The sequence below is a fragment of the Streptomyces sp. SD15 genome (assembly GCF_054462255.1).
The window spans coordinates 57,672-170,698 of sequence record NZ_JBTLMO010000005.1 but is presented as its reverse complement, the minus strand read 5'-3'; the positions used below and the strand labels follow the sequence as shown (position 1 = coordinate 170,698).

Here is a 113,027-nt window from a genome sequence, read left to right as displayed (position 1 = left end):
CATGGCGGAGCGGTACCGGGGCACGGCGGACCAGCGTGAGGACATCCGGCGTCGGCAGGTGGAGACCGGCACGCGCTTCGCCGGCGACAGCGAGGAGCAGCTGCGCGCCCGCGCGGAGCGGCTGCTGAGCAACGGCGAGGTCGGAGCGGAGACACTGCCCCCGATGCCGCCCGCCGGGAGCCCGGTGCGCCCCGCCGTCGTCTTCGAACGGATCCTCGGCGCCGCGAGTGAGCTGCAGAGCGTCAACTTCCTTGCCCGCGGAGCGCGCGCGGCGCGCACGGTCGCGCGCATCTCCGTCGTCGAGGACGGACGGCGGGCGGGGTTCGGCACCGGGTTCCTCGTGGGGGAGCGGTTGCTGCTCACCAACAACCACGTGCTGCCCGACGTCGCGACGGCGACCGGGTCCTTCGCGGAGTTCGACCTCGAACTCGACGTCGACGGCGTCACCGAACCCGTCGACACCTACGACCTCGACCCGCACGCACTGTTCGTCACCGACGCCGAGCTCGACTACACACTCGTCGCGGTCGCTCCGGGCTCCGACGGGAGGAGGCCCGGCGCGGTGCACGGCCGGCTGAAGCTGATCGCGCAACAGGGGAAGATCGTCATCGGTGAGCCGGTGAACGTCGTCGGTCACCCGGACGGGCGGCCGAAGGAGGTCGCGGTCCGCGACAACGCCCTGCTCAACCAGTTGCCGCAGTTCCTGCACTACCGCACGGACACCGAGCCCGGGAACTCCGGCTCGCCCGTGTTCAACGACCAGTGGGAGGTCGTCGCGCTGCACCACGCAGGGGTGCCCGACCCCGACGGCGAGGGTTGGATCGCCAACGAGGGGGCACGGGTCAGCGCCATCCTTCGGCACCTCGCCGCAGCCGAGCTGCCGCCGGAGCAGAAGCCGCTGCTCGCCGAGCTGGGCGCACAGGCGGTGCCGAGCGAGGCGGTACCGAGGGTGCCTGCGCCGACCGGGGCGGTGCCGAGTGCGGCGGTGTCGACGGGAGCGGCGTTGACCGGGGCGGTGCGGACGGACGACCGTTCCGGTGGGCCGACCGCAGGCGTGTTCCCCGCTCAGGCTGCCTCCCCTGCCGCGGACGCCGCCGTGGGTGTTCATGAACGGCGGGGCCTCACCGGGCGGACCGGCGCCGGTCGGCGGGTGGTGTTCCTGCACGGCCGCGGGCAGCAGGGCCGCGATCCCGCCGCGCTGCGCGCCGGGTGGTGCGGGGGACTGGCCCGCGGGCTGGCGGCGGCGGGCCTTGCTCCGCTGGCCGCCGCCGACGTCTGGTTCCCCTTCTACGGCGACGCGTTGGCCACCGCGTCGGCCACCCGCGAGCGTGTCGTCCCCGCTACGGCGGCGACGACGGCCGAGGCGTACGCGCCCGCCGATCCCGGCGCCCGCGCGGTGTACGCCGCGCTGCTCGACGAGGCGGCCGAGACCACCGGGATGCCCGCGCAGGAGCGGGAGCCCGTGACGGCGGGTGCGCACGCGACGGAGGGCGTGCCCGCGCAGGAGTCGGGCCTGCTCGGCGGGGCGGTCGCCGCACTGCAACGACCGCTGTCGTGGATCGCGGCGCGCAGCGGGCTCGACGACGTGGTGATCGCGACGGTGTTCCGCGACGTCGCGGCCTACCTCGACAACAAGGGAGTACGCGACGCCGTGCTCGACGCGGTGCTGACCGAGGTGCCCGACGACGGCGAGATGGTGCTGGTCACCCACAGCCTCGGTACCGTCGTCGCGCTCGACCTGTTCACCCGGTTGCCCAAGCGGGCCTCGGTGCCCCTGCTGGTGACCGCGGGCAGTCCGCTCGGACTCGACGCCGTGTACCGGCGGCTGCTCGCCGGCGGACCGGTCCGGCCAGGTCAGGTGGGCGCGTGGATCAACGTGTGGGCGGCGGCGGACGCTGTCGCCATCGGCTGCCCGCTCGGCGACACCTGGTCAGGGGTCCGCGACGTGCTCTGCGTCAATCCGAAGGATCGGGCACACGACATCACGCGCTATCTTGCCGACGCCCGAATCGCAGCCGAGATCGGCCGCGCCGCCCGCCCGTAGCCCGGCACCGGCTGCCACCGGCCACCGGCCCCAGCACTCGCGCGGTTCTCAGCCGTGGCAGCAGCCCTCGGCGGCGGGGCCGGGGACCGTTTCCAGGCGGCAGAAGCAGGACGCCTCGATCGGTACGTCGGCCATCGCGGCCGCGATTTTCAGCTGCTGGGCCACGATGAGGGCCTCTCCCGCCTTCCCCTGGCGCACGAGGCATTCGTGGAAGCCGTGCAGGGCCCAGACGTTGCCTGGGTGCTGCACGGCGCGGGGCAGTGTGTCGTCCAGGCCCAGGTCGGCCCGGTAGACCGCCTCGGCCTCGGCGACACGGCCCTGCTCCAGCAGCAAGGCACCGTAGGCGTGGCGGGTGGGCTGCATCCATCCCCAGGGCTCGTCGTAGGGCAGGTTGTCGTCCAGCTCGATCGACCGTTCCAGGGCGGCGAAGGCGAGGTCGTGATTGCCTTTGCGGTATTCCAGCTCGCCGTCGAGCATCGCGGCCGCGATCCGGAGGATGTCCACGCACGTGTTGTTGAACAGCATGCGCGTCTCCGGGACCCTGTCGGCGGCCTCACGGAACAGCTCGCGTTCGGCCTCCGCCTCGCCGGTCCGGCCGGTCGCGGAGAGCGCGACGCCTCGGGCGTAGTGCAGCATCGCCGTGGTCGTGCAGTGCAGCTTCCGGTCGGCCGGCATCGGCAGCGTCAGGATGTCGGCCCAGCGTCCGAAGCGGATCAGCACATGGACCCGCATGGCCAGGAAGCCCTCGAGCCAGTCGGCCATGGGCGGGCTCTCCACCCGCAGCAGGTCCTCCGGAATGGACGCTTCGAGCTGTGCGGCGGCCTCCAGGGCGGTCCGGGACTGCCCGAGGAACATCGCGCCGTAGATCTTGAAGTGGAAGTTGTGCGAGCGGTAGAGGGTGTAGAAGTTCATCGCGCCCGCGCGCCGACGGAACTTCTCGTCGGCGACGATCGCGTTGTTGTTGTCCGACACCACTCGCCGGTAGTCGCCGCACAGCACGTCCAGGTGCGAGGGCATGTGGTGCAGATGCCCGGCGTCGGGGACGGCCCCGCGCAGCCGGTCGGCGATGGGTAGCGCCGTCTCGGGAGTCGGCGACATCTCCATGAGGTGGATGTACAGGTGCAGTGCTCCCGGATGGGCGGCGCCGGCCTCGGTGCCGACGGCACGATCGAGGACGGCCTTGGCTTCCAGCGTGCGGGCACCGGCGGCCGGCCGGCCCGTCGGCAGGTCCCACAGCTGCCATGGCGTCAGGTTCATCAGCGCGTCGGCGTACAGGGTGGCGACGTCGAGATCGTCGGGGTCGAGGTCGTGGACCGCGCGCATGCGCTCGGCGTAGGGCTCGTTCCACACCGAGCAGTCCTCCACCGCTCGCGACTGGGGGTAACGGGCACGCAGCGCGGTGATCAGAGCCTGTTCGACCGGGGTGGCGCCGGCGGCCTTGGCGTGCGCACGTTCGACGGCGGCATGGGTGCGGTCCACGGTCCGCTCCAGGTCCTGGCGGTCGAAGAACTCCCACGGCTTGTTGTAGTTCGGGCCGAGCGCATAGGCGATGCCCCAGTCCGCCATCGCGCACTGCGGGTCGGCCGCGGCCGCGGCTTCGAAGCACGTGACCGCTTCCTCGTGGTGGAACGCGAACGTCCAGATCAGCCCGCGGTCGAACCACATCTGGGCTTCGGCCGACGACGTCGTGACCGGGCGGCTGTACGTACCGAGATCGTAGTAGTCCATGCCGTACCTCTCCTGAGTGGGCAGTCGTCCCGGACGCCACCGCGGGGCGGCGCTGCGCACCCGGCGGTCGAGCGTGCCGCAGTCGGCACGCCGACATCGATCATGGCGGGCATCCCGAGGGAACAGCCGATACCGCCGATACCAACGGTAGTTCTCGCCGGCCAGGGCGGACGGCCCGTAGGGCGCTGTTTCAGCCGTACGGGCTGCCCGGGATGCCATCGCGTGCCGCGCCCCAGGAGATATGCCGGGCCCGGCGCGACCGCCGGGCCGGCGGCAACGCGCAGCGAGACGTCCGGCTCATCCGCTGAGTAGTCTCCAAGACATGCGGATCTCTGTTTCCTCGGACATGGACGAACCCGTGGCCCGCTCCCTTGTGACGGAACTGCGCAGCCGCGGCCACGAGGTGCTGACGCACGGGGCGCTGCGCCCCGGGGACGACGCACGGTGGGCCGTGTGCTCGGAGGCGGCGGCCCGCGAGGTCGCCGCCGGGACGTCGGACGAGGCTGTCGTGTGCTGCTGGACCGGCACAGGCGCGTCGATCGCCGCGAACAAGGTGCCCGGGGTACGAGCGGCCCTGTGCACGGACGCGCATACGGCGGACGGCGCCCGCCGCTGGAACAACGCCAATGTGCTGGCGCTGAGCCTTCGGCTGACGTCCGAGCCGCTGCTCAGGGAGATCCTCGATGCCTGGTTCGCCGCCGAGGTCAGCGACGAAGCCGATGACCGCGAGAACGTGGCCCACATCGGACGGCTCGACCGCGACAGAAACGATCCGTAGCCGAGTTCCGCCGGTACGCGGGTTGCCGGGCCGCACCGTCCACGAGACGTTCACCGTCCACGAGATGTTCACCGTTCTCGTAGCCGTGCCAGGACCGGATGTCGGACGCCCCGACCGCCGTCCTCCTCAGCAAGGCTGTGCCGGCGTGGTCTCCAAGACCTCGCCGGCCATCCGGCGGGCGGATTCCTCGGTCTGTTCCGCGACACGCCGGAAGGTCTCCTCCGCCGGGCGGGCCGGCCAGTCGGGCGGCAGGTGCCGGACCGGGAGACGCGGGTCCGTGCGGATGGTGCCCAGCCACTCGGCGACCAGGCGCAGCCGGGTCCCGAGCGGGTCACCGGAAGCGTTGCCGACGTGGGCGGTCCAGCGCTTGTCGAAGGCGCTGTAGCGGGCAGCGATGGTCTCCAGGCTCCAGGTGTCGCGGATCATCAGGTCGATGTCGGTGGCCGGGTCGGCGTGGGCGTGGAAGAGCTTGACGTGGGCGGTGAGGCCCAGTTCGGCGATGATCTCGGAGATGTCGACGTCGCCGGGAGCGATCCACAGGCCGCTGTACAACGGGCCGAAGCCGGACCAGGTGAGCCGGGAGCGCAGGTCGTGGCGCTGGCGCTGCCAGGACTCGGGCAGGGAGAAGCCGAGCAGGGTCCAGGTTCCGTCCCAGTCGTCGTTGACGGCGCTGGTCCGCCAGAGACGTTTCTGCCCGTCGTGGAGGATCTGCGTCGCGTGCGTGGTCAGGCCGAAGTACATTTTGCGGCCCTGCCGTTGGCGTCGCAGCAGACCCCGGTTGACCATCCGGGTGAGGGTGGAGCGGACGGCCTGCTCTCCGACGCCGACGCGTCCGAGGACGTCGATGATGCTGCCCGAGTACACACACAGGGGACCCTCGTCGAGAACATGGCTGCCGAAGAAGGCGAGCATCAGCGACTGGGGGCGCAGCTGAGGGCCGGCCTGAGCGTCCGCGGAGGTGCGGGGGTGTCTGTCGTCCACGCCGGAAAGGGTACGGCCGTCCGCCGCGGACACGGCGGGCGGCGCGGGCTCAGGGCCGGCGGCCGTCGGCGGGATGGGCCAGGTCATAGGGGCGCGGGTACGGTGTCGGGCGGTAGGACACGTAGCGTGCGGGTACGGAGGAATCGGCCTCTGCGGCACGGGTGTTGAGGGCTTCGGGGTCGGCGCCCCGCCAACGGCCCGTGATGACGCGGTCCTCCAGGGTGTGCAGGGCGGCGGCCAACTCGGCGCTGCTGAAGGTGCAGTGCCCCGGGTTCTCGACGTAGGCCTGGCGCAGCAGGGGCGCGGAGCCCGCGGCGGTGACCGCTCGGCGGTGCGCGCTCTCGGCCTGCACCGGGATCAGACCGTCACCGGTGGTGTGGATGTCCAGTTGCGGCTTGGCCAGTTGGCCGGTGAAGGAGCTCGTACGGCCCATGCGCTGGACGGCACCCGCGTCGGCGTTGATCCGCGGGGCGCGGTTCAGGGTGCCGAGGTCGCCTTTCAGGGACAGGCCCGCTTTGGCGTACAACTCCTCGACCTCTTTGTAGAGCGGAGAGCGGCCGAGCATCGTGGAGTAGTCGACGCCCGTGTTCCAGGACATGTTGCCACCGACCCGGCTCTCGGCCTCCTGCCGCCAGGAGAACGCGGGCAGCATCACCAGGCCCATGACGGCCTGGAACTGGTTGGCCTGCTGGGTGTCCCAGTCGGTCGCGCCGGGGCGGGGCTGGGCGGGGTTGTTCCAGCCGGGGATGTTGTGCAGGGCGGCGGCCAGGGCGATGCGGGCCCGGCCGGACGTGGTCTGCTGTGCCTCGGTGACGACTCCGGCCATGGCGCCCGCCGCGTCGGCGGCGGCGCTCTGGCTGACCAGGCCGGTCAGGGGGATGTCCGAGCCGGGGGCGAGCAGGGCTTTGAGGGCGAAGACCGGGTCCAGCGTGCTGTTCCAGTTGGCGACGCCTCCCTGGAGCAGACCGCACGTGGCCAGCGACCCGTCGATGCGGGCCGCGTGACGCTCGGCAATGGCGGTGGTGACGAGACCGCCGTAGGAGGTGCCCCAGGAGATGGTGCGGCGGGCCGGGCCGAAGCGGCCGGTGAAGGCGTCGAGGGTGGCCAGTTGGTCGGGCACCGCGTCGGTCACCGCCCAGCCGTTGCTCGCGTACGAGGAGCCGATGAGGGCGTACCCCTGACCGAGCAGGAGCGTCTTCGTGGCGTCGTCGGGCGCGTTCCGGGCGGGGTTGGGGGCGCCGGCCGGGGTGTAGCCGTGGCTGTAGAGCAGAACCGTGCCGTTCCAGGACTCCGGTACGTCCATCAAGTACGCGGCACCGGACGGCAGTTGCCCCTCGACGTGAGCGGCGGCCTCGGCGGCCTGTGCAGTCGGGGCGAGGGGGGCGGCGAGCAGTAACGCCGCCAGGGCGATGCACGTACGCCTGGGGATGCGGGTGTTCACGAAGCGAGCTCCTTCTTCCTCGGTGGGGGAGAGACGAGGAGGCCGCACGGCCGATGGCGGCGCCGGCTGCCCGGAAAGCAGGTCTCACTCGGTTCGGAGCGATGACACCGCGAAGGTAGGCGTGTACATTGCTGCCGTCAAGAAGGTGCACAACATTCTCGGTCAAGGGTCGCCGCGATCGGCGAGCCGCTCGGAGCGGCGACCTCACAGGTGCACGAGCCCGGTTCGTTCCCCCGCCCGGAAAATCCGCGCAACCCCTTTTGACGGCTTCCCGGCGGCCTCGTGGCCTCGCCCAACTCCCCTTCTCTCCCTTCCCGTTCTCGTTCTCGTCAGGAGGGCCCCATGCGACGGCGCATTCTCGGGCTTGCGATAACAGTGGTGACGGTCGCCGGTGCGGCCGGATGCGGGTCCTCGTCCTCGGGGGCAGGTGGTTCAGCGTCGTCGGGCGGGAGCGGGACGACGCAAGTCAAGGTCGGCATCATCCCGATCGTCGACGTCGCACCGCTCTATCTGGGCCAGAAACAGGGCTTCTTCAGCGAACGCGGCATCGAGCTGACGATGGAGAGCGCCCAGGGCGGCGCCGCGATCATTCCCGGTGTGGTGAGCGGTCAGTTCCAGTTCGGGTTCAGCAACACCACATCGCTGATGATCGCCCAGACCAAGGGGGTGCCGGTCAAGTCGGTCGTGAACGGCGCCGCCACCACGGGAGACACCACGACCGACGTCACCGGAGTGGCGGTCAAGAAGGACAGCTCGATCAAGTCGGCCAAGGACCTCGCGGGTCGCACGGTGGCGGTGAACACCCTGCAGAACATCGGAGACACGACCGTGCGCGAGTCGGTCCGTCAGGCCGGTGGCGACCCCTCGAAGGTCAAGTTCGTGGAGATTCCGTTCGACCAGATGCCGGCCGCGCTGGACGGCGGTCGGGTGGACGCGGCCTGGGTGGGCGAGCCGGCGCAGACGATCGCCAAGGCCCAGGGTGCCCGGGTCGTGGCGTCACCGTTCGCCGAAACCGACCCGAAGCTCACCGTGGCGACCTACTTCACCTCGACCAAACTGACGAAGGAGAACCCCGACCTGGTGAAGAAGTTCACCGAGGCGATGAACGAATCGCTGCAGTACGCCTCCGACCACCCGGAAGAGGCGCGCCAGATCCTCACCACCTACACCAAGATCGACGGTGCGGTGTTGAAGAACCTGACGCTGCCGAGTTGGCCGACGCAGATCGACATGGGCTCCCTGGAGAAGCTGGCCACGCTCGGTGAGGCGGACGGCCTCTTCGGCGACGGGAAGCCCGACCTGGACGCTCTGTTCTCATGACGCCGTCCGGATTCGTTTCCGCTACCAGCAGGTCCTGTTCAAGTCACCCGGCCGAAGAGGGTCAGCAGGGCATCGGGCGAGTCCGGGCCGGTCAGGATCTGTTCCGTCCAGATGCACTTGCCCGTCGGGGTGTAGCGCGCACCCCAGTGCTGCGACAGTGCGGCGACCAGTTGCAGGCCCCGGCCGCCCTCGTCCGTCTCGGACGCCCGGCGGATCCGGGGTGTGGTGAGGCTGCCGTCGGAGACCTCGCAGATCAGGGTGCGACTGCGCAGCAGACGAAGTGAAACCGGCCCCTTGGCATGGCGTACGACGTTGCCCACCAACTCGCTGACCAGCAGTTCCGTCGTCATGGCCAGGTCATCGAGGCCCCACTTGGACAGCTGCTCCCGGACCAGCTTGCGTGCCTCGCCCGCCGCTTGTGGCTCGGTGGCCAGCGGCCAGGCGGCGACCGACTCGGCAGGAAGCCGGTGCACACGCACGACCAGCAGGGCCGCGTCATCGGCGGACTGCTGCTGCGCCGGGAGCAGGCCGGAGGTGAGCCTGTCGCAGAGAAGGTCGAGATCGACTCCGCGGTCCCCGGCGAGCAGTTGGGCGAGACGGGCCATGCCCGCGTCGATGTCGCGGCTGGCGGACTCGATCAGCCCGTCGGTGTAGAGGACGAGGAGGGAGTTCTCCGGCAGCGTGAGTTCGACGGATTCGAAGGGCGGGTCCGCGGCGCCCAACGGGGGATCCGAGGCCACTTCGGGAAACTCGACCGTACCGTCGGGGTGGAGGATGGCAGGCGGCGGATGCCCGGCGCAGCCGAGGGCGCAGACACCCGTGGTGGGGTCGTACACCCCGTAGAGGCAGGTGGCGTACGAGTCGTCGCCGAGCTCGGCGACGACGTCGTTGAGGTGAGCGAGGATCTCGTCGGGAGGCAGCTCCAGGTCGGCGAGGGTGTGCACAGCCGTGCGCAGCCGCCCCATGGTGGCCGCCTCCGACAAGCCGTGGCCCATGACGTCGCCGATGACGAGGGCGACCCGGTCACCGGAGAGCGGGATGATGTCGTACCAGTCGCCGCCCACGTCCATGCCCTGCTGGGCAGGCAGATAGCGGGCGGCGGACGTGCACGCCGGCAGGGGCGGCAGCGTCCGGGGAAGCAGGCCGCGCTGCAATTGCTGGGCGCGGTTGTGCTCGGCGTCGAAGAGCCGGGCCCGTTCCAGCGCGTGGGCGACGAGACCGCTGATCGCGACCAGAAGTGTGCGCTCCTCGCTGGAGAACGGGCGCGGTTGGTCGAGGGAGATCACGCACACCCCGACCGGGTGGTCGGATGCGATCAGAGGCAGGAACGCCCATGCCTTCTTGCCGCCCGCCGTGGGATTGCCGCCCAGCTGCGGGTAGTGCGACGCGAACTCCTGCGGAGAGGAGAAGAACTGCGGGATACGGCTGAGCATGGCGTCCATGATCGCGCTGCCTGCCGAGACGGGCTGGTTGTTGAAGAGATCGGTGAACTCTTGCGCATAGCCGACGCTGCCGACGACACGCGTTCGCCCGTCCTCGATGACCTGCATCATCAGCCCAGCCGCGCCGAACGGTGGCAGTACGTGCCGGGCGACCGCGTCCACCACGCCCTGCGCGCCGATCGCCTTGGCGAGCGCCGCTGTCAGTTCCCCTATGCGGGCGGCCCGGTCGGCCTGCGCGCGGGCGGCCGTATCGCGCTCGACGTCCCGCATCAGCTTTTCGTGGATATCGGTGAAGAAGAAGGCCAGGCCGTCAGGGAGCGGGACCAGTCGCAGGTGGCACCAGCGCCGGGTCCCCGGTGCCAGGAAGTCCAGGCCGGTGGGCTTCGGCCGTGCGGCGGTCTCCTCGCAGAGGGCCCGCAGACCGGGGACCTGTAGGGCAGTGACGTCCCACAGCAGGCGGCCGACCAGCTCCTGGCCCAAGCCCAGTACTCGCTCCGCCTCCTCGTTGAGGAAGGTGATGTGCCACTGGTGGTCGAGGGTGAGAAAGCCGTCGCTCATGTGACGCAGCGCGTGGCTGATCGTGTCGCGAGCGCTGCGGGACCCGGTGGAGTCCCATACGGTGCCGACCACGCCGACGGGCTGATCGGCGTGCGCCAGTTTCACCTGGCCGCGTACCTGGACCCAGCCGATCGTGCCGTCCGGGTGCCGCACCCGGTACTCGGTGCCGTACGTGCGCCGATCGCGCAACGCCTTGTCGACCTCGGAGGTCACCAACGGCCTGTCGTCGGGATGGATGAGGTTCAACCATGTTTCCGCCCGCCCGTCGAACTTCTCCGGATCGAGCCCGAGCACGCTCATCGCCGCCTCGTCCAGGTCCACCTCGTCGGTGGCCATGGTCCACTCCCAGGATCCGACGCGTACGGCCTCCAGCGCCTGTTGCAGAAGCGGTCCGGGCCGCAGTTCCCGAGGTGGTGGCTCCTTGGGCAGGAGGGGGCGGCCCAGTCGTACGGCGATCCAGGCGGCGACGGCGTTCAGGAAGGCCCACTGGTCGGGTTCGGGGGCGCGGCGGGCCTCGGTCAGGACGGTGAGTGCGCCCAGTGGTCTGTCGGGGCCGGGCAGCGGGACGGTGGCGACGCTGTCGGCCGGGTCCGTGCCCGTGGTCGTCCCGGGGGCCGGTTTTGCCTGCGGGGCCGCGGCCAGCCAGACGCTCCTTTCCTCGCGTACGGCGCGGACCGGTGGCAGGCTTCCGTCGTCCGGGACGCGCTCCCAGGGCTCGGTCATCGTCGGGGGCAGTCCGCTGCTCGCGAGCAGGTGCAGCCCGCGCAGGCCCTCGGGCCCGCCCACATGAACCATGCCGCCGACCCCGCCGAGCTCGGCCACGACCTGTTCCAGAGCGAGACGGAGCGCCTCGGTCACCGCCACGTCGTCGTCGATCGCACGGAGAAGGGCCATCCGCGGATTCATGAGATCAATATACCGAGAGCGGAAAATCCTAGTGATGTGACGGTGGGGATGTATGTAGCCGGCCTCGCCGCGGCTGGGCTATGATCGATCTTGTTGAACGGCCCGCCGGAACTCCGGTGGTCAGCCTGGCGTTGGTGGTCCAAGGAAAGACGTCCCGCTTCCTGCGGGGAGATGCAGGTGCAAGGCCTGCCCGGCGCTCCATACAGCCCCGCCTCCGGTACTCCGGAGGCGGGGCTTGCTTGTTACTGAGTCGCGGTGCCCGCCCGCGTCCGAGCGGACCGCGGCGCACCGGCGGCCTGACCCTCGGCGTCACGCCAGACCCAGTGCCGACCGGTGCTGCCCATATCCGCGCCCTGGTGCGGCCACGTCAACGGCGCCTCGTTCTGGATGTTCAAGGACTACTTCGCGCTCGTGGCCGGCCGGGCTTCACGCCGGCCGTACGGCACTGTGGATCGCCGACGATCCGGCGTAGAAGATCGACTCCTCGCGTATGTACGCCCCTGGGCTCGGCGCGTGGATCATCATGCTGTTGCCGGTGTACAGGCCGACGTGGCCGACATCGCCGGAGAAGAAGATCAGGTCGCCGGGCTGCATGTCGGCGAGGGCGACCGCTGTGCCGGCGGTCGACTGATCGTGCACGGTACGGGGGAGTGCGACCCCGGCGGCCTTCCAGGCGGACTGGGTGAGACCGGAGCAGTCGTACGAGTCCGGTCCGGTCGCGCCCCAGACGCACGGTCTGCCGATCTGTCCACGGGCAAAGGCGAGTGCCTCCGCGGCCTTCCTGCCGTATCCCGACTCCGACCCGCTGCCGGTGCTGATGAAAGCTGCGGCGCCGGTTGAATGGCCTGCGACGACGCTTGTAAAGGCCGCGTCGACGCTTGTATAGGCCGTGTCGACGCTTGTATAGGCCGTGTCGACGGTTGTACTGGCCGTGTCGACGGTCATGTCGGCGCCGAGGCCGGCCGGTTGCTGCCACAGCCACGCCTCACCGGCTTGGCGGGGAGCCTGTTCTTCGGAGGTGCGCCAGGTGTCCTCGGCCCGGGGCTCGATCGCCGGGAGCTGCGCACTGTGCTGTGCGGCGTGCTTGGACAGCAGTTCACGGGCCGTGGCGAGCTTTTGCTGGATCTGTTCCTTGGACGTCCTCAACGAGGTGTGCGGAGGCTCGATGGCCAACGCGGGCAGGGCCTTTGAGGCCTCCTCCTGGCGTGCCTCCCGCGCGACCGGCAGCGCGGCCATGGGCCCGGCGGTCAACTCCGCCACGGGGCCGGTGGGCACCCCGGCTGCGGGCCCGGCGGTCAACTCCGGGACGCGCGGGCCGGACACTTCCCGTCCACGGCCGGTGAGTTCGTCCTGCGGACGCCCCGCAGGGCCCGTGGGCCGCGCGTCGGCCGCACGGTTCGGCATTCTGTCGGCCGGCAGCCGGGCCGGCACGGTCGGGCCCAGCCGCGCGCGCCCCACGTCGAACCACCGCTTGGCTACGTTGTTGTCGAGGGCGGGATCGGTGCGCGGGCGCCCGTTGCCGGGTGCCGGATTGCCGCGTTGGCGTGATCCGGTGGTCGTGGCGCGGGTCGCGTTGTAGGTCCCGGTGGCGGTCTCGGCCCGGTTGTAGAGGCTGTTGATCCGCTGCTGGACCTCTTCGCGGCTCGGCTCGTCGTTCCCTGCCGACGGCGTGGCGCCGGCGGTCCGGGCAGCCTGGGCCTCAGAGGTGAGGGCCGCGGCCGGGAGGGCGGAGTCGCGCATGCCAGGGAGGCTCATGCCTCCAGGACGCGGGGTGCGTTCCGGCGCCATGGGGGGACGTACTCCTTCCGTGCTCCGCCTACCGAGTTGGCTGTCTGGTTCGGGCGAACGGTTCGGAAGGTATGCCCTACGGCCCGTGCCCTGGTGGGCAGTTGGGCCGATTCACCCCAAGGTCGGTTGGGTCTCCGGCTGTTTTGGGGTGCAGCGGACTCGGCGGAGGTCGCACAACCCGGCGAGGTTCGCCGGAGGGAGTCGTGCGGCCTGCCTGCCAATCTAGCCAACTTGTGTGCCTCACGTGAAGGTTGAAGCGTGAAATGTCCCATATGCATTTCCGACCTGGTGAATTGGGCATGAGGAGAGGGTGTCCGCGCCCCGGCCGGCGACTCCTCGACCCCGCTCCCAAGGCCGCACCGGCGAGTGGGGCAGGTCACCTCGGGATCTGCTGCTCGAACCAGACGACCTTGCCCGTGCTCAGTCTCGTAGCTCCCCAGCGCCACGCGAGTTGATTGACCAGGAACAGGCCGCGGCCGCCCTCGTCGCCTGGCTCGGCGTGCCGCATCCGGGGCACCTGGGGCGAGTCGTCGGTCACCTCGCAGCGGACCACGTCCGAGCGGAGCAGCCGCAGGGCGATGGGCCGGGAGGCGAAGCGCACGGCGTTCGTCACGATCTCGCTGACCATGAGTTCCGTCGAATCGAGCAAGGATTCCAGGCCCCAGCGGCGCAGTGCCCTGCGGGTCAACCGCCGTGCCTGTCCCGCGGTCAGCGGGTGGGGGGCCAGGAACCAGTACCCCACGCTGTCCGCGGGGAAGCCCTCGAATCGCGCGATGAGCAGCGCGATGTCGTCGTCCCGGACACCCGGGCCCAAGGTGTCCAGCACTTGGTCGCACAGCGGTTCCAGTGAGGAGGTGACGAGCCTGTGGGCTGTGCCTTGGAGGTGGGTGCGCAGAGCCGCGACGCCTGTACCCACGTCTGTTTCATGGGACTCGACGAGGCCGTCGGTGTACAGCAGGAGGGTCGCTCCGGTGGGCGCGGGCATCTCCACCGATTCAAAGACGACGCCGCCGACGCCGATCGGAGCGCCCGGCGGGACGTGCAGTACCTCCGCGCGGCCGTCCGGGTGCAGGAGTATCGCGGGCGGGTGGCCGGCGTTCGCCAAGAGCAGTCGCCGCGATATCGGGTCGTAGATCGCGTAGAGGCAGGTCGCCATGTGGTCGCCGCCAAGACGCTGGGCCTGCTCGTCGAGGTGGTGCAGGACCTCGTCCGGAGGCAGGTCGAGCCCGGCGAGGGTCTGCACGATGGTGCGCAGCTGGCCCATGATCGCGGCGGAGGTCATGGAATGGCCCATGACATCGCCGACGATCAGGGCGATGCGATTGCCGGGCAGGGGGATCGCGTCGTACCAGTCGCCGCCGACCTGCGCGGTCTTCGAGGCCGGCAGATAACGACTGGCCAGTCGGACGCCGGTGGGCTCGGGCAGCGACGACGGGAGCATGGTGCGCTGCAGCGTGTCCGCCACGGCGGCCTCGTGTCCGTACATCACCGCCTTTTGGACGCCGAGAGCGGTATGCGTCGCGAGCTGGGAGGCGACGAGCAGGTCGTCACCGGTGAAGGCGGCGCGCTCCGGCCGGCGCAGGAGAACGACGATGCCCATGGCGTGGTGGCGGCCGTGCAGCGGGGCGATGATCAGCCTGCGGCCCGGCGGGAGCGTTCCGGGCGTACTCGCCACGGGCCCTAGCAGCTCGGCCACCGCCGACGCGATCCCCGGTACGTCGCCGAACGCCGGCCCTCCGGCCAGCAGCAGCTGTGCGAGTCGTCCGGTGACCGTCGGACGCACGCACTCGGCCACACCCGAGGGCTGGGGGAGGATCTTCGGCGCAGGCCTCACGGACCGCTCTGCGTCCGGAGTCGCGGGCGCCCGGTCGATGCTGTGCAGCTGGAGGACGACGGGTGCGGCCGACTTCTCGTCCCCCACCGGCAACGGGTCCCGCAGATGGATGAATATCGCGTCCGCGAACGTGGGGACGGCCGCCCGGCGCAGTTCCCGGAGAGTCTCGTCCAGATCCATCCCGCGGGCGATCCGCCGAGTTGCCACGTCGAGATACCGAAGCCGGTCGGTCTGCGAGCCGGTACTGACCGACACCGCGCCCTGCGAAGGGTGCGGATCCGGAGCTTCGGTGCCTGGCACGCGTCGCCCGGTGTCGGAAGAGGAGGGGGAGATGCGCGCCATCTTTGGCTGCCCGGCATGTGGCTGCCCGGCATGTGGCTGCCTGGCTTTTGGTTGCGGGGTTTTTGGCTGCGTGGCCCGGTACCCGGCACGAGGGCCGGGCGGTGGAGGCGGCTGGGGTGTCTGAGGCGTACGAGCGTCCCACGAGCCCATGGGTGCGGCGGGTGCGACAGGCCTCGTCCCACTCGCCGGGCCGTCCGATCGCCGGGCGGCCTCGGCGGGGTCTCCATGGGGGGTGTGGTGCTTCGTCACGCGTTTCGTCCCGTCGAGTGGGTGCCGCGGGCCCATGGTGTCGCATCGTGCGTTCTCAGTCGCGCCTCCTGCAGCAGAGGAAGACCTGTTCCTCGGGCGGGACGTCGGTGACCGCCGGGGCGAAGGTGTAGGAGGACTCCTTGACGATCTCGAAGCCTCCGGTCTCGATGACCTCGCGCAGGTCCTCCTTCAGGTAACCGGAGACCCGGATCGTGTTGCCGAGGAACGGGATCGAGAAGTCGTCCACATCGGCTTCCACCATCGAGAGGATGAACAGGCCTCCGGGTACCAGAAGGTGGCGGACCGTCAGCAGCGCGAGGGGGATCTCCGCGCGCGGCAGCATCAGGAGGGAGAAGAAGGCCGCGACGGCGTCGAAGCGGCCCAGGTCGCGAGGGCCGCCCGGTCGCAGGTCCGCGAGATCCAGCCGGTGGAACGTCGCACCGGGGACGTGTTCCTGGGCGAGTCCCACCATCCCGCCGGACAGGTCGATGCCCACGACCTCGAAGCCGGCGTCCGTCAGCTGGCGTGCGGTCGGCACTCCGGTGCCGCAGCCGAGGTCCAGCACGCGGGCGTCTGCCTGCAGGGAGCCGATCAGCCATTCGCCGGCGGAAACCTGACCCTCCTTGTGCGGGAAGGCCTCGTCGTAGTGGTCGCCGATGGCGTCGAAGGCCTCGGCCTGACCTGTGCGGTCAAGTCGTATACTCGCGTAATAATCCGGCCCATTGTCCCTATTGCTCATGAAAGTAACCTTTCATTGGGCATATTGGAGTATTTCACACTCGGATGAATGATTGTGGAGGTCGTCCCTAGTTGAATCAGCACGGATGATAGCCAGCCGCGCACAGTGCGTAGGCAAGGACTTTCCCTTTGTTCATCCGCAGCAGTGGTCCGGAGTCGCAGGGTCCTGGGCGGTGGGCGTGGTGCGTGGCGTATGGCACGAGACAGGTGCGGGGACGTCGAGGGCCGGGTTGCGGTCGAAGAACCCGTCGGGTTCCAGCCGCAGCCGGGCCCGGGCCACCGGCATGACCGGCCATTCCTCGGGGCGCGGAAAGTGGTGGGAGCCGACCGTGGCCCACAACACCAGGTCCGTGCCGTCCAGGGAGCGGTCCTCCTGCTGCCACTTGTGCACCCCGTCCGCGCCCGGCTCGGCCTGGTTGGGGTACTCGCCGGCGACGAAACGCCGGTCCGGGTCGTAGGCCGTCGCCCACAACTGCCGCCCCACGAACGGGGCGCGGCGGGCGCACACGCTGTCCTCCCGCACCGGCAGCACCGCGGTGTTCTCCAAGTGCACGCGGTACGCGGTCGGTTCACCCATCCGGTTGACGGCCTCGGTGCTCTCCACCCGCCAGTGCAGGGCACGGGAGGGATCGGTGCGCCGACCGCCCTCCGCCTCGCTGAGGATCGGACGCAGCACGGTTCGGGCGGCGTTGCCGTACGGGTCGAGGTCCGGGTCGGTCTCGTGCTCGGCGGTCACCTCGACCAGGCGGTTGCGGGGGCCGTCCACCGCCATGTCGAGGCGGACGGCGAAGAAGTGCTGGTGGTTGGTGACCGCGACGTTCGGGGCGACCCGCCGTGCGTACGGGGTCTCCTCGCCCTCCGCCACACCCGTGGCGGACAGGATGCCGGTCATCTTGATCTCCAGCATCACCGAACCGTCCTGGTACAGCGACCAGTAGAAGCCGTAGTCGTAGTTGGCGACGGTGGCGAACGCCGAGATGATCAGTCGGCGGGAGCGGCGCACCTCCGTGCGGCCGGTACGGCCGTCGTGGTGCTTCCACAGGATGCCGTCGTCCTCCTCGTGCACGCATACGGCGTTGGGGATGAGGCGGGGCACGCCGTCGCCGCCGAGCACCGCCGCGTCGAAGTACTGGATGACGCCCAGGCAATCGCAGCCGAGGGCCAGCGAGTTGGTGAGCGGGCCCGCGCCGTACTCGCCCCAGTCGAAGAAGTTCTTGCGGTACTGCGTGGAGGCGGTGTCGAAGTAGGGGACGTACATCTCGTTGACGGCCGCACGCCGGAGCACCTGGCGCGGGCCCTTCCCGGCCGCGTCGAAGGTCAGGTCGTGCAGCACCAGGCCCTCGCGGTGGCTGAAGCCGACCCGTACCGACCAGCCCTGCCAGTCGATCCGCTGACCGGTGACGGTGAAGCTGGGACCGTCCGCCTGGACGACCTCCAGCGGCTTCAGGCCCGGCCGCTCGGGCACCACCCCGGCGGCGAACACCCCGGACTCCTCCGACAGCGGGACCACGCCGTGGTCCTCGATGTGCAGGATCTCCATGGACTCCATGTCGATGATCGGCACCACGCCCTGCACCGGGCGCGCGTAGCCGTTGTCGTCCTCGGACGTGCGGTGCCAGACGCTGCCCCAGGTCAGTCGGCGGCCCGCGTACGCGGGCGGTTCGAAGCCGCCGATCGACTCCGGGTCCACCATCACCAGCGACACGTCGTGGATGCCGCGCAGCGCCAGCGCCTCCCGGAAGCGCGGGTCCGCCCGGCAGGCGGCCGCGGCCTGCCGGGCCTCCTCGGAGGAACAGCCCGGGCTGCGCACGTCCAGCTCCCGCCAGGCGGTGCTCCGCGGCTTGTCGCCGAGTTCGAGATCGACTTCGTAGGCGATGCGGGCCGAGGGGCAGATCACGACCGCGCGGGCGCGCCGGGCTTCGCCGGGGGCCGCACGGCGCGCGTGGTCCTCGTCCAGGGCCACGCCCCAGAAGCGCGCGTCCTCGGCGACCCGGGTGTCGGACCTCAACACCTCGACGGCTAGGGCAAGTTCAGCGGCGGTGAGCGGGTCCAGCGGGTGCGGTGCGGCGACCGGTACAGGTTCGGGGGCGAGGGTGCTCATACGGGGTTCCCTTCCGTGGCGGGGCTTGTTGCGGGGGCGGCAGGGCCGCACAGCACGGTGCCGCCGTCGGCGCGCGGGTCGGAGGCGCCGTCCAGTCGGCCGTCGGCGGAAAGCCGTACGACCTGGGTGTGGCCGGCCAGATCGGTGCGGCCGGGCGCGACGACGACCGGTACTCCCGGCGGGCGCGCGTCGGACAAGGCACCGGGCTCGGCCAGCAGGGTCTGCGTCCCGTGCCCGATGTCGCGGGCGCCGATCACCCAGCGCGGGCGGTCCAGGACGGCGGCCGGGTCGGCGGCGGGATCCATCAGGCCGGGCACCGTCTGGGCGAGGATCTGCGGCTGGGCCCGGCCGCCCTGGCAGCCTGCCGCCAGCAGCAGGTCGGCGGACCGTCCGAGCACGGGGCACAGAGTGTGCGGGGGCCGCACTCCGGGGCCGATGACGGCCGGGTGGCCGGGCAGCAGGCTGAACGCCGAGCCGCGGTTGTGCAGCACGACGCCGGTGTCCGGTTCGCAGATGCCGGAGCCGAAGGCCTGATAGACGCTCTGGATGAGGGAGACCGCGAGGCCCGAGGAGTCCACGGCCGTGACCGCCACCGTGTCCCCGGCGGGCCGGAACGGCGGATGCGGAGGCTGCGCGCCCGCGAGTGGTACCGGCCGCAGCAGTCCGTCCAGGTCCAAGTCCGTACCGCGCGGGTCGCCCAGCAGCCGGTCACGGGCGGCCGAGGCGTCCTGACAGCGGGCCGCCAGGGCGCCGGTCCGCTCCGGCTCGGGGAGTTCGGCGGCCTCGGCCGCGGTCGTCAGTACGGCGAGCAGGGTCGCGCCCTGGCTCGGCGGTGGCGCGGTCCACCAGCGGATGCCGGCCATGTCGAGCACCAACGCCTCGACGCTTTCCGCCCGGTGGGCCGCGAGGTCGGCGCCCGTCAGCGGGCTGCCGGCCCGGCGCAGTCCGTTCGCCAGCGCGTCGGCGACCGTGCCCCGGTAGAACGACGACGGATCGTCGGCCAGGGCCCGCAGTACGGCGGCAAGACGCGGCTGGGGGAGTGGGGCACCCTCGCCGAGCGGCGCCCCGTCGCGACCGGTCAGCAGCGCGGTCAGGCCGGGGTCCGCGGAGATCCGCGCGGCCTGCTCGCGTATGGCGCGCGCCAGGCCCGCCGAGACGGTGGCGCCCTCCTCCGCGAGCGTGGCGGCGTCCCGTAGCGCGGCCGCCAGGGCACCCGGAGTGCCGTGGGCCTCGGCGAGCGCCGTCCAACCAGCCACCGCCCCAGGAACGGTGACCGTCTGCGGCCCCTGCGTGGGCATCCGCCGGTCCGCGGCGCGCAGCGCCTCGACGTCCACGTCCTGCGCGGCGGCCCCGGCCGACACCACCGCGCGCACCGCGCCGTCCGGGGCATGGACCAGGGCGATCAGATCGCCGCCCAGGGAGCACTGGTGCGGATAGACGACGGTCAGGGCGACGGCCGCCGCCAGGGCCGCGTCCATCGCGTTGCCACCCCGCTCGGCCGCCTGCCGCGCGGCCGCCAGAGCCGCCGGATGCGGGGCGGCCAGAACCAGCCGGGATACGGCGGTGGCGGCCGGCGCCGGCCGGGGCGCGGCGCTCATGCCTCGTCCCGCGGCAGCAGCACCGTGCGCGACGGGGCGGCCTCGGCACCCTGCAACGGCACCGGCAGGGAGAGCATGTCGTACACCCCGGCCGGGGTGTGCAGCAGGTCGACCACTTCGAGGATCAACACGTCGGCGCCGCACAGCAGTTGGTGGGTCTCCCAGTGGGTGGTGTAGGCGATGGCCTCGATGCTCAGGTAGTCGATGCCCGCGGTGCGCACCCCCGCCTCGATGAGCCGTTCCGCGCCGTCCGGGGCCAGTCCGACCCACTGCCGGGCCTTCCACGGGCTGCGCAGCACACCCTCCGAGTTACTGGTCCGCAGCAGTACGCGCTCCTCGTCGCCGAGCCCTGCCGCGTCGAGATCGGCGGCGGTGATCTGCTCCTCCACATGGGTCAGGTCGAGCACGCGTGCCGTGCCGTTGAGAGCGGACAGGTCGAGCCGGTCCACCGTCTTTCCCCCGTCGATGAAGTGGGCGGGCGCGTCGATGTGGGTGCCGGTGTGGGCGCCGATGCGCCAGCGGCTGACATTCGAGGGGTCTCCAGCGGTACGGGACTCGACGATCTCCACCTCGGGGCGGCGGCCCCAGTGGAGCATCCCGGGGTGGATCGGGACGGACACATCGATGGCCTTGGCGAAATCGAGGTTCATGCGTTTCTCCCATTGGATGCGGATATCCTAGAAGTGGATCCAATAATGAGTGCCTGTGGACGCCGGTGGCGGCGTGGGAAACTGCTCCACCACCGCGCACCCTCCGACCGCCCCCGAGAAGGGTTTGACCGACTCCGATGACGCCCCACACAGACGACGGCCCCCTCGTCGACGACATCGCGGCCCGCATCCGCGCGCGGATCATGAACGGTGAGCTGGCGATCGGCAAGCCGCTGCGCCAGGCGGCGCTGGCCGCCGAGTTCGGGGTCAGCCGCACTCCGGTGCGCGAGGCGCTGCGGCAACTGCAGAACGGCGGCCTGATCGAGATGCAGCCCCATCGGGGCGCCGTGGTCCGGGTGCCCGCTCCGTGGGAGGTGCGCCAGGCGTACGAGGTCCGCGCCGAGCTGGAGGGACTGGCTGCGCGACGCGCCGCCTCGCGCATCACGGAGCGTCAGCTCGCGGCACTGCGCGAGCACAACGCCGTCCTGCGCGAGGCCGCGGAGCGGGCCGCCGGCGAGGAGAGCGCGGGAAGCCCGGCCACCACGGCCGCCAACGACTGCTTCCACACCGTCGTCTGCGAGGCGGCCGACAACCCCTGGCTGAGCCGGATGATCGGCCGGATCAACGAGAGCTTTCCGCGCAATGTCTCCTCCCTCGCCCTCGCCCACGACGAACGCCACCGGCAGCACAACATCCGCCAGCACGAGGCGATCATCGACGCGCTGACCGCCCGGGACGCCGACCGTGCCGACGAGGTCATGCGCGACCACGTCATCAGCTCCGGCGAACATCTGACGGCCTGGTACGAGCGTCGTTCGCAGACCGTCTTCCACGGCTGAGACATCCGTACGCCACCCGCCGGCGACCCTCACCGGGCCCCACCCGCGAACAGGCGGGCCGGAGACAGGAAGTCCAGATCCGGGCGGGCGGTGCCGCACACGAGGTCGGCCAGCGCCGCGCCGATCGCCGGTCCGAACTTGAAACCGTGCCCGGAGCAGGCCGACGCCACCAGCACCCGCGCCGCGCCCGGCACCTCGCCGACCACGAAGCGCCGGTCGGCCGTCATCGTGTAGAGGCACGTCAGGCTCTCGGTCACCGGGCCCGCACCGGGCAGCACCTGGGCCACCGCCTCGGTGAGCAGGGCGAGTTCCGCGACGGTCGCCGGCGGACGGGCGGCGTCCGGATCCCAGGCCGGGCCGCTGTCCAGCCCGGCCTTGAGACCGCGACCGTCGGCCGCGGGGAACCCGTACAGCAGTCCCTGCGGCAGGTCCACGGAGAAGCTGCCGAGGCCGGAGGGTCCCAACGGGCCGGCGGGGTCGGCGGCGAAGTACGCGTTGACGATGCGCGTGACCGTCAGATGCGGGTCGAGTGAGGGGACTTGGGCCGCCGTCCAGGGGCCCGTGCACAACACCAGGTGTCGCGTGCGCAGTTCACCAACGGCGGTGCGTACGACGACCTGGTCGCCGTCCGGTTCCCAGCCGACGACCGGTGTCCGGTCCAGAATCGCGGCGCCTGCCCGTGCGGCCAGCGTGAGTTGGGCTCGTAGCGTCTCCCGCGCGTCGATGATCCCGGCCCGTGGATCGTGCACCGCGCCGAAGCCCGCGGGCAGCCGAAGCCCCGGGAAGATCCGCGCCGCCTCCTCGAGGCCGACCTCCCGGCAGCCGGGGCCGCGCAGCGGATCGGGCCGGTCCAGCGGGGCCGCGTACAACCCGCCGGTGACGTCGACCAGTTGCCCCTTCGCGGCGTCCTCCAGCTCCGCCCAGGCCCGGTAGGCGGTATCCACCAGGCCGTCCCAGTCGGGGTGGGGGTAGGCCCGCCGGATCATCCGGGTGGCCCCGTGCGAGGACCCCAGGTCGTGGCCCAGCGCGTACCGCTCCAGCCCCAGTACGTCGAGTCCGCGCACGGCCAGCCGGTGCAGGGCGGCACTGCCGTGCACGCCGAGGCCGACGACGATCGCGTCATGGCACGGTGAGCCACTGTGCGCGGCGGGCGACACGGGAGTGGGAGCGGCCGTGGGGGCCGCGGGTGCCGGGACGGCTGCTGCGGCGGTGGGGACGACGGGAGCGGTGGGAGCAGCGGTGGTGTCGGGGTTCGTGGTTGCGACGGGGACGGTGGGCGCGGTGGGGGCGACGGCGGTGGTGGGCGACGCGGACCCCGTCCCCGACGGGAACGCGGTCGGGCGGCCGGACGTGGTCGCCGCGCCCCGCGAGGTCACCCCGTACCGCCGGACGATCTCGCCCGCCGCCTCGACCAGGGCGTCCAGGTCGGACCGGTCGTTGTAGACGTGGACCGAGGCCCGGACCACCTCGGTCAGCCCCCGGGGATCCATGTCCCAGCGGCCGTGCCCTGCTGGCACCGCGATCAGATGGACTCGGCGGCGGGCGAGTTCGCGCTGGACGTCGGCGGCGTCGAGCCCGTCGATGACGAAGGTGACGATGGCGCCGCCCGCGGCGGGCGGATCGGTGACGCGTACACCCGGCAGTTCCGCGAGGCGCTCGCGCAGGCCGACGGCAAGCGTCGACAGATACCGGGAGACGGCGTCCACACCCAGGGCGCCGGCGTCGGCCAGGGCGGCCCCCAGGCCGAGCCGCAGGGCGTGCGCGGCCTCCCACAGCTCGAACCGCTTGGCGTCCGGCACCAGTTCCCAGCTCCGCTCGGCGGTCCACCGGGCGCCGCGGATGTCGGGGGCGTCCGGGGCGAGCCGGTCCAGGAGCGGGCGGCGGACCGCGAGCAGGCCCGTGCCGCGCGGGGCGCGCAGGAACTTGCGGCCGGTCCCGATGAGCAGATCGCAGCCAATGGCACCGATGTCCACGGGCAGTTGGCCGAGCGACTGCGTGGCATCCAGGAGGAAGGGCACTCCGTGCGCCGTGGTCAACGCCCCGACTCCGGCGACGGGTTCGACCAGACCGGACGAGGTCGGCACATGGGCCGCGGTGACCAGGGCGGCCGGACCGGCACGCAGCGCCGCCTCCAGTGCCTCCAGGTCCACCGCGCCGTCGGGGCCGTTCGGCAGCAGTTCGACCCGTACGCCGTGGTCGCGTTCGGCCGACAGCAGGTGCAGGGCGCTGCTGACGTAACTGGAGCGGGCGGCCAGCACCCGGTCGCCGGGGCGCAGCCGTAGCGCGGACACGGCGCGTTGCCAGCCGGCCGTCGCGCTCTCGACGAGGGCGACCTCCTCCGGCGCGGCGCCGAGGAGTGCGGCGGTACGCGCGTAGACGGCCTCCAGGGCGGGGGCGGCCTGCTTGGCGGCTTCGTAGCCGCCGGACAGGCTCTCGGCGCGCAGATGATCGATGACGGCTTCGACGGTGCCGGACGCGAGCAGGGCCGCGCCGGCGGCGTTGAAGTGATGCCCGGTGACGCAGCCCGGGGTGCGGGCGCGCTCGGCCGCGACATCCAGCGTGCGGGGAGTCAGGGGCAGGGCCGGAGGCATGGCGGTACCGGTCGTCAAGGGGGCGCTCACAGGGCGATCGTGATGCTCTTGAGCTCGGTGAACCCGTCGACGGCGGCGTCGCCGAGGTCCCTGCCGAGGCCGGACTGCTTCATTCCGCCGAAGGCCACGGCGGGATCGAACTCGTTGTACGTGTTGACCCACACGGTGCCGGCCTCCAGCGCGGCGGCGGTGCGGTGGGCGCGTCGCAGACTTCCGGTCCAGACACCCGCGGCGAGCCCGTAGTCGCTGTCGTTGGCCAGGGCGATCGCCTCCTCCTCGGTGTCGAAGGGGATGACCGTGGCGACCGGGCCGAAGATCTCCTCCCGGGCGATCCGCATGTCGGGGGTGACCTCGGTGAACACCGTCGGCCGCACGAACCAGCCGGGACCGGGCAGCGGTTCGCCGCCCACGGCCACCTCGGCTCCCTCGGCGCGGCCCAGTTCGACATAGCCGGTCACCCGGTCGTACTGCTCCTGCGACACCAGGGGACCGATGTTGATCCCGCCCTCCAGGCCCGGACCGATCCGCAGGGCCTCCACCGCGGGGACCAGCCGTTCGAGGAACTCCTTGACGACCGTGCGCTCGACCAGCAGGCGGCTCCCCGCGGTGCACATCTGCCCGGAGTGCCCGAACACCGCACGGACCGACGCCGGTACGGCGGCGTCCAGATCGGCGTCGGCGAACACGATGTTGGGGGACTTGCCGCCCAGCTCGAGGGTCAGCCGCTTCACGGACGGTGCCGCCGCGGCCATGATCTGCCGCCCCACCTCGGTGGACCCGGTGAAGGACACCTTGGCGACGTCGGGGTGGCCGACCAGTTCCGCCCCCGTACGCCCGTCACCGGTCAGCACGTTGACCACGCCCTCGGGCACGCCCGCCTCCAGACACAGCGCGGCCAGGCGCAGCGCGGTGAGCGGGGTCTGCTCGGCCGGTTTCACGACGACCGTGCAGCCCGCGGCCAGGGCTGGGGCGATCTTCCAGGCGGCGATCATGAAGGGGAAGTTCCACGGCAGTACGGCGGCGACCACGCCGACCGGTTCGCGCACGCTGTAGACATGCCGGTCGGGGCCGGCGGCGTGCACGGTGCCCGCCAGCCGGGTCGGGGTGCCGGCGAAGTGGCGGACGGCCTGGAGGCCGAGGTCCACATCACCACGGGCCCGCTCGATCGCCTTGCCGTTGTCCAGGGTGTCCAGGACCGCCAGTTGCTCGGCGTCGCACTCCACCAGGTCGGCGAGGCGAAGCAGCACGTCACGGCGCCGTCGGGGCGGCAGCCCGCGCCAGCGCCGGTCGCGGTGCGCGGCGGTGGCGGCGGCGACCGCGGCGGTCACTTCCTCGGGTCCGGCCTGGGCGATGGTGGTGAGCTGTTCACGGGTGGCGGGGTCGAGCACCGGGATCCGCCGCGGCGAGGTACCCGTGGTCCATTCGCCGCCGATGAGCATGGGCTCGCAGTCCGGCAGCCGGGGGAGAGCGGTGGTGGGGTCCAAGAGGTTCTCCTTCTGGGTCGGGGCGGGTCGGGTCGCTCGCGTCGTTCACGCACGTCCGCCGGGCCGGTGGGCCGGATCGGGCCACGGCTCACGGACCGCCGCGGAAACGGCCCGGGCGGTGGTCAGGACGCAGCGGTCGAACTCCGCGCCGCCATGCTTCGGGTTGGCGTCGGTCACGTCCCTGCCCCACACGCCGGTCTCACTGACCTGGTCCATGCGGTAGTCCCAGAAGGAGTCGACGTCGACGTGGGAGGTGGCCCGGTCCATCCGCACGAGCTCCGGAGCCAGGTGCAACATGACCGAGGTCTCGAAGAAGTTGGCGTGCATCAGCGCCCGCCCGTAGGTGACGTGCCCGTCGACCTCCGGACCCGGGTACATCGTCACGTACCCCAACGCCCGTACCCGTGCGTCACGATGACGGACTCTCAATTTCTCGGCCGAGACGTCGAGCGCGCCGTTGTTCCAGATGTGTCCGTTGAGCAGGATGAACTGCCGTACCCCGGAGGCGTACAGCGAGTCGATGACGTCCTCGACGACGGCGATCATGGTCTCCGGGCGCAGCGCCACCGTACCGGCGAAGTCGCCGTGCGACGCGGACACCCCGAAGCTGAGGGGAGGCAGGACGGGCACACCGGTCAGGGCGGAGACTCCGTGCGCGACCGCCTCGCAGATCCGGGTGTCCACCGCCAGGGGCAGATGCGGGCCGTGCTGCTCGGTGGCGCCCACGGGGATGATGACCGCGTCCTGGCGGCCGGCCGTGGTCTCGGCCTCCGGCCAGGTGAACTCCTCCCACAGCACGGGCGCTCCGGTCCCGCCGAGCTGTGCGGCGAGTTCCGTGAGGTCCAGGCCCGTCGGTACGGTCCGTCCGGACATGTCTCTCCTCTCCTCAGGGCCGGTGGCGCTCACCACTGGCGTCGGCTTTTCTCGGGCAGCAGGTCGAGGGCGCGCAGCGGGACGGGTTCGTTCCCGTCGACGGTGGTGACCCACACGGTGGCGTCCGGGCAGTAGTCGCTGATCAGTTCACGGCACACCCCGCACGGGGCGATGATCCGGAACTGGCCGGCCGGTTTGATCTGTACCGAGACGATCGACGCGATGTCCAGCGCCGCGTCGGTGGGCAACGTGCCCCGAGCGGTTCCCATGGCGACCCCCTCGGCGCAGATCGAACTGCGTCGGCAGGACCCCTCCACGTGGACGCCCGTGTGGATGCGGCCGTCCGCGGTCCGCAGCGCGGTCGCCACCTCGTGCCGACCCGACTGCCAGACCCGGGCCAGCAAGTGCTGTGCCAGGGCGAGGAGTTCGGCATCGTCGGGGCTCATCGACAGCGGGGTGAGTACGGACTTGACGTCTGCCGCGCTCACGCGGGCAGCCCCAGGAGGCGGGCCATGTTGCCGCCCTCGATCAGCGCCCGGTCCTTCTCGTCCTCGACCGCCTTCGCGATCTTCATGCGTTCCAGGTCGAAGTCGGAGCCCGGCCACTCGCTGCCCATCAGGATCTTCTCGGGCCCCAGCCGCGCATAGGCGCGCTTCACATCGCTCATCAGGGTCGCCGACGTCTCCAGGTACACGTGCGGCTGCCGTTCGGCCACGATGATCGCCTCCGGTACGTTCCACACCGCCCCCATGTGCGCGATGATCGTGGGCACTTGGGGATGGTCGCGGGCGATCTCCTCGATGGCCAGCGGCGCGCAGAACGCGTCGTCGAGGGCGTTGACCAGGACCAGCAGACCGCGCCGGGCGCAGGCCTCGAACACCGGGTCCAGCAGTCCGTGGTCGGCGACGTGGTAGCCGTGCAGGCTCGGGTGCAGCTTCAGGCCGACCAGGCCGGCGTCGGCCATCCGGTCGATCTCGTCGATCGCGTCGTCGGCCTGGGGCAGTACCTGCCCGAAGCCGAAGAAGCGGTCCGGGTGCGCGGCGACCAGGGAGCTGATGAAGTCGTTCTCGATGCGCTGGGCGAGCGAGCACACCATCGCCATGTCCACCCCGGCGGCGTCCATCCGGTCGAGGATGCGACGAGGCTCGAACGGCGTGTACGGCGGCGGGGCCTGGCCCTTGCGTGCCCCGGTCAGGTAGTCCGACCTGCCCCGGACGTCCTGCGTGGTGTTGTAGGCGTCGATGATCAATGCGTTTCGTCCTTACTCGCTGGACATCAGACGGGACATCAACTGGACATCAGCTGGAGGCCAGGGGGAGATGGCAGCGCACGGTCCGCCCCGGCGTGATCTCACGCAGTTCGGGCCGGCTCGTACGGCACTCGTCCGTGGCGATGGGGCACCGGGTACGGAACAGACAGCCCTCGGGCGGATGCGCCGGGTCGGGCAACTCGCCCTCCAGAAGCCGCTGTTCGCGCAGCTCGCCGGGTCGCAGCGCCGGTACGGAGGACAGCAGCGCCCGGCTGTAGGGGTGCGCGGGCCCGGAGAAGAAGTCGTCCCGGGAGGCGACCTCGATGATCTGCCCCAGGTACATCACGGCGATCCGGTCGGCGATGTGCCGGACCACGCCCAGGTCGTGCGAGATGAACAGCATCGTCAGACCCCGGTCACGGACCAGGTCCGACAGCAGGTTCAGCACCTGGGCCTGGATCGACACGTCCAGCGCCGAGACGGCCTCGTCGGCCACGACGAACCGCGGTGAGGACGCGAGCGCCCGGGCGATGCCGATGCGCTGGCGCTGCCCACCGGAGAACTCGTGCGGCCTGCGCGCCCCGGCCTCGGCGCCGAGACCGACCAGGTCGAGCAGTTCGGCCACGGCCCGCACGGCCTCGGCGCGGGTGGCGCCGCGCGCCCGCAGCAGCGGCTCGGCGACGATGTCGGCGATCCTGCGGCGTGGATTGAGCGAACCGAACGGGTCCTGGAAGACCATCTGCAACTCGGCCCGGGTACGGCGCAGCCGCCGTCCGCGCAGCCGGGTGAGGTCCGAGCCGGCGAACTCGATCCGGCCCGCGGACGGTTCGATCACCCGGAGCAGGGCCCGGCCGAGCGTGGACTTCCCGCAGCCCGACTCGCCGACCAGGCCGAGGGTCTCGCCCTGGAGGATGTCGAGGTCCACGTCCCGCAGCGCCCGGACCCGGCCACCGGCCCGTCCCGGGTACTCGACCCGCAGTTGCCGTGCGGTGATGAGTGCGGCGGCGGTCATGCGCTGCCTCCCTGGGAGCGGGCCGCGGCACGCGCCGGGCCGGGCAGTACGCAGGCGTCGACGTGCCCGTCGCCGCCGTGCCGTCGAAGCAGGGCCGGACGTTCGCCGCACGCGTCGTGGACGAACGGACACCGCGGCGCGAACGCGCAGCCGGACGGCCGGTCCACGCCGGTCAGCGGACTGCCGGCGATGGTGGGCAGCCGTCGTACGACCGGACCGTCGATCGGCGGTACGGAATCCAGCAGCCCCATCGTGTACGGGTGCTGGGGGCGGAACAGCACCTCCTCGCGCAGTCCCTGCTCCACGATCCGGCCCGCGTACATGACGGCCACCCGGTCGGCGACCTCGGCCACGACCCCCAGGTCGTGGGTGATCAGCAGCACGGAGGTGCCGTGATCGCGCTGGACGCGCTTGAGGACCGCGAGGACCTGGGCCTGGATGGTGACGTCCAGCGCGGTGGTGGGCTCGTCGGCGATCAGTACGGCCGGGTCGTTGGCCAGGCCCATGGCGATCATCACGCGCTGGCGCATGCCGCCGGACAGCTGGTGCGGGTAGGCCCGCGCCGCGCGCTGAGGGCCGGCGATCCCGACCTCGCCGAGCAGTTCCACGGCGCGGTTCCGTGCCTGCTCGCGCGGCACGTCGCGGTGGGCGCGGATCATCTCGGAGACCTGGGCGCCCGCCCGGTGCAGCGGGTTGAGGGCGGCCAGCGCGTCCTGGAAGACGACCGCGATGTCCTTGCCGCGGACCTCGCGCAGCTCCCGCTCCGAGGCGGCGACCAAATCGCTTTCGCCGAAGGCCACTTCCCCGCTGATGTGGGTGCGCGGACCGCGGTTCAGGCCGACCAGGCTCATTGCCAGGGCGGACTTGCCGGACCCCGACTCACCGACCAGCGCCAGGAGTTCGCCCTGCCGCAGGGTCAGATCCACGCCGTCCACGGCCGGCAGGCGGCCCGCCGGTACGTCGAATCCCACGCGCAGGTCGTGGATGTCCAGCACGGTCGCGGGCGTGACACGCTCGGGGGCGTGTGCGAGCGCAGCCGTCATGAGCTCACGGCCACCGCGGCCGTGTGGATCAGGTCGGCGACGCGCTGCGGCCACACGAGCGTCGTGTAGTGGCTTCCGGGCACGTGCTCGACGGTGGCTTTCATCCGGGCGGCCATGTCCCGCTGGATCTCGGGGCGCAGGGTGCGGTCGTCGTCGGCGACCAGGTACCAGCTGGGCAGGGTGCGCCAGGCGGGCACCCCGCTGGGCTGGGTGAAGATGAGGTTCTCCGCCTTGCGGCCCTCGGCCTCCACCACGGCCCGCTGCTCGGCGGAGAGGTCGGGTCCGATCTCGGCCCAGAACTCCGGGCTGGGCTCGGACTTCCACTCGCCGTTCGGACCGCGCCGCATGTACTTGGAGATCTCGGCCTCTTCGTACCGTTCGACGATCTCGTTGACCGTCTCGCCCTCGTCGGGCCCGAACGCGGCGATGTAGACGAGGCCCTTGACCCGCGGGTGGCGGCCGACGTTGCTGATGACCGCGCCGCCGTAGGAGTGCCCGGCCAGCAGTACGGGCCCGGCTGTCTCCGCGACGGCTTCCGCGGTGTGGGCGACGTCGTCCTCCAGCGAGGTCATCGGGTTGGTGACGGTGAACAGCCGGTGACCGAGGGCGGTGAGCAGGGGCTCCACCGCCGACCAGGTCGTCGGCCGTCCGCCGGCGCCGTGGACCAGCACGATGTCCATGCGGCTCATCCTTTCCGTATGCGCGGGTCGAGGACCGTGTAGAACAGGTCCACCGCGTGGTTGACCAGGGTGAACAGGAGGGCGATGGCGAGAGCGGCGCCCTGTACGACGGGGTAGTCGCGCTGGAGGACGCCCTGCACCAGCAGCCGGCCGACGCCCGCGTACGAGAAGACCGTCTCGGTGATCACCGAGCCGCCCAGCAGGGAGCCGAACTGGAGCCCCAGCACCGTCACGATGGGCAGCCAGGCGTTGCGCAGCACATGCCGGCGGATCACCGCTCCTTCGCCGAGGCCCTTCATACGCGCGGTGCGTACGAAGTCGTCGCCGAGCACCTCCAGGACCGAGGCGCGCACGATGCGGGTGATGAACCCGGCCATCGACAGCGCCAGCGTGACGGCGGGCAGGATCAGGTGCTCGATCCAGGGCCACACCAGCTCGGGGCGGTTCTGCAGGATCGCGTCCAGCAGGACGAAGTTGGTGGTCGGGTGGTAGTCGAGCGAGCTGGGCAGCCGCCCAAGGACCGGCAGCCAGCGCAGCCACACGCCGAACACGACGATGGCGAGCACACCGAGCGCGAACCAGGGCAGCGAGAAGCTCACCGTGGCCACGACCCGGGTCGAGGTGTCGATCCAACTGCCCTTGCGCAGTGCGGCGATCACCCCGGTGGCGACTCCGAGCAGGACCGCGATCGTCATCGCCGCGAGTGTCAGTTCGATCGTCGCCGGGAGAGCGTCCCCGAGCAGGCCGAGCACGCTGTTGGACCCGAAGAACGAGTCCCCGAGCCGTAGATGGACGAGGTCATTCAGGAAATCGCCGTACTGCGTCAGCAGTGGCTGGTCCAGCCCGAGTGCCTTGGTGACGCGTTCCTCGTTCGCGGACACCTCGACGGCGGACAGGTCGCCGCCGCCCGCCGAGAGCGAGGTCGCGGGCGAGCCGGGCAGCAGGCGTATCGCGAGGAACACCAGGGTGGCCAGCGCGAACAACACGACGGGGATGACCGCGAGTCGCCGTACCACCAACAGGGCGGTGCCCGTGGCCCACTTCGGCAGTTGAATCGGGGGTGCGCCGGTGGACGTACTCATGCCGTCCCCCGCGGATCGAGCGCGTCGCGCAGGTCGTCGCCCACGAAGTTGCAGGCGACGACGAACAGCAGGGTGAGCGTCGCGGGCAGGACGACCAACCGGGGCGCGGAGTAGAGGAACTCCTGTCCCGCTTGGACCATGTATCCCCAGTCGGGCGTCGGCGGTTGGATGCCCAGGCCGATGTAGGACAGTCCGGCGGCGAAGCCGGCCGCGATCGACAGCGTCATGACGACCTGGGCGAGCATCGGTCCGGCGATGTTCGGCAGCAGTTCCCGCACGAGGATGCGCGCGGTGCGCGTGCCGCCCAGCCGACAGGCGACGACGTAGTCACGGGCCGCCTCACGCGCCGTCAGCGCGCGGGCCAGCCGTGCCAGGCCGGGCGCGAGGGAGGCACCGATGCCGACGATCAGGCTGACCGTGCCGGGCCCGGCGGCCGCCACCAGCAGGATGACGAGCAGGATGGAGGGGAAGGCCAGGGCCAGGTCGACGAGCCGCATCAGGGCCTGCTCGACGACATCGCCCGCATACCCGGCGACGAGCCCGATTCCGGTGCCCACGACGGCGGCCAGCGCGGTCGCCGCGAACGACACCAGCAGCAGGGGGCGCGCCCCGTGCATCAGCCGGGCCAGCTCGTCGCGGCCCAGGTCGTCCGTGCCGAGCGGATGACCCGGGGAGCCGAACGGCAACAGCGCCGACGGGGTCTGGCGCAGCGGGTCGGACTGGACGAGGAGGGGGCCGACGGCGGCGACGAGGAGTACGGCGGCCAGGACGAACCAGGACAGCACGGCCGGCCAGGACCGGGCCGGCCGACGGCGGTGCAGGGCGGCCACGACGGACGGCCGGCCCGCGCCTGTGGCGCCTGCCGCGACCGCCGCGTCAGACACTGGCCTTCTCCATGTAACACCGGTGGTTGGCCAGCGCGCTGGTGTTCATGTCCTTCACCTGCGAGCCACTGACGACGAGGTTGGTGAAGCAGGCCAGCATCGACAGCACCATGTACTCCTCCGCCCAGCGCCGCTGGATCTTGGTGTAGGCGGCGGTGCGCTTCTTGCCGTCCGGGAGGTTCTTGGCCGCGAACAGGTCGGCCGCGAGCGAGTCGACGCCGTCGAGGGTGTCCATGCCGGTGATCTTGGAGCCGTAGATGCCGGTGGGGCTGGCCATGGCGCCGACCATGTCGTTGGCGTCGGGGACGTACGTGTTGCGTTCCCAGATCATCAGGTCGTGGTACTCGTCGTCCGGGTCGAGGAGGCGGCTGAAGTACGTGGCCGGGTCGACGGAGGTGGTCGTCACCTTGAACCCGACGTCGGCGAGGTTCTGCGCGATGATCTGTGCGGCCTTCGGGTGCCACGAGTCACTGGCCGCCATGATCCGGATGGTGCGGCCTTCGGCACCGGCCTCGGCGACGAGCCGCTTCGCCTGGGCGGCGTTCTGGGTGCTGAGGTCGGCGAGCGCGGTGTCGTAGCCGTTCTGGGCGGGCGGGATGGTGTAGCCCTTCGGCTCGCTGCCCATGCCGAAGAACGCCTGGCTGAGGATGGCCTTGCGGTCGACAGCGAGGTTGATGGCCTTGCGCACCTTGAGCTCGGGGATGCGCCGGGCGTCGATCATCATGATCGCGTCGGCGTTGTGGGGGGTGTCGTAGACGGTGACCGAGTCGTCGCCCCGCAGTTGGTCGGCCGCGGAGTACGGCGTGAACTGGGTCGCCGACACGTCGCCGCTGAGCAGCGAGCTGACGATGGCCGACGGGTCCTGGACCTGACGCAGCACCAGCCGGTCGATGGGCGGTCTGCCGAGCCGGAAGCCGTCGAAGGCCTCCAGGGTGATGGCCTGGCCGGAGGTGGCGGAGGAGAAGGCGAAGGGGCCGGTGCCGACGAGGTGCTTGCCGATGTCGGCGCCGTACTTCTCCAGGGCGGCCTTGGAGATGATGCGGCCGCCGATGTCGGACAGTCGGCCGAGCACGGTCCGGTCGGGCTGCTTGAGGACCATCTTCACGGTGAGGTCGTCCTCGGCGGTCAGCGAGGCGACGTTCGTGCCGAGGCTCGCCAGCGGCCGGGTGCCGCCCTTGGGGAGGGTCTTGTCCTCGGGGTCGAACTGCCGGCCGAGGCTGGCCAGGACGTCGGCGGAGGTCAGGGTGGTGCCGTCGTGGAACTTGACGCCTTCGCGCAGGGTGAAGGTGTAGGTCAGCAGGTCGTCGGAGATTTTCCAGCTCTTGGCGAGGTCGGGCGTGGGCTCGTTGGTGTCGAAGGAGATGAAGGTCAGTCCACGGCAGATGCAGTCGACGGCCATCCAGTCGCCCAGCGAGGTGTAGAAGGCCGGGTCGTTGACGGCGCTGGTGGCGTCGATGGCGAGGGTCAGGGTGCCGCCCGCGCCGCTTCCCTGGGCGTCGTCGGCCGCGGCGCCGCAGGCGCTCAGCAGGGCGGGGAGCCCGAAGCCGACTCCCACTCCGAGGAGCCCGGCGCCCCGGAGCATGGTGCGGCGCGAGACCTCGGACGGGATGGAGCCGGGCGGGAGCGATCCATGGGACTGGTCCGGCATGTGGGCCTCCTTGGGCACCGATCCTCGGATAATGGATCTAATGTGTGCTGGATTGGATCCAAAAGTATGCTCAGCGGTAACGAAATCGTCCTCGTGTCCCGGGAGTTAAAGGCGTGTGAACCGGCGCTGCATCAACTTGGGCCAGACAGCGGGGTCATGACCGGGGATCAGTTCGTATCCGCGCTCGGCTGCGATGCGCTTGAGCCGACGGATGTTCTGTACGGTCTGCTCCGCATCGACCCCGATGAAGGCACCGATGGGACGCTCGTGCTCGATGTTCTCGGTGAGGTCGGCGGCGTCGAACGCGAACACGAAGCCGCCGCCGTCCGCGAGGTCCACTACGAAGCTCTGGTGTCCCGGGGTGTGTCCGGCGGTCAGTACGGCCGTCACCCCGGGGGCGATCTCCACATCGCCCTCGGCCTGGCGCCAGTCGATGCGGGGATCGTCGAAGTCGACCCGGAAGATCGAGTTGCGCTCCACCTCCGGTCGCCCCGAGAGGCCGTAGGCCAGCTCCGCACGCTGCACATGCACCGGCACCCGGCCCGCGAAGTGCTTCAGCCCGCCCGCGTGGTCCGCGTGCAGATGGCTGACGGCCACCGCCTGGATCGCGTCCATCGCGACGTCGGCCGCATCGAGGGCTTCTTCCAGCGGCTCGCCGGGGCCCGGCAGGATGGGCCGGTAGGCAGGGGAGCCGTAGAAGCGGCGTCGCAGCGAAGGGTCCCGGATCAGTGCCGTGTTGAAGCCGGTGTCGAGCAGCAGCCAGCCGCCGTCGCACTCCAGGAGGACCGCGGGTACCGGTTCGCGCAGCCGCTCCTCGTACGGGGCGCCGTGCACGGAGACCGACTTGGGGAGTTCCTCCCAGCCGAGCAGCAGCGGCACGATCCGCCGCACGCCGCGCCGTGTCACGAGTGGTCCGGATGGGGGCGCGGGCGCATGGGCATGGTCTGATCGGGACCTTTCCGGAGAGTCGGCCGTCAAGGATCCACACTTTAGGTATTTGGATCCAATGAGTGGTTGCAGGGAAGTAAACAACGTTTCTCCCGGTTGCCCCGCGATCCGTCCAGCATCGTGGCGGGCAGGAACCACACCGACTCCGGCCGGCCGCATCGTCCGATGAGCACTCCCCGTCACCCCGGCCACGACCGTCTCGTCGCCATCACCACGGCGGACGACCAGGTCCGCGGCAGCGGCTACCCCCTCACCGGCCGCCTCGTCCTGACGGCGGGCCATGTCGTCCAGGCCGTAGCTCCCGGCGAGCTACGGACACCCTGGGCTCCCCCTGGCCGCCTTCCAGGAGGACTCCCGCGTCGATCTGCGGATCACGGAAGTGGACACAGTCGAGGCCCCACAGGCGCTGTCCAGCGCGATATCGATATCGATGTCGTCCGGCCCGGGCCGACTCATAAGTCGGCCTTATGAGGTCATAGATCGACCCCGCCTACCGACTTAGGTTTGCCTTAGTTTAGGCTTCCGGGCGAGTCCCCCTGCCACCCCTCGAAGGGAACCTGATCATGCCTCGCCCTCTGCGGGTAGCCATTGTCGGAGCCGGCCCCGCCGGAATCTACGCCGCCGACGCGCTGCTGAAGTCCGCAGTGGCCATCGAGCCCGGCGTGTCCATCGACCTCTTCGAGCGGATGCCGGCCCCGTTCGGCCTGATCCGCTACGGCGTCGCCCCCGACCACCCGCGGATCAAGGGCATCGTCAAGGCCCTGAACCAGGTGCTCGACAAGCCTCAGGTCCGCCTCTTCGGCAACGTCGACTACCCGGGCGACATCAACCTGGACGACCTGCGCGCCTTCTACGACGCGGTGATCTTCTCCACGGGCGCGACGGCCGACCGGGCGCTCGACATACCCGGCATCGACCTCGACGGCTCCTACGGCGCGGCGGACTTCGTCTCCTGGTACGACGGACACCCGGACGTGCCGCGGACCTGGCCGCTCGAAGCGGAGAAGGTCGCCGTCCTCGGCGTCGGCAATGTCGCCCTCGACGTGGCACGCATCCTGGCCAAGACCGCGGACGAGTTGCTGCCGACCGAGATCCCGCCGAACGTGTACGACGGCCTCAAGGCCAACAAGGCGCTGGAGGTCCACGTCTTCGGCCGCCGTGGCCCGGCGCAGGCGAAGTTCAGCCCGATGGAGCTGCGGGAGCTGGACCACTCCCTGAACATCGAGGTCATCGTCGACCCCGAGGACATCGACTACGACGAGGGCTCGATCGCGGCCCGGCGTGGCGAGAAGCAGACCGACATGGTCGCCAAGACCCTGGAGAACTGGGCCATCCGCGACGTCGGCAACCGTCCGCACAAGCTGTTTCTGCACTTCTTCGAGTCGCCGACCGAGATCCTCGGCGAGGACGGCAAGGTCGTCGGCCTGCGCACCGAGCGCACCGCCCTCGACGGCACCGGCAATGTCAAGGGCACCGGCGAGTTCAAGGACTGGGACCTCGGCGCCGTGTACCGCGCCGTCGGTTACCTGTCCGACAAGCTTCCCAAGCTGCCCTGGGACGTCGAGTCGGGCACCGTCCCCGACAAGGGCGGCCGGGTGATCGAGGAGACCGGCGAGCACCTGCAGTCCACGTACGTCACCGGCTGGATCCGGCGCGGACCGGTGGGTCTGATCGGCCACACCAAGGGCGACGCCAACGAGACGGTCGCCAACCTGTTGGACGACCACGCGAACAGCCGTCTGCACACCCCCACCTCGCCCGACCCGGAGGCCGTGGACGCGTTCCTCAGCGAGCGGAACGTCCGCTTCACCACGTGGGACGGCTGGTACCGGCTGGACGCGGCGGAGAAGGCGCTGGGCGAACCCCAGGGCCGCGAGCGGGTGAAGCTCGTCGAGCGTGAGGACATGCTCAAGGCAAGCGGCGCATAGGCCCGCAGGCTCCTTCCCGCAGCAGGGGGTCACGACCCGGAGCGGGCGTCACGAACCGGAGCAGGCGTCACGAGCCTTTGAGTGATGGAGGAAGGTCACGTCGCCGGGTGCGAGGCCGGTGGATCCCTGCGGGTCCTGTGCGGTCCCTGCGGGTCCTGTGCGGTCCCAGCGCGGGTGTGAGGCGTTGTCGGCCGGTGTCCGTCCTCGGGCCCGGCGGCGAAATGGGGGAGTGGGGCCGCCGGGTCCGGGACGGCGCCGTTCCCCGTCCCCACGGGTCCGGCGCGGCGGGGCCGCCTCCGCTGTCGGTGGCCCCGGTCTTCCGGGATCAACGATCCCGGCGCCGGCTCGCCGCCACGAGAGAGCGCACCCCCGAACCGATGGTGTAGCGGGTTACACCATCGGCTCGGCGGCGATCTTCCGGACCGAGGTCGATTACCTTGTGGACGTCGACGCGTGGGCCGAGCGCGTCGACGCGCTCGGCCTTGCACCCGCCGCCCACAACCGGGCGCCGGGCGGATCGCTCACGAGGGAGATGACGTACGCAGGTGAACCACACCCCTGTCATCCGCAACCCGGTCCTGCCGGGATCACATCCGGATCCGTCAGTGCTGCGCGTCGACCATGACTTCTATCTCGCCACCTCGACGTTCGAGTGGTATCCGGGCGTCCGGCTGCACACCTCCCGGGACCTGGTGAACTGGCGGCCGTTGGGCGGCGCGCTCGACAGCGGCGCACTGCTGGACCTGACGGGCTGTCCGGACTCGGGCGGTGTCTGGGCCCCGAACCTGAGCCATGCCGACGGCCTGTTCCACCTCGTCTACGCGAACGTGTCGACGTACGCCGGCGGCTTCACCGACTGCCCCAACCACCTGGTGACCGCGCCCTCGATCGACGGGCCGTGGTCCGAACCGGTCGTGCTGCACTCACGCGGGTTCGACGCCTCCCTCTTCCACGACGGCCCAGACAGCTGGCTGCTGAACCTGGTCCACGACTGGCGCCCCGGACACGGAGGCTCGGCCGGGCTGGAGGCCACCCGTTACGACCGCACCGCCCGCCGCCTGGTCGGTGAGCCCGTCACCATCGCGCTGGCGCCCGGGGCCGGCTGGATCGAGGGCCCCAACCTCTACCGCCGTGGATCGTGGTACTACCTGATCACCGCGGACGGCGGCACGGGCTACCAGCACCAGGTCACGGTGGCCCGCTCCCGTTCACTGGCCGGGCCCTACGAGCGCGACCCGCACGGTCCGCTGCTCACCGCACGCGACCACCCCGAACTGCCCCTGCAGAAGGCCGGACACGGCAGTCTCGTACGGACGGCATCCGGCCAGTGGTACCTCGCCTACCTCGCCGCCCGACCCATCGGCACCCACGGTCCCTGCGTGCTGGGCCGGGAGACCGCGCTGGCTCCCGTGATCTGGACGCGCGACGGCTGGCCGCGCATCGAGACCGGCCTGCCCCAACTGCACGTACCCGGCCCCGACGTGGCCCCCGCGGCAGAGGACGGGCAGTGGCCGGAGGAGACGGGACGGGACGCTCGCGAGCACGAAGGAGCCGAGGACGGCTTCGAGCTCTCCGAGCTCGGCCCGCACTGGTCGACCCTGCGTCGCCCCGCGTCGCCCGACTGGCTCTCGCTGACAGAGCGTCCTTCGCATCTCCGGGTGCGTGGGGGCCGTTCGCCGCGGAGTCTGGTCGGCCCGAGCCTGGTGGCCCGCAGAGTGACCGCCGCGCGCTGCTCCTTCGAGGCCGTGATGGAGTACCAGCCGCGGGGATTTCAGCACCTGGCCGGGATCACGGCGTACTACAACACCCGGAACTGGTACTTCCTGTACGTCACCGCGGACGACGACGGCAGTGCCGTGGTCCGCCTGGCCGCCTGCGACCGGGGCCGCACCACGGTCGACGCCGCACACCAGGCAGTGGACGCCGCACGCGTGCGCCTCGGGCTGGACTTCGAGGGACCGGTCCTGAGTTTCCGCCTTCACACAGACACAGGCTGGCAGCCCTTCGGCCCCCCGCTCGACGCGACCGTGCTGTCCGACGAGCACGCCGAGGAGTTCGACGGCGACGAGATCCGCTCCCTCGGCTTCACCGGCGCGTTCGTCGGCATGTGGGTGTGGGATCTCAACGGTCAGGGCCACCACGCGGACTTCGACCGGGCCACCTACGTCTCGCGGGAGAGTGTCGATTCGGCCGTCCACAGTTCGACGCAGGGGTGAGAGCAGGGTCAACGAAAACCCAAGGAGTACGGCCATGCCCAAGCTGCGCGTACACAACCTCACCGTCTCGCTGGACGGCTTCGCCGCCGGCCCGAATCAGCGCCTGGAGCACCCGCTCGGCGAGGGCTTCGAGGGCATGCACGAGTGGATGTTCGCCGCGATGCGGGACCGCGTGGACGGAAAGACCGGGATCGATGTCGAGTATGTCGAGCGCAGTGAGGAGAACATCGGCGCCACCATCATGGGGCGCAACATGTTCGGCCCCCAGCGCGGACCCTGGCAGGACGAGTCGTGGAAGGGCTGGTGGGGCGACAACCCGCCGTACCACAACGACGTGTTCGTGCACACGCACCACCTGCGACCGTCGCTGACGATGGAGGGTGGGACCGCGTTCCACTTCACCGACGAGCCCATCGAGACGGTGCTGGAGCGGGCGTACGAGGCGGCGGCGGGCCGGGACGTGCGCCTCGGCGGCGGCCCGGCCACCGTCCAGCGGTATCTGCGGGCCGGGCTGGTCGACGAACTGCACCTGGCCGTCGTCCCGAGGCTCCTCGGCAGGGGCGAGCGTCTGTTCGAGAACCTGGGGGACGGGATCGACGGCTATCGGGTCGCCGAGCTGGTCGCCTCGCCGGCCGCCGCGCACGCCCTGCTGGTGCGGCGCTGATGCCTCCCCGCCGGAGTGCGGTTCAACGCGCTCCGGCGGGACCGGGTCCCGGGGCGCCCGCGCGCAGCCCGTCCATGACGAGGTCCAGGAGTCGGGCGGCGCGGGTCTGCCAGTCGCCGTGCGGGTCGAGCTGCCAGAGACCGGCGATGGCGAGGACGAAGTCGTCGGAGGTGTATCCCGGGCGGATGGTGCCCGCCTCCTCGTTCGCCTTCAGCAGGAGCGTGACGGCCGACTGGATCGGACCGTGTCCCAGTTTGGCCAGGGTGCCGCGCGCGGCGGTGGCGGTGGTGGACGTGCGCAACGCGTCGGCCAGGCCCGCCTTGGCCATGGCGTACTGGGCGAGGCGGGCCATCCACTCCCGCAGGGCCTGGTCCGGCGCGCGGGTCTCCAACAGTTGGGCCGCGGTGTCGGCGACCTGCTGCATCTCGTAGCGGTAGACCTCCAGGACGAGTGCCTCGCGGTGGGGGAAGTTGCGGTAGAACGTGCCCTGTCCGACGCCCGCCTTCTTCGCGATGACGCTGAGCGGGATGTCCGCCGTCTGGGTCAGTTCCACCAGGGCCACTTCGAGGATGCGCTCACGATTGCGTTGTGCGTCCGAGCGCAGGGGGGCTTCCTTCTTCTGCCGCACTCGTCCTCCATCCGGATCGACGGCCGGAATCCTGCCGGAATCCTGCGGGCTCCTGCCGGAATCCTGCGGGGCTCCTGTCGGAATCATGGCGGGGCCGCCCTTGCTAAGCGGACAGCTGTCCGTTAGGTTCATTGATAGCGGACAGCTGTCCGCTTAGAGCTCACTCTAGCGGCTGAGGCGTTCCATGTGGATGGCCGGAACTGATCGCCGACCGCATTGTCCCGCACCGTGCAGATTTTTAGGCCTTATCTCCCGTTCGACTTCGACGCGCACCGCAAACGCGAAAGAAGGCTGACCATGGCCCCATCGACGTCCAGCGCCATCACCCTGAACATCAATGGCGAGAAGCACACGCTGCCCGTCGACCATCGCACCACCCTGCTCGACGCGCTGCGCGAGCATCTCGATCTCACCGGTACCAAAAAGGGCTGTGATCAGGGCCAGTGCGGTGCCTGCACGGTGCTGCTCGACGGGCGCCGGGCCGTCTCCTGTCTGCAACTCGCGGTCGCCGCCGAGGGCCGCGCGATCACCACCATCGAAGGCGTGGCGGACGGTGAGCGGCTGCATCCCGTGCAGCAGGCCTTCCTCGATCTCGACGGCTACCAGTGCGGCTACTGCACACCGGGGCAGATCTGTTCGGCCCTCGGGGTGATCGAGGAGCACGCGGCGGGCTGGCCGAGCGCCGTCACCGACGATGTCCGGCCCGAAGCGGGACCGCCACCGCTCACCGCCGAGGAGATCCGTGAGCGGATGAGCGGCAACCTGTGCCGCTGCGGCGCGTATGTGTCGATCGTCCAGGCCGTGGCGCAAGCGGCGCAGACACAGAGGGCCGATGCCGAGGAGGTGGCGGCATGAGGGAGTTCGGCTACGAGCGCGCCTTCGACGTGTCCGGCGCGGTCGCCCTGCTGGGCGCCGACCCCGACGCGCGCTGTCTCGGTGGCGGTACCAATCTCGTCGACCTGATGAAGAGCGGGGTGGAGCGGCCCGCGCTCCTCGTCGACGTACGCGAACTTCCCCTCGACCGGGTCGAGTCCGTGAAGGGCGGCGGGCTGCGGATCGGCGCGACCGTCACCAACAGCGACCTCGCCGCCCATCCCGAAGTCCGGCGTCACTACCCGGCGTTGACGCAGGCCGTCCTGGCCGGCGCCTCCGGGCAGCTGCGCAACATGGCCACGGTCGGCGGGAACCTGCTCCAGCGCACCCGCTGCGGCTACTTCACCGACCTGGCGAAGCCCTGCAACAAGCGTGTCCCCGGCAGCGGTTGCCCCGCTGTCGACGGCGAGCACCACAACCACGCCGTCCTCGGGGCCTCCGCGCACTGCGTGGCCACGCACCCCTCGGACATGGCCGTGGCACTCACCGTCTTCGACGCCGTGGTGCGGTACGAAACGGTGGACGGGCCGGGCGAGTTGCCGCTCGCGGAGTTCTATCTGCCGGTGGGCGACACTCCCCATGTGGAGACCGCCCTGCCGCCGGGCGCGCTGATCACCGGCGTCACCCTGCCGGCCGCCCCGGTCGCCGCCCACTCCCGCTACCGCAAGGTGCGCGAGCGCGCCTCGTACGCGTTCGCGATCGGCTCGATCGCCGCCGCGCTCGACGTCCAGGACGGTGTCGTACGCGAAGTGCGCCTCGCCTTCGGGGCGGTGGCGTCCCGGCCGTGGCGGGCCCGGGCGGCCGAGCGGGAGCTGACCGGGGGACCGGCGAGCGCCGAGGCCTTCGCCGCCGCCGCGGACGCCGAACTGGCGGCCGCGAAGACGCTGCCCCACAACGGATACAAGGTGCCCCTCATGCGCAATCTCGTCGTGGCGACGCTGACCGAACTCGCAGCGGAGGCCGCCCGATGACCTCCACGACAACGACCACGGTGACGAAAGCCCTCGGCACGGCGCGCACCCGGGTGGAGGGCCGCGACAAGGTCACCGGCGCGGCCCGTTATGCGGGCGAGGTCCCCTACGCCGAACTCGCCCACGGCTGGCTGGTGTTGTCCACCGTGGCCCGCGGCCGCATCCGCGCGGTCGAGTCCGCCCCGGTCCTCGCGATGCCCGGAGTCCTCGCCGTCCTGCACCACGAGAACGCCCCGCGCCTGAACGGGAACTACATGGGTCCCTTCGGGCCGCCCGACCCGATCGCCCAGGTCTTCCAGCACGACCGGGTGCCGTACGTCGGCTGGCCGGTGGCGCTGGTCGTGGCCGAAACACCCGAGCAGGCGCGGGAGGCCGCCGAGACGCTCGTCGTCCAGTACGACGCGGAGCCGCACGACGTCGCGTTCCACGACGGGCGCCCCGAGAGTTACACGACGGAGAGCGCCCCCGCCGTCCAGAAGGGGGATCTGGAGGCCGAACTCGCCGCCTCCGCCGTCGTCGTGGACGCGCGGTACAGCACTCCGGAGGAGCACCACAGTCCGATGGAGCCGCATGCCGCGATGGCGCGCTGGGACGGTGGCCGCCTGGAGGTCGTCGACTCCAACCAGGGCAGCCGGTTCGTGGCGGACGAGCTCGCGAACCTCTTCTCCCTCGACCCGCAGTCGGTACGGGTGCGCTCCGAGCACGTCGGTGGCGGCTTCGGATCGAAAGCCACCCGCCCGCACTCGGTCCTCGCCGCCATGGCGGCCACGGTCCTCCAACGCCCCGTACGCGTCGTGCTGACCCGCCGTCAGATGTTCTCGCTCGTCGGCTACCGAAGCCCCACCGCCCAGCGGGTCAGGCTCGGTGCCGACGCCGACGGCCGACTGCGCGCGTTCGACCACCAGGCGGACTGCCTCACCTCGACGGTCCATGAATTCGTCGAGCGGAGCGCCGAGTACGGGCGGGCGATGTACGCCGCCGACGCACACCACACGGTCAGCCGCGTCGTACGGCTCGATGTGCCGACCCCGAGCTGGATGCGCGCCCCGGGCGAGGCACCGGGTTCCTTCGCGCTGGAGTCCGCCCTCGACGAACTCGCCGAGAAGTGCGGCATCGACCCGATCGCGCTGCGCGCCCGCAACGAACCGGACGTCGGGCCCGTCTCCGGGCTGCCGTTCAGCAGTCGCAAGCTGCTCGCGTGCTTCCAGGAGGGGGCCGACAGGTTCGGCTGGACGGGCCGCGACCCGCGCCCCGGCATCCGCCGCGAAGGGCGCTGGCTGCTGGGGACCGGTACGGCCGCGTCCACCTTCCCGACCCTGTCCGCCCCGTCCACGGCGGCCGTGACGGCCGAGGCGGACGGCACCTTCACCGTACGGATCACCGCGGCGGACATCGGGACCGGGGCGCGGACCGCGCTGACCGTGATCGCCGCGGACGCGCTGGAGGTCGAGCCGGAGCGGATCCGGATGCGGATCGCGGACAGCGACTTCGGCTTCGCGATGCTCGCCGGCGGCTCGATGGGCACCCGTTCCTGGGGCTGGGCGATCAGGGTCGCGGCAGGTGAACTGCGAGAGCGGCTCGCCCTGGGCGGCGCGATTCCGCCGGAGGGGATCACCACACGGTCGGACACCTCCCAGGCCGTCGGCGCGCTGACGCAGAAGGAACGGCACGCCTTCGGGGCGCAGTTCGCCGAGGTCGCCGTGGATGTCACCAGCGGGGAGGTGCGGGTGCGGCGGATGCTCGGCATCTTCGCCGCGGGCCGGATCGTCAACCCACTGACCGCACGCGGGCAGTTCATCGGCGGGATGGTCTGGGGCCTGTCGATGGCGCTGCACGAGGAGGCGGTCAGGGACCGGGCCACGGGCGGCCATGTCGGCGCCGACCTGGCGGGTTACCACTTCGCCGCCCATGCCGACGTACCGCACATCGAGGCGGACTGGGTGGACGACCCGGACCCGGACGACCCGGTCGGCATCAAGGGCATCGGCGAGATCGGGGTCGTCGGAGCCGCGGCGGCGGTCGCCAACGCGGTCTGGCACGCCACCGGCGTACGCCACCGGAACCTGCCGATCCGCCCCGACCGCGTGCTGCTCGCGGGTACGGACCTCGCGGGCGTGGACGGAGACCGGGATGCTTGACATCGCCGATGAGCTGCACCGGTGGGTCGAGGAGGGCCGGGACTTCGCCGTCGCCACCGTTGTGAGCGTCGGCGGCAGCGCACCGCGCGGTCCCGGCGCCGCCCTGGCGGTCGACAGCCGAGGCACGGCCATCGGCTCGGTCTCCGGCGGTTGCGTGGAAGGCGCTGTGTACGACAGTTGCGTCCAGGCACTCGAGGACGGCCGGACGGTGCTCGAACGATTCGGCTACAGCGACGAGGACGCCTTCGCGGTGGGGTTGACCTGCGGTGGGGACATCGAGGTCCTGGTCACGCCGGTGGGCGCGAACGCGCCGGGCCGGACGCCGTTCGCGGCGGCGCTGTCGGCCGCGACCCGGGGAGCGGCGGCGGCCGTCGCCCGGGTGGCCCGAGGCCCGGTGGAACTGCTCGGCACGGCGCTGCTCGTCCACCCCGACGGGTCGTACGAAGGAGGCCTGGGCGGCCACCCGGACCTGGACCGAGCGGCGGTGGACGAGGCCCGCGCTCTGCTCGTCATGGGCCGCACCGGCACCGTGGACATCTCGGAGGACGGTGCGCGCTGCCCGGGGGGCCTGACACTGTTCGTCGAGTCGAGCGTGCCGCCGCCCCGCATGATCGTCTTCGGGGCCGTCGACTTCGCCACGGCGCTGGTACGCGTGGGCAAGTTCCTCGGCTACCAGGTGACCGTGTGCGACGCCCGCCCCGTCTTCGCCACCCGGGCCCGCTTCCCCGAGGCCGACGAGATCGTGGTCGACTGGCCGCACCGCTACCTCCGGCGCACCGGGACCGACGACCGCACGGTCCTGTGCGTGCTCACCCACGACGCCAAGTTCGACGTACCGCTGCTGGAGGTGGCTCTGCGGATGCCGGTGGCGTTCGTCGGCGCCATGGGCTCGTACCGCACTCACCGGGACCGTGACCGCCGACTGCGCGAAGTGGGCCTCACCGAACGGGAGTTGGCCCGCCTCAGATCCCCGATCGGGCTCGACCTCGGCGCCCGTACGCCCGAGGAGACCGCCCTGTCCATCGCCGCGGAGATCGTCGCGACGCGAGAGGGGGGAACGGGTGCGCCGCTGACCGGCTCCCGGACACCCATTCACCGTGGCAAGGGTGACCGGGGGACCGAAGGAGCCGGGACGCGGGAGGCCGCCTGACTCCTGCGCGACGGATCCCGAACGGTCATTCCGGGAAGTTCAGGACCCCGAGGCCGAGCTCGCGAGCCAGTCGTACGCGGCCCGCGCCGTGAACTCGGCCTGGCCGCCACGCAACAGCAGCCCGGCGTCGGCGAACGCCGGGTCATCGGCCTGCGCGGCGACGTACGGGATCGCGATGCAGCGCATCCCGGCCGCGTGCGCGGCGGCGGCGCCCGGCGCGGCGTCCTCGAGGACCACGCAGTCCGCCGGGGCGGCGCCCAGTCGGCGGGCCGCCTCCAGGAAGACGTCGGGGGCCGGCTTTCCGTGCGCGACCTCGTCCGCCGAGACGACGGTCGGCAGGTGGGCGGCCAGGCCCGTGCCCGTCAGGATCGCTTCGATGGCGGCGGGCGAGGAGCCCGAGGCCACGGCCATCGGGACGCCCGCACCGGCCAGCAGTTCCACGAACTTGCGCATCTGCGGGTACACGCGCGTGGAGGCGCGGGCCAGTTCCAGATAGCGGCGGTTCTTGTCGGCCAGCAGGGTGTCGAGGGGGGCTCGCAAGCCGTAACGATCCTTCAAGAGCGCGAGCGTCTCCCGGGTGCTGATGCCGACGTACTGCTCGTGGTCGTCCCAGGTGAAGTCCGTGATGCCCTGCGCGGCGAGCGTCAGACGCCCGGCCTCGAAGTAGTTCGGCTCGCTGTCCACGAGTGTTCCGTCGAGATCGAAGATGACCGAGGTACTTCCGAGAGCGCTCATGGGGTCCAGGATGCCAAGGCGCTACCGGTCGCAGTCGATCACCCTTTCGAAGCCCGGCCGATCGACTCCACCAGCGGCAACACCCGATGCGGGACGCGCTCGCGCAGCGCCACCTCGGTGCGGGTGCGTACGACGCCGGGCATGCTGATGAGCGCCTGGATCACATCCTCCAGGTGTGCGTTGTCGCGCGCCACGACCCGCGTGAGCAGATCGCCGCCGCCCGTGATCGAGAACGCCTCGATGATCTCCGGCACGGCGGCGAGCGCGGCGCCCACCTCGTCGAGATGGCCCTGCGTGACCTCGATGTGCACAAAGGCGAGGACGGGGTGGCCGAGCGCCGCGGGGGACAGTGAAGGGCCGGTACCGGTGATCACGCCGTCCCGCTCCAGCCGGTCGAGCCGGGCCTGCAGGGTGCCACGGGCGACGCCGAGCGTACGGGCGTACTCGCGCACGCTGGTGCGGGGCTGCTCCAGGAGCAGCCGCAGGATGCGGGTGTCGAGCTCGTCCACGGCCACGGTTCGTCGGTCTCCCTGCCGCCTGAGGTGATCTTCAGCGACTGTACCAATGGCTCAGTCCGGCTCGAGACCGCTGAGCCGGTTCACGCGGTCTGGGCGCGGGAGGTCGGGCCCGTGGCGGTCAGGGTCAGCTGCTGGGTCGGCATTTCGGGGCGTCGACGTGACTCCAGTGGTCCATTGGCTCCGTCCTGGCGATCACTCCGTCGACCGATTGAGCCAATGGTCCAGCAAATCCAGTGCCACTTGAGCCAGTGGGTCCGAGGGTGCTGTGATGTGCATGTCGATGGCGCTGCGGGTCCCCGCGGCGCCTTTTGCATGCCGGAACTCGTGCGCCGGAGCATACCGAGGCAAAAGGGGCGGGAAACAGTGCTGAAGAAGATGTTCGTGGCTCCGGATCCGGGACGGCTGCGCCTGCGCGGTGCGACCCGGGCCGTCCTCGGCATCGGTCTGGCGGTGGCCCTGTGCGGCCTCGCCGGTATCTCGCTGGTGGGGGCTGTCACCGGCGGCCTCGCGGCACTGCTCGCCCTCTTCACGGTCACCGACGCGACCGTGCGCGGACAGATGGCCACGACCGCGCTGCTGCCCGTCGTGGGCCTCCCGGTGCTGACCCTCGCGGCCGGCCTGCACGACCATCCGGTGGCGAGGGGCCTTTTCTGCCTCGCCGTGGTGGGCGTGGGGGTGTACGCCCGACGCTGGGGGCCGCGCGGTCACTCACTCGGCGTGTTCGCGTTCATGGCCTTCTTCGTGACGCAGTTCCTCCACGCGGTGCCTGGGCAGCTGCCGGAGCTGTACACCGCCGTACTGCTGTCCCTGGCCGCTTCCTCGACGGTCCGGTTCGGCCTCTGGTGCTACGAACGTCGGCTGCCGCCCGCCGCGACACCCGCCCCGCCGTCCGGCAGGGGCCTGGCTCGGCCGACCAGCCGCCAGGCGGTCCAGGCAACCGCCGCTGCCGCCTTCGCCCTGCCGGCGGGCCAGTTGCTGTCCCAGGAGCGCTGGTACTGGGCCGTCGGCGCCACATGGTGGATCTTCGTGAACACCACGTCACGAGGAGAGACCCTGATCCGAGGTTTCCGTCGGGTTCTGGGCACGGTGCTCGGCATCGGCCTCGGGGTGGCGGTCGTCATTCCGCTGCAGGGTGCGCCCCTCCCCACCGCCGCCCTTGTCGCCGTGTGCGTGTTCGGCATCTTCTACACCGCCGCGGTCTCGTACACGTGGATGATGCTCGCGGTGACGGTGATGGCCGAACTGCTGTACGGGCTCCTCGGCGTACTGGATCCGCAGCTGGTCGCACTGCGTCTGGCGGAGACCGGAGTCGGCGCCATCGGTGCCGCGCTGGCCGTCCTGTTCGTGCTGCCCATCACCACCCATGCCACCACGGACGCCTGGATAGCGCGGGCCCTCCGCTGTGTCCATGCCTGCACGGCCGAGGCGGCGACCCGCCTGCAGGGCTCCACCACCGCCGACCCGGCCGCACGCGTCGCGGAACTGGAGCTACTGCTGAGCAAGGTCCGGCTCTCCGTCGTGCCCCTGGTCCACCCGCTCAACCCGATGCGCGCCCGTGGCCGACGGGCACGTCAAGTCCTTGCCGCACTGGACAGCTGCGCTCACGAAGTGCGTGGACTGGCCGTCATCGCCTCGGATCCCGTGGCTTCCTGGGATGCCCGACTCACCGCCGCGTGCGAGCGAGTCGAGAGGGCCGTCGAGGCGCTCACCTCACCGGCGAGTCCGTGGGCCGTGATCCCGGTGAACGCTCGGTCGGCCGCGCTTCCGACGGAAGAACCGGCACTCGCGCACGTTCACGGGTTGGAACGGGCACTGGACGAACTCGCCGCGCCGCTGCGCCACTCCCAGGAGTCGAGACTGGTCCGTGCGTGACGTACGGCGCTGAAGCGATCGACACCGGCGCATGGTCACCGTGATCGCCGGTTTGCTGTACGGGCTGCTCGGCGCACGGCGGCACCGCCCTGTTCGACCGTGCCCTGCTCGGCCCCGCCCTGCTTGACCGACCGCGCCCGCGAGGTACGCGGCGAGGCTCGCGGTCTTCTGGTCCGGACCACAGATCATCCACTGCTACCGTCGGCGCCGAACAGCGCAGGACCGAGAGGGGACGACAGTGGCAGACGGCGGCGGGCGGGAACAGCGGGCGTTCATCGGCTCGTTCACGGCGGCGGGAGGCCTGGGTGTCCTCACCGCGGCCGTGCACCGCACCAGCGGCGCGCTGACCGTCCTGAGTGCGGTGGACGGCGTACCCGACCCCTCGTACCTCGCTCTGTCGCCCGCGCGGGACATGCTCTACGCGGTCAGCGAGACGGCCGATGGCGCGGTGGCCGCGTACCGCGTGACCGGCGACGAGCCCGAGCCGGCGGGGCCCTTGGTGTCGGTCGGCGGCAGCGGCCCCACGCACCTCAGCGTCTTCGCCGGACACGTCCTGACCGCCAACTACGGCTCCGGCAGCGTCACCGCCGTGCCCGTCCGCGGCGACGGCGCATTCACCGGCGCCGCTTCCAGCGTGCTCCAGCACACCGGCTCGGGCCCGCACACCCGGCGCCAGCAGAGCCCGCACGTCCACCAGGTACAGCCGGACCCCACCGGGCGCTGGGCGGTGAGCGTCGACCTCGGCACGGACTCCGTGCGGATCTGCGCCCTGGACGGCGGCAGGCTCACGCTGCACCGCGAGATCGCGCTGCGGCCCGGCTCCGGGCCCCGCCACCTCGCCTTCCATCCGCGCGGCGAACACGCGTACGTACTCAACGAACTGGCGCCCACCGTCACGGTCTGCCGCTGGAACGCGGCGGAGGGCTCGCTGCGGCCCGTCGGTGAGACGCCGGTGCTGTCGGGTGTCCCGGACGGTGACGCGTACCCCTCGGGCATCGTGGTGTCGCCCGACGGCCGCTTCGTGTGGACCGCCACGCGCGGCCCGGACGTCGTCTCCGTGCTCACGCCCGACGCGGTGGGCGAAGGGCTGCGGCTGGTCGCCACGGTGCCCTGCGGGGGCACCTGGCCACGCGCGCTGGCCCTCGACCCCTCGGGACGCTTCCTGTACGCCGCGAACGAGCGCTCCGGGGACGTGACCTGGTTCGCGGTCGACCCGGACACGGGTGTGCCGCGGCGGGGCGGCTCGGTGAGGGTCCCGGCGGCGTCCTGCGTGGTCTTCGGCTGACCCAGGGGGTGTCGTTCGGATCACCCCGGGTCCGCGACGCCTGGCACGGCACCCCGCATCACCCGAGTACGCCCAGTACGCGGGTCATGCTCCGCCTTGCGATGCACCGCACCATGCGCCGCGGCCTGATCCGAGGTGATCCGAACGACACCCCCTCGACGGTGATACGAGACGTCGTGATACGCGGCAAGGGCCCGCTCCCCCGAGGAGCGGGCCCTTCTGCGTTACCGGAGAGCGCCTGGGTCAGCGGACCGGCGCGCCCTGCGGCTGCTGCGGCGCGATGCCCAGCGCCGTCGTGTACTGGGCCAGCGCGAGCTTGCCGATCGCCGGGTACGGGCCGAGCGCCTCGGCGGCGGCACAGCCGACCTCCTTGGCGGCCGCGTCGAGCAGACCGGCGTCGATCTCCGGGCCGATCAGGTACGGCGCGAGCGCCAGCTGCTGGGAGCCCGAGTTGCGCAGCTGCTCGGCGGTGGCCGCGATCGCGCCCTCCTCGTCGAGCGCTGCTGCCATCACCGGCACGGCGAGCCGCGCGGCGAGCAGCATGCCGGTGATCCCGGCCGCCTGCACGGCCTCCTCGCCGCCCACGGAGGCGAGGATGATGCCGTCCGCGGCCGTCGCCACGGTGAACAGCCGGGCACGGTCGGCGCGTGCCAGACCCGCCTCGGACAGGCGCACGTGCAGCGCCTCCGCGAGCAGCGGGTGGGGGCCGAGCACATCGGCCAGGTCGGCCGCGACACGGCTCTCCATGACGGCCTGGCGGACCCGGCGCAGCAGCGCGTTGTCCGGACCGGCGAGCAGCGGCACCACGACGGCGACGGGGCCGTCGGGCCGTGCCACGTCCGCACCTGCGGCAAGGGCCTGCTCATAGCGGGCGGTGCGCTCCTCGGAGGCACGCGCGAGCACGGACTGCAGCGTGGGGAACTCGGCGTCGTCCCCGTCGAGGTACCCGATGCGGGCGTCGAGGCCGGGCAGCTCGGAGCGTGCGATGCTCACGACCTCCTCGGCGAGGCTGCGCGTGGCCGCGCTGGAAGTGCCCGGCACCGCGAGGACGAGCGCGGGCGCGCCCTCGGGAGCCGCCAGGGGTTCCGGACGGCGGTGCCGCCCGGGCTGGCGGGGTCGCGGCATTCGTACTGGCAGGCCGGACGCGGGCCCAGTGGGGGAGCTCATGGCGCCGCATGTTACTTGTTTCTTGGGCTCCCCTGTTCGGGGAGGGTGCAGGTGAGCGGTATCCGTCCGCTTTTGTCTGATGAGTTACGTGTGGATCAGAAATGATCAGTACCTTGGCACTTGCCCGTCCGGTACGGCGTTCCCTTGCGCCGTCCTCTCGGACGTCCCGGTGGCCACGTACAGCATCCGCTCGTCGCGGGGGAGCGTGAGTCGGTCGTCGGCCAGGTCGACGGCGATGCGCACGGTGCCGTCCAGGGGGTCGCCCGCCGCCGGTACCTGCCGCGCATGCGGCAGTCGTCCCGCCAGTTCCTCGCGCAGCGGTACGAGGAGGGGGTCTCCCATCTTGAAAAGGCCGCCGGTGAAGGCGACCTGGGCCTCGCCGACGTCCGGGCACACCGCGGCCGCGGACTCGGCCATGTGCCGGGCGGCCGCGCGCAGGATGTCCGACGCCACCGGGTCGCTCGCGGCGCACGCGGCCACTTCCGGAGCGAACGAGGCGAGCACGGCGGGCCGGTCGGGACGTGGATAGAGCTTGCCCGGCAGTCCTGGCACCGGCCCGAACCTCTCCTGCGCCCGCGCCAGCAGCGCCACCGATCCGCCACGGCGCCCGTCGAACGCCCGTACGGCCGCCTCGAGCCCGGCACGGCCGATCCACGCCCCGCCGCCGCAGTCGCCGAGCAGATGGCCCCAGCCGTCCGCTCTGCGCCAGCTCGCCAGGTCGGTCCCGACCGCGATCATGCCGGTGCCCGCGGCGATCACCGCGCCCGGCCGTCGGCCGAGTGCGCCCGTGTACGCGGTCACCGCGTCGGCGGCCAGCGCGAGCCGCCGCACGCCCAGTTCGCGCCCCAGCGCCGACGGGAGTTCGGTGCGCAGCCTGTCGCCGAGTGTGGCCAGGCCGGCCGCGCCGACGGCGACGGCTGCGAGCTCATCCACCCCGGCCTCGGCCATCAACGGCCCTGCCATCGGGAGCAGTTGCTCCAGCAGGTGGCCGGCGTCGATGCCGCGAGGGCCGGTGCGTACCGGTTCCTTGGATGTGAGCGGACCCACGCGGCGGGTGCCGGAGCCGCCGCGCAGGACGAGCACCACGCGCAACCCCGAACCCCCCGAGTCCACGGCCAGCACGCCGGAGTTCGTCACCACAGGCGCCCGCCATGATGGCGACGGTGGGGTGGCTTGTTCACTGGTCGCCACTGGCTCCCGTCCTCCCTGCTGACCGGCTGGGTGATCTGGTGGACCGGCTCGAAGACCTCGAACGAGGAGGAAGACTAGGGCCTGTCCGGCGGATCATGCCGGAGACGCGGGGTCTGGCACGCCGATCTGCGGCGTTGTCGTCGGTTGCCGACTCCCCCAAGTTCTCGGCTTCGCTCGAACAGGGGGGACCCCCATCGCGTCGACGCCCTCCTCCGCCTTGCAGCTCGGCGCACCAGACCCCGCTCACCCGCGCTGACAAGGCGCCGCTGCTTCCCTCCGACCTGATCCGCCGGACAGGCCCTAGCGCCGTGCGGCGGCCGCGTGTGCGGCGGCGTCTCTGTGTGTGTAGGGCCCCGATGTGTGCCAGTAGAGTGGCGCGTCGTGGCACCACGACCTTTGCATGAACTCATCGAAGCAGGCTGGGCGAAGGCTCTCGAACCTGCCGCCGGACGCATTGCCGCCATGGGGGACTTCCTCCGGGCCGAGATAGCTGCCGGCCGGACCTATCTTCCGGCGGGGGCGAATGTGCTGCGGGCCTTCCAGCAGCCCTTCGATGACATCCGCGTGCTGATCGTCGGCCAGGACCCCTATCCCACACCGGGGATGGCCATCGGGTTGAGTTTCGCCGTGTCGCCCGAGGTGCGTTCGCTGCCGGGCAGTCTGGAGAACATCTTCCGGGAACTGCATACGGACTTGGGGCTGCCCAGGCCGTCCAACGGCGATCTGACGCCATGGACCGAGCAGGGCGTGCTGCTGCTCAACAGGGCGCTGACGACGGCTCCACGCAGCCCGGCGGCGCATCGCGGCAAGGGCTGGGAAGAGGTCACCGAGCAGGCGATCCGGGCGCTGGCCGCGCGCGGCACGCCGCTGGTGTCGATCCTGTGGGGGCGTGATGCCCGCAACCTGAGGCCGCTGCTCGGAGATCTCCCGGCGATCGAGTCGGCCCATCCGTCACCGATGTCGGCCGATCGTGGATTCTTCGGCTCGCGCCCGTTCAGCCGGGCCAACGAGCTGCTGGTGAGGCAGGGCGCGCAGCCGGTGGACTGGCGCCTGCCGTAGAGCACTGTCGTCGCAGCGGCCGAGTGTCTTCACCCAGCTGACCTCCTGGCTTGGTTGTAGACGGGTCGTATGACGTTCGGGGACCGTCCTTGCTCGTGCCGGGGCGGTCTCTGGCATGCGCGCAGGGCATCCGCAAGCCAGAGATCGATCCGTGGGGATCACGCGGTGCGAGACGAGAGGCGCCGGCGGCCGAGGGAGGTCCCGCAGGCGCCCCTGCGCTCGCCAGCTCCTGGGGCGACTCCTTCTATCTGAATCCGGCTGTATCTGAATCCGGCTGTACGGGAATCCGGCTGTAGGGACTCCGGAGCCTCAGCCGACGACCGCGGCGCGCACGCACAGCACGTCAGGCAGGTGCGAGGCCAGCTGCCGCCAGCTGTCCCCGTCGTCCGCCGACGCGTACACCTCGCCGTTGCGATTGCCGAAGTACACGCCCGCCGGGTCCGCGCCGTCCGTCCACAGTGCGTCGCGCAGCACCGTGCCGTAGTGATCCTCGGTCGGCAGCCCGGCTGTCAGCGGCTCCCAGCTCTTGCCCGCGTCGGCCGTACGGAAGACGCGACACCGCCGGCCGGCGGGCACGCGGTCCACGTCCGCGTTGATCGGGAAGACGTACGCCGTGTCGCCACGGTGCGGATGCGCGGCCACCGCGAACCCGAAGGTGGACGGCAGGTCCGCGCCGATGTCGATCCAGTGGGCGCCCGCGTCGTCGCTGCGGTACACACCCCAGTGGTTCTGCAGATAGAGCCGGTCCGGAGTCGTCGCGTCCCGTGCGACCTTGTGCACGCACTGGCCGAACTCCGGGTTCGGATCCGGCAGGAACACCGCGGAGACACCGGAGTTGGACGGTGCCCAGCTCGCGCCGCCGTCGTGGGTACGGAACACCCCTGCCGCGGACACGGCGACCGTCACGGTCAGCGGGTCGCGCTTGTCGGTGAGGATGGTGTGCAGTCCTTCCCCGCCGCCGCCCGGCTCCCACTTCGAGCGCGTGGGGTGCTCCCACAGCGGGCGTACCAGCTCGAAGGACTCACCGCGGTCCTCGGAGCGGTACAGCGCGGCCGGCTCGGTGCCCGCGTACACCACCGCCGGGTCGGCCGCCGCCGGGTGCAACTGCCACACCCGCTCCAGCGAAGCCCCGGTGTCCTTGGGGAACTTGACCGCCGGCTGCGCCGGTTCGGCCCAGGTCCGGCCCAGGTCGTCGGAGTGGAAAACGGACGGCCCCCAGTGCGCGCTGTCACCTCCGGCCAGCAGCCGTGGCGTCTCGCCGCGGGTGTCGATCGCGACCGAGTACACGGCCTGCGCGTTGAAGTACGGACTCTCGTCGAATTCCCAGGCGCCGCCGCGCCTGCGCCCGATGAACAGTCCTTTGCGTGTGCCTACGGTGAGCAGTACGTCGGCCATGCCGACCTCCTCCGCGACGTCGTTGTCTCAGACACCGCCAGTCTGCACCCCGGCACTGACAGTCTCCCTGAACGCGACATCACCGCAGGCCGGGGCGGTGTCGTCGATCACCGGCGGCGGGTTTCGCGCCCCCGCGTGAGCGCGGGTACGGGGTCCTGGGACTCCTGGCACGGGCGGGTTGCCGGATTTGTTGTGAGCATTGGAGGGACTGATCCCGTATGGGAGGGCGATGTGGCATGTCCGTGCGGTCGTGAGGAGGATGCCATTGATGGCGGCATTCCGTGGTCCGAAGGTTCCGAAGGTGTGGCTGTGGCGATGGCGGCGCAATCCGTTGCGGCGTCGCAGCGACACCCTGGAGGCCTGGATCGTGCTCGGTGCCTGGGCGCTCACCGTCCTCGGCGGGGTGCTCACCGGTCTGCTGGCGACGCAGTCCGTGGAGGACGGCCTGGCACGGGAGCGGGCCGAGTGGCACTCCGTCCTCGCGTTGCTCACCGAGGACGTGTCGGGCTCGACCGAGCCGGCGACCGGCGCCGACATGGTGTGGGCGAAGGTCCACTGGACCGCGGCGGACGGCTCACCGCACGCGGGCCAGGCGCGGGTGCCCGTCGGAAGCTCCGCGGGCACCCCGGTCACCGTGTGGACGGACCTCGACGGTCGGCTCGTCACCAAGCCCGCCACCCCGTCCCAGGCCCGGCTGCGGGCCTCGCTGGTGGGAACCCTGGTGGGCGTGGGTGTCGCGGCCGTGCCCTTCGTCGGCGGGCGGCTCGTGCGCGGACGTCTGGAACGGCGGCGCATGGATCGATGGGACGAGGAGTGGCAGCGGATCGGGCCCCTGTGGGGGCGGAAAACGGGCTGAGCGGAGGAGGAAGCCCCGGCCGTGCCGGGGCCGCGCGTTCATGGACCGGATGCGGCACCTGGCCGCCGAGGCCGGTATTGCCGTCGTGACGGTCCCCGCGAAGAACACATCCAAGCACTGCCCGCGGATGACCAAGACTTGCCGGCTGGCCGAGACGGGACTTGTCGGTCAACCTCGATCGGTCGGTTGACGCGGTTGACGAGGCGCACATGCTCCGCCGGACCCCGCGTAACTTAATGCATATGATGTGCAGGTGCATAGCTACAGCATCAGATCGGCCACTGCTGACGACCTGGACGGCGCGCGTGCCGTGATGCTCGACACCGTCTACCGCGACTTCGGTACGGGATACGTCCCGCGCTGGCACGGCGACATCATCGACCCGTGCGCCGCCTACCTCGACCCCGCGCGGCACACGCTGCTCGTCGCGGTCGACGGACGCGACGGCGCGATCGTCGCGACGGCCGCGCTGGACTCGCGTGGTCCGGCGCACCCGCCCAACCCGCGTCACCTGGCCGCACGTTACCCATCGGGGGAGACCGCGCAGCTGCGCCGCGTGTACGTCCGCCCCGAGCATCGGCGACGTGGCCTGGCCCGGCGGCTGGTCGATGAACTGCTCGGCTTCGCGGCCGCGGACGGCGGCTATCGCGCGGTGTATCTGCATACGGATCCGACGGTGTCCGGCGCCGAGGGGTTCTGGCGGTCGCTGGGCAAGGTCGTGTGCGATGAGCGGGAGGAGCCGGGTGGCGGCCAGGCGATCGTCCATTTCGAGATCCCGCTCCCTTGTTGAAAATGATTGTCATGTAGCCTGCTGCCGTTCCCCCGCCTGTGACATCACCCGAAGAACGAGGACCATGCGCCCTGCCCACCGCCGACGACTCGCCGCCGGTCTGCTGCTCGCCCCGCTTCTCTCCGGCTGCTTCGCCTCCAACGGCGACGAGTCGTCGTCCCCCTCCGCGGACGGCGCCCGGCTGCGGGTGGCGCTGGCCTTCCCGCCGGCCGAGAACTTCTCCCCGTACGGCAGCGACGCCACCCTCCTCAGTCGCCTCGGCGTGACCGAAGGGCTCACCGAACTCGACGCGAACGGCACCGCGGCGCCCGCGCTCGCGGAGTCCTGGACCCGTGAGAGCAACCGCAGTTGGCTGTTCACCCTGCGCGAGGCGACCTTCCAGGACGGCACCGACGTCACCCCGTCCGCCGTCGCCGCCGCCCTCACCCACGCCGTCGGAGCGAAGGTCGCGCCCGCCGCCCTGTCCGGGGTCGAACTCACGGCGAAGGCCGCGGGCGGCAATCGGGTACGGGTCACCACCGCCGAACCCGACCCCGCACTGCCACTGCGCGTGTCCAGCCCCGGCCTCACCGTGCTCGCGGCGAAGGCGTACGGGAAGGGAGGCGCCGTCGACCCGGCCGGCACCGCCACCGGTCCCTTCGCACTCACCCGGACCACCGGCAGCACCGCGGCCACTCTCGACCGCTTCGACGACTACTGGGGCGGTCGCGCCCAAGCCTCCGGGATCGACGCCAAGTTCATAGCCGACGGCACGGCCCGCACCAACGCCCTGCGGACCGGCGAGGTGGACATCGCGGAAGCCGTTCCGGTCTCCCAGGCCGCCTCCCTCGCCAAGGGCACGGCGCGCGAAACGGCCACCACGCGCACCACGGGCCTGTACCTCAACACCGAGTCGGGCCCCTTCGAGGGCGCGGGGCTGCGGGCTGCGGCGCGGGCGGCCGTCGACACCTCGGCGCTGGCCAAGGGGGTGTACGAGGGACACGCCGACCCCGGCGTCGGAGTCTTCGGACCCGCCGTGACCTGGGCTCAGAGCAAGCGCGTGCAGCCGGACGGCCGCGCCCGGGCCGCAGATCCCGATGGCACCTCGGTCACCCTCGCCACGTACGACAACCGGCCCGAACTGCCCGAGGCGGCCCAGGTCCTCAAGCAGCAACTGGAGCAGGCCGGTTTCAAGGTGAACCTGGTGGTGCGTGAGTACTCACGGATCGAAAGCGACGTCCTGGCCGGGAAGTTCGACGGGTTCGTCGCCGCCCGCAACACCCTGCTCGACACCGGTGACCCCGTCTCGGTGCTCGCCGGCGACTTCACCTGCGACGGCGGTTACAACCTCGCGCTGCTGTGCGACAAGTCGGTCGACCGGGCCGTCGACCGGGCCGAGGGCGTGAGCGATGTCGAGCAGCGGCGGGACGCGACGATGACGGCCGAGGCCGCGATTCTCGGCACCGACGCGCTCGTCCCGCTCGTCCACCAGCGGATCGTCACCGGCGTCGCCACCTCCGTACGGGGCGTGCTCCTCGACCCGTACGAGCGTGCCCTCGTCGGCACCGGCACCCGGCGTTGAGCGCCGCGACATCATGGGAACAGGCAAGGCCCTCGCCCGGGGCAGCGGCCCCACCCTGCTCTGGCGCGTCGCCCTCACCGCACTCCTCCTCTGCGGGATCGGCCTGCTGCCCTGGCTGTCGCGCACCGACCCCGCACTCACCGTGCTCAAGGCACGGTCGGCGGAACGCGCCCCGAGTCCGGAGGTGTTGGCGGCAGTACGGGACGAACTCGGGCTGGACGCCGGGCTGTTGGGGTTGCTGGGTCAGTGGTTCGGCGGACTGTTGCACGGTGACGCGGGCCGCTCGTGGATCTCCGGCGCCGAGGTCGCGCCGTCCGTCACCCAGGCGTTGGGCGTCTCGCTGCTGCTGATGGCCGGGGCGCTGGCGGTGGCCGTCGCCACGGCCGGCGCGGTGTGCGCACGCACGCTGCGGCGGGGAGCACGGCGCCGCCGCGGTGGCGACGGCGCCGCGCTGCTGGCCTCGCTGCCCGAGTTCCTGACCGCGTCGGTGCTGGCCACCGTCGTGGGTGTGCAACTCGGCTGGCTGCCCGCGCTCGGCTGGTACGGGCCGCGGTGGATGCTGCTGCCCGCGCTCGCGCTCGGCCTGCCCGCCGGGGCGGTACTCGGGCGCATGCTCGACGACCTGCTGCCCGGTGCCTTCGCCGAGCCCTGGGCCCTCGCCGCGGCCGCGCGTGGTGTGTCCGGCCGGAGCATCGCACGTCAGGCGGTGCGCCGCTGTGTTCCCGGACTGCTGCCGAATCTGGGCCTGTTCGTGGTCGGTCTGACCGGCGGCGCCCTCGCCGTGGAGCAGATCTTCGACATCCCCGGCCTCGGCCGGACCACCCTCCAGGCCGCCCTCGCCCAGGACCTTCCCGTCCTCCAGGCCGGCACCCTGGCCCTCGTCCTGCTCGCCGCGGTCGCCGGGGGAGTCGTCCGCCTCACCGCCCGACTCCTGATCGGCCCCGCTCTGCGCGACGGTTCCCTCCAGTCCCTGCACCGCCCGGCGCAGACCGCACCCCGGACCGCGCCGCTGCTGTACGGCGCCGCGCTGCTCGGCGTGATGGCGCTCGGTCTGCCGCGCGACCCGCTCGCCCTGGACACGACCCTGCGTCTCCAACCCCCGTCCTGGGCCCACCCGTTCGGCACCGACGCGCTGGGCCGTGACGTACTCGCCCGGATCGCCCACGGCGCGTTCGACACGCTCGCCCTCGCCCTCGCGATCAGTGCCGCCGCCCTGCTGACCGGGCTGCTGCTGGGCCTCGTACCCCGCTTCTCGGGACCTCTCGTCGACACCGTCAACGCCCTGCCGCCGGTACTCGCCGCGCTCCTCGTCACGGCGGTCACCGGCAGCGGCCCGGCGACGCCCGCGCTGGCCGTGGCCGCCGTCGCCTGGGCCCCACTGGCCGCGCACACCGCGGCGCTGCTGCGACAGGAGCGCGCCACCATGCACTTGCTCGCCACCCGCGCCCTGGGCGCGGGCCCTCTCTATCTCCTTCGCCACGAACTGCTCCCCGCCGTCGTGCGGCCCGTCACCCGCCACGCCCTGCTGCGGCTGCCCGGCATCGCCCTGGCTCTGGCCGCCCTCGGCTTCCTCGGTCTCGGTGCCCAGCCGCCGTCCCCCGAATGGGGCCTGCTCCTTGCCGAGAACCAGCCCTACGCGGAGCGCGCCCCCTGGGCCGTCCTGGCCCCGGCCGCCGTACTCGCCCTGCTCGGCGCGTTGGCGGTGACCGCGGCGGACGGCGTACGCCGACCGTCGGCGACCGGCCGTTGGTGGGCATCCCGCCGTACGGCACTCCCCTCGGACGGTGGTCGGGAGGCTGCGCGAGCTGGATCGCGGGCACGGTGCCCTGGCCCTTGAGGAAGCGAGTGATGCGGCCGAAGTCCTCGACCTGGGTGTCGTTCCCGATGCCGAGGTCGTACGGGCTGATCCGGCCCTCGGGCGAGACGGCCGTGGCCTCGACGACGATCAGTTCCGTGCCGCCGGTGGCGCGGGCGGTGCAGTGGGCGAAGTGCCAGTCGTTCGGAGCGCCGGTGTATGCCTCGTACGATAAGCGCTCTATGACGACAGGTGTCAAACTACGAGAGGTCTCGTACAATAAAGCTCGTAACGACTCGATGGTTGGAGCCGCCGTGACGACCGCAGCCCCCGCAGGCAGCAGCCGTGATCTTCCGCACCCCCCGCCCGCGGAGATCCGTCTGGAGAGTGTGCTGCACGCGTTGTCCGACCCGATGCGGCTCCGGATCGTGCGAGAGCTCGCCGCCGGCGGCGACGAGCTCTCCTGTTCGCGCTTCGATCTGCCGGTCACCAAGTCCACCACCACGCACCACTTCCGGGTGCTCCGCGAGAGCGGGGTGATCCGGCAGGTCTACCGAGGCACGGCCAAGATGAACGCCCTGCGCAAGGGCGACCTAGACCACCTCTTCCCGGGGCTTCTCGACAGCGTGCTCGCCGCCGCCCGACAGGCCGACCGCCTCGGCTGAAACCGCCTTCCCCGGCAGGTGGTTGAAGAGCAGGTTCAAGACGATCGCGGTCAGGCACCCCGCGCTGATCCCGCTGTTCATCACCGTCTGGAACCAGTCCGGGAACTTCTCGTACACCGTCGGCACTCCGACCGGCAGTACGCCCACGGCCACCGAAACGGCCACGACGGTCAGGTTGTGGTTGTCCTTGAAGTCCACCTGGGTCAGCGTCCGCAGCCCGCTCGCGGCGACCGTTCCGAACATCACCAGGCCCGCGCCGCCCAGCACCGGCGCGGGTATCGCCGCGACGACCGCGCCCAGCTTGGGCAGCAGGCCGAGCAGGACGAGGATGCCGCCCGCGGCGGCGACGACCCAGCGGCTGCGGACGCGGGTCATGCCGACGAGGCCCACGTTCTGTGCGTACGCCGTGTAGGGGAAGGTGTTGAACACCCCGCCGAGGACGGTCGAGAGGCCGTCGGCCCGCAGGCCGTCGGAGAGCGTGCGCGGCTCGATCTTCCGGTCGGTCATCTCGCCGACCGCGATGAGGTCACCCGTGGTCTCGGTCATCGTCACCAGCGCCACGACCAGCATCGAGATGATCGCCGAGGCATGGAAGGTGGGCGCCCCGAAGTGGAACGGCGTGCTGATGCCCACCCAGTCGGAGTCCCCGACCCCGCCGAAGTCCGTGAACCCGAACGGCACCGCGACCGCGAGGCCCACCGCGATGCCGATCAGCACCGCGATCCGGCTCAGGAAGGCCGGCGCGAACCGCTGCACGCCCAGCACCACGGCGAGGACGAAGCCCGCGAGCGCCAGGTTCTTCGGCTCGCCGAAGTCCTCCGCGCCCGCGCCGCCGGCCGCCCAGTTGCCCGCCACCGGCAGCAGCGAGACCCCGATGATCAGGATGACGGTGCCCGTGACCAGTGGCGGGAAGAAGCGCAGCAGCCTGCCGAATACCGGCGCCAGCAACACGATCGCGAGGCCCGCGACGATCACCGACCCGTAGATCGCGGGCAGTCCGCCGCCGGTCGTCCCGATCAGCACCATGGGCGAGACCGCCGCGAAGGTGCAGCCCTGCATGATCGGCAGTCGTACACCAAAGCGCCAGAACCCCACGCACTGGATGAGCGTCGCGATACCGCAGACCAAGAGGTCCGCGGTGATCAGATACGCCAGATCGGCGGGCGACAACTTCATCGCCCCGCCCACGATCAGCGGAACGGCCACCGCGCCCGCGTACATCGCGAGCACGTGCTGCAGCCCGAAGGCGGCCAGTTGGCGTACGGGTGGGACCTCGTCGACGGGATGCACGGGTGCGGTGGTTGCCATGGACGCTCCAGGGGCGGCGGGCGGGGGCGGGGGGTGGTGCAACAGGACGAGACCGTATGGGGCTTGAACAGTTTGTTGATTTCCGGCCTGTTGCCGATATGTGTCATGCCCATCGACTTATGTCGCGCCCGTAGACGCGAACACGACCTCGCCGACCCGACCTACCCGACCTCGCCAACCCGACGGTGCCCCACCTGACTTCGCTAAGAAGTCCTCGCCGTTTGCGCCGCCGCCACCAGCGACGTCCAGTCGGGCAGCTTGACCACACTCCGCCCGAGTGAGGCCCCGAGCTCCGCCTCCGCGCGCTCGATCGCCTGCCATCCGGCCCACTCGACCGGCGCCGACCCGGCGGCCCGAAGCGCCGCGAGCGGATCCTCGGGCACTTCCCGTCGTACGAGCTCGAGGGCGTCCTCGAGCAGCGAGGCCACCGTCTCCTTGGCGCACGGCCGGTTGGTGCCGATGACGCCTGTCGGACCCCGCTTGATCCAGCCCGCCACATACTCGCCCGGCGAGATCGCCCCGTCCCGCAGCACACGGCCCGCGAGATGCGGCACCGTGCCGTGCTCCGGGTCGAACGGCAGCCCCTCGAGCGGCACTCCGCGATAACCGACCGAGCGCAGCACCAACTGCGCCTCGATGTCCTCGTACCGCCCCGTTCCCGTCACCCCGCCGCGCCCGTCCGGCGCCGTACGCTCGAAGCGGACCGCGGCCACGCGTTCACCGCCACCGCCGTCGTCATCGGCCAGCAGTTCCACGGGGCGCAGGAAGAAACGCAGCCGGATCCGGCGGGCCCGGTCCCGCGGCGTCGGCGTCGCCGCCCACCCCCGCAGCACCTCCACATTGCGGCGCTGCGCGGCGGGCAGGGCCGACGGGTCGACGTACTCCGGATCGAGCGCCAACTCCTCGGGGTCCACCACGACTTCGGTGTCCGGCAGGGCGCCGAGCTCGCGCAGCTCCTTGGTGGTGAAGCGGGCCTGCGACGGACCGCGCCGCCCCACCATGCTGATGTCCGTGATCTCGCTCGAGGCCAGTGCGGTGAGCGCCGCCTGCGGGATGTCGGTCGGGCTCAGCTCGGCCGCGCCGCGGGCCAGCATCCGGGTCACGTCGACGGCGACGTTCCCGACGCCGATGACCACGGCCGAGCGCGCGCCGAGCACGAATCCGGCGGTGGTGGAATCCGGGTGGGCGCTGTACCAGGACACGAACTCGGTCGCCGACCAGCTGCCGTGCAGCTCCTCGCCCGGCACCCCTAGATGGCGGTCGGTGGCGGCGCCCACGCAGTAGACGACCGCGTGGTACAGCTCCCTCAGTCGCGCCGGAGGCAGCCCGCCGGGGCCGACCTGGACGCCGCCCAGGAACCGCACCCGTTCGTCCTCCAGGACCGCCCGCAGATTGTTCTGCAGGGACTTGATCTTCTCGTGGTCGGGCGCCACGCCGTAGCGCACCAGGCCGTACGGGCACGGCAGCCGATCGAGGACGTCCACCCTGATTCCGGGCAGCCCGCTCTGCACGAGGCTCTGGGCGGTGTAGACCCCGCTGGGCCCCGAGCCGACGACGGCGACATGCAGCACGCGGAACTCCTAACCCGAAACCCGAACAGCCCGAGGAGGTCGCTGATGGCTCCAGGATTGCACCACCGGTGCTCCGCTGACAGGGTTCGGCGCGCGGCACATCCGTGCGTGTCCGGACATGTTCGTGCGTGTCCGTACGTGTGGAAAGTGATGATGTGGTTACGGTCCGTCTGTGCTGGAAGCATCCTTTCTTCATCTTTCCGGTCGCTGCCGTCCGGACGGTGCGGTGTCCGTGTGGCCCGCGTGGGTGGTGCGGGAGGACGGGAGCGCCACGTCGTGGTTCCATGTCCGGCTGGCCTTCGCCGACGGCGCTCGGGTCGACGTACTCGCGGTGGCGTCCGAGGCGGGCGTGGCGATCGAGGACGTCCGGGCCCAGCCGCCGCTCTCCCTCGACGATCTCGCGCTGCTCGCCGACTGGATCCAGGAACCGCTCTTCGAGGCGTGCGGCGTGCGGACCACGCCGTGGTGCGAGCCGGCGGAAGGGCCCTCGAGCCGGGCCAGGCCCGCGTGGCCGCGCGGTGTCGAAGGACGCCGACTCGTCGCCGAGAAGTACCTCGCGGCCCGTGACGAGGGCTTCGACCCGGTGCTCGCGGTGATGTGCGCGACCGGGCACAGCCGCCGCAGGTCGCTCAGGCTGATCGCCGGGGCGCGCGACGCAGGCTTCCTGGCGCCCCGTCACGCCCGCCGATAGACCTCGTCACGCCCACCGGACGGGTTCGTCACGCCCACCGGCCAGGGGTCGTCACGCTCATCGGCTCGGTTCGTCACGCCATCCCGCGCATCCTGTTGATCTCGCTCGTCTGCTGGGCGATCACATCGTCGGCCATCTCCTCGATCTGGAGGTTGTTGCCCTGGCCCTTCACGTCCGTGGCCATCGAGACCGCCCCGTCGTGATGCGCGATCATCAGCTTCAGGAAGAGTTCGTCGAACGCCTTGCCCCGCGCCGCGCGCAACGTCCGCAGCTGAGCCTCGGTCGCCATGCCGGGCATCGCCTCGTGTTGGTGCGTCGTGGGGTGCTTCTCGCCGTCGTGCGTCTTGAGCCAGCCCTCCATCATGGTGATCTCCGGAGCCTGCGCGGCCGTGATCCGGGCGGCGAGCTGCTTCACCGGGCCCGATTTGGCCTGTTCCGGGGCGAGTTCGGTCATCTTCAGCGCCTGCGTGTGATGCTCGATCATCATCCGTGCGTACGCGAAGTCGGCCGAGTTGGGGGAGTCGTCCTCGGTGCGTTGCCGGGCGGCGTCCTCGGCGGAGAGCGTCGCGGCCGCCTCGCCGGGTCTGCCGGGCGCGATCACCGAAGGCTCACTCGCTTTGGCGGACTTGGCCGGGTCGTCCGAGTCGCAGCCCGCGAGCGTGAGTACGGCGACCGCCAGCGATACCGCGACCAGGGGTGCACGGGACGTACAGCGGAAGGGCACATCAACCTCCTGGGGCACACGAACTGACAGAAATCTCACGGGTGTTCATCACCGCTCCGGCGTGCTCATGAACGTTACTGATCAAAAACTTTCATTACGAGTGCGTTGCCACCTGTTGATCAAAGCATGGGTCGGACGATACTGCGGGGGTCCGTGATCCGTTCAACTGCGAACGGCTACAAGGGAGGACGCAGTGACCCTGTCGAACGATCCTCGAACGCGGCGCAGACGTATGGGAGTTGTCGCCGCGGCGGCCGGACTCCTGGCTGCGCTGCTCACGGCCGGCCCGGCGGCCGCTACACCCGACCCCGGGGACAGCCCCGCCGCGCAGGAGAAGATCTCCCAGAGCGACGCCGCCGAGACGAAGGCCGCGCTGGCGAGCGGCGAGATACCCGGAGTGGACGAGATCGTCCACTCCGACAACATCGAACACCTCGCCAACATCCCCAAGGACGCCCTGCCCGGCACCAATTCGGACCTCGCCTTCCAGGGCAAGTACGCCTTCGCCGGAAACTACGACGGCTTCCGCATCTTCGACATCAGCAACCCGAAGGCGCCCAAGACCGTCGCGCAGGTGCTCTGCCCGGGCTCGCAGAACGACATCTCCGTCTCCGGCAACCTGCTCTTCCTGTCCACCGACTCCTCGCGCAGCGACAACTCCTGCAACAGCACCACGCAGCCCGCGACCGAGAAGTCCTCGTGGGAGGGCATGAAGGTCTTCGACATCAGCGACAAGGCGAACCCGAAGTACGTCGCCGCCGTCGAGACCGCCTGCGGCTCGCACACCCACACGCTGGTGCCCGAGCGCAAGAGCGTCTACGTGTACGTCTCCTCGTACTCACCGAGCGCCACCTTCCCCGACTGCCAGCCGCCGCACGACGGCATCACGGTCATCAAGGTGCCGCGCAGCGCCCCCGAGAAGGCGGCCGTGGTGGGTTTCCCCGTGCTCTTCCCCGGTGAGGGGCCGGACGGCGGCGGCAACCCGGGCTCGCCCACCAACCCGGGTGTCTCCAAGACCACCGGCTGCCACGACATCACGGTCCTGCCGTCGAAGGACCTGGCCGCCGGTGCCTGCATGGGCGACGGCATCCTGTTCTCCATCGAGGACCCGGAGCACCCGAAGGTCATCGACCAGGTCCAGGACAACGTGAACTTCGCGTTCTGGCACTCCGCGACCTTCAACCAGAAGGCCAACAAGGTCGTGTTCACCGACGAGTTGGGCGGCGGAGGCGCGGCCACCTGCAACGCGGCCATCGGCCCGAACCGCGGTGCCGACGGCATCTACGACATCGTCGGCAAGGGCGACCACCGCAAGCTCGTCTTCAAGAGCTACTACAAGATCCCCCGCTACCAGGCCGACACCGAGAACTGCGTGGCCCACAACGGCTCGGTGATCCCGGTCAAGGGCAAGGACATCATGGTCCAGGCCTGGTACCAGGGTGGCCTCTCCGTCTGGGACTTCACCGACTCCGCCAACCCGAAGGAGATCGCCTACTTCGAGCGCGGCCCGCTCAGCGCCGACACGCTCCGCGGCGGCGGCTCGTGGTCGGCGTACTACTACAACGGCTACATCTACTCGAACGACATGGTGAAGGGCTTCGACGTACTGAAGCTCAGCGACCGGCGCACCGACCCGGCGAAGTGGGTCCACCTGCGCGAGCTCAACGTCCAGACCCAGCCGGACTACTTCGACTGACGGACTAGTTCGACTGATCGTGCGGCCGCTGGTCGGTCGCGAAGAAGCGGGACAGATCCGTCTCGCACGTTCCGCCGGGCACCCTGGTGTCCGGCGGAACACCCATGTCCCAGTCCAGCCCGTACCGCTGGAACAACTCGGCCCGCAACGTCGGGATCGCCATGGGCACCCCCGGCACCAGGGCCGCGTACACCGAGCCCATCAGCAGCGCGCGCAGCATCGGATAGTCGGTGGCGGCGTCCGGCGAGCCGTGCCGGGCGACGGTCTCCCGCAGGAGCTGCGCCAGCCGCTGCTGCTCCGGGCACTGCAGGAACCCCTCGCCCTGCAGGATTCCGGCCATGTGCTGACGCATCAGCACGGGCCGATCCCGGGCCAGGCCGAGAATCGCGTCGATGGCCCGCGCCATCCGCTCCCGGCCGTCCTCGGTACGCGGCTCGCGCTCCAGCCCCTCCTTCAGAGTGCGGTACATCAGCCGGTGCACGGCGGACTGCACGAGCTGGCGTTTGCCGGGGAAGTAGTACGACACCAGTCCGCGCGCCGATCCGGCACGATCCGCGATGTCCCCGAGCGTCGTCGCCTCGAAGCCGCGCTCGTTCACCAGCTCCACCGCGGCTTGCAGCAGCCGCTCCCGGGAACGCCGCCGCAACTCTTCATTGACCGACGGGCTGCGCGGGGACATGCTGTAACTCCTGCGTTGACTGGCTATCAGCCAACTATACTCAGCGCGTCGGGGCCGGGCCCTTCACGGGCCCCTTCCGGCCTGCCGTCTGCCTCGGGTGGCGCGGGGGAACATCCGAGGCAGACGCGGGCCGCCCCGAGCGAGTCGCAGAGCCGCCGGGGCCTCCCTAAAGTGGGTTGGAGGCCGAGGAGGCGGGTGGACATGGATCAGGAGCAGATCCTGGCCAGGATCACGGCAATGGTGGACGACGAGCGGCGTCTGCGCGAGGCCCTCGCGTCCGGGCAGATCGACAAATCCACGGAACAGCAACGGCTCGGACAGCTGGAGCGCGAGCTCGCCCAGTGCTGGGACCTGCTGCGCCAGCAGCGCGCCAAGGCCGAGTACGGGGAGAATCCGGGCGACGCGCGCGTCCGGCCGTCCTCGCAGGTCGAGGGCTATCAGGGCTGACGGAACCCGCTCCGAACCCGAACCGGCTCTGAGCCCGCTCAGGGCCCGCTCAGGGCCCGCGAGTCAGTCGACGACCAGGTCCAGCACCGGCCGCAGCCCGTCCGGCCGACGCGTCACCGGCAGATGGTCCACGAAGTGCACCGCGCAGCCCAGAGCCGCCGCCCCACCGTCCGCGCGGCGGTCGTCCCCGACCATCAGCGCGTCCTCGGGTGCGACGCCGAGCGCGTCGCAGGCGGTTGCGAACAGCCTCGTATCCGGCTTCTGAACGCCGTGCTCGTACGACAGGACGTACGTGCCCACATACGGGTCGAGGCCGTGCTCGCGGAAGACGGGCCGCAGGTCCCAGCCGATGTTGCTGACCACACCGACGACGACCCCGCGCTCGCGCAGCGCGCCGAGCACGTCGTCGGCGTCGGGGTAGGGGTGCCAGGCGTCCGGGACCATGTGCCGGTCGTACAACGCGTCGTACAGCCGGGGATCGGGCAGGGGCACCTGGCGGGAGATCGCGGTGTAGGCGGCCCGGTGCAGCTCGGCACTCCTGTCACGCGTGCGGACCAAGTCCTCCATGCCCTCGGGAATGCGGGGCGCGATGCCCCCGCCGGGCATCGCGCCCACGGCATCCAGGGCGTCCGCCGCCCTGATCAACTCCGCTTCCGGCAGGGCGATGTCGGCCTCGCGGAGCACGGCGCGCAGCCAGGACTCGGTCGCTTCGGCACGGAAGAGGGTTCCTGAGAAGTCGAAGAGAACGGCTTTGATCGTCATGCGGGAGATCCTTCGGGGCGCGGCCCCGGTCGGTCAACCACGCCCCGAGCCGAACCACCGCTCGTACGAGGCCACCGCCAGTGCCACCATCAGCACGCCGAGCAACCAGCCGCCCAGGACGTCCGAGGGCCAGTGGACGCCCAGCCAGACTCGGGTCAGCCCGACACCCACGACGGAGACCGCGGCCAGCAGCAGAGCCGTACGCGGCAGGGCGCGTCCGGCGCCGTACAGATGCAGCAGCCACAGCAACAGCCCGCACACCACCGTCGCGGTCATGGCGTGGCCCGAGGGGAAGGCCGCGTAGTGGGCCGAGTCCACGGGGTCGGGCCAGACGGGCCGCTCGCGGCCGACCGCCGCCTTCAGACCCTGCTGCACCACGGTGCCCAGCGCACAGGTGGCCGCCAGCCACAGGGCAAGCACCCAGGCCGAGTGCCGCCACACCAGCCAGACCACCGTGACCGCGCACGCCGCGCGCATCGTCCAGGGGTCCCACACCCAGTCCGTCAGCACGCGGAACACCTGGGTGAGGCCGGGCTGGTCGACCGCCCAGCGGTGGGTGGTGCGTGCGATGTCGCCGTCGAGGGCGAGCAGCGGACGCCAGGAGAACGCGACCAGCAGCAGAAGCAGTACGGAGGGCACGGCGAGGGCGGCCGCGGTGAGTGCCGCGGTCCGTGGGGCCGGTGGGCGGGGCGGCGAGTCGACGGGCGGGGAGTGCATACCGTGATCCTCGCCGACGGACGGGGCCGCAGGCGAACCTGGGCCCACCGGTGCAGGGCGAGGGGGTGTCGTTCGGATCACCTCGGATCAGGTCGCGGTGCATGGTGCGGTGCATCGCAAGGCGGAGCATCACCCGCGTACCGGGCTTACTCGGGTGATGCGACAACGCGGCGAGGTGCCGCGCCAGGCGTCGCGGACCTGGGGTGATCGCCCCCTAGGGGGCTTCTGATGGATCTCCGCGGCGTCGCGACGCCCGGCACGCCCTCTCGCCGCACCGGACAAAAGCCCTAGTAGCTCCGCTACGAGGGCTTCCGCCCGGCACGCCGAGAGCACGCACCGAACGCCGCTCCTTCTCCCACGGAGATCCATCAGAAGCCCCCTAGCCGAGCGCACGCAAGCCCGGCACCAACGCCACCAGCAGCGGGATCACCGGCACCAGCGTGGCGGCCGCCGTCAGCCTCAGCCGCCGCGCCGCCGTGAGCCGGTCCGGCGGGGTCAGCAGCCGGTGCACCCGCTCCCGGACCTGGGCCGCCGGGGTCGGGCAGGGTCCGAAGACGCCCCGGTCCTCGTTCAGTTCCACCAGCGCGAGAGCGATCGTGAGGCGGCCGAAGCGGCGGGACGCCATGTCGTCGGCGGCCAGTTCGACCAGGCGGTGCATCTCGTCGCGGAACGCGGCGAACACGGGCACCCGCGGAAAGCCGACGGCCAGCGCGGCCGAACAGTGCAGCAGCCAGTCGTGCCGGGCCCGCGCGTGCCCCTGCTCGTGGGCGAGCACGGCGTCCAGCCGGCGACCCTCGAGCCGACGCAACGCGGCCGTGGTGATGACGAGCCGAGGCGCCGCGCCAGGCAGCCACCAGGCGTCCGGACGCTCCCCCTCCAGCACGACCAGCCGGCCACTGCCCGGCTCCTCACCGGGCAACAGCGGTGCGCGTACGAGGAGTTCGGCACGGCTGCGGCGACGCCGCGCCCGGGCTCCCAGCACCTCACGAACCAGCATGGCCGCGGTCCAAGCGGCGCCGCAGGCGAGCGCCACGGCGGTGGTCGCGGCCCAGGGGCTGCCCGTGTTCAGCGCGTAGGCATCCACGACCGAGTGCGGGGCGGGAGCGAACACATGGCCACGCACCGCCACCCAGGCGGCGGCCGCGCTGAGCGTCATCGACAGCGCACAGCACAGCAGAACGGCCGCCACCACGCACTGCCACACCCACAGGGCGACCACCGGCTCACGGTCCGGCCAGTCCGCCCGGGCGAGCAGCCGTGGAGCGACCACGGCGGCCAGGGCGCCGAGCAGCAACAGTGCCGCGGGGACCATCATGGGTGAACCCTATGAGCGGAGCGTCGCCGGAGGATACGGGGCGCAACGGCAAAGTGACGTACGCCACGGTTTCGTACAGTCGGGACGGGAGCGGGTTTCAGAGCGTGACCAGCATGGCGAGCATCGCGATCGCCATGGACAGCCGACATGCCCGCGACAGCTCGGGGCGATCCCCCCAACCGAGGGTCCGGGTGCCGCCGACCGAGGTCCGGGTGTCACCTGCCGAGGTTCGGGTGCCCCCGGCCATGGCCGCGACCGGGATCAGCCGGGCCCCGGACCGCAGCACGTACCCGGCGAAGTAGAGCAAGAAGATTCCGGTCACCGGCGGGACCCCGGAACCGCCGTGCCCGTGCTGCCCCGGAGCGGTCGCCATCACGCCCGCCATGTAGACCATCGCGAAGGCCCCGACCAGATGGTGCAGATGGTGCGGGCTTCTGCGGGCCGCCCACAGCTCGCGTAGCGCGGCCGCGCCGAACACCGCGGCATACGCGATCCAGGCCCAGCGTGGCGGCGTGGCCACCGCCGCGGGCACGGCCATCGCCGCCATGCCGAATCCCATGAGCGCCTCGCCGCCCGCGCTGCGGCGCTGCTCCTCGACGGCGCTGCGCATCCGCAGCAGGCAGTAGGCCCCGGTCGCCGCGCACAGCACGACGAGCAGCCAGCCGGGCGAGACCGGTCCGTGCACCGCGTACCTCCGCTCGACGGAGTCGGACATAGGGCAGCCGGTGATGGCGGACATTCGGTCGAAGCATGCCCGCGCCCGGAGGGGTGCATGCGGGGCAGGATATGTTTCATGAGTAAAACACCTGCTAATATTAAACGTATGAGTAGTGCGACCTCCCCGTCCCCCCGTGTACGTCGCCTCCCGCTGGCCGGTGCGCTGCGCCTCGGGCGGCCCTCCGACATCTGGTTCAAGCCCGCGCTGAGCTCGGTCGCCTCGATCGCCCCACCGAATCTCACGCTCCTGGCGCTCGGCCGGCTGGACCTGGCGATGTACACCATGGCCGGGTCGCTCTGCGCGCTCTACGCCCACAACCGTCCGTACGCCGCCCGGGCCCGCGCACTGGCCTGGGTGGTGCTCGGCATGCTCGGTGGCCTCGCCGTCGCGCTGATCGCCGCCTCGCTCACGACGAACGCCGTCGTGCTGGTCACGGTCGGCGCGCTGCTGGCCGCTGTGCAGAAGGCGGTGTGCGACGCCACGCGCATCGGGCCGCCCGGCCATGTCGTCCTCGCCTTCATCAGCTCCGCGTCGCTGTTCGCCCCACAGACCCTCGGCCAGGTCCCCGGCCATCTCGCGCTGGGCGCCGCGGCGGGCGCCTGGGCCTGGATCGTCGGCATGGCACCCGGGCTCGTCCGTCCGCACGGCCCGGAGCGCCGCGCGACGGCCCACGCCCTGAACTCCGCGGCCGCGTACGCCGAGACGCTGGGCAGCGGTGACGCGGCCGCCCGGACCCGCGCCGCCGCGGCCGCGGCCGTCCACGGTGCCTGGCAGTCGTTGCTGTCGACCGGCGCCCGCTCCGCGCCCCGGCGCGCCCTCGAGCGGCTCGTCGTGCGGGCCGAGGTCGCACTCGCCGCGCCCGCCGACACGGACGCCGAGCGGCTGCGTGACTGGGCACGCGCACTCCGGGGCACCGGGCCGGTGCCGCATCCCGACGACCTCGGGGACGCCGCCGACGAACTCCTGGGCGTGGAGGTCGAACTCGCCGTAGGGCAAAGGTCGTTGCTCGAACGACTCGGCCCGCTGGGCCCCATCGCCCTGCGCACCGCGCTCGGCTGCGCCCTGGCCGGCTACGCCTCGCTCGCGCTCGGCGTCGGCCGCCCCTACTGGGCGCTCGTCACCGCCGCCTCGCTCTACCAGGCCAACGTCACCCTGACCTGGAGCCGGGGAGTGCAGCGCGTCGTCGGTAATCTCGTCGGCGTCCTCGTCTTCGCGGCGATCGCCCCGCTCGCTCACCTGAGCCAGGTGGCCCTCGTCCTGTTCTGCCTCGCCTTCAACTTCGGCGCCGAGGCCCTGATCGGCCGCAACTACTGGCTCGGCAGCATCTGCGTGACCCCCATGGCCCTGCTCATCACCGAGTTCGCCCGCTCCCAGCAGCCCGGCGAGCTGATGACCGACCGCGTCGTGGACACCCTCGTGGGCGCGTTGGTCGGCTTCGTCGCGGCGATCGCGGTCACCAACCGGCGGGCCGGTGACCGCATCGAGCACGCCCTGCGGGCGACGGAGCGCGCCCGGGACCACGCCGTCACGATCCTGGCCGAAGAGCGTCCCGAGGCCGGCGCCCTGGAGTCCGCCCGCCGCGGACTGGCCGCCGCCGTCGTCGAACTGCGCGCCACCGCCGACGCCGCGGCCGGCGAATGGTGGCAGCGCGCCCTGCCGGAGGAACGGGTGATGCGGGCCGAGCAGGTCGGACACCGTACGCTCGCGGCGACGGTACGACGGCAGGGACTGCACTCCTTGGAGGGCGCACAGGCATGACGGAAGCGAACGGGCGTGCGGCGAGCGAGGGCGCCGCGGTCGGTCGGGGCAAGATTCCGGCGACATCGGAGTCTCCAGTGACATCGGAGTCTCCGGCGAGATCGGAGTCTGCGCAGGTTTCGGAGTCTGCGCCGGTTTCGGCGGCATCGGCGGTTTCGGCGGCATCGGCGGATACCGCTGCCGCGCGGGAGGCAAGGGCGGACGGTACGGCCGGACCGATGCCACCGACGGACACCACGGGAGGACCGATGCCGCCGACGGACACCATGGCCGGACCGGTCGCACCCATGGACATCATGGCCACCGTGGTGCGGCAGTGGCAGGCCGTGCACCCCGGTATCGACACCGGCCCGATGGAGATCATCGGCCGGATCAACCGCTCGGCCGCACTCCTCCAGCAGGCCGAGGACGCCCCGCTGCGCCGGGCCGGGCTCACCCGGCCGGAGTTCGACGTCCTCGGAACCCTGCGGCGCACGGGCCACGAGCTGACCCCCAGCGAGATCGCCCGGGAGACGTTCTCCTCCGGGGCCGCCGTCACCAAGCGCCTCAAGCAACTGTCCGAGCGCGGCCTGGTGGAGCGCCGTGGTGACACCCGCGACCGCCGGGTGGCGTACGTCCGGCTGACCGACGCGGGGCGCGACCTCGTCGACGGCATCCTGCCCCGGCAGCTCGCTTACGAGGCGACGGCCCTGTCCGGCATCGACCTCGCCCGACAGCGTGAACTCGCGGCGCTGTTGGGTGAGTTGCTCGGTCAGCTGGAAGGCCGTCTCGGGGTGCCCCGCGGCTGAGCCGCCGCCGGGCGTCGGGGACTTCGCGGTCACCCGCCCGTTGACATGAGAAGTGCGCCGCTTCTACGTTCGAGCAGCTGGTTCGACGGTCCGGCTGTCGTGCGAAATGTCGAACGACTGGGTCCACCGGGAGGCGTGCGGAGTGGCTGCACACACAGAGACGCTGACCATCGACCTCGGTGCCGACACCGGCGCCTTCCACGGAGGGGCGAGCGGCACGCTCTACGGCCTGTACGGCGATGGAGTGCCCAGCCGCAACGTGGTCGAGGGCATGTACGTCCGTACCGTGTCCACCAAGGCCCAGGACGGGACACAGCACCCGGGTGCCGACGCTCTCGACATCCTGCCGTCCTTCGTGGACTGCGGTGGCGAGGACGTCTACCTCTACATGACCGACATCTACCGGGGCTTCCCCTACCAGTGGCCCGGCGCCACGGGCGAGGAACGGCTCGCCGACTTCAGGGCGAGGGTGGCGAAGCAGGTCGGGCAGGTCCTGACGATGGGCCCGTACAAGTCCCATGTCGTGTACGTGCCGTTCAACGAGCCCGAAGGGAACATGTTCGGCACGGGGGAGTGGAGCTACGACGGAATCTCCTGGCGTACCGACCCGCGGCACTACTTCGCCGCGTGGAAGGACATCCACCGCCTGATCAAGGGCCTGGACCCGGACGCGCGTATCGCGGGCCCCAACACCAGCATCCTGTACGACGAGGTGCGGGGCTTCCTCGAGTTCGCCAAGGCGCACGGCGTGCTGCCGGACGTGATCACCTGGCACGAGCTGTCGACGCCCGCCGCGATCCGCACCAACGTCGCCAAGTACCGCCGTATGGAGCAGGACTTGGGGATCGACCCGCTCCCCATCAACATCAACGAGTACGCGCACAACTACCACTTGTCGGTGCCCGGGCAGATGGTCCAGTGGATCTCCGCCATCGAGGAGTCGAAGATCGACGCCGACATGGCGTACTGGAACATCGACGGCAACCTCAACGACTCGGCGGTCGAGGCGAACAAGGGCAACGGCCAATGGTGGCTGTTCCACGCCTACGGCCGGATGACCGGCCACACGGTCCGGGTGACCGCGCCCCACCCCAACGTCCAGTACACCCTGCAGGGCATCGCCACGCTCGACCGGGACAAGAGGCAGGCGCGGGTGCTGTTCGGCGGCGGGAGTGGCGCCGCGGACCTCGTCTTCGAGGGCGTCCCGGCCGAGATCTTCGGCAGCACCGTGCACGCCCGGTTGCACGAGATCCCGTGGACCGGCCAGGTCGGCTCCTCCGCAGAGCCGTGGAGACTCCAGGACCTCGAACTGCCGGTCAGGGAAGGCAGGGTGACCCTGTCGCGGACCGACCTCAACGAGATGTCCGCGTACGAGATCATCCTCTCGCCAGGTGGCATCGGCGCGGTCCTCGCACCCCCGTCGGTGGGCTGGCGGCGGACGTACGAGGCCGAGAACGCGACGTACACGGGCGCCGGTTACTCCAGGAACGGGCCCGAGGGATCACCCTCCGACGTCGACAGGTTCGCGACCTCGGGCACCTACCACATCGGCGGTCTGCGCACCGGTTCCGACGGTGTCCTCGCCTTCCCCGTCGAGGTCCCGCAGGACGGGACGTACGACCTGAGTGTCTACGCCAACTCCCACAACCTCCACGACCTGGTCCAGGAACAGGGCCCCACCAATGTCTTTCTGCGCGTCGACGGCGAGGACCCGCAGGAGCTGCGGCTGCCGCTCGGCTACAAGTGGGTGGTCTGGGGGCACACCGACACCCAGGTGCGGCTGACGGCGGGCGCGCACACCATCACGCTGTCGGCGCGGGACCCCGACCTCGGCGTCACCCAGGGCGACGCGATCATCGACAGGATCGACCTCGCGCTACGGGACGAGCACGTCACCGCGCCCGCGCTGTACGAGGCCGAGTACGCGGATCTCGACGCGGGAGCGCACGTCATCTATGAGTATCGCGGAGCCTCCGGTCCGGGCGCCGCGGTGCTGCCCCGTGGTGGCACGGCCACGTTCTGGGTGTACGCGGCCACCGACGGCGAAGCGACCGTGATCGTCGATCAACTGGGCGCCGGAGAAGGCGAGTTGATGGCCAACGGAGAGGGCCTGGGCTCCCTCGGCCGCGATCCCGCACCGCTCTTCCTGGCCGGTGGCATCAACAAGCTCACGGTGCGGGCCACTTCGGCCCGCCTCGTCGTCGACCGACTGCGGGTGGAACCGGGAGGCGGACGCCTCATGACCACCCTGTACGCCGCCGAAGAGGGGACCCTGACGGGCGGGGCGAAGGTGACCGGCGCGTACCCGTTCGCCACCGGCGGGAAGGCTGTCGAGGGGATCGGCAAGGGCCGGGAGAACGCCCTCGCCCTGACCGTCACGGCCGCACGGGGCGGGCGCCACGCACTGACCATCCGCTACTCCAACGGCGAGCAGCCCCCCGCCACCCACTACAACCCCGACCCGGTCTGCCGCCACGTGGACATCGCCGTCAACGCGGGGCCGCCACGCCGGGTGCTCTTCCCCACCACCTTCCACTTCAACAACTTCTGGCAGCTCACCGTCCCCGTCACCCTGAAGGAAGGCACCAACACCCTCACCTTCACCGCCGACGAACTGCCGGACTTCGACGGCGACACCTCCAACCGGTACCAGCAGCGTTCCGCGTACGCGCCGGTCATCGACCAGGTGGCGGTGACAGCGCTGGACGGATGGCCGGGCTAGGACCCCACCCCGCGTCTCCGCCGTGATCGACCGGACAGGTCCTAACGCTTCTCGCCCGCCAGATGGATCCCGAACAGCGCCCCCTGCGGGTCCCGCAGTACGGCGATCCGGGGCCCCTCCGGCACGGACGTGGGCTCCATGAGCATGCTGCCGCCCGCCCCGACGGCGGCGGCCGCCGTGTCGTCCACGTCCTCGACGGCGAAGTAGGGCAGCCAGTGCGCCGGCACCTCGTGCGGGAAGTGTTCACCCATCGTCACCATGCCGCCGAAGTCGGCTCCGGCGATGCCCCACTGCGGGTAGTCCTCCGAGGCGCTCAGGCTCCAGCCGAAGACCGTCGTGTAGAACTCGGTGGCCCGGTCCGGGGCGCGCGTCATCAGTTCCACCCAGCCGAGAGCGCCCGGCGCGTTGAAGAGCGCCGCGCCGGGGAAAGTGCGGGCCTGCCACAACTGAAAGGCCGCACCGGTCGGGTCGAACACCACCGCGAACCGGCCGAGGTCGAACACATCCATCGGCCCGAGGACGACCGTGCCGCCCGCGTCCTGCAGGGCGTCCACGGTGGCGTCCGCGTCGGCCACGGCGAAGGACACGTTCCAGGCGACGGGCTGCGACTCCTGATACAGCGGGGAGATCGCGGCGACTGCCGCGTCGCCGAGGTACGCGACCGTGTAGCCGCCCGCCTCCTCGGAGGGGTCCGTCTCCGGGCGCCAGCCGAACAGGTCGGCGTAGAAGCCCTTGGCCGCCTCCAGGTCACTGGTCCCCAGCTCGGTCCAGCAGGGTCCGCCGGGCACCGGCTTGTCGAGCTTCATGACGCTCCTTCCACCGGGAACCCCCTCCAGCACGCTATGCCCGTGCCCCGGCCCCGGCCATCCGAAGCGGGTGCCCGCGATGTCGTCAGATACCGGGCCGGTAGCGCAGCGGATGATCCGCCGGGATCTCCACGAGCACGATCTCGACACCGTCCGGGTCCGTGATCCACATCTCGATCAGCCCCCACGGCTCCTTCAGCGGAGGCCGTAGCACCTCGACACCGGCGGCCGACAGTTCCTCGAACGCGGCGTTCGCGTCGGCCACCTGGAGCCACAGCTTGAGCGCGGGCGAGGGCGGGGTGTCGGAGCGGCCCGAGACCTCCAGAAAGCCGCCGCCCAGGAAGTAGACGGTGCCGCGCTCGGGGCCCGTGCCGAACTCGCGGTGGACGGCGAGGCCCAGCTGTTCGCCGTAGAAGGCACGGGTGCGCTCCGGGTCGGTGGGGCGCAGGAGGGTCCGGCTGCTCAGTACATGCACCATGCACCCGGAGCCTAGTGGGGGCGCTACGCTCATCGGTGCTTGAGCCACGCCAGAGATTCGGAGAACCGCTCCATGGACACCGCCGCCGCCGGACTCACCTTCCGTGACGCCACCGACACCGATGTGGACGCCCTCGTGACGCTGATCGAGTCGGCGTACCGCGGGGACTCCAGCCGGACCGGCTGGACCACGGAGGCGGACATCCTCGAAGGGCAGCGGACCGACCCCGAGGGCGTGCTCGCCGTCATCAAGTCCGCCGACAGCCGACTGCTGACCGTCGAGCGGGACGGCAGCGTCGTCGCCTGCTGCCAGCTCGAACACCGGGGCGACCACGCCTACTTCGGCATGTTCGCGGTCAGCCCGGCACTCCAGGGCGGTGGCCTCGGCAAGGTGATCATCGCTGAGGCGGAGCGGCACGCCCGAGAGACCTGGGGCGCCGAGGAGATGCACATGACCGTGATCTCCGTACGCGACGACCTCATCGCCTGGTACGAGCGGCGCGGCTACCTCCGTACGGGAAGGATGACGCCCTTCCCGTACGGCGACGAGCGCTTCGGCATTCCGCAGCGCGACGACCTGCAGTTCGAGCTGCTGGTCAAGCCGCTCGCATAATCGTTACGCCGTGAAGCGGCCGGTGCGTTTGATCTCGGGGTAGTCGGTGGTCGCGCCGTCCAGCCCCAGGGCGCGCACCAGCCGCAGCTGGTCCTGGGTGTTCACCACCCAGCCGATGATCCTGAGGTCGGCCTTGCGGGCGTACTCGACGACCTCAAGGGTCAGCCTGCGGATGTTGAGGCAGACGGTCGCGGCGCCCACCTCCAGGGCGCGGTCCACGACATCGACGCCGTACCGGCTCGCGATGAGCGCGGTGCGGACGCCCGGCACGAGCCGGGTCATCTCGGCGATCGCCTCGTCGTGGAACGACGACACCTCGACCCGCCCCACCAAGTCGCGCCGGTGCATCACCTCGGCCAGCGCCCGCGCCGCCGCCAGGTCCTTGATCTCGGCCTGGATCGGAGCCCGGACGGCGTCCAGGACCTCCTCGAAGACGGGCACGCGCTCACCGCGCCCCGCGTCCAGGGTGCGCAGCTCGGCGAGTGTCTTCTCGGCGATCGGCCCCGAACCGTCGGTCGTACGGTCCACGTCCGCGTCGTGCATGACGACGAGCGCGCCGTCCTTGCTCAGATGCAGATCGAGTTCGATCAGGTCGAGGCCCGCCTGCTGGGCGGCGATGAAGGAACGCAGGGTGTTCTCGGGTTCCATACCCATCACTCCGCGATGACCGATGGTGAGGAAGTTCAAGGTTCGACTCGCTTCCGTCGACGGCGGCTCGGCTCGCGCGTGGAGATTCCGACGGGGCGTCCACGCGGCAAGGCCGCAGCCTAATCGCCCGGCCCCGCGATGTACCCGCTCGTACGGCGGGCAATGGGTGTGTCCCGCACGGGCAGAACCGTGCCGTGTGGCCGGGGCGCGTCACCCGGGGGTGGGCGAGTCTCCCGGCGGTTGACCGAGGCCCGCCGCACGGAGCGGGAGTACCCGCCGCATATAGCGGAAGTGGTCGCCTGCACGGTGTCGCACAGGAAAAAGAGCGGTGAAGGCAGGGGTCGTGCAGGATAATCTATCGATAATCCTCTTGCGGGAAGGAACCTCGTTACATACGGTGTCTATACGCGAGGTTCTTCAGTGGAGGATGGGGCATGACGGAAATTCTTGTGCGGGTGGGTGCGGAGGAGCGGGTTCCTCCCGTGGTCAGGGTGGTGGAGCACCCGGCTTGGCCCGTGCTCAAGGATGCCGTGGAGGAGATCCGGCCCTGGCAGTCCAAGGACGGGTCGATCGACTTCGAGGCCGAGGGCGCCCCGGACGCCTCCGATGCCGATCTGGCCGTACGCCGTGCCATCGACGCGATAGAGCAGCTGGCGCCCCTGCTGCCGCACGACGCCGGTTACCACGAGGCGCTGGTGAAGGACCTGCGCCGCTGGGCCGACACGGGCTTCCAGGTGCCCGACTTCCTCGACTCGCTGCTGGCCTTCCAGCCCGCCGCGCACCGTGAGGACGGCCTGCAGCACCTGGTCGTCTTCCCGATGTACACCCAGAACGGCAACCCGGACCGTAACCTCGAGGCCGTCGTGCTGCGCATGGTCTGGCCGGAGTGGCTGGCCGAGCTGGAGCGCACCCGCTACGACAACCCGCTGTTCTGCGGCATCACCTTCGAGGACTTCACCGCGGGCTACGACACCAACTCGGCGGTCCTCTTCCCCGAGACCATCGCGGTCCGTGAGGCGCCCGAGCGCTTCAGCTGGGGCGGCATCTTCTGCGACCGCGAGGCTGCCCGCTTCCGTGCCGTCACCGACGCCGCCGTGGACATTCTCGGCCTGGAGCTGCCCGAGGACATCGCCACGATGGTCCACGACCAGGAGCGGTGCGAGCAGGCCTTCGTGCTCTGGGACATGGTCCACGACCGCACGCACAGCCATGGCGACCTGCCCTTCGACCCGTTCATGATCAAGCAGCGTCAGCCGTTCTGGATGTACGGCCTGGAGGAGCTGCGCTGCGACCTCACCGCCTTCAAGGAGGCCGTGAAGCTGGCGGACGACGGCTTCACGCAGGGCCGTGACGTGCAGTACGCGGTGCTCTTCGACCGGATGTTCCGCTTCCCCGTCACCGGCGACCGGGTGCGCAACTACGACGGTCTCGGCGGCCAGCTGCTCTTCGCCTACCTGCACCAGCACGACGTCGTCCGCTGGACCGACAACAAGCTGCACATCGACTGGCAGCGCGCCCCGCAGGTCACCAACCAGCTGTGCACGGAGATCGAGGACCTCTACCGGGCCGGCATCGACCGCCCCAAGCTGGTCCACTGGTTCAAGGCGTACGAGCTGGTCTCCACCTACCTCGCCCCGCACCCGGGCTCCCGCTGGGCCAAGGGCCCGGACGCTCTGGATCTGACCCAGACCCCGCGCAAGCTCGTGGACGACGTGCTTCCGGACGAGTTTCCGTTGAGCATGTTCTATGAGGCGCTTTCCAAGAAGCTGAAGAACGTGATCGCCTCCACCAAGGGCATCACCGCGGCGAGCGCCGAGCGGGTCGCCGCGTGAGCGACCGCCAACAGAACACTGCTCAGGAGGCGAGGATCATGGGGAACGGGGCTCTCAGCGGAGCGGTGATCGCGGTGGCCGGCGCGGGCGGACCCGCCGGCCGGGCGACGCTTGTCCGGCTCGCCGAGGCAGGGGCGACCGTCATCGGCTCGGACAACGACCCCGAGCGACTCGCGGAGGCCGTGGACGCGGCCAGCTACGGGCACGGCGGCGCCGCCGTCGTCGGCGACACGGTCGACCTGCTCGACCTGGATTCGACCCGTGACTGGGCCATCCGTATCGAGAAGGACTTCGGCCGCGTCGACGGCCTCGTCCACCTCGTCGGCGGCTGGCGCGGCAGTGAGACCTTCACCAGGACGAGCCTCGACGACTGGGACTTCCTGGAGTTGCTGCTCATCCGCACGGTGCAACACACCACCCTCGCCTTCCACGAGGCTTTGCAGCGCAGCGACCGCGGCCGGTACATCCTGATCAGCGCCGCGGGCGCGAGCAAGCCCACCGCGGGCAACGCCGCCTACGCCGCCGCCAAGGCCGCCGCCGAAGCCTGGACGCTCTCGCTGGCCGACTTCTTCCGCAAAGCGGGGGGCGAGGAGGGCCCGACCTCCGCGGCTGCCATCCTGGTGGTCAAGGCACTGGTGCACGACGCGATGCGCGCCGAGCGCCCGAACGCGAAGTTCGCGGGCTTCACGGACGTCAAGGACCTGGCCGAGGCGATCCTCGGCGTCTGGGCGAAGCCCGCCGCAGAAGTGAACGGAAACCGTCTGTGGCTCACCGAGCAGCCGTGAACCCTCCGAAGACCGACGCCCGCCGGCACCACGACCCGGACGTCCGCGGCTTCGCCAGCGACAACTACGCCGGGGCCCACCCGGAGGTGCTCGCCGCCCTGGCCCTGGCCAACGGCGGGCACCAGATCGCGTACGGCGAGGACGTCTACACCGAGAACCTCCAGCGGATCATCCGCAGCCACTTCGGCGCCTCGGCCGAGGCCTTCCCGGTCTTCAACGGCACCGGCGCGAACGTCGTCGCGCTCCAGGCGGTCACCGACCGCTGGGGCGCGGTGATCTGCGCGGAGAGCGCGCACATCAACGTCGACGAGGGCGGCGCCCCCGAGCGCATGGGCGGCCTCAAGCTGCTCACCGTGCCCACACCCGACGGCAAGCTCACCCCCGAGCTGATCGATCGGCAGGCGTACGGCTGGGACGACGAGCACCGTGCGATGCCGCAGGTCGTCTCGATCACCCAGAACACCGAACTCGGCACCGTCTACACGCCCGACGAGATCCGCGCCATCTGCGATCACGCGCACGCGCGCGGCATGAAGGTGCACCTGGACGGGTCCCGCATATCCAACGCGGCCGCCTCCCTGAACGTCCCGATGCGGACGTTCACCAACGCGGTGGGCGTGGACATCCTGAGCCTGGGCGGGACGAAGAACGGCGCGTTGTTCGGCGAGGCCGTCGTCGTCCTCAACCAGGACGCCGTCAGCCATATGAAGCATCTGCGCAAGCTGTCGATGCAGCTCGCCTCCAAGATGCGCTTCGTCTCCGTGCAGTTGGAGGCGCTGCTCGCCAAGGATCTGTGGCTGCGCAACGCCCGCCACGCCAATGAGATGGCCCAGCGGCTCGCCGAGGGCGTGCGCGCGGTGCACGGGGTGACGATCCTCCACCCGGTGCAGGCCAACGCGGTCTTCGCGCGCCTTCCGCACGACGTGAGCGAGCGGCTGCAGAAGCGCTACCGCTTCTACTTCTGGGACGAGGCGGCGGGCGACGTCCGCTGGATGTGCGCCTTCGACACGACAGAGGACGACGTCGACGGGTTCGTGGCGGCGCTCAAGGAGGAGATGGCCCACCAGTAGCCGCAAGAGGCCATCGTGCATAGATATACGGTCACCTGAAAAGTCATTGACTCTCGGGTGATCGTATTCCTATGCTCTGCGGCTATGGAGCTGATCCAGAACACCACCGATCTGTCCGCGTACTTGGCTGCCGACGAGGTCGTCGACCATCATCATCCACTCGTACGGGAGACGGCCGCGCGCCTCGCCAAGGGGGCCGTCGACTCGTATACCTATGCGCGGGCGGCATTCGAATTCGTGCGTGACGCCATCCCGCACTCGCAGGACTCCGGCGATCTGCGCGTCACCTGGCGCGCCTCCGACGTCCTGGAGTGGCGCACCGGCATCTGCTACGCCAAGGCCCATGCCCTGGCCGCGCTGCTGCGGGCCGAGGACATTCCGACGGCGTTCTGCTACCAGAGGTTCGACGTGGTGCACGGGCTGGTCGCCGTACGGTTCAACGGCGCGTGGCATCGGCAGGACCCCCGTGGCAACAAGCCGGGCGTGGACGCCCAGTTCTCCCTCGAGGGTGAGCGGCTGGCCTTCACGCCCGACCCGGAGTTCAATGAGTTGGACTATACAGTCCTGTATGCTGAACCTCACCCGGTCGTGCTGAGCGTCCTCAAGGCCGCCCCCGACCGACCGCACCTCTGGAAGACGCTCCCCACCGCACTCTGAGGCAGGCCATGACTCCCACGCTCACCGTGTCCGACGAGGTACGCGCCCTCGCGCCCGCTTTCCGCCACGTCGCCGTCGAGGCCCACGGACTCCTCAACGGGCCCAGCATCGAGGGAACCTCAGCGCTGCTCGACGACGCGGCCCGCCGTCTGGCCGTACGACTGGACGGTCGCGCTCCGCACGAGGACCCGCACATGGCGGCCTGGCGGGAGGTGTACACGGCGTTCGGCTCGAAGCCGTCGCGGACGCGCAACTCGGCGGAGGCGCTCGCCAAGCGGGCCCTCTCCGGCGCCGGACTGCCCCGGATCAACGTGCTCGTCGACGTCTACAACGCGATCAGCGTCGCCCATCTGATCCCGGTCGGCGGCGAGGACATCGAGCACGTCCGGGGCGGGATGCGGCTCGTGCGCGCCACCGGCGAGGAGGACTTCGTGACCGTTGCGGGCGGCGCGGAGGTCGTCGAGCACCCGGACGCGGGCGAGGTGGTGTGGTGCGACGAGGTGGGCGTGACCTGCCGGCGCTGGAACTGGCGCCAGGGCCCGCGCACCCGGCTCACGGAGGAGTCGACCTCCGCGATCTTCCTGCTGGAGAGCCTGGCGCCGATGCCGACGGTGGAACAGGCGGGCGCCGAACTCGCCGAGCTGCTGGAGAAGTTCAGCCCCGGGGCGCGGATCACCGTCCACGCCCCGGCGTGACGATTCAGCTCGCCTCGGCCGCGCGCACCTCTTCGGGGGTCGGCGCCGTGCCGCCGAGGTGCGCCGGCATCCACCACGTGTCGTCCGCGCCGTTGGGCCGGACGGGATAGGCGCGCTGTGCGGACTCCAGGAGCTCCTGACAGCGCTCGCGCAGCCGCCGGGTGATCGCGCCCGCGTACTGGTCCTGCGGGGCCTCCATCGGCTCGCCGACCCGGATCGTGACCGGGGTGTGGCTGCGCTTGAAGTTGCGCGGGTAGCCCTTGGTCCACAGCCGCTGGGTGCCCCACAGGGCCATCGGGATGAGCGGGACGCCGGCTTCCTGGGCCAGGCGCGCGGCACCCGACTTGAAGCTCTTCAGGGTGAAGGACTGCGAGATGGTCGCCTCGGGGAAGACGCCGACGATCTCACCGGAACGCAGCGAGTTGAGCGCGTGCTGGTACGCGTTCTCCCCCTGCTTGCGGTCCACCGGGATGTGCTTCATGCTCCGCATCAGCGGGCCGGAGACCTTGTGCCGGAACACCGACTCCTTTGCCATGAAGCGCACCAGGCGCTTCTGCGGCAGGGCGGCCAGACCGTCGAAGATGAAGTCCAGATAGCTGATGTGGTTACTGACCAGCACGGCGCCGCCCGAGCGCGGAATGTTCTCCGACCCCTTGCAGTCGATCTTGAGGTCCCACACCTTGAACAACGTTTGGGCGAGACCGACGACGGGACGGTAGACAAGCTCTGCCATGGACGGGGTGGACCCTTCTCTCTGCTCGGGAAGGGGTCTCCCGGCGGGAAAGTTACGCAGCCGTAGGTTTACGGCATTGCGCAGATCGTGCCCCAAGAACGGACGAGTGGCCAGTCCTGGTGCCCGAGAACGGCGAGATTCTCGTCACGTCCACCACTTGATCCACCTCGGCCTTTTAATCTGCCTTTACTCTGCGCGTACCGCCATCCGACGCGCGATCAGGTACATCTCGCAGCCCAAGCAATACCCGAACGCCGCATTGAGAAAGGCTGCCGCCAGCGCGCAACCGGTCGCCGCGAGGCCGAGCCACTCGGGCCCCGCTGTGAAGCCGATCAGTCCCACGACCGCGAACACCAGCCCGATGGCCTGCGCGAACTGCGGCGGCTGTGGCGCCTCGAACTCCGTGGGCGGCCCCAGCCGGGGGCGTACGGCCTTCTTGTACAGCCAGCCGTACGGGGAGCGTGGCACGCCTCCCGACGCGCCCAGCGCGAACGCCAGCACCTGCCAGGCCAGTAGCCAGGCGCTGCCGGTGATCAACGCGACCGCCAGTACGACGGCCGTCACGGCCGCACCGAACCGCGGCCCTCTTGCGTCAATGTCCATGAACCAAGCATTCCGCACCGGGAGCGATGCATGGACCCGGGAATCTTTGCGGTCGTGTGAATGCTTGTGCAGGTGATGACCGGACTTGTGGTGTGCGTGGTGGTGCTCGCGGCGGCGAGCGCGTACGGAGTGCTGCATCGGCGGCGGAGCGGGAGGGTGAGAGTGCGCGGGAGGGACGGCGGGAAGCGGCTGGGCGCGGCCGAGTTGGGGGAGGGGCTCGGTGAGCGGGCCACGCTGCTGCAGTTCTCCAGCGCGTTCTGCGCACCCTGCCGGGCGACCCGGCGTGTGCTGGCCGAGGTGGCCGAGATGGTCCCGGGCGTGTCCCATGTGGAGGTCGACGCCGAGGATCGCCTGGAGCTCGTCCGTGAACTCGACATCCTCAAGACCCCGACCGTACTTGTGCTCGACGCGGACGGACGGATCGTACGGCGGGCAACGGGGCAGCCGCGCAAGGCGGATGTGATCGCCGCCCTGGGCGAGGCCGTCTGAGTGGCGATGAGCCAGGTGATGCAGGTCGCGGTGGTACGGGTCCCAGTGGTCCAGGTGAGGCATCTCCCAGATGCCGGAACGCACTTGACTGCACGTGCCACCTATCGTCAACCTGACCGTATGCCCCCGGAACTCCTTCTCTTCGAGCGTGTCCACGTGGACCTGGCCCGCACCGCGAGTGCGTGCTGTCCGCGCTGCTGAGCAGCCACGGATCCCTCGTCAGCCCTCGCAGAAGGACAACTCCATGACGGCCACGCCCGACCTCGGCACCCCTCAGCTCGCCTCTCCCGACCTGCTGCGCTCCGTCTTCCGGCGGCATGCGGCGGGTGTCGCCGTGATCACGGCTCCCGGTGACGGGGGCCCCGTCGGCTTCACCGCCACCTCGCTCACCTCGGTCTCCGCCGAGCCTCCGATCGTCTCCTTCGGCATCGGCGTCGGCGCGTCCAGTTGGCCCGCGATCTCCGAGTCCGACCATGTCGGCGTCCACATACTCGGCGAACACCAGCACGAACTGGCCGACACCTTCGCCAGGAGCGGGGCTGACCGCTTCGGCGCGCCCACCCGTTGGCGCAAGGGCCCCGAGGGTGTTCCCGTTCTCGACGACGTCCTGGCCTGGCTGGTGTGCCGCGTCGTTGCGCGCGTGCCCGCGGGGGATCACCGCGTCGTCCTGGCCGAGGTCGTCCTCGGCGACCCGTCGGGCGCCGGCCGCCCGCTCCTGTACCACCAGGGGCGCTTCAGTGGCCTGCGCGACTGAAGCTACCGTCTGTCCTGCTCGTCGGTCCTACTCGCCAGTCCTACTCGTCGGTTACACAGCGTTGCCAAGGTCACAGTTCAAAGCGCTTGCTCAGTGGGCAGGAACTGGGTGTACTGGTGAGTAATATTTCGTTCGGAGCGCGGGCCGCCCCGACCGGGATCGGCCGCTTCAGGCGCCTATGCTGCCTGAAAGAAGGCAGCCCAGAAGAGACGATGCAGTAGGAGAGCCGGCGTGAGCTTGAGGATCGTTGTCACTGTGAAGTACGTGCCCGACGCCACTGGCGACCGGCACTTCGCCGATGACCTGACCGTCGACCGTGACGACGTGGACGGCCTGCTGTCCGAGCTCGACGAGTACGCGGTCGAGCAGGCGCTGCAGATCGCCGACGAAGCCGACGACGCGGAGATCACGGTGCTGACCGTGGGCCCCGAGGACGCCAAGGACGCGCTGCGCAAGGCGCTTTCGATGGGCGCCGACAAGGCCATCCACGTCGAGGACGACGACCTGCACGGCACCGACATCATCGGTACGTCGCTGGTGCTGGCGAAGGCGATCGAGAAGGCCGGCTTCGACCTGGTCATCTCGGGCATGGCCTCCACCGACGGCACCGCCGGTGTGGTCCCCGCCCTGCTGGCCGAGCGTCTGGGTGTCCCGCAGGTCACGCTGCTCTCCGAGGTCTCCGTCGAGGACGGCGTCGTCAAGGGCCGCCGTGACGGCGACTCCGCCTCCGAGCAGCTCGAGGCCTCGCTGCCGGCCGTCGTGTCGGTCACCGACCAGTCGGGTGAGGCGCGTTACCCGTCCTTCAAGGGCATCATGGCCGCCAAGAAGAAGCCGGTGGAGTCCTGGGACCTGGAGGACCTGGAGATCGAGGCGGACGAGGTCGGCCTCGAGGGTGCCTGGACCAAGGTCGACTCCGCGGCCGAGCGCCCGGCGCGCACCGCCGGCACGATCGTCAAGGACGAGGGCGAGGGCGGCAAGCAGCTCGCCGAGTTCCTCGCGGGCCAGAAGTTCATTTAACTGCTGGGGGTCCGGGGGTCGTTCCCCGGGCCGGCACAGCATCTAAGGCTCGCCCCGCTGACCGCCCCTCAGACTTCACACTTTGCAGGAGAGCAATCCCATGGCTGAAGTTCTCGTCTACGTCGACCACGTGGACGGTGCCGTCCGCAAGCCCACCCTGGAGCTGCTGACGCTGGCCCGCCGCATCGGCGAGCCCGTCGCCGTCGCCCTCGGCTCCGGCGCCGAGGCCACCGCCGCCACGCTCGCCGAGCACGGCGCGGTGAAGGTTCTCACGCACGACGCCGCCGAGTACGCCGACTACCTGGTCGTACCGAAGGTGGACGCGCTGCAGGCCGCCTTCGAGGCCGTCTCCCCGGCCGCCGTGCTCGTCCCGTCCTCCGCCGAAGGCAAGGAGATCGCGGCCCGCCTCGCGGTCCGCATCGGCTCGGGCATCATCACCGACGCCGTCGACCTCGAGGCCGGCGACGAGGGTCCGGTGGCCACGCAGTCCGCGTTCGCCGCCTCCTTCTCCACCAAGTCCCGTGTCTCGAAGGGCACCCCGGTCATCACGGTCAAGCCGAACTCGGCTCCCGTGGAGGCCGCCCCGGCCGCCGGCGCCGTCGAGGCCCTCGCCGTGTCCTTCTCGGAGAAGGCCACCGGCACCAAGGTCACCGCTCGCACCCCGCGCGAGTCCACCGGCCGCCCCGAGCTGACCGAGGCCGCGATCGTGGTCTCCGGCGGCCGCGGCGTCAACGGCGCCGAGAACTTCTCCCTCATCGAGGCGCTCGCCGACTCCCTCGGTGCCGCCGTGGGCGCCTCGCGCGCCGCGGTCGACGCCGGTTGGTACCCGCACACCAACCAGGTGGGCCAGACCGGCAAGTCCGTGTCGCCGCAGCTGTACATCGCCTCCGGTATCTCCGGCGCGATTCAGCACCGCGCCGGTATGCAGACCTCGAAGACGATCGTGGCGATCAACAAGGACGCCGAGGCCCCGATCTTCGACCTGGTCGACTACGGCGTGGTCGGCGACCTCTTCGAGGTCGTCCCGCAGCTCACCGAGGAGATCAACACCCGCAAGGGCTGAGCGTGTGTGAACTACGAGGCCCCTGTGACCGTCGCGGTCACAGGGGCCTCGGCGCATGCTCATCCCAGGGTCAGCGTGGCCTGCACGGGCAGATGGTCGCTCGGGAACTGGCCGTTCAGCGCGAACGTGTTGATCGACGCGCGATGCGCGGTCACCCCGGGGGTGGCGAGGATCCAGTCGATGCGGTCGCCGTCCGGCGTCAGCGGCTTGTACCCGTGGAACGTGGCGTACAGCGCGCTTCGCTCTGCCGCGGTGTCCCAGGTGTCGACGAGACCGGCGCCCAGCACCGTGTCGTAGACCGGGCTCCGGTGGGCCGCGACATTGAAGTCGCCGGTCACGATCAGCGGCAGGGAACGGTCGAGCCCCGAGGTCCGTTGACCGATCAGGGTGGCGGCACGCGCGCGTGCGCTCTGACTCGAGTTGTCCAGATGCGTGTTGAGGAAGTAGAACTCCCGCCCGTTGTCGCCGAGGTCGCGGAAGCGTACCCATGTGACCATGCGGATGGAGCCACCGCCCCAGGTGTTCGACCCGATCACGTCGGGGGTGTCCGAGAGCCAGAAGTGGTCGTACTCGACGGGGGCCAGTCGGCGGGTGTCGTACAAGATCGCCATGAACTCGTCCCGGCTGCCGCCCGCGCGGCCGGTGCCGACCCAGTCGTGGTGGGGGCCGAGGTCCGCCTCGATGTCGCGGATCTGCTGGTAGAGGCCCTCCTGAGTGCCGATGACATGCGGCCGTTCCTGGCGCAGCAACGCTTGCATCACGGGGCGGCGCACGGCCCAACTGTGGGGTTCCGTGGTGCTTGCGAAACGAAGGTTGAAGGTCATGACCTTCAGACGGGGATCGGGTGCCTCCTCCGCCGGGGCGGGAGAAGCCGAGGCGGGAGAAGCCGAGGCGGCGGAATCGGGCAGTGCTGTACTGGAGAGGGGCAGGGCGACCGCCGCGGCCAACGCGGCCTTCAGGCCCAGACGGCGCGTGACTCGTCTGATGTTCGGCACATGGGCTCCTTCGGTGGGGCTGCCGGGCGAGTCGTGGCTACGGGAGTGTGATACCACCGTGAGACATGGGCGTGAACATGCCGAAAGCCCGGAGTGGCCCCGTCAGGAAGTGGTGTTGACCATCCGGAAGATCCCCGGATAACTTCGTTCAACGGATTGTTGATTCCGTGGGGCGGAAAACAGGAGGCTGTCGGATGGGTCAGGGCCAGCAGGAACAGGTGGCGACGAGCCTCGCGGGCGCCGTCAGCGGGGAGATCAGCGCCTCCCTCGCCCCGGTCGACGCCGAACTGGAGCGCCGCTACCCGGGAGACCCCGGCACCCGACAGCCCGTCCACACCGTGTACGTCCCCGGTGATGTGTTCGCCGCCGACACCGTCCGCTCCTGGGGCGAGAGGGCCCTCGCGTCCCTCGACGAGCACGCCCCGGACGCCGCCTCCTTCGCCGCGGTCCTCGGCCTCGCCGACGACCTCGCCGAGCCGGTGTACGACCGCGTGCGGGCCAAGCTGGAGCGCGAGCCCATCGAGGACCTGCGGGTCGACTTCGAGGACGGCTACGGCCCGCGCCCGGACGCCGAGGAGGACGAGGCTGCGGCGCGCGCGGCCCGGTTGATCGCGCAGGCGTACGAGAACGGCACGGCAGCCCCGTACATGGGCATCCGCATGAAGTGCATGGAGGCCCCGGTCCGCGACCGCGGCATCCGCACCCTCGACATCTTCCTCACCGGCCTGATGGAGGCCGGCGGGCTGCCCGACGGGCTCGTCCTGACGCTGCCGAAGGTGACGTACGCCGAGCAGGTCACCGCGATGGTCCGGCTCCTGGAGGAGTTCGAGAAGGCGCGCGGTCTCGAGCCCGGCCGGATCGGCTTCGAGATCCAGATCGAGACCAGCCAGTCGATCCTGGCGACCGACGGCACCGCGACGGTCGCCCGCATGATCCAGGCCGCCGAGGGCCGCGCCACCGGTCTGCATTACGGCACCTTCGACTACAGCGCCTGCCTCGGGGTCAGTGCCGCCTACCAGGCCAGCGACCACCCCGCCGCCGACCACGCCAAGGCGATCATGCAGGTCGCGGCCGCGGGCACCGGCGTACGCGTCTCGGACGGCTCCACGAACGTCCTGCCGATCGGCCCGACCGAGAAGGTCCATGACGCCTGGCGGCTGCACTACGGCCTCACCCGTCGCGCCCTGGCCCGCGCCTACTACCAGGGCTGGGACATGCACCCCGGCCACATCCCGACCCGCTACGCGGCCGTCTTCGCCTTCTACCGCGAGGGCTTCGAGCAGGCCGCGGCCCGCCTCGCCCGCTACGCCAACCGCGCGGGCGGCGACGTGATGGACGAGCCCGCCACCGCCAAGGCCCTCAGCGGCTACCTGCTGCGCGGCTTGGACTGCGGCGCCCTCGACATCGCGGAGGTGGCACGGGTGACGGGTCTGACGCGGGCGGACCTGGAGGGATTCGCGGTGCCGAGGCGGGGAGACCTGACGATCTCGGCGAAGTAGCGCGCCCCGCTTTCAGGGGCGGGGGGCTCTGACATCATGCAGCTTCGCCGCGTGGCGCGACCAGCTACGAACACCCCGCACTTCGACGGCGGACCCGCCTATACGTACCCTTCCAGACCGGACGCGACGGTCAGTCCTTCCTCGGCTAACAGCCGGGTTCCCCGCACGCACCGCTCCGCATCGAAGCGGGCCCGGGCGCAGAACTCCTCCGGCGTGTCCCCGAACAGCTCCCGCAGGCGTGGCGAGCCGGCAAGGAGCGAGCTGAGCAGCGGGCGCTGGCCGGGGTGCGCGCGGGGGACCCCGGAGCCGTCGTGGAGGACCCCGCGACGGTTGACGTAGATGTAGGCGCCGGGCAGGAGATCACCGGAGTCCAGCTCGATACGGACGTCGGAGGAGGGAAGCCACGCCCGGTCGTACGCTCCGGCCGGCAGCGGGACGCCCTCGCTCGCGTCGACCACCGCGAGCTGGGCCGCGTCGAGCCAGGTGAGGAACAACGCGCCGACGGCATCCGGCGCGTGGAACGGCGACGCGGACACGTACCCCATCGGACTCATATGGGCCGAGACACCGACGCCGATGCCACCGACCCGCGCCCGCACCATCGGGATCGTGCCAGACACCTCGTACTCCGCCATCTTGTGCCGAAGCTGGGCGGGACAGGCGTTGGAGCCGACCGCGAGGACCGGGACGCGGTCCTCGTACACCCGGCGGGTCAGCGGCAACAGGCGGTCCCCGTCGAGGAGTACGGACTGCGTGGGCCAGGCGCCCGGGTAGCTCAGCGGGTGGTCGCGGGGCGCCACGGCGAGGCCGAGGGCCGCGAGGGTACGGGGGTCCTGGGCGACCACGGTTCAGTCCGCGGGCGGGAGTTCGCCCGAGCCGCGGGTGATCAGGCGGGTCGGGAGTTCGATGCGCTCCGGCGTGACGAGGGCGCCGTCGAGCTGGCGGAAGAGGCGCTCGGCGGCGGTGCGGCCGAGGGTGGCGGCGTCCTGGGCGACGACGGTGACGCCGGGCTGGAGGAGGTCGGCGAGCTCGATGTCGTCGAAGCCGACGAGGGCGACCGGGCGGCTGCGCTCGGCGAGCACACGGATCACCGTGACCGTCACACGGTTGTTGCCCGCGAAGATCGCGGTCACGGGGGAGGTGCCCGAGAGCATCGCCTCGGCCGCCCGGCGCACCCGCACGGGATCGGTGACACCCAGGGACATCCAGACGTCCTCGACCGGTATGCCCGCGTCCTCCATCGCCGCGCGATAACCGCGCAGCCGCTCGGCGGCGGTGTGGATGCGGGGCATGTCGCCGATGAAGCCGATCCGGCGGTGACCGTGGGCGATCAGGTGGGCGACGCCGTCCTGGGCTCCGCCGAAACTGTCCGACAGGACGACGTCGGCGTCGATCTGCCCCGCCGGACGGTCCACGAACACCGTGGCGACGCCCGCCTTTATCTCGGGCTCGAGGTAGCGGTGGTCGTCACCGGCCGGGATGATGACGAGCCCGTCCACGCGGCGCGCACACAGGGCGAGGACGAGTTCCTGCTCGCGATCCGGGTCCTCGGCGCTGGAGCCGTTGATGAGCAGCGCGCCGTGGGCGCGGGCCACTTCCTCGACCGCGCGGCTGAGGGGACCGTAGAACGGGTCGGCGAGATCCTCCAGGACGAGGCCGATGCTCGCGGTGCGGCCCTTGCGCAGCACCCGCGCGCTGTCGTTGCGGCGGAAGCCCAGCGCGTCGATGGCCTCCTGGACCCGGCGCTCGGTGTCCGGGGTGACTCCGGGCTCGCCGTTGACCACACGCGAGACCGTCTTGAGACCGACACCGGCACGGGCCGCCACGTCCTTCATGGTCGGACGGTTGCCGTAGCGGGTCTCGGATCGGCGGGCGGTCTCGGCCACGATGCGCTGTCCTGTCCTGTCGTCCACGGTTCCTGTGGGCCACGGTTCCTGCGGTCCACGGTTCCTGTGGGCCACGAGGATGTGTCGGTCCATGGGGTTGTATGAGGATGTGGCGTCGAGCATAGAGCCTGGACAACGTTGTCAGATGCAGGGGACACTGTCCACCGCATTCTCCGGCCTGCGCCCCCACCGCGAGACCGGTCTGCCCTTTTATCAAGGTTCACCGGGAGAACTGACACTCATGCACACCGACCTCGTGGCCGCGCTCGACATCGGCGGCACCAAGATCGCCGGAGCGCTGGTGGACGGCAGCGGCCGGATCCTGCTGCGCGTGCAGCGCGCGACGCCCGCGCAGGAGGACGGCGACACCGTCATGGGGGCCGTGGACGCCGTGATCGGCGAGCTGACCGACTCTCCGCTGTGGAGCAGGGTGGGGGCCGTCGGTATCGGCAGCGCGGGCCCTGTGGATGCCTCCGCGGGCACGGTGAGCCCCGTGAACGTGCCGGGTTGGCGTGACTACCCGCTGGTCGAGCGGGTCCGGACGGCCACGGGCGAGCTGCCCGTCGAGCTGATCGGTGACGGCGTGGCCATCACGGCGGCCGAGCACTGGCAGGGCGCCGCCCGCGGCCACGACAACGCGCTGTGCATGGTGGTGTCGACAGGCGTAGGTGGCGGGCTCGTCCTGAACGGCCGGCTGCACGCGGGCCCCACCGGCAACGCCGGCCACATCGGGCACATCAGCGTGGACCTGGACGGCGATCTCTGCCCGTGCGGCTCCCGCGGCTGCGTCGAGCGCATCGCGAGCGGCCCGAACATCGCACGGCGGGCCCTGGAGGCCGGGTGGCGGCCCGGGCCGGACGGTGAGGCCTCGGCGGCCGCGGTGGCCGCCGCCGCACGCCAGGGCGACCCGGTGGCCGTGGCCTCCTTCGAACGCGCGGCGCGTGCGCTCGCGGCAGGCATCGCGGCGACCGCGACCCTCGTCGAGATCGACATCGCCGTCATCGGCGGCGGAGTGAGCAAGGCGGGGGACGTGCTCTTCGATCCCCTGCGCAAGGCGCTCGGTGACTACGCGACGCTGTCGTTCGTACGGCGGCTGACCGTGGCGCCCGCGCTGATGGGCACGGACGCCGGACTGGTCGGTGCGGCCGCGGCCGCGCTCACCCGGAGGGCGAACCCGACCGCGGCCGGGGTCTGACGCCGCCGACCGAGGGAGACCGACCCCGGCGTGCGCCCGGTACATCTGGCCCGAGTCGGGACCGGAACCGTGCCCCAGACGTTGTCGCGGTGGTCGTACGTGAGGCGGTCGACGCCCCAGTTCCGCGAACTGTCGGGCGTCGCCGTACTGGTGGCCGAGGGCCTCCAGGAGTCCCACGCTGTCCCACGTCCTTCGCGCCGGCGCACTCGCACGTTCGGCCCGGCGCCGACGAAGACCCCCCGCGCCGCTCCTGCTTGCCGTCCACGCCGCGCTGTGCCCGTACGAGGAGAGGGCGCAGAACGGCTGGTTCTCCTTCCTGAAGCGTCTGTCCTTCAGGTTCTACCGCCGGCCCTACAGCGAATCGGGCATGGGCACGTACGTCACTCGCAGCCGACGCCGTCCCCGTCGCGGTCGAGGTGGCGGCCGTAGCCGGGGTCCCCCACCCGTACGGGCGCGGCGCCCGCCGCGCGGGCGGCGGCGCAGTTCTCGTAGGAGACGGTGCTCCCGCCAGCGCTGTCGTCGGTGTCGCCGCCGTCCGCGGCGGCGGGCTGGGCCGTGACAGTTGCGCGCACGGTCTCCGTCGTCCGTACCGTCACGGTGGCGGACGGCGCCACCGTAGCCGTCTCCGTCGCTGTCGTGGCGGCGGTGGTCGTGGCTGTGGCGGTGACGGTGGCCGTCGGGCGGGGCTTCGCCGCGACGGACTCGGTGGTGTTCCCGCCGCTGTTGCCGATACCGACGCCGGTGAACAGGGCTATGACGAGCGTGGGCACGACGTAGCGTTTGCGGGCCCAGCGCGGGGCAGTGCGGTTGGGCGTGGTGGGTGGTGTGTTGTACGCGTTGGCCATCTCATCCCCCCTGGGGTGTTTCGGGTGGGATGACGGTAGTGCTGCGGATGTGCCCGATGAGGAGGAGTGGGAGTTGTGTGACCCACCCGTGACTCGTCGTCGGATTCGTAGTTGAACCGGGCATGAAGAAGCGAAGCATGCTCGCCGTTGCCTCCCTCGCCGCCGGGTTCGTCGTGGCGGCCATCACCCCGTCCCACTCGCTCGACAGCGACGCCCTCGGCGACCGGAACGTCAACGACACGCTCAGCACCGTCGACCACACCACCAACAGCGACAGCCTGGCCGTGGGCGAAGGCGCGCCGGGGCATAACGGCTGAGGGGGAAGGTTCGTCTGCGCGGCGCCGGTGCCCCTGGGACGGGGGACCGGCACCGCGTCGTCGGCTCCCTCATCAGGGCCTGGTTTCCGTGGCAGGGTGGAGCGGGCAAGCCTCAGGGGGCCAAGAGAAGAGGGGGAACCGTGATCGTCTGGATCAACGGTGCGTTCGGTGCGGGGAAGACCACCACCGCACGGGAACTGATCGAACTGATCCCGAACAGCACGCTCTTCGACCCCGAGGTCATCGGCGGCGGACTCGCCAATCTGCTGCCGCCCAAACGCCTCGCGGAGGTCGGCGACTTCCAGGACCTGCCGATCTGGCGGCGCCTGGTGGTCGACACCGCGGCCGCCATGCTCGCGGAGCTGGGCGGCGTCCTCGTGATCCCCATGACCCTGCTGCGCCAGGAGTACCGCGACGAGATCTTCGGCGGCCTCGCCTCGCGCCGGATCGAGGTGCGCCATGTCCTCCTCGCCCCGGCGGAAACGATCCTGCGCGAACGCATAGCCGACCGTGAGATACCCGAGGACCTGCCCGACGGCGAGATACGCGTGCGTCAGTGGTCCTACGACCACATCGAGCCCTACCGCGCGGCGCTCGCCTCCTGGCTCACCGCCGACGCCCACCCGGTCGACACGAGCGCGCTCACCCCGTACGACACGGCGCTGCGCATCGCCGAAGCCGTGCGCAACGGTGACGTGCCCGTGTGCGAGATCGTGCAGACCCCCGAACCCACCGCCGAGACCGTTGCCGCCGGGGTACTCCTCTTCGACGAGCAGGACCGGGTTCTGCTCGTCGATCCGACGTACAAGGCCGGTTGGGAGTTCCCCGGAGGCGTCGTCGAACCCGGTGAGGCTCCTGCTCGCGCGGGCATGCGCGAGGTCGCCGAGGAGACCGGCATACGACTCGACGACGTACCCGGTCTGCTGGTCGTCGACTGGGAGCCGCCCGCGCCGCCGGGCTACGGCGGTCTGCGCCTCCTCTTCGACGGCGGCCGACTCGACTCCGCCGAGGCCCGCCGACTACTGCTCCCCGGACCCGAACTGCGCGCCTGGCGCTTCGTCACCGAGCGGGAGGCGGCGGACCTGCTCCCACCGGTGCGCTACGAACGGCTGCGATGGGCGCTGCGGGCGCGGGAGCGCGGGGCGGCACTCTATCTGGAGGCGGGGATCCCGCTCGGCTGACCGCGTTCGGCGTACGGTGCGGGCGGTCGGCGCCCGGGTTCGGCGTGCGGCCGACCGCCGTCACCCGCGCCTGCCCACCGGGGCGGCGGGAAGACGGTCGCCCGTCACCGCGCGGGGACGGGCGGGCTGCTCCGGCCGAGCCGGCGCAGTTCGTCGCTCGGGTACGGCGTCCGTCTGCTCTCCTTCTGGACCCTGCGGTTGAAGTCCGCCATCACGGCGGCGAGGGTGCGTGGCGGGTAAGGATCGCGGCGGCCGACCGGGGGACGCCACCCCTGTCGTGCGCAGCGCCTTCGACGCCCGCCGATCCCCGGATCGCCGTGGCCGAAACAGGCCACTTCCGCGTCGAACTCCGCGTGACCCTTGGGGAAGTGGGTCAGCGCGATCGGCGTCAACTCGTCGTCGCACCTCAGATGGGGCTGGCCCACGGGGAAGCGTAGTAGCTGGAGCGAGGGCCCGCTGCTGCGGGCAGAGCGCTCAGATCGCCGCGTACTTCTGCAGGAACAACGCCTCGGCGACCGAGAGTTGCTCCAGCTCCCGCGGCGAGACGCTCTCGTTCACCGCGTGGATCTGCGCCTCCGGCTCGCTCAGGCCGATGAGCAGGATCTCCGCCTGCGGATACAGCGAGGCGAGGGTGTTGCACAGCGGGATGGAGCCGCCCTGGCCCGCGGCCTGCATCTCCTGGCCCGGGTAGGCGACCGCCATCGCTTCGGCCATCGCCGAGTACGCGGGACTGGAGGTGTCGGCGCTGAACGGCTGGCCCTGGCCGATCTGCTCGGTGCTCACCCGCGCGCCCCATGGCGTGTGCGCCTCCAGATGAGCCCGCAGCAGCTTGGTCGCCTCGCCCGCGTCCACGCCCGGCGGCACGCGCAGGCTGACCAGCGCGCGGGCGCTTGCCTGCACGGACGGCGTCGCACCGACGACCGGCGGGCAGTCGATGCCGAGGACGGTGACGGCCGGACGCGCCCAGATGCGGTCGGCGACCGTGCCGGAACCGATCAGCTCGACCCCGTCGAGCACCTTGGCGTCCTGGCGGAACGTCTCCTCGTCGTACTGCAACCCGTCCCACGGTACGCCGCCGGTCAGCCCGTCGACCGTCGTCGAACCGTCCTTGGCGCGCAGCGAGTCCAGTACGCGGATCAGCGCGCCCAGCGCGTCGGGCGCCGCGCCGCCGAACTGCCCCGAGTGCAGATTGCCTTCCAGAGTGTCGATCTGGACACGTACGAGGGTCATGCCGCGCAGGGTCGACGTGACGGTCGGCAGACCGAGCCGGAAGTTGCCGGCGTCGCCGATGACGATGGCGTCGGCGGTCAGCAGCTCCGGGTGCGCCTCGGCGTACCGCTCCAGACCACCCGTACCCTGCTCCTCCGAACCCTCGACGATCACCTTGACGCCCACCGGAACGCCGCCGTTCGCCTTCAGCGCGCGCAGCGCGAGCAGGTGCATGATGAAGCCGCCCTTGCAGTCGGCGCTGCCGCGTCCGTACCAGCGGCCGTCGCGCTCCGTCAGCTCGAACGGCGGGGTGGTCCAGGCCGCCTCGTCCAGTGGCGGCTGCACGTCGTAGTGCGCGTACAGGAGAACGGTCCTGGCGCCCTCCGGTCCGGGCAGGAAGCCGTACACCGACTGGGTGCCGTCCGGGGTGTCGAGCAGCGCCACGTCCTGGAAGCCCTCGGCACGCAGCGCGCCGGCGACCCAGTTCGCCGCGCCTTCGCTCTCGCTGCGGGGATACTGGTCGAAGTCCGCCACCGATGTGAAGGCCACCAGTTCGGTGAGCTCAGTCTTCGCCCTGGGCATGAGCGAGGCGACGGTCTCGGCGACCGAATTCGACGACATGGGCACGCTCCTTGTGGGTGCGACGTTGTACTTCTGTGTACAGATGATCGTGCGGTGCGTAGGTGCCTACTGCTGTGCAGGGCGCATACGCTGCCGATCCTCCCACAGTGGCCTGCGGCGATACCCGCCGTAGGATGCGGGAGATACGTGCGGCAGACGGCTGGACTGGGAGCAGTAGACCATCGTGAGCAGCGAGAACTCTTCGGCGGACGACGAACAGCGGGTGTGGGACGTCGTCGTGGTCGGCGCGGGGCCGGCGGGTGCCTCGGCCGCCTATGCGGCAGCGGTCGCGGGACGCAGCGTCCTGCTGCTGGAGAAGGCGGAGCTGCCCCGCTACAAGACATGCGGCGGCGGCATCATCGGCCCCTCGCGCGACGCGCTGCCGCCCGGCTTCGAACTGCCGTTCAGGGACCGGGTGCACGCGGTCACGTTCTCGCTGGACGGCAGGTTCACCCGTACCCGGCGCTCCAAGCAGATGCTGTTCGGGCTGATCAACCGGCCCGAGTTCGACCAGCAACTCGTCGAGCACGCGCAGAAGGCGGGCGCCGAGCTGCGTACGGGCGTCACGGTCTCCCGGGTCGAACAGCACGGTTCGGCCGTGCCGGACCGGCGCACCGTCGCCGTCGTCCTGCAGGGCGGTGAGGCCGTGCTGGCGCGGGCGGTCGTCGGCGCCGACGGCAGCGCCAGCCGGATAGGGGCGCACGTCGGGGTGAAGCTCGACCAGGTCGATCTCGGCCTGGAAGCGGAGATCCCCGTGCCGGAGACCGTCGCCGAGGACTGGCGGGGGCGGGTCCTGATCGACTGGGGTCCCCTGCCGGGCAGTTACGGCTGGGTGTTCCCCAAGGGGGACACGCTCACCGTCGGTGTGATCTCCGCACGCGGTGAAGGCGCCGCCACCAAGCGGTACTTGGAGGACTTCATCGCCCGGCTCGGGCTCGCCGGCTTCGAGCCGAGCATCTCCTCGGGGCATCTGACGCGGTGCCGCGCCGACGACTCCCCGCTGTCACGGGGACGGGTGCTGGTGTGCGGGGACGCGGCGGGACTCCTTGAGCCCTGGACCCGAGAGGGCATCTCCTTCGCACTGCGCTCCGGCCGGCTCGCGGGGGAGTGGGCGGTGCGGATCGCCGAGGCGCACGACGCGGTGGACACACGGCGCCAGGCGCTCAACTACGCCTTCGCGATCAAGGCGGGGCTCGGCGTCGAGATGAGCGTCGGCAAAAGCCTGCTCACCCTCTTCGAGCGCCGGCCGGGCATGCTCCACGCGGCGATCACCAGCTTCAGGCCCGCCTGGAAGGCGTTCGCGGGGATCACACGCGGTTCGACCACGCTGGGCGAGCTGGTGCGCTCCCGCCCGATCGCCGGGCGCGCCCTGGCAGCGCTCGACAAGGGAGCGGGGCCGACGGGCGGCAACGATCGACGAGCGGCGGCAGTGATCGACGACTGACGGCGATTACGAGCGGCGGCAGTGATCGACGACTGACCCGCGATCGACGAGCGGCGGCAGTGATCGACGATTGGCTGCGATCGATGAGTGATGCGATCGAGGAGTGACCGGGGCCGGAACGGATAGTCGGCCGGGGGGCGAGAAACGGCCGGGGCGACAAGTGATCGGCGCTCGACTGCCCTGTCGGAGGGCTGGGGGTCAGCTCTTGACCGTGATCCGGAAGACCGGGTGGTCGGGGGCGATGCGCCGCAGTTCGTCGTGGGACGAGTCCGGGCCGACCCCCTTGAAGAAGACGCCGACCTCGGCCTTCCAGCGCTTGAGGTAGGCGCGCAGCAGCGGGACCTTGTCGTCGTCGGCGATCTCGGTGGCGGTGAACACGTCCACGTTCTTGCCGAGGCGCAACTCACCGCCGCCGGCCGCCCGCATGTTGTGCGTCCACTGGACGTGGCCGCGCGGGGCGACCAGGTACTGCTGCCCGTCCACGGTGAGCAGATTGACCGGGGTGGTGCGCCACTCACCGCTCTTGCGGCCGCGGACGGCCAGGACCCGGGAGCCCCAGACGCTGAGGCCGCGGCGGGTCATCCAGGCCACGGAGCGATTGAAGACGTTCACGGTGAACCAACCGGCCTTCTGGACGTGTGCAGACATAGTGACTCCCATCGATTGAGAGAGCGCCGCTTCCTTTTGTGAGCACTGCTCTCGACTGAGAGCAGTCTGCAGGAGATCGGTGATCCATCGCAAGAGCGGTGCTCTCGTTTTTGTGCGGCGCTCTTGATTTGGAGCACTGTGTGCGCTGGAGTGCATCGCTCCGATTTCGGAGCACCGCTCGGATTTCGGAGCACCGCTCTGTTTTGTGTGCACTGATCCAAAAACGTGGCACACTGCCCCGCATGACTACCGCACGAGGGGCACGTGCCCGAGCCAGGATCGAGGTCACCGCGGCCATCAAGGACGAGGCGCGCAGACAGCTCGCCGCGGAGGGCGCAGCCAAGCTCTCGCTGCGAGCCGTCGCCCGCGAGCTCGGCATGGTCTCCTCCGCGCTCTACCGCTACTTCCCCAGCCGTGACGACCTGCTGACCGCCCTCATCATCGACGCCTACGACTCCCTTGGCGAGAGCGCGGAGGTGGCCCACGCCGAAGTCGCGGGCGCCGGGCCGCGCGAGCGCTGGACGTCGGTGTGCGTGGCGGCGCGTCGCTGGGCGCTGGAGCACCCGTACGAGTACGCGCTCATCTACGGTTCGCCCGTGCCCGGGTATTCGGCGCCGGCCACGACCGTCCCGGCCGCGTCCCGCGTGGGGTTGCTCCTGATCGACATCGTGCGCGACGCGTATCGGGGCAAGGGCGTGGCCCGTACCCCGCTGCCCGCCGAGTTGAAGGCCGAGGCGCAGCGGATGGCCGCCGACCTCGCCCCCGACCTCCCGCCCGAGGCGGTCACGGCGCTGGTGGCCGCCTGGGCGCAGCTCTACGGACTGATCGGCTTCGAGCTTTTCGGACAGTTCAACCGCGTCGTGGAGGATCGCGAGGCCTTCTTCCGGCACGCGGCGGACCAACTCGCGCACGGCGTGGGCCTGGTGTTCCCTGAGCCCACCGGAACTGTGGGCAAGCGAAGCGGCACGGCTGGATCCTGACGCCCCTGACGCCCCTGACGCCCCTGACGCCCCTGTCGTCCCTGCTGCCCCTGCTGATGTCCCTGATGTCCCTGACGTCCTGAGGCCTGACGGAGGTCGCACGCATGCGGTCACCTCGCCCTGCCGCCCCTTGCCGCCCACTGCCGCGCCGACCGCCTCGGAGAACGTACTCCGGGGGGAGTACCTGTGATCACCTCGCCCGGCTGACGCCGTCGGCGGCCCCTGCCGTCTAGCGTGACCGGCATGGAAGTGCAGCAGCGAACCCCCAGGTCCCCCGCGTGGGGCGGCCCACCCCCGTGGTGGCGGCACGGGGCGCCCGGGTGGAACCACCGGGACGGTGAGGAGCGCGGCACCGCCCGGTGGCCGTGGCGCTCGACGCTGCTGCTGACCGCCTTCGTCCTGATCGGCTCGAATTTCGCGGCACATGTGCAGGAGGGCAGCCGCGCACCGCTGGACTCCTTCGCCCGGGCACTGCTGCTCGTGGGCTCCGGCCTGTTGCTGTGGCGCCGACGGCAGGCGGTGCTCGTCGCCTTCGGTACGGCCGCCGCCGCCATGGTCTACCTGGGCGCGGGATATCCGTACGGGCCGGTCTTCCTCACCGTCGCCCTGGCCTCCTTCAGCGCGGTCGTCGCCGGGCACCGCAAGGCCGCCTGGACGGCCGTCGGCATGCTCTGGGTCGGCCATCTGCTCGTGGCGCACTGGCTCTACCGTTGGCTGCCGCCGACGGGGGACCGGACCGCCTCCTGGAGCCAGGAGATCGTCACCGCCACCTGGGTCGTGGCGATCGTGGCGGTCTCGGAACTGGTGCGCGTACGCCGTGAACAGTGGGCCCGCGACCGCGCCGAGCGCGCGCAGGCCGCCACCCGGCGCGCCGACGAGGAACGGCTGCGGATCGCCCGCGAACTGCACGACGTCCTGGCGCACAGCATCTCGGTGATCAACGTCCAGGCGGGCGTCGGTCTCGCACTCCTCGACTCAGACCCGGAACAGGCGCGCACCGCGCTCACCACCATCAAGGACGCCAGCAAAGAGGCGCTCGGCGAAGTCCGGCAGGTGCTCGACACGCTGCGTACGCCCGGGGAGGCGCCGCGCGCTCCGGCGCCCGGGCTCGACCGGCTTCCAGAACTCGTGGAACAGGCCGCGGGTGCGGGCCTCACGGTCGAAATCCAGGGCGACGTGCCGAAGCTCCCGCCGGGCACCGATCTCGCCGCGTTCCGCATCGTCCAGGAGGCGCTGACCAATGTCGTACGGCATTCGGGGTCGCGGCACGCGCGCGTGCGGGTCGACTCCGCGCAGGGGGCACTGCGGCTGCGGATCGACGACGACGGGCCCGCGACCGGCTCCGACGCGGGCGGCAGCGGCAACGGGCTGGCCGGAATGCGGGAGCGGGCCGCCGCCCTCGGTGGCACGATCGAGGCGGGCCCGCGCGACGACGGAGGCTTCCGTGTGCTGGCCGTACTGCCGTTGAAGGCCAAGGAGGACAACCGGTGATCCGCGTACTGCTCGCCGACGACCAGTCGCTGGTCAGGGCGGGCTTCAAGGCGCTGCTCGACGCTCAGCCGGACCTCGAGGTGGCCGGAGAGGCGGCCGACGGCGAGGAGGCGCTGCGCAAGGTGGGCGAACTGCGCCCTGACGTCGTCCTGATGGACATCCGCATGCCGCTGCTCGACGGTCTCGCCGCGACCCGCCGCATCACCGACGACACGGAGCTGAAGGACGTCAAGGTGGTCATGCTCACCACCTTCGAGCTCGACGAGTACGTCTTCGAAGCGATCCGTTCCGGAGCCTCCGGCTTCCTCGTCAAGGACACCGAGCCGGACGAACTCCTGCGCGCGGTACGGGCGGTGGTCGAGGGTGACGCGTTGCTGTCGCCGGGGGTGACGCGTCGGTTGATCTCCGAGTTCGCGGCCCGTTCCAAGGAACCCGCGGCCGCCGGGTCGCTCGCTCGACTCACCGAGCGGGAGAGGGAGGTGATGGCCCTCGTCGGCATCGGTCTGTCCAACGAGGAGATCGCGCGGCGACTTGTCGTCAGCCCGCTCACAGCCAAGACCCACGTCAGTCGGACCATGGTGAAGCTCGGCGCCCGTGATCGGGCCCAACTGGTCGTGCTGGCCTATGAGTCGGGGTTGGTACGGCCGGGGTGGCTGGGCTGAGCCGCACTCTCGCGGCCGAATCGGACCAGTACGGTGACCACGCGCAGCGGGAAGAGAAGAGCGGCCAGGAAGACACCCGACACGAGCAGCACCTTGTCGACCGTCCCCGGCAGATCGAAGAGCAGGGCCGGCCCGTACACGGCGCCGAACACGACGGCCGCCACGAACGCCGCGCTGAGCAGCGCGTACCCGATCTCGACGGTCATCGCGTCCCGTTGCGCCTGTGTACGTGTCGTCGCCATCCGCCGAGTGTCATGGCTGCGCGCCCGGCGGGCAAGGAACTGCCCGCCGGGCGCGTCTAGTTGAAGCTTCGGATGCACAGGATCGGTTCCGGCGAACAGGATCGGTTCCGATGAACAGGATCGGTTCGGATGAACCGGATCAGTCGCGGACCGCCACCCGCTCCTTCTCGGCCTCCCGCGCGGACTTGGTGACCACGATCGACTCCTGCGGGCGCCGCGTCCGCAGCCCCGGCAGCGTGATCAGCAGCCCTATGAGGGCGATGCCCGTCACCACGACCAGACCGGTCCGGTAGCTGTCGAGAACGGCCTGCGGCGAGGAACCCGCGGAGGAGTCCGCGGTCACGACCGCCGTCACGACGGCGAGGAAGAGGGCGCCGCCCACCTGGACCGAGGTGTTGAGCAGGCCCGAGACCATGCCCTGCTCGTGGTCGTCGACGCCGTTCGTGGCCTGGATGTTGAGGGAGGGGAAGATCAGCGCGCAGGCCGCGCCGATCAGCAGCATCGTCGGCAGGATGACGGCCGCGTAGACCGGGTCGAGGTTGATGCGCAGGAACAGCGCGTAGCCGACGACCATCAGGGCGAAGCCCACCGCGATGAGCCGCGGGGTGCCGAAACGGTCGACGACGGCCCCCACCTTGGTGGAGGACAGCGCGACCAGCGCCCCGGCGGGCAGGAAGGCCAGCGCGGTATGCAGCGCCGACCAGCCGAGCAGCGACTGCATGTACAGCGTCACCAGGAACTGGAATCCGACGTACGAGCCGAAGAACGCCATGGCGCCGAGCTGGGCGCGGATCTGGCTGCCGGAGCGCAACACCCCGAGCCGGATCAGCGGTCCCGCCGAGCGCCGCTCGACGCCGACGAAGACGGTGAGCAGCACGGCGACGGCGAGGAAGGACAGGAGCGTACGGGCGGAGGTCCAGCCGACCTCGGAGGCCTGTACGACGGTGAACACGAGCAACAGCATCGAGGCCGTGCCGAGGATGGCGCCCGGGATGTCGTAGCCGTTGTGGTCCTTCTCGCGTTCGCTGCGCGGGAGGAGCTTCAGGCCGGCGAACAGCGCGACGAGCGCGATGGGCGCGGGCAGCAGCATGGTCAGGCGCCAGCTGGCCTCGGTGAGCAGGCCGGACAGCACGAGGCCCATCGAGAAGCCGGTGGCCGCGCAGGTGGTGTAGATCGAGAGGGCGCGGTTGCGCAGGGGGCCCTCGGCGAAGGTCGTGGTGATGATGGAAAGGCCCGCTGGTGCGGTGAACGCCGCGCTCAGGCCCTTGATGAAGCGGCTGGCGATCAGCAGCGGGCCCGAGTCGACGAGTCCGCCGAGCAGCGAGGCCAGCGCGAAAACTCCCAGGGCCACCAGGAAGACCTGACGGCGGCCCAGCAGGTCGGCGGTGCGTCCGCCGAGGAGGAGCAGTCCGCCGTATCCCAGGATGTAGCCGCTGACGATCCATTGGAGCGTCGAGGTGGAGAGATCGAGTTCGGAGCCGATGGACGGCAGGGCGACGCCGACCATCGACACGTCCAGCGCGTCCAGGAACATCGCGGCGCAGAGCACCAGCAGGGTGCCCCACAGTCGTGGGGTCCAGCGTCCCTCGGACGCGGGGGCGGTGAGCGGAGAGGTCATGCGGAAGACAGTACATGCACATGCATTCAATGCAAGCGCATTTAATTCCGATGCAACAAAGTTGATTCTTTGCTACGGTGCGCCCATGGCGGCGAAGAAGGCCGAGCAAGTGCTCGTGGACCAGTGGCGCGACATCCTCGCGGTGCACGCGCGGACCTTGTGCGAGCTGGACCGTGAGTTGCATCGACACGGCCTGGGCGCCAGCGACTTCGAGGTGCTCGACGTGCTGGCCGAGGGCGTCGCGTCCGACGGCGGCTGCACCTACCGCGTTCAGGAGATCTCCGACCGCGTGCATCTGAGCCAGAGCGCCCTGTCCCGGCTGATCGCCCGTCTGGAGAAGGACGGTCTCGTGACGCGCGGCATGTGCGAGGAGGACCGCAGGGGTGTGCGCGTCTCCCTCACCCCGAAGGGGCGCGAACTGCACGGCGAGGTGCTGCCGGTGCAGCGGGCGGTGCTGACGCGCATGCTGGCGGCGGGCCCGGTCGACGCCGACTGAACGGCTCGTCCGGCTGGACTGTGACGGACCGGGCTCGGCCCGCCTCAGCTCCAGGTGACCTCGGATTTCTCCCGCCACAGCGCGGCGAGCGCGGCGTCACCGCTCATGCTCGAGAACCGCAGCCGGTTCCACAGCGCCAGGTAGAGCCGTGCGGCCGGCCCGGCCACCTCGCAGTCGGCGTCCCCGCCCGCATGCTCGCCCCGCTTGCTCACGGGCGGCTGCGCCGACAGTCGTACGGTCCACACCGCGTCCGCGTCCGTCGCCCGCACCCGCACCATGCCCGTGTGCCGCACCAGGTCCCGCACCTGCCAGTCCGGACAGGCCGCCACTTTGGCGTCGAAGCCCGCCGCCTCGGTCGCCGCGGCCAGCGACCGTCCCTCCTGGTCCAGTGTTGCCACGAACTCAGGGATCTCCATGCGGCGAGTGTGCCGGACGAGGGTGTTCCGGTGCGCTGAAAAGTGACCAAGGGGCGGTGGTGCGGCGTCAGCCGGCCGCCACGCGGCGCGTCGCGAACCCGATGAGGGCGGCCAGCGCGGCCAGCGCCGCGACGCTGGTGAGGGCGGCGGGCAAGGAGAACCAGTCCGCCATGAACCCGATCGCGGGCGGTCCCAGGAGCATGCCGCCATAGCCGAGCGTGGACGCGATCGCGACACCGTTGGGGCCCGCGAGGGCTCCGGCCCGTTCGACGGCGACCGGGAAGATGTTGGCGAGCCCCAGCCCCGTGACCGCGAAGCCGAGCAGCGCCGCGCCCACCGACGGAGCGAGGGCGCCGAGCAGCATGCCCGCGGCGGCTGTGGCGCCGCCCGCCACCAGAGTCGGGGTCCGCCCGAGCCTTTCGAGGAGCGTCGTCCCACCGGCCCGGCCGATCGTCATGGCGAGCGCGAAGCAGGAGTAGCCGACGGCCGCGACACCCGGGTGGGCGTCCAGATCCTGCTCCAGGTGCAGGGCACCCCAGTCGGCGAGCGCGCCCTCGCCGTACGCGGTGCACAGGGCGATCAGGCCGAAGACCATGACCAGCCTGCGGGTGCGGGCGTCGAGGCGGACCGGGGCATGGCTCTCCCGCGGCCTGCGCTCCGGTGGTGCCGGGGGTTCGTGGCGCAGCAGTGCGCGCCCTGCAACGGCGGTCACCAGCAGGGCGATCAAGGTGAGGCCGAGCAGATGACGGGTGGGGGACAGGGATCCCGCGACCAGCGCACCGAGCCCCGCTCCGATCATGCCGCCGAGGCTGAACGCCGCGTGGAAGCTCGGCATCACCGGCCGCCGCAGCGCGGCCACCAGATCGACGGCGGCGCTGTTCATGGCGACGTTGATACCGCCGTATGCCATGCCGAACACGAAGAGGACGGCGGTGAGTGCGGGTGCGGAGTGGGTGAGGGGAGGGAGGGCGACGCTGAGGGAGAGCAGGACGGCGCAGCCGACGATGACCGGATGGCTGCCGTAGCGGCGGCAGAAGCGTCCGGTGAGGGTCATGGTGATGACCGCTCCGGCGGAGACCCCGAGCAGCGCGAGCCCCAGCGCGCTCGCGGAGGCGTCGGTCTGGTGCTTGATGGCGGGGATGCGGACGACCCATCCGGCGAAGACAAAGCCGTCGAGCGCGAAGAAGACGGTGATGACTACCCGGAGTCGGGTGAGTGCGGTGTCGGGTGGGGCGGCGCGTGTTCGGGCTTTGTTTATTGACGGCACAAAGTCAGGCTAGGCGGGCCCGAGAGGGAGGGCAAGGAACTCGGTCGGTTCGCGGGCCTGGACCTTTGTGTCTGTATGTGCCCGGGTGCGGCGGGGCCTTCAGTCGGACGGGTGCGCGAGTAGACGGTGCCGAGGGCGCGGGCGGTGGCGTTCAAGCTGTTTCCAATGACGCACCACGTTGAGTGTGTCGCGATCCTTGAGCCTGCGGCAAAGGGCGCCTGACCTGCAGGTTCGGGTGATGTGCGTTATGTGCGTTATGTGCGCTGTGGGCGTTACGGGCGATATCTTGACGCATGTTTGACGCACACGGCGCATGTTTGACGCACGTTCTGATTGGTTGTCAGGTAGGGAAGGCATGCTGCTAATCCGGCTATGAGCGAGCTGGCGGCACCCCTTCTCGATCACCGCAGTGAGAGATCGCGGGCCGGTCCTGCCTCATGTCCACCAGCTGCGGATAACGCGGAGTCGGATCGCGTGTAGGTCGTACTGGGCCCACGGACCACCATGTGCTGTTTCTGACGCTGCATCACATAGTCTTCGATGGCTGGTCCTTGGACGTGATGCTGCGCGAACTCGGCTCGGTCTACGCCGCCTTCCTCCGAGGCGAGGACGACGACCCGCTGCCACCGCTGCCCCTGCAGTACGCCGACTACGCCCGCAGGCAGCGACAGTGGGCGTCCGGCGAGCACGCCGAGCAGGCCGCCTACCGGCAGGAGAACCTGGCCGTCCAGTGCGCGCCCGCGTCGTCGCTCCGGTACACACCCCAGTGGTTCTGCAGGTACAGCCGGTCCGGGGTCGCCGCATCCTGTGCGATCTTGTGCACGCGCTGGCCGAACTCCGGGTTCGGGTCCGGCAGGAAGACCGCGGAGACACCGGACCCTGATGATGCGCTGGCGTCCCCACACATTGGCGGGCCGGACGGAGGGGGCGCCGTCCGGCCTCGCGTCAGAGCACTTGGGGGCATTCACGGCGCACCCGGTGTTTCATCAACTCGCTTCTGACGAAGCCGAATCGCCCCGGCCCGAGAGGATCGCCCGGATGCGCTGCGCCGCTTCGGTGTCGGCCGCCGGCGGTTGCGGCCCGGCGGCGGGCGCCGCGGGCATCAAGGTGTCCACGAGGCCGTCGGCCAGGGGCTCCACAGGCTCCTGTGCCTGTGCTGCGCTCGACAGGGCGTGCTGGAGTGCGATGAAGCCGTGTAGTCCCGCCCAGAGCGTCTGTGCCGCCTGCTCATCGGGCATCGACAGCGGGTATCCGGCCTCCCGGCACCGGGCGAAGGCCTCGCGCAACGAGAGCGAGACATGCCGGGACGGGTGCCGGTGGAGGCGGGCCGTCGGGACGGACGGCTGGCGCACCTCGTACATCAGCCGGTAGTGACCGGGGTATTCGCGGGCGAACCGACAGTAGGCGTGTGCCTGGGCGTGCAGCCGTTCACGGGCGTCGGCTCCGGTGTCGGCCGCGTTCGCGTCGGCTGCGCGCATGCGTGCCGCGAGATCCTCGTACTTGTCCTCCAGGGCCGCCCATACGAGTTCTGCCTTGTCGGAGAAGTGCAGATAGATACTCGGAGCCGCCACGCCCGCCTCGCGCGCCACGGCACGCATGGTGAGCTTCTCCACGCCGCCCCACTCGTCGAGGAGCTGCCCCACCGCGCGCAGGATCTCCCTGCGCAGCTGTTCGCCCTGTCCGCGAGGGCTACGTGCGCGCCCCTTGCCTGCCGCCTGCGTGTTCATCCCAGTCCTCTCCCTTGTAGGTGAGCCTAGTGAAGGCCTCGTTCGCGGCTCGGGCGCGTGCCGTCCGGGCAAGCTCTGCGGGCCGAGCGGCTGCCCCTGGCGCGCCTGTAGTCCCACCTTCATGGGCACTCGCCGAGGGGAGACCCACCGGGTGAGGCCGCTGCGCGATGATCCCGGCGAGCGAACGGCATTCGCCGCCGGTGACCGACTTGTCATGACCGGCTACTCCGCTCGTGCCCCGTTGCCCATGGCTCTGGGTGCCTTCGCCTCCTCGCTTTGTTTGCCGAGCGTGGCGATACCTACGCGGCCGAGGTGGAGCCTGGCGGCCTGCCGCACGGTTACCCCTATGCCTCGCTTCTGGCTGCCGGGATTCCGGTCTCGCCGTCCAGTGATGCGCCGTACGGCAGTCCGGACCTGTGGGCCGCGGTCCGTGCGGCACGCGACCGCCGTACACCCGCTGCCCGGATGCTCGGACCGGGGGAACGCGTCCGGGAGGCGGCAGCCCTGACCGGATTCTTCACCCGCCCCGCCGTCAGGCCGGGCGGGCGACTGCCGCTCTCTGCCTGCTGCGCGTGCCTTGGCGTGTGGCCTGCGAAGACCCGGAGGCCGGTCTGGTCCGCATGACGCTGTGCCGGGGACGGGTGGTCCACGGCGGGCACTCGGATCGAGCCCGGCCGTATGAGTCCCGCTCCACGGAACCGGCCGGGACGTCATGGGACGATGTCCCGGCGAGCGGCGAAAACGGGAGGGTGTACGGGATGGCGCAGGCAGCCCGGCGAGGGCGTCCCGCAGGGGTGGATGGCGAGCAGACGCGGCGCCGCATCATGGCCGCGGCGACCGAGCACGTGGCCGAGGTGGGTTACGGCAACGCGACCATGAAGTCCATCGCCGAGCGCGCCGGTGTGACGGGTGCGGCCATCTACCGGTACTTCCCCACCAAGCAGGAGCTGGTGAGCGTCATTCTCGACGAGCTGGTCCAGGACATCATGGGCCGCCTGGAGAGGGCGACGCAGGTCCCGGGCACCCTTCAGGAGCGCTTCATCTCCCTCCTGGAGGAGTCGCTGGCCTGCACCCGTGACCATCCGGCCGCCGCGCGGCTGGGCGAGGCCGTTCACTTGGAGTCCGCGCGGATCCCGGAGTTCCAGGCGGCCATCGACGGTCGGCTGCGTACCGAGGAGAAGATCTACACGCGGCTTGTCGGCGACGCGATCCGGCGCGGCGAGCTTTCCGCCGACGCGGACCGGCAGGCGATCGCCGACATGCTCATCTCGCTGACCTGGGGACTCACCCGCCTTGGGGCGACTGTGCCCCGAGCGCGCCATGCCGCCGCCATCCGCCAGGTGGAAGGCCTGCTCGCCAGCGGCACTCTGCTCCCGCACCGCCGCTGACACGGTCCGGGAACCGCTCCGCCGCTGACACGGTCCGGGAACCGCTCCGCCGCTGGCACGGTCCGGGGACTACCTGACGCACGACTGTTGACCAGAGGTGTCGGATTACCTAAATTAAATAATCAGTCATTTACTTACGTTGCGCCAAAGGAGGCAGCGACGTGTCACTCACACCTGACCTAGAGGACCTGGCCTCGCATCCCCATGCGATCACCGACCCCAAGCGGGTCCCCGCCCAGCGCTACTACTCGGCCGACTTCGCCCAGCTGGAGAAGGAGAAGCTGTGGCCGCACGTCTGGCAGGTCGCCTGCCGGCTTGAGGACCTTCGCGAGACCGGGGACTACATCGAGTACGAGATCAACGACCAGTCCATTCTGGTCGTCCGGGAGTCCGGCTCCCGCATCAAGGCGTACTACAACGCCTGTCGGCACCGTGCCACAGCCCTGGGAATCGGCAGCGGAACTTTCCACGGTCGTCAGATTGTGTGCCCCTACCACGGCTGGCGTTGGGACCTCAACGGAGAGAACACCTACGTCTTCGCCTCGGAGCGAGGATTCACACCGGGCTGTCTGGACAAGGACAATCTGCGGCTGCGCGAGGTCCAGGTCGGCACTTGGGGCGGCATGGTCTTCATCAACATGGACCCGCAGGCACCGCCGCTGGAGCAGTACCTGGACGGCATCGCCAAGGTGTTGGACCCGATCGCCTTCGACCGCATGCGGGTGCGCTGGTGGCGACAGGTGATCCTTCCCTGCAACTGGAAGATGGCGCAGGAGGCATTCCTGGAGGCCTACCACATCATGCAGGCCCACCCCTCACTTGCCATGGGGGCGGCCGATGACGACTACAACCTCGAAGCGACCGTCGGCAGCTTCGAATGCTTTGAAGGGGGTCACGCCCACTCCCGTCCGCCCACCAGCACCGAGGCCCCGGTCAAGGGAATGTCCAAGGCGGACTACTTCATCCAGTTCAACAACGCGCTGTACTTCGGCACCGACGCGTTCACGACCGAGCGGGAGATATTCGTCCAGCAGGGACTGCTGGAGCGGGACATCCCCGACGAGGAGTTCATCCCCAAGTTCTTCGAGGCGCTGTACGCGCACGCCCAGGGGGCAGGTATCCCGCTGCCCCCGCCCGTCACGGACACGCAAGGGTATGGGCACATCTTCCCCAACCTCACCTTCCTGCCGGGCTACGGCACCAACATCATCTACCGGTCCCGGCCGAACGGTGACGATGCCGAGAGCTGCGTCTTCGAGGTCTGGGCCGTGCAGATCCCAGGCGCCGACGCGGGTGAGCCCGAGCGCCCCGTACTGGAGGGCCCCATCCCCGTCGAGGAATGGCCGCAGATCTTCCGCGAGGACTTCCAGAACGTCATTGGCCAGCAGAAGGGTGTGCGCGGTTCCGGCATCGACGACCTCATCATGTCCGAGCGCTACGAAGCGATGATCATCAACAATCACCGCACCATCGATCGCTACCTCGGTAGGGATTGACGTGGCGGCGCGCGTACGGGTCGATCCCGGGGGAGTCGAACTCTCGCCGCGGGCCGGCGAAACCGTCTTCCAGGCAGCGCTCCGGGTCGGCCTGACCTGGCCCACCATCTGCTACGGCCAGGCCCGTTGCACCGCGTGCGCGCTCCGGGTGATCGACGGCCACCTCGCGACCGACCCGCCGGGGCCCGAAGAGCGGGGCGTGCTGCGGCAGTTGGCGCAGCGCCGCCGGGGCTCCGTGCGCGACATCCGGCTGGCCTGTCGGCTGACCGTGAGCGGCGAGGTCACGGTCGAGAAGAAGGGCGTCAAGCCGACGGGCGAGGGGTCCCCGGAAGTCCAGTAGTCGGTGGGCGAGTGGTCCTCGCGAGTCCAGTCGTCGACGGACGAAGGATCCGCGCCTGCCCCGTAGCCCTGGAGCCAAGTCCCGTAGCCGGTGAACGAGCGCTCCCTGTACGTCCGTTGAGCGGCAGTCGCCGCAGAACCAGTAGCTAGGAACCGAACTCATGGCACATCAGCACACCCGGGTGCCCGCGGACGAGACCTACGACGTGATCGTCGTCGGTTTCGGCGGCGCGGGCGCCTGCGCCGCCATCGCGGCCGCGGAGGCAGGAGCTTCCGTACTCGTCCTGGAACGCTCGTACGGCGGCGGCTCCACCGCTCACTCCGGCGGCGTCGTGTACGCCGGTGGAGGCACCGACGTCCAGCAATCCGCCGGCGTCTCCGACTCCCCCAAGGAGATGTTCGCGTACCTGAAGCAGGAGAGCCAGGGCGTCGTCTCGGACGAGACACTGCGGGCGTTCGCCGAAGGCAGCCCGAAGATGATCGACTGGCTGCGCGCACAGGGCCTGGAGTTCGACGGCAGCCTCTGCGACTACAAGACGTCGTATCCGACCAACCGCCACTTCCTCTACTACTCGGGCAATGAACTGACCGCGGAAGCCGCGGCGGTGGCCCGACCCGCGGCGCGCGGCCACCGGGTCC

Annotated in this window: 102 protein-coding genes, 3 pseudogenes and 1 riboswitch (2 of these 106 cut by a window edge); of the genes and pseudogenes, 50 read left to right on the top strand and 55 right to left on the bottom strand. The window is 70.9% G+C overall.

What is annotated here, in order from left to right; genetic code table 11:
* Nucleotides 1-2,044: the 3' portion of a trypsin-like serine peptidase gene (locus ACX28W_RS07235; protein ID WP_458997911.1), read on the top strand. It extends 26 nt beyond the left edge of the window; 2,044 of the gene's 2,070 nt are visible here — the last part of the coding sequence; its start codon lies off the left edge, out of view; it ends in the stop codon at nt 2,042-2,044.
* Nucleotides 2,045-2,092: 48 nt separating this feature from the next.
* Here the strand turns inward: ACX28W_RS07235 and ACX28W_RS07230 are convergent, their stop codons facing one another.
* Nucleotides 2,093-3,772 carry a tetratricopeptide repeat protein gene (locus tag ACX28W_RS07230; protein WP_458997910.1) on the bottom strand — a complete coding sequence of 560 codons (1,680 nt, stop codon included), beginning with the start codon at nt 3,770-3,772 and terminating at the stop codon, nt 2,093-2,095.
* A 322-nt stretch (nt 3,773-4,094) separates the two neighbouring features.
* On the opposite strand from ACX28W_RS07230, the gene ACX28W_RS07225 reads away from it, so the two are divergent.
* Nucleotides 4,095-4,550 carry an RpiB/LacA/LacB family sugar-phosphate isomerase gene (locus ACX28W_RS07225; RefSeq protein WP_458997909.1) on the top strand — a complete coding sequence of 152 codons (456 nt, stop codon included), beginning with the start codon at nt 4,095-4,097 and terminating at the stop codon, nt 4,548-4,550.
* 126 nt (nt 4,551-4,676) lie between these two features.
* Here the strand turns inward: ACX28W_RS07225 and ACX28W_RS07220 are convergent, their stop codons facing one another.
* Together ACX28W_RS07220 and ACX28W_RS07215 are read right to left on the bottom strand one after the other, a co-directional pair.
* Nucleotides 4,677-5,531: a PaaX family transcriptional regulator gene (locus tag ACX28W_RS07220; protein WP_458997908.1), complete on the bottom strand. Its 855-nt coding sequence runs from the start codon at nt 5,529-5,531 to the stop codon at nt 4,677-4,679.
* A gap of 49 nt (nt 5,532-5,580) precedes the next feature.
* Nucleotides 5,581-6,972: an alpha/beta hydrolase family protein gene (locus ACX28W_RS07215; protein ID WP_458997907.1), complete on the bottom strand. Its 1,392-nt coding sequence runs from the start codon at nt 6,970-6,972 to the stop codon at nt 5,581-5,583.
* A gap of 342 nt (nt 6,973-7,314) precedes the next feature.
* On the opposite strand from ACX28W_RS07215, the gene ACX28W_RS07210 reads away from it, so the two are divergent.
* The gene (locus tag ACX28W_RS07210; protein WP_458997906.1) at nt 7,315-8,292 is read left to right on the top strand and encodes an ABC transporter substrate-binding protein; all 978 of its coding nucleotides are present in this window, start codon (nt 7,315-7,317) and stop codon (nt 8,290-8,292) included.
* A 38-nt stretch (nt 8,293-8,330) separates the two neighbouring features.
* Here ACX28W_RS07210 and ACX28W_RS07205 read toward each other — a convergent pair whose 3' ends face one another.
* The 7 genes from ACX28W_RS07205 to ACX28W_RS07175 all read right to left on the bottom strand — a co-directional run bounded on the left by ACX28W_RS07205 (nt 8,331) and on the right by ACX28W_RS07175 (nt 20,498).
* Nucleotides 8,331-11,198 carry a SpoIIE family protein phosphatase gene (locus ACX28W_RS07205; RefSeq protein ID WP_458997905.1) on the bottom strand — a complete coding sequence of 956 codons (2,868 nt, stop codon included), beginning with the start codon at nt 11,196-11,198 and terminating at the stop codon, nt 8,331-8,333.
* A gap of 426 nt (nt 11,199-11,624) precedes the next feature.
* Nucleotides 11,625-12,938, bottom strand: a complete 1,314-nt coding sequence (locus ACX28W_RS07200; RefSeq protein WP_458997904.1) for a C40 family peptidase — start codon at nt 12,936-12,938, stop codon at nt 11,625-11,627.
* A gap of 57 nt (nt 12,939-12,995) precedes the next feature.
* Nucleotides 12,996-13,161, bottom strand: a riboswitch (cyclic di-AMP (ydaO/yuaA leader).
* Between the two features lie 201 nt (nt 13,162-13,362).
* Nucleotides 13,363-15,162 carry a SpoIIE family protein phosphatase gene (locus ACX28W_RS07195; protein ID WP_458997903.1) on the bottom strand — a complete coding sequence of 600 codons (1,800 nt, stop codon included), beginning with the start codon at nt 15,160-15,162 and terminating at the stop codon, nt 13,363-13,365.
* A 304-nt stretch (nt 15,163-15,466) separates the two neighbouring features.
* A complete protein-coding gene (locus tag ACX28W_RS07190) occupies nt 15,467-16,150 on the bottom strand; it encodes a class I SAM-dependent DNA methyltransferase (RefSeq protein ID WP_458997902.1) in 684 nt (227 codons plus the stop codon).
* Between the two features lie 132 nt (nt 16,151-16,282).
* Nucleotides 16,283-18,250, bottom strand: coding sequence for a primary-amine oxidase (locus ACX28W_RS07185; protein ID WP_458997901.1), 1,968 nt, complete (start codon nt 18,248-18,250; stop codon nt 16,283-16,285).
* Nucleotides 18,247-19,848: a gamma-glutamyltransferase gene (locus tag ACX28W_RS07180; RefSeq protein WP_458997900.1), complete on the bottom strand. Its 1,602-nt coding sequence runs from the start codon at nt 19,846-19,848 to the stop codon at nt 18,247-18,249. Before ACX28W_RS07180 ends, ACX28W_RS07185 begins: the two co-directional genes overlap by 4 nt.
* On the bottom strand, nt 19,845-20,498 hold the full coding sequence (locus ACX28W_RS07175) for a cyclase family protein (protein ID WP_458997899.1): 654 nt from the start codon (nt 20,496-20,498) through the stop codon (nt 19,845-19,847). The genes ACX28W_RS07180 and ACX28W_RS07175 overlap by 4 nt, the downstream gene beginning before the upstream one ends.
* A 137-nt stretch (nt 20,499-20,635) precedes the next feature.
* On the opposite strand from ACX28W_RS07175, the gene ACX28W_RS07170 reads away from it, so the two are divergent.
* Entirely contained in the window at nt 20,636-21,337 is a 702-nt protein-coding gene (locus tag ACX28W_RS07170) for a GntR family transcriptional regulator (RefSeq protein ID WP_458997898.1), read from the top strand.
* 29 nt (nt 21,338-21,366) lie between these two features.
* Here ACX28W_RS07170 and solA read toward each other — a convergent pair whose 3' ends face one another.
* From solA to ACX28W_RS07110, 12 genes are all read right to left on the bottom strand, one after another.
* Nucleotides 21,367-23,958 (bottom strand): N-methyl-L-tryptophan oxidase, encoded by a 2,592-nt coding sequence (solA, locus tag ACX28W_RS07165; RefSeq protein ID WP_458997897.1) that lies wholly within the window; start codon nt 23,956-23,958, stop codon nt 21,367-21,369.
* Nucleotides 23,955-25,412, bottom strand: coding sequence for an aldehyde dehydrogenase family protein (locus ACX28W_RS07160; protein ID WP_458997896.1), 1,458 nt, complete (start codon nt 25,410-25,412; stop codon nt 23,955-23,957). The genes solA and ACX28W_RS07160 overlap by 4 nt, the downstream gene beginning before the upstream one ends.
* A 45-nt stretch (nt 25,413-25,457) precedes the next feature.
* Complete coding sequence (locus tag ACX28W_RS07155) at nt 25,458-26,285, bottom strand: creatininase family protein (protein ID WP_458997895.1); 828 nt, start codon at nt 26,283-26,285, stop codon at nt 25,458-25,460.
* Between the two features lie 29 nt (nt 26,286-26,314).
* Entirely contained in the window at nt 26,315-26,773 is a 459-nt protein-coding gene (locus ACX28W_RS07150; RefSeq protein ID WP_458997894.1) for a cytidine/deoxycytidylate deaminase family protein, read from the bottom strand.
* The gene (locus ACX28W_RS07145; RefSeq protein ID WP_458997893.1) at nt 26,770-27,534 is read right to left on the bottom strand and encodes an amidohydrolase family protein; all 765 of its coding nucleotides are present in this window, start codon (nt 27,532-27,534) and stop codon (nt 26,770-26,772) included. The genes ACX28W_RS07150 and ACX28W_RS07145 overlap by 4 nt, the downstream gene beginning before the upstream one ends.
* A gap of 49 nt (nt 27,535-27,583) precedes the next feature.
* Nucleotides 27,584-28,546 (bottom strand): ABC transporter ATP-binding protein, encoded by a 963-nt coding sequence (locus ACX28W_RS07140; RefSeq protein ID WP_458997892.1) that lies wholly within the window; start codon nt 28,544-28,546, stop codon nt 27,584-27,586.
* Entirely contained in the window at nt 28,543-29,589 is a 1,047-nt protein-coding gene (locus ACX28W_RS07135; protein WP_458997891.1) for an ABC transporter ATP-binding protein, read from the bottom strand. Before ACX28W_RS07135 ends, ACX28W_RS07140 begins: the two co-directional genes overlap by 4 nt.
* Nucleotides 29,586-30,269 carry an alpha/beta hydrolase gene (locus ACX28W_RS07130; protein ID WP_458997890.1) on the bottom strand — a complete coding sequence of 228 codons (684 nt, stop codon included), beginning with the start codon at nt 30,267-30,269 and terminating at the stop codon, nt 29,586-29,588. The genes ACX28W_RS07135 and ACX28W_RS07130 overlap by 4 nt, the downstream gene beginning before the upstream one ends.
* A gap of 5 nt (nt 30,270-30,274) precedes the next feature.
* Nucleotides 30,275-31,351: an ABC transporter permease gene (locus ACX28W_RS07125; RefSeq protein ID WP_458997889.1), complete on the bottom strand. Its 1,077-nt coding sequence runs from the start codon at nt 31,349-31,351 to the stop codon at nt 30,275-30,277.
* Nucleotides 31,348-32,235 (bottom strand): ABC transporter permease, encoded by an 888-nt coding sequence (locus ACX28W_RS07120; protein WP_458997888.1) that lies wholly within the window; start codon nt 32,233-32,235, stop codon nt 31,348-31,350. The genes ACX28W_RS07125 and ACX28W_RS07120 overlap by 4 nt, the downstream gene beginning before the upstream one ends.
* Nucleotides 32,228-33,883 carry an ABC transporter substrate-binding protein gene (locus tag ACX28W_RS07115; protein ID WP_458997887.1) on the bottom strand — a complete coding sequence of 552 codons (1,656 nt, stop codon included), beginning with the start codon at nt 33,881-33,883 and terminating at the stop codon, nt 32,228-32,230. Before ACX28W_RS07115 ends, ACX28W_RS07120 begins: the two co-directional genes overlap by 8 nt.
* Before the next feature lie 105 nt (nt 33,884-33,988).
* Nucleotides 33,989-34,789, bottom strand: coding sequence for an N-acyl homoserine lactonase family protein (locus ACX28W_RS07110; protein WP_458997886.1), 801 nt, complete (start codon nt 34,787-34,789; stop codon nt 33,989-33,991).
* Nucleotides 34,790-35,394: 605 nt separating this feature from the next.
* Between ACX28W_RS07110 and ACX28W_RS07105 the strand changes: the two genes are divergently transcribed.
* The 3 genes from ACX28W_RS07105 (at nt 35,395) to ACX28W_RS07095 (ending at nt 39,639) form a co-directional block, all read left to right on the top strand.
* Nucleotides 35,395-36,759 carry an FAD-dependent oxidoreductase gene (locus ACX28W_RS07105; protein WP_458997885.1) on the top strand — a complete coding sequence of 455 codons (1,365 nt, stop codon included), beginning with the start codon at nt 35,395-35,397 and terminating at the stop codon, nt 36,757-36,759.
* A 545-nt stretch (nt 36,760-37,304) separates the two neighbouring features.
* Entirely contained in the window at nt 37,305-38,975 is a 1,671-nt protein-coding gene (locus tag ACX28W_RS07100; protein WP_458997884.1) for a glycoside hydrolase family 43 protein, read from the top strand.
* A gap of 34 nt (nt 38,976-39,009) precedes the next feature.
* Nucleotides 39,010-39,639 (top strand): dihydrofolate reductase family protein, encoded by a 630-nt coding sequence (locus ACX28W_RS07095; protein WP_458997883.1) that lies wholly within the window; start codon nt 39,010-39,012, stop codon nt 39,637-39,639.
* Between the two features lie 22 nt (nt 39,640-39,661).
* Here ACX28W_RS07095 and ACX28W_RS07090 read toward each other — a convergent pair whose 3' ends face one another.
* Nucleotides 39,662-40,267 (bottom strand): TetR/AcrR family transcriptional regulator, encoded by a 606-nt coding sequence (locus ACX28W_RS07090; RefSeq protein WP_458997882.1) that lies wholly within the window; start codon nt 40,265-40,267, stop codon nt 39,662-39,664.
* 297 nt (nt 40,268-40,564) lie between these two features.
* Here ACX28W_RS07090 and ACX28W_RS07085 point away from each other — a divergent pair, with 297 nt between their 5' ends.
* The 4 genes from ACX28W_RS07085 to ACX28W_RS07070 are packed head-to-tail and all read left to right on the top strand — an operon-like array spanning nt 40,565 to nt 45,399.
* Entirely contained in the window at nt 40,565-41,122 is a 558-nt protein-coding gene (locus ACX28W_RS07085) for a 2Fe-2S iron-sulfur cluster-binding protein (RefSeq protein WP_458997881.1), read from the top strand.
* Nucleotides 41,119-42,111 carry an FAD binding domain-containing protein gene (locus ACX28W_RS07080; RefSeq protein WP_458997880.1) on the top strand — a complete coding sequence of 331 codons (993 nt, stop codon included), beginning with the start codon at nt 41,119-41,121 and terminating at the stop codon, nt 42,109-42,111. The genes ACX28W_RS07085 and ACX28W_RS07080 overlap by 4 nt, the downstream gene beginning before the upstream one ends.
* Nucleotides 42,108-44,249 (top strand): xanthine dehydrogenase family protein molybdopterin-binding subunit, encoded by a 2,142-nt coding sequence (locus ACX28W_RS07075; RefSeq protein ID WP_458997879.1) that lies wholly within the window; start codon nt 42,108-42,110, stop codon nt 44,247-44,249. The genes ACX28W_RS07080 and ACX28W_RS07075 overlap by 4 nt, the downstream gene beginning before the upstream one ends.
* Nucleotides 44,242-45,399, top strand: coding sequence for an XdhC family protein (locus tag ACX28W_RS07070; protein ID WP_458997878.1), 1,158 nt, complete (start codon nt 44,242-44,244; stop codon nt 45,397-45,399). Before ACX28W_RS07075 ends, ACX28W_RS07070 begins: the two co-directional genes overlap by 8 nt.
* A 39-nt stretch (nt 45,400-45,438) precedes the next feature.
* Here ACX28W_RS07070 and ACX28W_RS07065 read toward each other — a convergent pair whose 3' ends face one another.
* Nucleotides 45,439-46,134 (bottom strand): HAD family hydrolase, encoded by a 696-nt coding sequence (locus ACX28W_RS07065; protein WP_458997877.1) that lies wholly within the window; start codon nt 46,132-46,134, stop codon nt 45,439-45,441.
* Nucleotides 46,135-46,172: 38 nt separating this feature from the next.
* A complete protein-coding gene (locus ACX28W_RS07060; protein WP_458997876.1) occupies nt 46,173-46,649 on the bottom strand; it encodes an Lrp/AsnC family transcriptional regulator in 477 nt (158 codons plus the stop codon).
* A gap of 366 nt (nt 46,650-47,015) precedes the next feature.
* Here ACX28W_RS07060 and ACX28W_RS07055 point away from each other — a divergent pair, with 366 nt between their 5' ends.
* Together ACX28W_RS07055 and ACX28W_RS07050 are read left to right on the top strand one after the other, a co-directional pair.
* A complete protein-coding gene (locus ACX28W_RS07055) occupies nt 47,016-48,524 on the top strand; it encodes an FUSC family protein (protein ID WP_458997875.1) in 1,509 nt (502 codons plus the stop codon).
* Between the two features lie 238 nt (nt 48,525-48,762).
* Nucleotides 48,763-49,809, top strand: coding sequence for a lactonase family protein (locus tag ACX28W_RS07050; RefSeq protein ID WP_458997874.1), 1,047 nt, complete (start codon nt 48,763-48,765; stop codon nt 49,807-49,809).
* A 243-nt stretch (nt 49,810-50,052) separates the two neighbouring features.
* Here ACX28W_RS07050 and ACX28W_RS07045 read toward each other — a convergent pair whose 3' ends face one another.
* Both ACX28W_RS07045 and ACX28W_RS07040 read right to left on the bottom strand, forming a co-directional pair.
* Nucleotides 50,053-50,976 (bottom strand): sirohydrochlorin chelatase, encoded by a 924-nt coding sequence (locus ACX28W_RS07045; RefSeq protein WP_362071939.1) that lies wholly within the window; start codon nt 50,974-50,976, stop codon nt 50,053-50,055.
* 105 nt (nt 50,977-51,081) lie between these two features.
* Nucleotides 51,082-52,113, bottom strand: a complete 1,032-nt coding sequence (locus ACX28W_RS07040; RefSeq protein WP_458998006.1) for an N-acetylglucosamine kinase — start codon at nt 52,111-52,113, stop codon at nt 51,082-51,084.
* 435 nt (nt 52,114-52,548) lie between these two features.
* Here ACX28W_RS07040 and ACX28W_RS07035 point away from each other — a divergent pair, with 435 nt between their 5' ends.
* Entirely contained in the window at nt 52,549-53,226 is a 678-nt protein-coding gene (locus ACX28W_RS07035) for a uracil-DNA glycosylase (protein WP_458997873.1), read from the top strand.
* A 309-nt stretch (nt 53,227-53,535) separates the two neighbouring features.
* On the opposite strand, the gene ACX28W_RS07030 is transcribed toward ACX28W_RS07035, so the two are convergent.
* Nucleotides 53,536-54,621: a WD40/YVTN/BNR-like repeat-containing protein gene (locus ACX28W_RS07030; protein WP_458997872.1), complete on the bottom strand. Its 1,086-nt coding sequence runs from the start codon at nt 54,619-54,621 to the stop codon at nt 53,536-53,538.
* Between the two features lie 268 nt (nt 54,622-54,889).
* On the opposite strand from ACX28W_RS07030, the gene ACX28W_RS07025 reads away from it, so the two are divergent.
* The 4 genes from ACX28W_RS07025 (at nt 54,890) to ACX28W_RS07010 (ending at nt 59,665) form a co-directional block, all read left to right on the top strand.
* Nucleotides 54,890-55,477 carry an Rv1733c family protein gene (locus tag ACX28W_RS07025; protein ID WP_458997871.1) on the top strand — a complete coding sequence of 196 codons (588 nt, stop codon included), beginning with the start codon at nt 54,890-54,892 and terminating at the stop codon, nt 55,475-55,477.
* A 253-nt stretch (nt 55,478-55,730) separates the two neighbouring features.
* Entirely contained in the window at nt 55,731-56,267 is a 537-nt protein-coding gene (locus tag ACX28W_RS07020; RefSeq protein ID WP_458997870.1) for a GNAT family N-acetyltransferase, read from the top strand.
* A 64-nt stretch (nt 56,268-56,331) separates the two neighbouring features.
* Nucleotides 56,332-57,828, top strand: coding sequence for an ABC transporter substrate-binding protein (locus ACX28W_RS07015; protein WP_458997869.1), 1,497 nt, complete (start codon nt 56,332-56,334; stop codon nt 57,826-57,828).
* A 13-nt stretch (nt 57,829-57,841) separates the two neighbouring features.
* Nucleotides 57,842-59,665 (top strand): ABC transporter permease subunit, encoded by a 1,824-nt coding sequence (locus ACX28W_RS07010; RefSeq protein WP_458997868.1) that lies wholly within the window; start codon nt 57,842-57,844, stop codon nt 59,663-59,665.
* Here the strand turns inward: ACX28W_RS07010 and ACX28W_RS07005 are convergent.
* Nucleotides 59,580-59,840 (bottom strand): annotated as a pseudogene (locus tag ACX28W_RS07005) (oxidoreductase); the annotation flags it as partial. The gene ACX28W_RS07010 and the pseudogene ACX28W_RS07005 sit on opposite strands and share 86 nt — an antisense overlap.
* A gap of 82 nt (nt 59,841-59,922) precedes the next feature.
* Between ACX28W_RS07005 and ACX28W_RS07000 the strand changes: the two are divergent.
* A complete protein-coding gene (locus ACX28W_RS07000; protein WP_458998005.1) occupies nt 59,923-60,288 on the top strand; it encodes an ArsR/SmtB family transcription factor in 366 nt (121 codons plus the stop codon).
* Here the strand turns inward: ACX28W_RS07000 and ACX28W_RS06995 are convergent.
* The gene (locus ACX28W_RS06995; RefSeq protein ID WP_458997867.1) at nt 60,217-61,596 is read right to left on the bottom strand and encodes a nucleobase:cation symporter-2 family protein; all 1,380 of its coding nucleotides are present in this window, start codon (nt 61,594-61,596) and stop codon (nt 60,217-60,219) included. The genes ACX28W_RS07000 and ACX28W_RS06995 overlap by 72 nt on opposite strands.
* Nucleotides 61,597-61,799: 203 nt before the next feature.
* Complete coding sequence (locus tag ACX28W_RS06990) at nt 61,800-63,167, bottom strand: FAD-dependent oxidoreductase (protein ID WP_458997866.1); 1,368 nt, start codon at nt 63,165-63,167, stop codon at nt 61,800-61,802.
* 226 nt (nt 63,168-63,393) lie between these two features.
* Here ACX28W_RS06990 and ACX28W_RS06985 point away from each other — a divergent pair, with 226 nt between their 5' ends.
* Nucleotides 63,394-63,858 carry a DUF6214 family protein gene (locus tag ACX28W_RS06985; RefSeq protein WP_458997865.1) on the top strand — a complete coding sequence of 155 codons (465 nt, stop codon included), beginning with the start codon at nt 63,394-63,396 and terminating at the stop codon, nt 63,856-63,858.
* Between the two features lie 73 nt (nt 63,859-63,931).
* Here the strand turns inward: ACX28W_RS06985 and ACX28W_RS06980 are convergent, their stop codons facing one another.
* The gene (locus ACX28W_RS06980) at nt 63,932-64,582 is read right to left on the bottom strand and encodes a DUF305 domain-containing protein (protein WP_458997864.1); all 651 of its coding nucleotides are present in this window, start codon (nt 64,580-64,582) and stop codon (nt 63,932-63,934) included.
* A gap of 193 nt (nt 64,583-64,775) precedes the next feature.
* On the opposite strand from ACX28W_RS06980, the gene ACX28W_RS06975 reads away from it, so the two are divergent.
* Nucleotides 64,776-66,278, top strand: a complete 1,503-nt coding sequence (locus tag ACX28W_RS06975; RefSeq protein WP_458997863.1) for an LVIVD repeat-containing protein — start codon at nt 64,776-64,778, stop codon at nt 66,276-66,278.
* Nucleotides 66,279-66,282: 4 nt separating this feature from the next.
* Here ACX28W_RS06975 and ACX28W_RS06970 read toward each other — a convergent pair whose 3' ends face one another.
* On the bottom strand, nt 66,283-66,957 hold the full coding sequence (locus tag ACX28W_RS06970) for a TetR/AcrR family transcriptional regulator (protein ID WP_458997862.1): 675 nt from the start codon (nt 66,955-66,957) through the stop codon (nt 66,283-66,285).
* Nucleotides 66,958-67,158: 201 nt separating this feature from the next.
* Here ACX28W_RS06970 and ACX28W_RS06965 point away from each other — a divergent pair, with 201 nt between their 5' ends.
* Entirely contained in the window at nt 67,159-67,404 is a 246-nt protein-coding gene (locus ACX28W_RS06965; protein WP_458997861.1) for a DUF2630 family protein, read from the top strand.
* Nucleotides 67,405-67,467: 63 nt separating this feature from the next.
* Here the strand turns inward: ACX28W_RS06965 and ACX28W_RS06960 are convergent, their stop codons facing one another.
* The 4 genes from ACX28W_RS06960 to ACX28W_RS06945 all read right to left on the bottom strand — a co-directional run bounded on the left by ACX28W_RS06960 (nt 67,468) and on the right by ACX28W_RS06945 (nt 70,883).
* Nucleotides 67,468-68,166: an HAD family hydrolase gene (locus ACX28W_RS06960; RefSeq protein ID WP_458997860.1), complete on the bottom strand. Its 699-nt coding sequence runs from the start codon at nt 68,164-68,166 to the stop codon at nt 67,468-67,470.
* A gap of 33 nt (nt 68,167-68,199) precedes the next feature.
* Nucleotides 68,200-68,883: a phosphatase PAP2 family protein gene (locus ACX28W_RS06955; RefSeq protein ID WP_458997859.1), complete on the bottom strand. Its 684-nt coding sequence runs from the start codon at nt 68,881-68,883 to the stop codon at nt 68,200-68,202.
* A 379-nt stretch (nt 68,884-69,262) separates the two neighbouring features.
* Nucleotides 69,263-70,198, bottom strand: coding sequence for a M56 family metallopeptidase (locus ACX28W_RS06950; RefSeq protein ID WP_458997858.1), 936 nt, complete (start codon nt 70,196-70,198; stop codon nt 69,263-69,265).
* A gap of 97 nt (nt 70,199-70,295) precedes the next feature.
* A complete protein-coding gene (locus ACX28W_RS06945; RefSeq protein ID WP_458998004.1) occupies nt 70,296-70,883 on the bottom strand; it encodes a DUF5134 domain-containing protein in 588 nt (195 codons plus the stop codon).
* Between the two features lie 138 nt (nt 70,884-71,021).
* Here ACX28W_RS06945 and ACX28W_RS06940 point away from each other — a divergent pair, with 138 nt between their 5' ends.
* The 3 genes from ACX28W_RS06940 (at nt 71,022) to ACX28W_RS06930 (ending at nt 76,184) form a co-directional block, all read left to right on the top strand.
* The gene (locus ACX28W_RS06940; RefSeq protein ID WP_458997857.1) at nt 71,022-72,674 is read left to right on the top strand and encodes an FUSC family protein; all 1,653 of its coding nucleotides are present in this window, start codon (nt 71,022-71,024) and stop codon (nt 72,672-72,674) included.
* A gap of 248 nt (nt 72,675-72,922) precedes the next feature.
* Nucleotides 72,923-73,462 (top strand): MarR family winged helix-turn-helix transcriptional regulator, encoded by a 540-nt coding sequence (locus tag ACX28W_RS06935; protein ID WP_458997856.1) that lies wholly within the window; start codon nt 72,923-72,925, stop codon nt 73,460-73,462.
* A gap of 142 nt (nt 73,463-73,604) precedes the next feature.
* Nucleotides 73,605-76,184 carry a cellulosome protein gene (locus ACX28W_RS06930; RefSeq protein ID WP_458997855.1) on the top strand — a complete coding sequence of 860 codons (2,580 nt, stop codon included), beginning with the start codon at nt 73,605-73,607 and terminating at the stop codon, nt 76,182-76,184.
* A 41-nt stretch (nt 76,185-76,225) separates the two neighbouring features.
* On the opposite strand, the gene ACX28W_RS06925 is transcribed toward ACX28W_RS06930, so the two are convergent.
* Together ACX28W_RS06925 and ACX28W_RS06920 are read right to left on the bottom strand one after the other, a co-directional pair.
* Nucleotides 76,226-76,990, bottom strand: coding sequence for a VOC family protein (locus ACX28W_RS06925; RefSeq protein WP_458997854.1), 765 nt, complete (start codon nt 76,988-76,990; stop codon nt 76,226-76,228).
* 85 nt (nt 76,991-77,075) lie between these two features.
* Nucleotides 77,076-77,468, bottom strand: a complete 393-nt coding sequence (locus ACX28W_RS06920) for a VOC family protein (protein WP_458997853.1) — start codon at nt 77,466-77,468, stop codon at nt 77,076-77,078.
* 72 nt (nt 77,469-77,540) lie between these two features.
* On the opposite strand from ACX28W_RS06920, the gene ACX28W_RS06915 reads away from it, so the two are divergent.
* Nucleotides 77,541-78,080, top strand: a complete 540-nt coding sequence (locus ACX28W_RS06915) for a GNAT family N-acetyltransferase (RefSeq protein ID WP_458998003.1) — start codon at nt 77,541-77,543, stop codon at nt 78,078-78,080.
* Between the two features lie 3 nt (nt 78,081-78,083).
* Here ACX28W_RS06915 and ACX28W_RS06910 read toward each other — a convergent pair whose 3' ends face one another.
* Complete coding sequence (locus ACX28W_RS06910; protein ID WP_458997852.1) at nt 78,084-78,767, bottom strand: glycerophosphodiester phosphodiesterase; 684 nt, start codon at nt 78,765-78,767, stop codon at nt 78,084-78,086.
* 395 nt (nt 78,768-79,162) lie between these two features.
* On the opposite strand from ACX28W_RS06910, the gene ACX28W_RS06905 reads away from it, so the two are divergent.
* The 5 genes from ACX28W_RS06905 to ACX28W_RS06885 all read left to right on the top strand — a co-directional run bounded on the left by ACX28W_RS06905 (nt 79,163) and on the right by ACX28W_RS06885 (nt 83,767).
* Complete coding sequence (locus ACX28W_RS06905) at nt 79,163-80,560, top strand: DUF6421 family protein (RefSeq protein ID WP_458997851.1); 1,398 nt, start codon at nt 79,163-79,165, stop codon at nt 80,558-80,560.
* A gap of 38 nt (nt 80,561-80,598) precedes the next feature.
* Complete coding sequence (locus ACX28W_RS06900; RefSeq protein WP_458997850.1) at nt 80,599-81,345, top strand: SDR family oxidoreductase; 747 nt, start codon at nt 80,599-80,601, stop codon at nt 81,343-81,345.
* Entirely contained in the window at nt 81,342-82,415 is a 1,074-nt protein-coding gene (locus tag ACX28W_RS06895; RefSeq protein WP_458997849.1) for a threonine aldolase family protein, read from the top strand. Before ACX28W_RS06900 ends, ACX28W_RS06895 begins: the two co-directional genes overlap by 4 nt.
* A gap of 84 nt (nt 82,416-82,499) precedes the next feature.
* Nucleotides 82,500-83,072: a transglutaminase domain-containing protein gene (locus ACX28W_RS06890; protein ID WP_458997848.1), complete on the top strand. Its 573-nt coding sequence runs from the start codon at nt 82,500-82,502 to the stop codon at nt 83,070-83,072.
* 8 nt (nt 83,073-83,080) lie between these two features.
* Nucleotides 83,081-83,767, top strand: a complete 687-nt coding sequence (locus tag ACX28W_RS06885; protein ID WP_458997847.1) for a B3/B4 domain-containing protein — start codon at nt 83,081-83,083, stop codon at nt 83,765-83,767.
* A 4-nt stretch (nt 83,768-83,771) separates the two neighbouring features.
* Here ACX28W_RS06885 and ACX28W_RS06880 read toward each other — a convergent pair whose 3' ends face one another.
* Together ACX28W_RS06880 and ACX28W_RS06875 are read right to left on the bottom strand one after the other, a co-directional pair.
* Entirely contained in the window at nt 83,772-84,500 is a 729-nt protein-coding gene (locus tag ACX28W_RS06880; RefSeq protein WP_458997846.1) for a lysophospholipid acyltransferase family protein, read from the bottom strand.
* 186 nt (nt 84,501-84,686) lie between these two features.
* The gene (locus ACX28W_RS06875) at nt 84,687-85,103 is read right to left on the bottom strand and encodes a DUF4395 domain-containing protein (RefSeq protein ID WP_458997845.1); all 417 of its coding nucleotides are present in this window, start codon (nt 85,101-85,103) and stop codon (nt 84,687-84,689) included.
* 75 nt (nt 85,104-85,178) lie between these two features.
* On the opposite strand from ACX28W_RS06875, the gene ACX28W_RS06870 reads away from it, so the two are divergent.
* From ACX28W_RS06870 to ACX28W_RS06850, 5 genes are all read left to right on the top strand, one after another.
* On the top strand, nt 85,179-85,592 hold the full coding sequence (locus ACX28W_RS06870; protein ID WP_458998002.1) for a TlpA family protein disulfide reductase: 414 nt from the start codon (nt 85,179-85,181) through the stop codon (nt 85,590-85,592).
* Nucleotides 85,593-85,598: 6 nt separating this feature from the next.
* Complete coding sequence (locus ACX28W_RS06865; RefSeq protein ID WP_458997844.1) at nt 85,599-85,793, top strand: putative leader peptide; 195 nt, start codon at nt 85,599-85,601, stop codon at nt 85,791-85,793.
* Nucleotides 85,794-85,836: 43 nt separating this feature from the next.
* Nucleotides 85,837-86,346, top strand: coding sequence for a flavin reductase family protein (locus ACX28W_RS06860; RefSeq protein ID WP_458997843.1), 510 nt, complete (start codon nt 85,837-85,839; stop codon nt 86,344-86,346).
* Between the two features lie 231 nt (nt 86,347-86,577).
* A complete protein-coding gene (locus ACX28W_RS06855) occupies nt 86,578-87,363 on the top strand; it encodes an electron transfer flavoprotein subunit beta/FixA family protein (RefSeq protein WP_458997842.1) in 786 nt (261 codons plus the stop codon).
* A 100-nt stretch (nt 87,364-87,463) separates the two neighbouring features.
* Complete coding sequence (locus ACX28W_RS06850; protein WP_458997841.1) at nt 87,464-88,426, top strand: electron transfer flavoprotein subunit alpha/FixB family protein; 963 nt, start codon at nt 87,464-87,466, stop codon at nt 88,424-88,426.
* 59 nt (nt 88,427-88,485) lie between these two features.
* Here ACX28W_RS06850 and ACX28W_RS06845 read toward each other — a convergent pair whose 3' ends face one another.
* Complete coding sequence (locus ACX28W_RS06845; protein WP_458997840.1) at nt 88,486-89,421, bottom strand: endonuclease/exonuclease/phosphatase family protein; 936 nt, start codon at nt 89,419-89,421, stop codon at nt 88,486-88,488.
* 194 nt (nt 89,422-89,615) lie between these two features.
* Here ACX28W_RS06845 and ACX28W_RS06840 point away from each other — a divergent pair, with 194 nt between their 5' ends.
* A complete protein-coding gene (locus tag ACX28W_RS06840) occupies nt 89,616-90,920 on the top strand; it encodes a DUF6986 family protein (RefSeq protein WP_458997839.1) in 1,305 nt (434 codons plus the stop codon).
* Between the two features lie 98 nt (nt 90,921-91,018).
* Here ACX28W_RS06840 and ACX28W_RS06835 read toward each other — a convergent pair whose 3' ends face one another.
* A complete protein-coding gene (locus tag ACX28W_RS06835; protein WP_458997838.1) occupies nt 91,019-91,765 on the bottom strand; it encodes a hypothetical protein in 747 nt (248 codons plus the stop codon).
* 3 nt (nt 91,766-91,768) lie between these two features.
* Entirely contained in the window at nt 91,769-92,833 is a 1,065-nt protein-coding gene (locus ACX28W_RS06830) for a LacI family DNA-binding transcriptional regulator (protein ID WP_458997837.1), read from the bottom strand.
* Nucleotides 92,834-93,047: 214 nt separating this feature from the next.
* Here ACX28W_RS06830 and ACX28W_RS06825 point away from each other — a divergent pair, with 214 nt between their 5' ends.
* Nucleotides 93,048-94,001, top strand: coding sequence for an ROK family protein (locus ACX28W_RS06825; protein ID WP_458997836.1), 954 nt, complete (start codon nt 93,048-93,050; stop codon nt 93,999-94,001).
* Between the two features lie 380 nt (nt 94,002-94,381).
* Here ACX28W_RS06825 and ACX28W_RS06820 read toward each other — a convergent pair whose 3' ends face one another.
* Nucleotides 94,382-94,846 (bottom strand): excalibur calcium-binding domain-containing protein, encoded by a 465-nt coding sequence (locus ACX28W_RS06820; protein WP_458997835.1) that lies wholly within the window; start codon nt 94,844-94,846, stop codon nt 94,382-94,384.
* A gap of 122 nt (nt 94,847-94,968) precedes the next feature.
* On the opposite strand from ACX28W_RS06820, the gene ACX28W_RS06815 reads away from it, so the two are divergent.
* Both ACX28W_RS06815 and ACX28W_RS06810 read left to right on the top strand, forming a co-directional pair.
* On the top strand, nt 94,969-95,163 hold the full coding sequence (locus ACX28W_RS06815) for a hypothetical protein (protein WP_458997834.1): 195 nt from the start codon (nt 94,969-94,971) through the stop codon (nt 95,161-95,163).
* Between the two features lie 140 nt (nt 95,164-95,303).
* Nucleotides 95,304-96,344, top strand: a complete 1,041-nt coding sequence (locus ACX28W_RS06810) for an NUDIX hydrolase (protein WP_458997833.1) — start codon at nt 95,304-95,306, stop codon at nt 96,342-96,344.
* Nucleotides 96,345-96,448: 104 nt separating this feature from the next.
* Here ACX28W_RS06810 and ACX28W_RS06805 read toward each other — a convergent pair whose 3' ends face one another.
* Both ACX28W_RS06805 and ACX28W_RS06800 read right to left on the bottom strand, forming a co-directional pair.
* Complete coding sequence (locus ACX28W_RS06805; RefSeq protein ID WP_458997832.1) at nt 96,449-96,769, bottom strand: hypothetical protein; 321 nt, start codon at nt 96,767-96,769, stop codon at nt 96,449-96,451.
* Nucleotides 96,770-96,818: 49 nt separating this feature from the next.
* Nucleotides 96,819-98,174, bottom strand: a complete 1,356-nt coding sequence (locus ACX28W_RS06800; protein ID WP_458997831.1) for a M20/M25/M40 family metallo-hydrolase — start codon at nt 98,172-98,174, stop codon at nt 96,819-96,821.
* 184 nt (nt 98,175-98,358) lie between these two features.
* Here ACX28W_RS06800 and ACX28W_RS06795 point away from each other — a divergent pair, with 184 nt between their 5' ends.
* Nucleotides 98,359-99,618, top strand: a complete 1,260-nt coding sequence (locus tag ACX28W_RS06795) for a geranylgeranyl reductase family protein (protein WP_458997830.1) — start codon at nt 98,359-98,361, stop codon at nt 99,616-99,618.
* Between the two features lie 198 nt (nt 99,619-99,816).
* On the opposite strand, the gene ACX28W_RS06790 is transcribed toward ACX28W_RS06795, so the two are convergent.
* Nucleotides 99,817-100,266, bottom strand: a complete 450-nt coding sequence (locus tag ACX28W_RS06790; protein WP_458997829.1) for a nitroreductase family deazaflavin-dependent oxidoreductase — start codon at nt 100,264-100,266, stop codon at nt 99,817-99,819.
* A gap of 242 nt (nt 100,267-100,508) precedes the next feature.
* Between ACX28W_RS06790 and ACX28W_RS06785 the strand changes: the two genes are divergently transcribed.
* From ACX28W_RS06785 to ACX28W_RS06775, 3 genes are all read left to right on the top strand, one after another.
* Complete coding sequence (locus tag ACX28W_RS06785; protein ID WP_458997828.1) at nt 100,509-101,246, top strand: TetR/AcrR family transcriptional regulator; 738 nt, start codon at nt 100,509-100,511, stop codon at nt 101,244-101,246.
* 243 nt (nt 101,247-101,489) lie between these two features.
* A complete protein-coding gene (locus tag ACX28W_RS06780) occupies nt 101,490-102,737 on the top strand; it encodes a sensor histidine kinase (RefSeq protein ID WP_458997827.1) in 1,248 nt (415 codons plus the stop codon).
* The gene (locus tag ACX28W_RS06775) at nt 102,734-103,399 is read left to right on the top strand and encodes a response regulator (RefSeq protein ID WP_458997826.1); all 666 of its coding nucleotides are present in this window, start codon (nt 102,734-102,736) and stop codon (nt 103,397-103,399) included. Before ACX28W_RS06780 ends, ACX28W_RS06775 begins: the two co-directional genes overlap by 4 nt.
* Here the strand turns inward: ACX28W_RS06775 and ACX28W_RS06770 are convergent.
* Nucleotides 103,360-103,641 (bottom strand): DUF6332 family protein, encoded by a 282-nt coding sequence (locus ACX28W_RS06770; RefSeq protein WP_458997825.1) that lies wholly within the window; start codon nt 103,639-103,641, stop codon nt 103,360-103,362. The two genes, ACX28W_RS06775 and ACX28W_RS06770, sit on opposite strands and share 40 nt — an antisense overlap.
* A gap of 139 nt (nt 103,642-103,780) precedes the next feature.
* A complete protein-coding gene (locus tag ACX28W_RS06765) occupies nt 103,781-105,259 on the bottom strand; it encodes an MFS transporter (protein ID WP_458997824.1) in 1,479 nt (492 codons plus the stop codon).
* A gap of 85 nt (nt 105,260-105,344) precedes the next feature.
* Here ACX28W_RS06765 and ACX28W_RS06760 point away from each other — a divergent pair, with 85 nt between their 5' ends.
* Nucleotides 105,345-105,755 (top strand): MarR family winged helix-turn-helix transcriptional regulator, encoded by a 411-nt coding sequence (locus ACX28W_RS06760; protein WP_458997823.1) that lies wholly within the window; start codon nt 105,345-105,347, stop codon nt 105,753-105,755.
* 44 nt (nt 105,756-105,799) lie between these two features.
* On the opposite strand, the gene ACX28W_RS06755 is transcribed toward ACX28W_RS06760, so the two are convergent.
* The gene (locus tag ACX28W_RS06755) at nt 105,800-106,171 is read right to left on the bottom strand and encodes a maleylpyruvate isomerase N-terminal domain-containing protein (protein ID WP_458997822.1); all 372 of its coding nucleotides are present in this window, start codon (nt 106,169-106,171) and stop codon (nt 105,800-105,802) included.
* 67 nt (nt 106,172-106,238) lie between these two features.
* Nucleotides 106,239-107,438 (bottom strand): MFS transporter, encoded by a 1,200-nt coding sequence (locus ACX28W_RS06750; RefSeq protein ID WP_458997821.1) that lies wholly within the window; start codon nt 107,436-107,438, stop codon nt 106,239-106,241.
* Between the two features lie 506 nt (nt 107,439-107,944).
* Here ACX28W_RS06750 and ACX28W_RS06745 point away from each other — a divergent pair.
* Nucleotides 107,945-108,115, top strand: a pseudogene (locus tag ACX28W_RS06745) (condensation domain-containing protein); the annotation flags it as partial.
* 47 nt (nt 108,116-108,162) lie between these two features.
* Here ACX28W_RS06745 and ACX28W_RS06740 read toward each other — a convergent pair.
* A pseudogene (locus tag ACX28W_RS06740) lies at nt 108,163-108,321 on the bottom strand (exo-alpha-sialidase); the annotation flags it as partial.
* Between the two features lie 103 nt (nt 108,322-108,424).
* Complete coding sequence (locus tag ACX28W_RS06735; protein ID WP_458997820.1) at nt 108,425-109,165, bottom strand: TetR/AcrR family transcriptional regulator; 741 nt, start codon at nt 109,163-109,165, stop codon at nt 108,425-108,427.
* 758 nt (nt 109,166-109,923) lie between these two features.
* On the opposite strand from ACX28W_RS06735, the gene ACX28W_RS06730 reads away from it, so the two are divergent.
* The 4 genes from ACX28W_RS06730 to ACX28W_RS06715 all read left to right on the top strand — a co-directional run.
* Nucleotides 109,924-110,553 (top strand): TetR/AcrR family transcriptional regulator, encoded by a 630-nt coding sequence (locus ACX28W_RS06730; protein WP_458997819.1) that lies wholly within the window; start codon nt 109,924-109,926, stop codon nt 110,551-110,553.
* Between the two features lie 161 nt (nt 110,554-110,714).
* Nucleotides 110,715-112,049: an aromatic ring-hydroxylating oxygenase subunit alpha gene (locus tag ACX28W_RS06725; protein WP_458997818.1), complete on the top strand. Its 1,335-nt coding sequence runs from the start codon at nt 110,715-110,717 to the stop codon at nt 112,047-112,049.
* A 1-nt stretch (nt 112,050) separates the two neighbouring features.
* Nucleotides 112,051-112,389 (top strand): 2Fe-2S iron-sulfur cluster-binding protein, encoded by a 339-nt coding sequence (locus ACX28W_RS06720; RefSeq protein ID WP_458997817.1) that lies wholly within the window; start codon nt 112,051-112,053, stop codon nt 112,387-112,389.
* 160 nt (nt 112,390-112,549) lie between these two features.
* A protein-coding gene (locus ACX28W_RS06715) for an FAD-binding protein (RefSeq protein WP_458997816.1) crosses the window boundary here: on the top strand, nt 112,550-113,027 show its beginning. The gene runs 1,178 nt beyond the window's last position; the window shows 478 of its 1,656 coding nt (coding positions 1-478); the start codon lies at nt 112,550-112,552; its stop codon lies beyond the right edge, outside the window.

Bases quoted from the DNA above. Each gene is read 5' to 3' on its own strand.
- ACX28W_RS07115 (WP_458997887.1), bottom strand. From the start codon at position 33,883: ATGCCGGACCAGTCCCATGGATCGCTCCCGCCCGGCTCCATCCCGTCC.
- ACX28W_RS06955 (WP_458997859.1), bottom strand. From the start codon at position 68,883: ATGCACTCCCCGCCCGTCGACTCGCCGCCCCGCCCACCGGCCCCACGG.
- ACX28W_RS06950 (WP_458997858.1), bottom strand. From the start codon at position 70,198: ATGATGGTCCCCGCGGCACTGTTGCTGCTCGGCGCCCTGGCCGCCGTG.
- ACX28W_RS06765 (WP_458997824.1), bottom strand. From the start codon at position 105,259: ATGACCTCTCCGCTCACCGCCCCCGCGTCCGAGGGACGCTGGACCCCA.
- ACX28W_RS06790 (WP_458997829.1), bottom strand. From the start codon at position 100,266: ATGTCTGCACACGTCCAGAAGGCCGGTTGGTTCACCGTGAACGTCTTC.
- ACX28W_RS06920 (WP_458997853.1), bottom strand. From the start codon at position 77,468: ATGGTGCATGTACTGAGCAGCCGGACCCTCCTGCGCCCCACCGACCCG.
- ACX28W_RS06840 (WP_458997839.1), top strand. From the start codon at position 89,616: ATGGGTCAGGGCCAGCAGGAACAGGTGGCGACGAGCCTCGCGGGCGCC.
- ACX28W_RS06965 (WP_458997861.1), top strand. From the start codon at position 67,159: ATGGATCAGGAGCAGATCCTGGCCAGGATCACGGCAATGGTGGACGAC.
- ACX28W_RS07205 (WP_458997905.1), bottom strand. From the start codon at position 11,198: ATGAATCCGCGGATGGCCCTTCTCCGTGCGATCGACGACGACGTGGCG.
- ACX28W_RS06905 (WP_458997851.1), top strand. From the start codon at position 79,163: ATGACGGAAATTCTTGTGCGGGTGGGTGCGGAGGAGCGGGTTCCTCCC.
- ACX28W_RS07010 (WP_458997868.1), top strand. From the start codon at position 57,842: ATGGGAACAGGCAAGGCCCTCGCCCGGGGCAGCGGCCCCACCCTGCTC.
- ACX28W_RS06885 (WP_458997847.1), top strand. From the start codon at position 83,081: ATGACTCCCACGCTCACCGTGTCCGACGAGGTACGCGCCCTCGCGCCC.
- ACX28W_RS07225 (WP_458997909.1), top strand. From the start codon at position 4,095: ATGCGGATCTCTGTTTCCTCGGACATGGACGAACCCGTGGCCCGCTCC.
- ACX28W_RS07045 (WP_362071939.1), bottom strand. From the start codon at position 50,976: ATGAGCTCCCCCACTGGGCCCGCGTCCGGCCTGCCAGTACGAATGCCG.
- ACX28W_RS07070 (WP_458997878.1), top strand. From the start codon at position 44,242: ATGCTTGACATCGCCGATGAGCTGCACCGGTGGGTCGAGGAGGGCCGG.
- ACX28W_RS07190 (WP_458997902.1), bottom strand. From the start codon at position 16,150: ATGAGCAATAGGGACAATGGGCCGGATTATTACGCGAGTATACGACTT.
- ACX28W_RS07155 (WP_458997895.1), bottom strand. From the start codon at position 26,285: ATGTCCGGACGGACCGTACCGACGGGCCTGGACCTCACGGAACTCGCC.
- ACX28W_RS07130 (WP_458997890.1), bottom strand. From the start codon at position 30,269: ATGGACATCGTGCTGGTCCACGGCGCCGGCGGACGGCCGACGACCTGG.
- ACX28W_RS07180 (WP_458997900.1), bottom strand. From the start codon at position 19,848: ATGAGCGCCGCGCCCCGGCCGGCGCCGGCCGCCACCGCCGTATCCCGG.
- ACX28W_RS07135 (WP_458997891.1), bottom strand. From the start codon at position 29,589: ATGACGGCTGCGCTCGCACACGCCCCCGAGCGTGTCACGCCCGCGACC.
- ACX28W_RS07000 (WP_458998005.1), top strand. From the start codon at position 59,923: ATGGTTGGAGCCGCCGTGACGACCGCAGCCCCCGCAGGCAGCAGCCGT.
- ACX28W_RS07230 (WP_458997910.1), bottom strand. From the start codon at position 3,772: ATGGACTACTACGATCTCGGTACGTACAGCCGCCCGGTCACGACGTCG.
- ACX28W_RS07085 (WP_458997881.1), top strand. From the start codon at position 40,565: ATGGCCCCATCGACGTCCAGCGCCATCACCCTGAACATCAATGGCGAG.
- ACX28W_RS07015 (WP_458997869.1), top strand. From the start codon at position 56,332: ATGCGCCCTGCCCACCGCCGACGACTCGCCGCCGGTCTGCTGCTCGCC.
- ACX28W_RS07140 (WP_458997892.1), bottom strand. From the start codon at position 28,546: ATGACCGCCGCCGCACTCATCACCGCACGGCAACTGCGGGTCGAGTAC.
- ACX28W_RS06860 (WP_458997843.1), top strand. From the start codon at position 85,837: ATGACGGCCACGCCCGACCTCGGCACCCCTCAGCTCGCCTCTCCCGAC.
- ACX28W_RS06800 (WP_458997831.1), bottom strand. From the start codon at position 98,174: ATGTCGTCGAATTCGGTCGCCGAGACCGTCGCCTCGCTCATGCCCAGG.
- ACX28W_RS06785 (WP_458997828.1), top strand. From the start codon at position 100,509: ATGACTACCGCACGAGGGGCACGTGCCCGAGCCAGGATCGAGGTCACC.
- ACX28W_RS07210 (WP_458997906.1), top strand. From the start codon at position 7,315: ATGCGACGGCGCATTCTCGGGCTTGCGATAACAGTGGTGACGGTCGCC.
- ACX28W_RS07175 (WP_458997899.1), bottom strand. From the start codon at position 20,498: ATGAACCTCGATTTCGCCAAGGCCATCGATGTGTCCGTCCCGATCCAC.
- ACX28W_RS07200 (WP_458997904.1), bottom strand. From the start codon at position 12,938: ATGCGCGACTCCGCCCTCCCGGCCGCGGCCCTCACCTCTGAGGCCCAG.
- ACX28W_RS06755 (WP_458997822.1), bottom strand. From the start codon at position 106,171: ATGGAGATCCCTGAGTTCGTGGCAACACTGGACCAGGAGGGACGGTCG.
- ACX28W_RS07065 (WP_458997877.1), bottom strand. From the start codon at position 46,134: ATGAGCGCTCTCGGAAGTACCTCGGTCATCTTCGATCTCGACGGAACA.
- ACX28W_RS06780 (WP_458997827.1), top strand. From the start codon at position 101,490: ATGGAAGTGCAGCAGCGAACCCCCAGGTCCCCCGCGTGGGGCGGCCCA.
- ACX28W_RS07125 (WP_458997889.1), bottom strand. From the start codon at position 31,351: ATGAGTACGTCCACCGGCGCACCCCCGATTCAACTGCCGAAGTGGGCC.
- ACX28W_RS06900 (WP_458997850.1), top strand. From the start codon at position 80,599: ATGGGGAACGGGGCTCTCAGCGGAGCGGTGATCGCGGTGGCCGGCGCG.
- ACX28W_RS06995 (WP_458997867.1), bottom strand. From the start codon at position 61,596: ATGGCAACCACCGCACCCGTGCATCCCGTCGACGAGGTCCCACCCGTA.
- ACX28W_RS06820 (WP_458997835.1), bottom strand. From the start codon at position 94,846: ATGGCCAACGCGTACAACACACCACCCACCACGCCCAACCGCACTGCC.
- ACX28W_RS06730 (WP_458997819.1), top strand. From the start codon at position 109,924: ATGGCGCAGGCAGCCCGGCGAGGGCGTCCCGCAGGGGTGGATGGCGAG.
- ACX28W_RS06960 (WP_458997860.1), bottom strand. From the start codon at position 68,166: ATGACGATCAAAGCCGTTCTCTTCGACTTCTCAGGAACCCTCTTCCGT.
- ACX28W_RS07025 (WP_458997871.1), top strand. From the start codon at position 54,890: ATGGCGGCATTCCGTGGTCCGAAGGTTCCGAAGGTGTGGCTGTGGCGA.
- ACX28W_RS06870 (WP_458998002.1), top strand. From the start codon at position 85,179: ATGACCGGACTTGTGGTGTGCGTGGTGGTGCTCGCGGCGGCGAGCGCG.
- ACX28W_RS06770 (WP_458997825.1), bottom strand. From the start codon at position 103,641: ATGGCGACGACACGTACACAGGCGCAACGGGACGCGATGACCGTCGAG.
- ACX28W_RS07170 (WP_458997898.1), top strand. From the start codon at position 20,636: ATGACGCCCCACACAGACGACGGCCCCCTCGTCGACGACATCGCGGCC.
- ACX28W_RS06865 (WP_458997844.1), top strand. From the start codon at position 85,599: ATGAGCCAGGTGATGCAGGTCGCGGTGGTACGGGTCCCAGTGGTCCAG.
- ACX28W_RS06925 (WP_458997854.1), bottom strand. From the start codon at position 76,990: ATGAAGCTCGACAAGCCGGTGCCCGGCGGACCCTGCTGGACCGAGCTG.
- ACX28W_RS06815 (WP_458997834.1), top strand. From the start codon at position 94,969: ATGAAGAAGCGAAGCATGCTCGCCGTTGCCTCCCTCGCCGCCGGGTTC.
- ACX28W_RS07095 (WP_458997883.1), top strand. From the start codon at position 39,010: ATGCCCAAGCTGCGCGTACACAACCTCACCGTCTCGCTGGACGGCTTC.
- ACX28W_RS06760 (WP_458997823.1), top strand. From the start codon at position 105,345: ATGGCGGCGAAGAAGGCCGAGCAAGTGCTCGTGGACCAGTGGCGCGAC.
- ACX28W_RS06890 (WP_458997848.1), top strand. From the start codon at position 82,500: ATGGAGCTGATCCAGAACACCACCGATCTGTCCGCGTACTTGGCTGCC.
- ACX28W_RS06880 (WP_458997846.1), bottom strand. From the start codon at position 84,500: ATGGCAGAGCTTGTCTACCGTCCCGTCGTCGGTCTCGCCCAAACGTTG.
- ACX28W_RS07075 (WP_458997879.1), top strand. From the start codon at position 42,108: ATGACCTCCACGACAACGACCACGGTGACGAAAGCCCTCGGCACGGCG.
- ACX28W_RS06915 (WP_458998003.1), top strand. From the start codon at position 77,541: ATGGACACCGCCGCCGCCGGACTCACCTTCCGTGACGCCACCGACACC.
- ACX28W_RS06875 (WP_458997845.1), bottom strand. From the start codon at position 85,103: ATGGACATTGACGCAAGAGGGCCGCGGTTCGGTGCGGCCGTGACGGCC.
- ACX28W_RS07080 (WP_458997880.1), top strand. From the start codon at position 41,119: ATGAGGGAGTTCGGCTACGAGCGCGCCTTCGACGTGTCCGGCGCGGTC.
- ACX28W_RS06940 (WP_458997857.1), top strand. From the start codon at position 71,022: ATGAGTAGTGCGACCTCCCCGTCCCCCCGTGTACGTCGCCTCCCGCTG.
- ACX28W_RS06970 (WP_458997862.1), bottom strand. From the start codon at position 66,957: ATGTCCCCGCGCAGCCCGTCGGTCAATGAAGAGTTGCGGCGGCGTTCC.
- ACX28W_RS07195 (WP_458997903.1), bottom strand. From the start codon at position 15,162: ATGGCGCGCATCTCCCCCTCCTCTTCCGACACCGGGCGACGCGTGCCA.
- ACX28W_RS07030 (WP_458997872.1), bottom strand. From the start codon at position 54,621: ATGGCCGACGTACTGCTCACCGTAGGCACACGCAAAGGACTGTTCATC.
- ACX28W_RS06850 (WP_458997841.1), top strand. From the start codon at position 87,464: ATGGCTGAAGTTCTCGTCTACGTCGACCACGTGGACGGTGCCGTCCGC.
- ACX28W_RS06735 (WP_458997820.1), bottom strand. From the start codon at position 109,165: ATGAACACGCAGGCGGCAGGCAAGGGGCGCGCACGTAGCCCTCGCGGA.
- ACX28W_RS06825 (WP_458997836.1), top strand. From the start codon at position 93,048: ATGCACACCGACCTCGTGGCCGCGCTCGACATCGGCGGCACCAAGATC.
- ACX28W_RS06935 (WP_458997856.1), top strand. From the start codon at position 72,923: ATGCCGCCGACGGACACCATGGCCGGACCGGTCGCACCCATGGACATC.
- ACX28W_RS07105 (WP_458997885.1), top strand. From the start codon at position 35,395: ATGCCTCGCCCTCTGCGGGTAGCCATTGTCGGAGCCGGCCCCGCCGGA.
- ACX28W_RS07185 (WP_458997901.1), bottom strand. From the start codon at position 18,250: ATGAGCACCCTCGCCCCCGAACCTGTACCGGTCGCCGCACCGCACCCG.